At 70.4% G+C, this 115,343-nt stretch carries 47 protein-coding genes (2 of these 47 cut by a window edge); 27 read left to right on the forward strand and 20 right to left on the reverse strand.

The features are described from left to right. A protein-coding gene (locus VZQ01_RS00230) for a hypothetical protein (protein WP_223751050.1) crosses the window boundary here: on the reverse strand, positions 1–335 show its 5' portion. It extends 403 nt beyond the left edge of the window; the window shows 335 of its 738 coding nt (coding positions 1–335); it begins with the start codon at positions 333–335; its stop codon lies beyond the left edge, outside the window. Next, on the reverse strand, positions 332–1,327 hold the full coding sequence (locus VZQ01_RS00235; RefSeq protein WP_426746611.1) for a cupin-like domain-containing protein: 996 nt from the start codon (positions 1,325–1,327) through the stop codon (positions 332–334). Before VZQ01_RS00235 ends, VZQ01_RS00230 begins: the two co-directional genes overlap by 4 nt. A 117-nt stretch (positions 1,328–1,444) precedes the next feature. Here VZQ01_RS00235 and VZQ01_RS00240 point away from each other — a divergent pair, with 117 nt between their 5' ends. Then, complete coding sequence (locus VZQ01_RS00240) at positions 1,445–1,612, forward strand: hypothetical protein (protein WP_223751048.1); 168 nt, start codon at positions 1,445–1,447, stop codon at positions 1,610–1,612. A gap of 15 nt (positions 1,613–1,627) precedes the next feature. On the opposite strand, the gene VZQ01_RS00245 is transcribed toward VZQ01_RS00240, so the two are convergent. Beyond that, a complete protein-coding gene (locus VZQ01_RS00245; RefSeq protein WP_426746612.1) occupies positions 1,628–2,668 on the reverse strand; it encodes a cupin-like domain-containing protein in 1,041 nt (346 codons plus the stop codon). Between the two features lie 130 nt (positions 2,669–2,798). On the opposite strand from VZQ01_RS00245, the gene VZQ01_RS00250 reads away from it, so the two are divergent. Both VZQ01_RS00250 and VZQ01_RS00255 read left to right on the forward strand, forming a co-directional pair. Beyond that, positions 2,799–3,236, forward strand: a complete 438-nt coding sequence (locus VZQ01_RS00250) for a hypothetical protein (RefSeq protein WP_223784316.1) — start codon at positions 2,799–2,801, stop codon at positions 3,234–3,236. 41 nt (positions 3,237–3,277) lie between these two features. Beyond that, positions 3,278–4,144: a hypothetical protein gene (locus VZQ01_RS00255; RefSeq protein ID WP_223751045.1), complete on the forward strand. Its 867-nt coding sequence runs from the start codon at positions 3,278–3,280 to the stop codon at positions 4,142–4,144. Positions 4,145–4,189: 45 nt separating this feature from the next. Here the strand turns inward: VZQ01_RS00255 and VZQ01_RS00260 are convergent, their stop codons facing one another. Beyond that, on the reverse strand, positions 4,190–4,879 hold the full coding sequence (locus tag VZQ01_RS00260) for a hypothetical protein (protein WP_141322863.1): 690 nt from the start codon (positions 4,877–4,879) through the stop codon (positions 4,190–4,192). Next, positions 4,866–5,516, reverse strand: coding sequence for a recombination-associated protein RdgC (gene rdgC, locus VZQ01_RS00265; protein WP_141322884.1), 651 nt, complete (start codon positions 5,514–5,516; stop codon positions 4,866–4,868). Before rdgC ends, VZQ01_RS00260 begins: the two co-directional genes overlap by 14 nt. Positions 5,517–5,717: 201 nt before the next feature. On the opposite strand from rdgC, the gene VZQ01_RS00270 reads away from it, so the two are divergent. Both VZQ01_RS00270 and VZQ01_RS00275 read left to right on the forward strand, forming a co-directional pair. After that, complete coding sequence (locus VZQ01_RS00270; protein WP_426746613.1) at positions 5,718–7,838, forward strand: DUF4114 domain-containing protein; 2,121 nt, start codon at positions 5,718–5,720, stop codon at positions 7,836–7,838. 199 nt (positions 7,839–8,037) lie between these two features. Beyond that, entirely contained in the window at positions 8,038–9,984 is a 1,947-nt protein-coding gene (locus VZQ01_RS00275) for a sulfatase-like hydrolase/transferase (protein ID WP_426746614.1), read from the forward strand. Here VZQ01_RS00275 and VZQ01_RS00280 read toward each other — a convergent pair whose 3' ends face one another. Continuing rightward, on the reverse strand, positions 9,985–10,107 hold the full coding sequence (locus tag VZQ01_RS00280; protein ID WP_255653719.1) for a hypothetical protein: 123 nt from the start codon (positions 10,105–10,107) through the stop codon (positions 9,985–9,987). A gap of 102 nt (positions 10,108–10,209) precedes the next feature. Between VZQ01_RS00280 and dacB the strand changes: the two genes are divergently transcribed. From dacB to VZQ01_RS00295, 3 genes are all read left to right on the forward strand, one after another. Beyond that, positions 10,210–11,697, forward strand: a complete 1,488-nt coding sequence (dacB, locus tag VZQ01_RS00285) for a D-alanyl-D-alanine carboxypeptidase/D-alanyl-D-alanine endopeptidase (protein WP_426746615.1) — start codon at positions 10,210–10,212, stop codon at positions 11,695–11,697. Positions 11,698–11,864: 167 nt separating this feature from the next. Beyond that, on the forward strand, positions 11,865–14,042 hold the full coding sequence (locus tag VZQ01_RS00290) for a prolyl oligopeptidase family serine peptidase (protein WP_426746616.1): 2,178 nt from the start codon (positions 11,865–11,867) through the stop codon (positions 14,040–14,042). A gap of 123 nt (positions 14,043–14,165) precedes the next feature. Then, the gene (locus VZQ01_RS00295; protein WP_426746617.1) at positions 14,166–15,266 is read left to right on the forward strand and encodes a D-TA family PLP-dependent enzyme; all 1,101 of its coding nucleotides are present in this window, start codon (positions 14,166–14,168) and stop codon (positions 15,264–15,266) included. 1 nt (position 15,267) lies between these two features. Here the strand turns inward: VZQ01_RS00295 and VZQ01_RS00300 are convergent, their stop codons facing one another. Next, entirely contained in the window at positions 15,268–16,278 is a 1,011-nt protein-coding gene (locus VZQ01_RS00300; RefSeq protein WP_426746618.1) for a hypothetical protein, read from the reverse strand. 240 nt (positions 16,279–16,518) lie between these two features. Between VZQ01_RS00300 and VZQ01_RS00305 the strand changes: the two genes are divergently transcribed. The 3 genes from VZQ01_RS00305 (at position 16,519) to VZQ01_RS00315 (ending at position 19,671) form a co-directional block, all read left to right on the forward strand. Continuing rightward, positions 16,519–17,826 (forward strand): styrene monooxygenase/indole monooxygenase family protein, encoded by a 1,308-nt coding sequence (locus tag VZQ01_RS00305; protein ID WP_426746619.1) that lies wholly within the window; start codon positions 16,519–16,521, stop codon positions 17,824–17,826. Positions 17,827–17,882: 56 nt separating this feature from the next. Continuing rightward, complete coding sequence (locus tag VZQ01_RS00310; protein WP_267696480.1) at positions 17,883–18,839, forward strand: ketopantoate reductase family protein; 957 nt, start codon at positions 17,883–17,885, stop codon at positions 18,837–18,839. Between the two features lie 82 nt (positions 18,840–18,921). Next, entirely contained in the window at positions 18,922–19,671 is a 750-nt protein-coding gene (locus tag VZQ01_RS00315) for a hypothetical protein (protein ID WP_223751037.1), read from the forward strand. Here the strand turns inward: VZQ01_RS00315 and VZQ01_RS00320 are convergent. Next, positions 19,660–20,676 carry an Lnb N-terminal periplasmic domain-containing protein gene (locus VZQ01_RS00320; protein WP_426746620.1) on the reverse strand — a complete coding sequence of 339 codons (1,017 nt, stop codon included), beginning with the start codon at positions 20,674–20,676 and terminating at the stop codon, positions 19,660–19,662. The two genes, VZQ01_RS00315 and VZQ01_RS00320, sit on opposite strands and share 12 nt — an antisense overlap. 164 nt (positions 20,677–20,840) lie before the next feature. Between VZQ01_RS00320 and VZQ01_RS00325 the strand changes: the two genes are divergently transcribed. Together VZQ01_RS00325 and hppD are read left to right on the forward strand one after the other, a co-directional pair. After that, positions 20,841–22,481, forward strand: coding sequence for a cyclic peptide export ABC transporter (locus tag VZQ01_RS00325; RefSeq protein ID WP_141322873.1), 1,641 nt, complete (start codon positions 20,841–20,843; stop codon positions 22,479–22,481). A 157-nt stretch (positions 22,482–22,638) separates the two neighbouring features. Next, a complete protein-coding gene (gene hppD / locus VZQ01_RS00330; RefSeq protein WP_426746621.1) occupies positions 22,639–23,712 on the forward strand; it encodes a 4-hydroxyphenylpyruvate dioxygenase in 1,074 nt (357 codons plus the stop codon). A 29-nt stretch (positions 23,713–23,741) separates the two neighbouring features. Here the strand turns inward: hppD and VZQ01_RS00335 are convergent, their stop codons facing one another. After that, positions 23,742–25,091 (reverse strand): cytochrome P450, encoded by a 1,350-nt coding sequence (locus tag VZQ01_RS00335; protein WP_426746622.1) that lies wholly within the window; start codon positions 25,089–25,091, stop codon positions 23,742–23,744. A gap of 378 nt (positions 25,092–25,469) precedes the next feature. Between VZQ01_RS00335 and VZQ01_RS00340 the strand changes: the two genes are divergently transcribed. The 7 genes from VZQ01_RS00340 (at position 25,470) to VZQ01_RS00370 (ending at position 92,900) form a co-directional block, all read left to right on the forward strand. After that, positions 25,470–31,934 carry a MupA/Atu3671 family FMN-dependent luciferase-like monooxygenase gene (locus tag VZQ01_RS00340; protein ID WP_426746623.1) on the forward strand — a complete coding sequence of 2,155 codons (6,465 nt, stop codon included), beginning with the start codon at positions 25,470–25,472 and terminating at the stop codon, positions 31,932–31,934. Positions 31,935–31,941: 7 nt separating this feature from the next. Beyond that, entirely contained in the window at positions 31,942–36,522 is a 4,581-nt protein-coding gene (locus VZQ01_RS00345) for a type I polyketide synthase (protein WP_426746624.1), read from the forward strand. A gap of 13 nt (positions 36,523–36,535) precedes the next feature. Further along, complete coding sequence (locus VZQ01_RS00350; protein WP_426746625.1) at positions 36,536–41,218, forward strand: type I polyketide synthase; 4,683 nt, start codon at positions 36,536–36,538, stop codon at positions 41,216–41,218. A gap of 31 nt (positions 41,219–41,249) precedes the next feature. Then, positions 41,250–42,548 carry a glycosyltransferase gene (locus tag VZQ01_RS00355; RefSeq protein WP_426746626.1) on the forward strand — a complete coding sequence of 433 codons (1,299 nt, stop codon included), beginning with the start codon at positions 41,250–41,252 and terminating at the stop codon, positions 42,546–42,548. Positions 42,549–42,568: 20 nt separating this feature from the next. Then, positions 42,569–46,942, forward strand: a complete 4,374-nt coding sequence (locus VZQ01_RS00360) for a type I polyketide synthase (RefSeq protein ID WP_426746627.1) — start codon at positions 42,569–42,571, stop codon at positions 46,940–46,942. Positions 46,943–47,048: 106 nt separating this feature from the next. Continuing rightward, on the forward strand, positions 47,049–92,495 hold the full coding sequence (locus tag VZQ01_RS00365; RefSeq protein ID WP_426746628.1) for a non-ribosomal peptide synthase/polyketide synthase: 45,447 nt from the start codon (positions 47,049–47,051) through the stop codon (positions 92,493–92,495). Positions 92,496–92,678: 183 nt separating this feature from the next. Beyond that, positions 92,679–92,900, forward strand: a complete 222-nt coding sequence (locus VZQ01_RS00370; protein ID WP_046713356.1) for an MbtH family protein — start codon at positions 92,679–92,681, stop codon at positions 92,898–92,900. Between the two features lie 65 nt (positions 92,901–92,965). On the opposite strand, the gene fruA is transcribed toward VZQ01_RS00370, so the two are convergent. Next, a complete protein-coding gene (gene fruA / locus VZQ01_RS00375; protein ID WP_141327502.1) occupies positions 92,966–93,655 on the reverse strand; it encodes a response regulator transcription factor FruA in 690 nt (229 codons plus the stop codon). 518 nt (positions 93,656–94,173) lie between these two features. Here fruA and VZQ01_RS00380 point away from each other — a divergent pair. Beyond that, the gene (locus VZQ01_RS00380; RefSeq protein ID WP_223751594.1) at positions 94,174–94,938 is read left to right on the forward strand and encodes an RDD family protein; all 765 of its coding nucleotides are present in this window, start codon (positions 94,174–94,176) and stop codon (positions 94,936–94,938) included. A 2-nt stretch (positions 94,939–94,940) separates the two neighbouring features. Beyond that, the gene (locus VZQ01_RS00385; protein ID WP_426746629.1) at positions 94,941–95,933 is read left to right on the forward strand and encodes a stage II sporulation protein M; all 993 of its coding nucleotides are present in this window, start codon (positions 94,941–94,943) and stop codon (positions 95,931–95,933) included. On the opposite strand, the gene VZQ01_RS00390 is transcribed toward VZQ01_RS00385, so the two are convergent. Further along, a complete protein-coding gene (locus VZQ01_RS00390; RefSeq protein ID WP_223751592.1) occupies positions 95,867–96,376 on the reverse strand; it encodes a J domain-containing protein in 510 nt (169 codons plus the stop codon). The two genes, VZQ01_RS00385 and VZQ01_RS00390, sit on opposite strands and share 67 nt — an antisense overlap. Before the next feature lie 123 nt (positions 96,377–96,499). On the opposite strand from VZQ01_RS00390, the gene VZQ01_RS00395 reads away from it, so the two are divergent. The 5 genes from VZQ01_RS00395 (at position 96,500) to VZQ01_RS00415 (ending at position 99,915) form a co-directional block, all read left to right on the forward strand. Further along, positions 96,500–97,048 (forward strand): HEAT repeat domain-containing protein, encoded by a 549-nt coding sequence (locus VZQ01_RS00395; protein WP_426746630.1) that lies wholly within the window; start codon positions 96,500–96,502, stop codon positions 97,046–97,048. 76 nt (positions 97,049–97,124) lie between these two features. Further along, the gene (locus VZQ01_RS00400) at positions 97,125–97,652 is read left to right on the forward strand and encodes a DivIVA domain-containing protein (RefSeq protein ID WP_046713350.1); all 528 of its coding nucleotides are present in this window, start codon (positions 97,125–97,127) and stop codon (positions 97,650–97,652) included. A 4-nt stretch (positions 97,653–97,656) separates the two neighbouring features. Beyond that, positions 97,657–97,953, forward strand: coding sequence for a DUF167 domain-containing protein (locus VZQ01_RS00405; RefSeq protein ID WP_141333329.1), 297 nt, complete (start codon positions 97,657–97,659; stop codon positions 97,951–97,953). Between the two features lie 12 nt (positions 97,954–97,965). After that, on the forward strand, positions 97,966–99,207 hold the full coding sequence (locus VZQ01_RS00410; RefSeq protein ID WP_223751589.1) for a peptidase MA family metallohydrolase: 1,242 nt from the start codon (positions 97,966–97,968) through the stop codon (positions 99,205–99,207). Positions 99,208–99,372: 165 nt separating this feature from the next. Then, the gene (locus VZQ01_RS00415) at positions 99,373–99,915 is read left to right on the forward strand and encodes a hypothetical protein (RefSeq protein WP_223785763.1); all 543 of its coding nucleotides are present in this window, start codon (positions 99,373–99,375) and stop codon (positions 99,913–99,915) included. A gap of 312 nt (positions 99,916–100,227) precedes the next feature. Here VZQ01_RS00415 and polA read toward each other — a convergent pair whose 3' ends face one another. From polA to glyS, 9 genes are all read right to left on the reverse strand, one after another. Next, positions 100,228–102,960 (reverse strand): DNA polymerase I, encoded by a 2,733-nt coding sequence (polA, locus tag VZQ01_RS00420; protein WP_426746631.1) that lies wholly within the window; start codon positions 102,958–102,960, stop codon positions 100,228–100,230. A 45-nt stretch (positions 102,961–103,005) separates the two neighbouring features. Beyond that, entirely contained in the window at positions 103,006–105,231 is a 2,226-nt protein-coding gene (locus VZQ01_RS00425) for an FHA domain-containing protein (protein WP_426746632.1), read from the reverse strand. A gap of 6 nt (positions 105,232–105,237) precedes the next feature. Beyond that, on the reverse strand, positions 105,238–107,022 hold the full coding sequence (locus VZQ01_RS00430; protein ID WP_223751585.1) for a TadA family conjugal transfer-associated ATPase: 1,785 nt from the start codon (positions 107,020–107,022) through the stop codon (positions 105,238–105,240). Between the two features lie 174 nt (positions 107,023–107,196). After that, positions 107,197–108,645 (reverse strand): type II and III secretion system protein family protein, encoded by a 1,449-nt coding sequence (locus tag VZQ01_RS00435; RefSeq protein ID WP_141332561.1) that lies wholly within the window; start codon positions 108,643–108,645, stop codon positions 107,197–107,199. Positions 108,646–108,691: 46 nt separating this feature from the next. Then, positions 108,692–109,228, reverse strand: coding sequence for an A24 family peptidase (locus VZQ01_RS00440; RefSeq protein WP_223751584.1), 537 nt, complete (start codon positions 109,226–109,228; stop codon positions 108,692–108,694). A 112-nt stretch (positions 109,229–109,340) separates the two neighbouring features. Continuing rightward, complete coding sequence (locus tag VZQ01_RS00445; protein WP_223785765.1) at positions 109,341–110,207, reverse strand: FHA domain-containing protein; 867 nt, start codon at positions 110,205–110,207, stop codon at positions 109,341–109,343. Positions 110,208–110,270: 63 nt separating this feature from the next. Continuing rightward, entirely contained in the window at positions 110,271–112,436 is a 2,166-nt protein-coding gene (locus VZQ01_RS00450; protein WP_426746633.1) for a hypothetical protein, read from the reverse strand. Continuing rightward, positions 112,433–113,905 carry a YncE family protein gene (locus VZQ01_RS00455; RefSeq protein WP_426746634.1) on the reverse strand — a complete coding sequence of 491 codons (1,473 nt, stop codon included), beginning with the start codon at positions 113,903–113,905 and terminating at the stop codon, positions 112,433–112,435. Before VZQ01_RS00455 ends, VZQ01_RS00450 begins: the two co-directional genes overlap by 4 nt. A gap of 144 nt (positions 113,906–114,049) precedes the next feature. Then, a protein-coding gene (gene glyS, locus VZQ01_RS00460) for a glycine--tRNA ligase subunit beta (RefSeq protein WP_426746635.1) crosses the window boundary here: on the reverse strand, positions 114,050–115,343 show its 3' portion. It continues 812 nt past the right edge of the window; 1,294 of the gene's 2,106 nt are visible here — the last part of the coding sequence; the start codon falls outside the window, past its right edge; its stop codon occupies positions 114,050–114,052.

Raw genomic sequence — 115,343 nt, forward strand, 5'->3', positions numbered from 1 at the left:
GGGAGGTTCTGGAAGTAGTAGCGCTCGAAGAAGTCCCCGGGCGACAGGTGCTCGTGTCGGTCGATGCGCGCGTGTCCCTCCGACTGCCGATGGAGGTCTCCATAGAGGTCGAGCAGTCCCTCCAGCTTGCGCTGCATCGCCACGGCCCGCGCGGCGCCCTGGAAGCACGGGTCCTCCGCCTCCGCGTGCACCGCGGCGCGCGCGAGCTCCGGGTCGACTCCGGCGCGCGAGAGCACGGCCACCAGGTCCTCGACCTCGGAGCCTCGCAGCAGGTTCTCCACCACCCAGCGCCGCCACTCCGGCGCGAGCACGTCCGGCTTGCCTGCCTCCGTCATCGGGGAGCCCTCTCCGGCCTGGGGCCAATCCAGTAGTCGCGCCACTCCACGTTGCGCTGGGGTCTGTCGAAGCTGACGAACGTCACCGACATGCTCACGTCCAGCGCCTCCACCGCGTGCCACCAGCCCACCGGAATCAGCAGCGTGTCTCCCGGCCCCACCACACACGAATGCAGTGTGGCGCGCGCGAAGCCGGGGTAGCGCGTCAGGTCCGGGGCGCGGATGTCCACCGCGCTGTAGAGCCCCCGGTCGTTGTAGAGGCGGGGCGTCTCGCAGGGCGGCAGGAGCCAGAAGCGCTTGCGCCCCAGCACCTGGCAGAACAGGACGTTGAGGTGGTCGTGGTGGAGGTTGGACACCGTGCCCGCGGGACCGAACCACAGGTGCACGCTGTCCGGCGCGCTCAGGTCCGGATGGATGTAGCCCGCGGGAGGACGAAGGTCCTGGAGCAACGGTCGGAACGCGGGGCGCAGGAGCAGGCTGTTGCGCGCCACCAGGTAGACGTCGTCGGAGCCTCGCGTCCCGCGCACGTGCGTCACCAGCTCTCGCAGGAGCCACGTGCGGCGCAGGCGCTCGGCGTGGAAGTCCGGGTCCGCCTCCGCGTCCCGGCCCGCCATCACCTCGACCGGCTCGTCACCGAAGCGCTCCTCCAACCACTCCGGCGTCCACCGCGTCCGTGCGGGCCATTCGTCCAGGAGCCCCTCGATGACGACGGGCTGGTTGCGCGCGTAGTAGCGCTCGAAGAAGTCCCCGGCCGGAAGCCCGTGACACCGCTCCACCGCCGCGGGCGTGGGCCCCGGGTGGCGCTGGGCGTGCAGCGCGGCGCGCGCCGTCAACAAGGCCTCCAGTTCGTCGCGCAGGGGCGCGGAGCGCTGCCCGTGACGCACCGCGGGGTGCTCGGCGATGGTGCGCACGGCCTCGTGGGCCCGGGGCTCGGACAGCCCCAGCGTGAGCAGCACCTCGACGAGCCGGGCGGGCCCCACCCCCGCGGTCAAGTTTTCCGCGAGCCAGGAACGCAGGGACGCCGGCAGGGTCTCGCTGTCGTCACGAGTCATGTTTCGCGCGGTGCGATATACCACCCACGAAGGCAACCACGTTGCACTGGGGATGGCATGACGACGTCCAAGGAACCTGCTCCAAGAATCGTTCCGAATCCTCCGCCCAACCCGGCCACGCGGCAGGCGCCGCGCATCGTCCCCAACCCGGGAGGGCATTCCGCTCCCTCCGTGGAGAGGACGACGCCCACCGAGCCGCCGACCACGCCGCCGCTGAAGAAGTGACGACGCCCGCGGGCCTCATCCGAGCCTCCACCACGTGTTGCCTCCCGGGACGTCGAACTCCTGGAAGGTGACGGACACGCTGACGTCGAGCGCGTGCACCCAGTGCCACCAGCCCGCGGGAATCAGCAGCATGTCACCGGGCTCCACCACGACCTCGAGCACGTCGGCCTCGCGATACAGGGGGAAGCGCGTGAGGTCGGGGTGCTCGGCGTCGACCTGGCTCCACACCTCCAGGTGGCTGTAGACGTGGTGGGTGTGGAACGAGGGGATGAGGCGGAAGCGCTTGCGTCCATGCACCTGTCCGAACAGGACGGTGCCCAGGTCGTGATGCAGCTGCGTCAGCGTGCCGGCGGGGCCCACCCAGAGCTTCACCGCGCCCGGCCGGTCGGAGGCGCGCAGGAGGCCTGACGGGTAGCGCACGTCGTCGAGCAGGCCGCGCAGCTCCTCGCGCTCCAGCGCGAAGTTGCGTGCCGTGAGGTAGAGGTCGTTCGACGGCCCGCCCTCCTCCAGGCGACGGAGGAACTCCTCGAAGCGCATCACCGCGCGGCACGCGTCCGGGTCCAGGTCGTGGTCCACTCGCGCCTCCCGGCCGGCCATGACCTCCACGTCCACGTGGCCGTAGCGCCGGGCCAGGGACGATGGGCGCCAGTGCTCCATCAGGGGCCAGTCGCGCATGAAGCCCTGGAGGTGCACGGGCTCGTGGGCCAGGTAGTGGCGCCCCATCAGCGCCGGGATGGAGAGGTCCGTGTGACGCGCCAGGTGGCGGTGTCGACCGGATTGACGATGGAGCGCGACGCGGGTGTCGAGGAGCGAGAGGACGTCTTCGTGTCGGGTGAGGTGGCCACGTCCCATCGACACGGCGGGATGCTGCTGGACGGCCTCGACGTGAGCGTGCGCCTCGGACAGCGGCACTCCCGCGGACACCAGGGTGTCCACCAGTCGCGTCGGGGCCACGCCTCGCACGACGTTCTCGGCGAGCCACGCTCGCCACTCCGGATCCAGGCTGGATGAAGCGACGTCCACCATGCCCCCATCGCTGTCGCGTGCGCGGGCCACTCTACCGAATCCGCGTCTGCGTGCGTGGCGCGTGGCGCCCCGTCGCTCGCACCGTCCTGGAGCGGCCGGGAGGCACGGTGGGACAGCACGACGCGCGCACTCCCTAGATTGAGGGCCGAGAGGACACGCGATGACACCAGCCCACTGCCGGTTCCGTTTCGTCCGCACGCTCGCTGGCCTGGGTGGCCTGACAGCGTGGCTGCTCACCCTCGCGCCCACGAGCGGGCTGGCACAGGACGATGATGACGAGGAGGCGGTGGCGCCCCAGGTCGCCTGCTACACGGCCGCGAGCCAGGGCGGGCTGACGGACGACTCCGCGGCCACCCAGCTGTGTCGCGGCGCGCGCTCCTCCGCGCCGGCGAAGTGCTTCCTGCGCGTGCAGGAACAGGGCTCGCTGACGCAGGCGCAGGCGCTCCAGCTCTGCCAGTTCGCCACCGATGAGGACGACCCGGCCGCATGCTATCTCCAGGCGCGAGGCAAGAGCTTCGGCGACGACGCGCGCCTGCTCCAGCTCTGCCAGCCTCCGGTGACGGAGTTCCTGCGCTACTGCCCCGTGCCCGTGCAGTAGGCTGACGCACCTGTCGCCCCGATACGGGCTAGGGTGGCGTCATGACGGTGCAGCCGCCCTCCGAGGATGAGCTTCCCACGGCCCGTGAGCTGGAGCAGGACGAGGCCAGCGCCACGCCCACGTCGCGCCTGCTGCTTCCCCCCGGCAACGAGCCGCTCGCCATGCTCGCGCGCCGAGGCTTCCAGGCCACCGTCGCGCCGCTCGACCTGCCCTTCCCCGCCGACCTGGACCCGAGCCGCGCGGAGCGGCTGGTGGAGCGCCTGGGCCACTACGCGTTCCGACTCTTCCTGCGCGGCGCCATCCTCCGGCGCGGCAGCTTCACGCCCCAGGAGGCCACCCGCTACCTCGAGGAGGACCGCGCCACCGCCTTCGCCGAGGACCTGGTGTCCATGGACCTCGCCACGCGCGAGGAGGCCGGCCGCTACCGCCTCACCCACCCCGCCCTGAGCTTCGGCGGCACGCTGGAGTGGTACGTCGCGCACGAGCTGCGCGAGCGACTGCGCTTCGATGTGGCCGCGGGCGTGAAGTTCCACGCGCCCGACGTCGGCGGAGACCTGGACGTGGTGGCGAGCGCGGAGGGCCGCCTCGTCTACCTGGAGATGAAGTCCTCGCCGCCCAAGCACCTGGCGCCGGACGAGGTGGGCGCGTTCTTCCGCCGCGTCCGCGCCCTGCGCCCCCACGTCAGCGTCTTCGTCATGGACACCGCGCTGCGGCTCTCCGACAAGGTGCTGCCGCTGCTGCAAGCGGAGCTGAGCGTCCAGCCGCCTCCCCCACCCCGGCGCATCGTCCGCGAGGTGTGGGCGCTCACGCCGCACCTGTACGTCGTCAACGCGCGACAGGACTTGATGGGGAACATCGGGCTGGCGCTGGCGGAGGGCTTCCGCGCGCTCGCGCCGCCCGCTCCGTGAGCCCGCCTGTCCGGGGCGAGCTCACGAAGCCGACTTCAGACAGACTCAGTGCCGGGGGGCACGGGCCTCGCGGCCCCGGGCACGCGCGGCCTTGGAGAGCGCATCCGCGCCCTGCTCGTCCCCGCGCATCCACTCCTTCATCGCCGGGACGACCTGCTTGCTCCACGTCTTGCCGACGCGGACCTTGAGGAAGTCGTTCACCAGCGCGTCCACCATCGCGGAGAGCTGCTCGGTGAGGAACAGCCGCTCGCTGAGCTGGTCATCCTCCTCCTCGCTCATCAGCGCGGGCAGCTTCGCGGCGCGGATGTCGAGGAACTCCGAGTCGATGGTGGCCTCGTACTCCTTCTCGCCATGGGTGAAGCGGATGCGCGCCTGGGCCACCAGCAGGCCCTTGTCCAGCGCGTGCTTCACCTGCTCCGAGTACGGCGCCAGCGTGCCCTTCGCGCTCAGCTCCGTGACGTCGCCCGCCACGCCGCGCAGGATGATGCGGCCCATGAAGAGCACGTTGACGCCCGTGCCCTCCAGCTCCACCAGCGCGTCACCCGACTCCGAGCGCCAGAGCATCCACGTCAAGAGCTCCCGGCCCAGGTACGCGCGGCCTCGCAGGAGCTGCTCTCGCGCCTGACCCTTCTCCACCTCGGCGACGTCCTTCGTCTCCTCCGTGGAGGCGCCGTCGACCCCGATGTCTCCTCGCGCGAAGGCGGCATCCGCCCGCGCCTGCTCACGCCTCGCCATGCACCACCTCCGCCCCGGCACCCGCCGGCAGGTCCATCCCGATGAGCTCCGCGGTGGGCCCCAGGGCCCCCTCGTCGATGCCCGACGCCTGCGCGATGGCCGCCGGCGTCAGCGCGACGAGCTTCAGCCCGAGCGCGTTCTCCAGCGCGATGAGGATCTCCTCCACCACCTTGCGCGACGCGGCCCAGATCTGCAGCTGCTGGGTGTTCTGGTTCCAGCTCACGTCCAGCACGTTGGTGCGGGGCGTGGTGCGCGTGCGCAGCATCTGCTTGATCTGCGCCTTGGCCTGCGTCTTCTCCGCGCGCGACGCGGGGCGGTCGTTCTCCGCCTCGAACTGGGTGGTCCACTTCGCCAGCTCCGCCTTCATCGCGGCGGCGGGGACCTTCAGCGAGTCGATGCGGAACGAGAACAGCGCGTACTCGCCATAGAAGACGCGCCCGACGGAGAAGTCGACGGCGTCCGCGTTCTCCAGCTCCACGAAGCCCGCGGCCCGGTCATCCTCGGAGCGGCGGTCGATGGGCTCGAACGCGTTCGCCTTGAGGCCCCGCGGGAGCGAACGCTTGATGTCGGAAGGCGCTTCCTTCGACGGTTCGACCCGGAAGCGCGAGAAGGTGACGGCACCACGTAGGACTGGCATGGGGCGCGGCAGGATGGGGGGCGCGGGCGACCTCGTCAAGGCACTCCTGGTGCTCTCCTCGGACGGACCCTCTCCGGGATTCTCATGCTTTCTAGAATTTTCTGATGAAGCCCGCGTCTGCGGGCTGTCACCCCTGTCCGGGCGTGACAGCCCCAACGCGTGGACGGCGCCTGGCGGTCCACGCCACCCCACAGGACACACATGCCACAGCAATCCCGCCCCGCCCCAAGGGGGATGGCCCTGGGCTGTCTATTGTCTCTCGCCGCGACGAGCGCACACGCGGACCCCGCCTCGCTCGCGCTGCTGCCACCGCGAGTCGAGAGCACCACCCAGTCCGCCGAGCAGGTCCCGTCGCGAGGCACGTCGGTGCTCGGCGTGACGGCGAGCGACCCACAGGGCTCGCCGCTCACCTTCACGTGGACCTCCACGGAGGGAGCCCTGGCGCCGCCCGTCCACGGCGCCACCACGAGCGAGGTCACCTGGACCGCGCCGGACTGCCTTCCTCCCAGCAGCGCGCCGGTGAAGGTTGCCATCACCAACGGCCACGGCCTCACGTCCGAGGTGGCCTTCACCTTCAACGTCGGCGGTGACCTGTACCTCGACTACCAGAAGCCCTTCGCCGCCTCGCAGTTCAGTCACCTGGACGGCGTCACCCTCTCCGAGAGCGGCTCGCTGCGGCTCGCGCTGTCGCACAGGCCGATGAGCGCGGAGCGCATCATCTTCGAGGAGCCGGTGTTCCTGTCGCTCCAGATGGTGCGCAAGAGCGCCGTCGCCAGCCACACGCTCGGGTGGATGTACCACGACGAGCTCGTGGCGCGCGGGTACGTCGGAGCCAACGACGAGCTACTCGACACCAATGCCAATGGCATCGCCGACCTGCACGAGGACCTCTACAACGTCGCGCCGCACAGCGGTCCCCAGGCGCGGCCCTACATCGGCGTGAATCCCCGGTGCCCGCGGAGTTTCGTCTCGGGGGGCTTCGCGTACAGCGAGCCGGACCTCGCGATGAGGTCCACCTGTCTTTCGACCTTCCGGCGTCAGCCGCTGGCGGATCCCCGTCCGGGACAGGGGAACACCGCGTACACCACGGACATCGTGGGGCAGTGGACCGTCGACGCCCACCCGAACGGCTACTCGGACCGAGGCCGCTTCGCGCGCATCCCCAACCTGCTCGAGCCCGCGCTGCCGGACAACGACTTCAAGGGGCTGGGCCGGCTCGCCGTCCTCCTCACGGACGACGACGAGGACGCGACCACCTACAATCAGATGGGGCCCGTCCAGGACGGCCGGCTGGCCTTGCCGGATGGCATCCCCGACTATGACGTCTCCGCGTACACGGCCCAGGGCCTGCCGAATCCCCAGAACCCCGACCCCGGCATCACGCCGCGCGACCGGAAGATGACCCTGGGCACCATCGACCGTCACCGGGAGATCGTCTTCTTCCTCGTCACCTACTACGAGAGCAAGCACGCGCCCGCCGACACGGGCATCACGTTCCCCTGCTTGAAGAAGTCGCCGGATGGCAGGTGCGCCCTGTTCCTCCAGTCCCCCGTCTCCGTGTTCTTCTCCAAGGCCGCCTGGAACCTGGACATGGACACGCGAGGCACCAGCCCCGCGGCCGAGTTCAACCAGGGCTGCACCTATCGCGACACCTGCGACCGCGTGCACCCCACGACGCCCACCGCGTGCGCCCTGCCGGGCAACGGGCGGCCGATGTGTGGCTGGCTGGATGACCTGGGCATGCACACGCTGCGCAGGCCCGAGTACGGCGCCATGATGCTCCCCTCGGAGCGGCTGGTCGTCCCCGCCGCGTCGAACGGCGCCATGCCGCACCTGGCCCTGGCCTCGACACCCGCGTACCCGCGGCGCTGGTTGATGGGCTGGGAGGACCTCAATGGCGGCGGCGACCGGGACTTCGCCAACGTCGTGTTCCAGCTGCAGGCGGAGCCCACGGGCCTCGCGCGCGCCGCCTCGCTCGGCGCCCTGCCCCAGGACCTGGACCCGCGCTGCTTCGTCTCGCGCGTGAGGGTGGCGAAGTCGGACGCGTTCGGCCCCTACTGCGCCTCCACGAGCGAGGTCTACGCCTCCTACGCCATCTCCCCCGACTGCAGGGTGTGCTCGGCGGGCACCTGCGTGCCCAACCCGACGCCCACCTGGCTGCATGCGCCCCTGGCGGCGGGCGCGACGGAGACGGTGATGGATGTCTCGACCTTCCAGGGCCAGAGCCTGTGCTGGCAGGCGTCGCTCGGCACGCGGGACTTCATGTGCCAGCCGGAGGTCTTCAACGTCGACATCGGCTACGAGTTGACGCGCACGCCATGACGGGAGCGTGAAGGAGGGGGCGGGAGTCGTGACGCCTCGCGGGTCCGGCTCCCACCCCCTCTCCCAGGCACCGCCTCGCGTCCGCGATGAACGCAGACGCGTACCATTGCGACGCGCGATGGCGCATCGACGGGGTTGTCCTCCCGAGCCCCCGCGTGCACCGGGACAACCGGGCACGGTGGCTGCAATCGCCGTCGGGATGGACAACCCCACACGCCCCAACATCCTGCTGCTGACGGTGGACCAGCTCATGTTCCCGCGCTTCGCCTATGGCGCGGGGGGAGGATTCCTTCCCGGCATCAAGGACCTCCTGGGGTTCATCGACGAGGGGGGCGAGGACAATCCCTATCGGAAGTTCTTCCCGGGCTTCGCGGCGCTGCGGCGCAACGCGTCCATCTTCCGCAACCACACCATCGCCGCCTCGGCCTGCATCCCCAGTCGCGCCGCCATCTACACGGGCCAGTACGGCACGCGCACGGGCGTCACCCAGACGGACGGCCTCTTCAAGAGCGGCGACGCGGCGGCCTTTCCGTGGCTCGTGCCGGAGGGGATTCCCACCATCGGCCACTGGTTCCAGAAGGCCGGCTATCACACGCACTACTTCGGCAAGTGTCACTTCGCCAATCCGCCCGAGCACTCGCTGAAGCGGCTCGGCTTCGACGACTGGGAGCTGTCCTATCCGGAGCCCCACGGGTCCTCGGTCAACAACCTGGGCACCTTCCGGGACGTGGGCTTCGCGGACCTCGCGTGCACCTTCCTGCGCAGGATGGGCCTGGGGCAGCCCTACAACCGCGCGCTGGCCGAGCAGGCCTATGCGGCGCCCCGCGCCGACGGACCGTCGACGACGCCGCAGCCGTGGTTCGCCGTCGCGTCGTTCACCAACCCGCACGACATCGCGACGTATCCCATCCTCCCCAGGCAGCTGGACCCGGACGCGCGTCCCGTGGGCCCCCTGCTCGTGCCCGGTCAGCACAGCCAGTCGGCGACGCCCGTCGCGGGCAGCTGGACGCTCCCGCTCAACCCGATGGGCTTCCCGCAGGAGAACTCGCACCTGCCGCCCAACGTGCATGACTCGCTGGCCAACAAGCCCACCTGTCAGCGCGACTACGCGTACAAGATGGGGCTCGCGCTCGCGGCGAAGACGGGGCTCGCGATGCACCAGGCGAAGGAGTCCATCGACCCCGTCGCCGTCACGCTCAACTCGGGCATCCCCTTCCAGCTCACCGCCGCCCCGGACGAGTCCACGCTGCGCTTCAACCAGTACTACACCTGGCTCATCCACCTGGTGGACGGACACATCGAGCGCGTGCTGCGCACGCTCGATGAATGTGGCCTCGCGAAGAACACCATCGTCGTCTTCCTCTCGGACCACGGTGAGTACGCCGGCTCCCACGGCTACATGATGGAGAAGTGGCACACCGCCTATCAGGAGGCGCTGCACGTGCCGCTCGTGGTGCGGATGCCGCTGGAGAAGGAGCGTCCCCAGACGCGTCAGCACGAGGCGCTCACCAGCCACGTGGACGTACTGCCCACGCTGCTGGGGCTCGCGGGCCTGTCATCGGGAGAGGTCGACGCCATCCGCACGGACCTGCGCCTGCATCACCCCGTGCCGCCGTTCGTCGGCGCGGACCTGAGCCCGCTGGTGCAGGGCACCGCGGACACGGTGACGGAGCAGGACGGGACGGCCCGTCAGGGCGTGCTCTTCATCACGGACGACGAAATCACCGAGCCCCTGCCGCGCACCGGCGACCCGCACCAGATTCACGACGAGGCCATCTACTCGGTGTTCGTGCGCTCGGTGGAGGCGCTTCGCGAAGGCACCACGCGCGCGGGGCATCTGCCGTGGCTCGCGCCGGGGCCGGTGTGCCAGCCCAACCACGTGCGCTGCGTGCGCACGCCGCGCTGGAAGCTGTCGCGGACGTTCGACCCGTCGGGCGAGCACGCGGACCAGTGGGAGCTGTATGACTTGCAGAATGACGCGCTGGAGCTGGAGAACCTGCTCGTCTTCGACGGCCCGTTCCCTACCCTCGTCCCCAAGCTGCCCCCCGGGCTCTCACCCGGGGAGGTCGAGTCCGCCGCGCGCGAGACGCACGCGCTGCTCCTGAAGTACGAGGCGGAGAAGCTGTCGCCCTGGCCCGCCTCGTAGTCACTCGGACGCGGCGGCGGCGCCCACCGGCTCGAGCTCGGAGTAGACGCCGTCCTCGAGCCGGTGGCGGGTGACCCCCTTCGTCGACTGCTCGGCGCCGGACGCGTCCGCCCGACAGGTCACCGGGCCGGGTCGGATACCGGACGGCCGGGGTGCCGCAGCGACCCGCGGGGCCCGTCGCGCCACATGACACCCCAGGTCGTGGGCGTTAGCGTGGCGCCCGTGATGAGCCGCGCCCTCTCCTTCTGTCTCGTCCTGGCCGCCGCCGCCCTGCCCGTCGGCTGCCGTCACACCCGACATCCCGCGACGCCCACCGTGAGCTCGGTGGCGAGCTCGCTCTTCGCCACGCTGGAGGACGAGGGTGCGCTGGCGAGCGCCTTCGTGCTGGACGCGACGACGGGCGAGCCGTTGTATGCCCACCGCGAGCACGTGCGGCTGCTCCCCGCGTCGACGATGAAGGTCGTCTCCACCGCATCCGTCCTCTCCGCCCTGGGCGCGGACTATCGCTTCCAGACGCCGGTGACGCTGGAGGGCACGCTGACCGACGGGCTGTTCCTCGGCGACCTCGTGGTGGACTCGTCGGGAGACCCGTCCCTGGGCTCGTGGCGCTTCCCCGAGACAGCGCTCGCCTGTGAGCAGGTGGCCGACGCGCTCCAGGCGAAGGGCGTGCGGCAGTGGAAGGGACAGGTGCACGTGCGCGGCATCGACGACGACGTTCCCTTCGGCCCCGGCTGGGCCTGGGATGATGTCGCGTACGCCTACAGCGCGGCGCCCACGCCCTTCGTCTTCCGCGAGAACGTGGTGGACCTCGCGCTCTCCCGTCCCGAGGGCGCGGACTGCGCGCAGCCGCCCCACGTCCAGCTCACGCCCGCCTTCGCCACGCTCTCCACCGTCGTGCGCGTGGACCCGAACGCGGAGCGCGCCAACCTCTCCTGCACCCGTCAGCGCGGCGCTCCGGGCGTTCGCTGTGTGTGGCGCTCGCCCGTCAACCAGTGTCCGCGCACGGCCAACGTGCGGCTCTCCGTGGACGAGCCCCAGGTGCTCTTCGCCGCGTGTGTCGAGGAGGCCCTGCTCAAGCGAGGCGTGCCGCGCCTGCCCTTCACGCTGGAGGCCCCCGCCCCCTTGCGTCCGCCCGTCCCCGAGCCGCTCGTCACGCTGGCCAGCCCGCCCCTGTCCGAGCTGGTGAAGGTCACCAACAAGGAGTCGCTCAACCTCTACGCGGAGCGGCTGGGCCTGCGCTTCGCCCGTGAGCGCGGCGGCGCGGAGGGCTACGCGAACCTGCGCACCGCGCTGGCCGAGGAGCTCACCCGCCGAGGCATCCCCGCCCGTGATTTGCGCCCCGTCGATGGCAGCGGCCTGTCGCGCTACAACCTGGCCACCGCGCGGGGCCTGGCGCGCGTGCTCTTCACCAGCCTGCGCGAGCCGTATGGCGCGGCGCTGGTGGACAGCCTGCCCGTGGCGGGCGTGGACGGCACGCTCGCCAACCGCCCGGTGACGCCCGTCACCGCAGGCCGCATCCGCGCGAAGACGGGCACCCTGTCCGGACAGAAGTGCTTCGCGGGCGTGGTGGAGCGCCCCGGGGACGCCGAGCACCCGCGCGTCGTCTTCGCGCTGATGCTGGGCAACATGGACGAGGCCACCGCGCTGCCCGCCAACGAGGCGTTCGACCGCTTCGCCGCGGCCCTCGTGGAGCTGCCGCTGCGCGCGCCGTAGAAGGCGGGAACGGCCGGTATTCCCGGCGCGCCTGACGCGCCGCGCGCCTGGAGGCAATCCGAGGCAACACCCGGCCCCTCGCGGCATTCCCCTGGCGGGAACCCACCCCAGGAGGTGGGAGGACATGGCAGGCTGCGGCCCGCCAAATCCCCTTCCGAGGTGTGAACATGAAGCTGAGAACCGCGATGGCCGCGGCGGCGCTGATGCTGCCCCTGGCGTCCCTGGCCGCGGCCAAGGGCCCCTCCAAGCCGCCCGCCACGGAGAAGAAGGACGTCGTCGACACCTACCACGGCACGGAGGTCAAGGACCCGTACCAGTGGCTGGAGGCCACCGACGACGCGAAGGTGAAGCAGTGGAACGACGCGCAGAACGCCCACACGCGCGCCATCCTCGACAAGCTGCCCGGCCGTGAGCCGCTGCGCCAGCGCATCTCCGAGCTGCTCGGGTGGAAGTCCCCGGGCTACGGCGCGCTGACCGAGGCGGGCGGCACGCTCTTCGTCATCAAGTTCCAGCCGCCGCGCCAGCAGCCGTACCTGGCGGTGCTCGGCTCGGTGGAGGACCCGTCGAAGGAGCGCGTGCTCCTGGACCCGATGGTGCTGGACCCCAAGGGGCACACCACCATCGACTTCTTCGAGCCCACGCTGGACGGCAAGAAGCTGGCGGTGTCGCTGTCGAAGAACGGCACGGAGAGCGGCGACGTCTCCGTCTATGACGTGGCCACCGGAAAGCCGCTGCCCAACGAGGTGGTGCCGCGCGTCAATGGCGGCACGGCCGGCGGCGGGCTCGCGTGGAACGCGGACGGGACGGGCTTCTTCTACACGCGCTATCCGCGCGGCGAGGAGCGTCCGGCCGCGGACCGCGACTTCTTCCAGCAGGTCTACTTCCACAAGCTGGGCACGCCCACCGAGCAGGACACGTACGCGCTGGGCAAGGACTTCCCGCGCATCGCCATGACGGAGCTGGAGACGTCTCCGGACGGCAAGCACATCGCGGCCATGGTCGCCAACGGCGACGGCGGCGAGTACATGCTCTACCTGCACGGCCCCGACGGGAAGTGGACGCAGGTGACGAAGTTCGCGGACAAGGTCATCCGCAGCCGCTTCGGCCACGACGGCGCCATCTACCTGCTCAGCCGCCAGGACGCGCCGCGCGGCAAGGTGCTGCGCCTGCCCCTGGCCACGCCGACGCTGGACAAGGCCACGGTGCTGGTGCCCGAGGGCGAGGCCAGCATCCAGGGCTTCTTCCCCGCGAAGACGCGCCTGTACATCAACGAGCAGCTGGGTGGCCCGTCGCAGGTCCGCATCGTGGACCTGAAGGGCAAGGACCTGGGCCTGGTGCCCACGCCGCCCGTGTCCTCCACCGGCGGCCTGGTGAGCGCGGGCGGTGACGACGTGTACTTCAGCAACGTCAGCTTCGTGCAGCCGCAGGCCTGGTACCGCTTCTCCGCCAAGGACGGCCAGGTGACGAAGACGGCGCTGGCGCGCACGGCGCCGCTGGACATGAGCGACGTGGAGGTGGTGCGCACCGAGGCCACGTCCAAGGACGGCACCAAGATTCCCCTCTCCATCCTGAAGAAGAAGGGCACGAAGCTGGACGGGAAGAACCCGACGCTGCTCACCGGCTACGGCGGCTTCAACATCTCCATCTCCCCGGGCTTCAACGCGCTGGCGGGCCTGTGGCTGGAGCAGGGCGGCGTCTACGCGGTGGCCAACCTGCGCGGCGGCTCGGAGTTCGGCGAGAAGTGGCACGCCGAGGGCTCGCTGACGAAGAAGCAGAACGTGTTCGACGACTTCTACGCGTGCGCGAAGCTGCTGGTGGACCAGAAGTACACGCAGCCCAGGAAGCTGGCCATCCAGGGCGGAAGCAACGGCGGCCTGCTCATGGGCGCCGTCGTCACGCAGCACCCGGAGGCGTACGGCGCCGTGGTGGCCCGCGTGGGCCTCTACGACATGCTCCGCTCGGAGCGCACGTCCAACGGCCAGTTCAACGTCACCGAGTACGGCTCGGTGAAGGACCCCGAGCAGTTCAAGGCGCTCTTGGCCTACTCGCCCGTGCACAACGTGAAGGACGGCGCGAAGTACCCGTCCGTGCTCTTCACCTCCGGCGCCAATGACCCGCGCGTGGACCCGTTCCACTCGCGCAAGATGGTGGCGCGGATGCAGGCGGCCACGTCGACGAAGAACCCCATCCTGCTGCGCGCCGACGCGGAGACGGGCCACGGCGCCGGCACGCCGCTCAACGCGCGCATCGAGGAGGAGGTGGACGCGTACTCATTCATCTTCAGCCAGCTGGGCGTGAAGTACCTGCCGCCCGCGAAGAAGGTGGCCGCGCCGAAGCCGCAGTAACCGCTGCATCGTCACGCATGGGGCCCGCCGCGGGTCCGGGACTGTTCTTCCGGACACGTGCGCGGGCCTCGTCATGTCCGGGGTGCACTGTCGCCTGGAGTGGCCACGGGCACGCGTGCCACCATGCGCGGCATGTCCCCCACCCCGCTCGACGCCCTCACCACGCCCGCCGCCCTCGTGGACCTGGACCGCGTGGAAGCCAACCTGCGCCGCGTGGCGGACTACACGCGCGAGCACAAGCTCCACTGGCGGCCCCACACGAAGACCCACAAGACGGCGGAGCTCACGCGGCTGCAGCTCGCCTCGGGGGCCGTGGGCGCCACGGTGGCCACCGTGCGCGAGGCCGAGGTCATGGCCACCGTCGCGGACGACGTGCTGCTCGCCTACCCACCCGTGGGCCTGGCGCGACTGTCGCGGCTGATGGCCCTGCCCTCGCGCACGCGCCTCACCGTGGCGCTCGACTCCGCCGAGGCGCTCGATGGGCTCGGCCGCGCGGCGCGAGAGGCCGGGCGCTCCGTGGGCGTGCTGGTGGAGCTGGACTTGGGAATGCGGCGGGTGGGCGTACAGACGCCGACGGACGCGGTGGCGCTGGCGCGCGCGGTGGCGGAGACGAAGTCCGTGGCGTATCGCGGCGTCATCTTCTATCCGGGCCATGTGCGCGCACCGGTGGAGCAGCAGGACGCGGCGCTCGCGGACCAGCGCTCGCGACTGGGCGCCTTCCTGGATGCGCTCTCGGCCGAGGGGCTGAGGCCCGGGGTGGTGAGCGGCGGCTCGACGCCCATGCTGTGGCGCTCGCACGAGGTGCCGGGCCTGACGGAGATACGCCCCGGAATCAACGTGCTCAATGACCGCAACACGGCCTCGCTGGGCGCGTGCGCCTGGAGCGACTGCGCCTTCTCGGTGCTCGCCACCGTGGTGAGCACCGCCGTGCCCGGCCAGGTGGTGCTCGACGCGGGCTCCAAGGCCCTGGCCAAGGAGGAGGGCCTCGCGCCCTCGGGCGGCTACGGTGCGCTGCTGGACAGGCCGGAGCTGGTGGTGCGCAGCGTCTCCGAGGAGCACGGCCTGCTCGACGTCTCGTCCACGTCGTGGCGGCCGCGCGTGGGCGAGCGCGTGCGCGTGGTGCCCAACCACGTCTGCGCCGCCGTCAACCTGCACGAGCGGCTGCACGTCCTCCGCAAGGACACCGTGATGGAGACCTGGGAGGTCGCCGCGCGCGGCTGGTGAATCAGCCCGGCACGCGCACGGCGTCCAGCCGCTCCAGCTCCCGCGTCAGCAGCGTCTCCAGCTCGCGGATGTTCCGGTAGACGATACAGCGGTACGACGCGACGTCGAAGCGCAGCTCGCGCACGTCGCGCACCAGCAGCAGCGTGGGCCGCCCCTTGCCCCACGCGTAGCCGACCTCCAGGTACACGTTGGGGTTGGCCAGCGACAGGTCCGCGATGACGACCTTCGCCGTGTCGATGCGCTCCTTGATGCGCTGGATGATGGGCCCGTCGAACACGTCCTGGTCCACGCGCTCGCACAGCATGCCCGCGGCCTTCACCGGCCCCTGGATACCGTAGTGGAACGTGTCCTCCAGCTCCGGCGTGAAGGGCATCGCCACGAAGGCGTGGGGCTTCGCGCTGGACACCGTGCCCGCGCTCGCCATGGAAGGCGCCTGCACGAAGCCGCGCTCGCGGCGCACGCGGAAACCACCGCCGGGCAGGGGCTCCACGCCGGGCGTGCCCCCCAGCCCGCGCTCCAGCGCCCTGCGCAGCCGCAGCGCGCGCCGCTCGTCCACCTCCACCACCGTGAAGCGCTCCAGCTCCTTGGGCCCCGAGCCCCGCTGGAACGCCTCGATGAGCCCGCCCACGAAGGCGAGCACCGCCTCGTCCTCGTCCAGCCCGTAGTTGGGCCCGTGCACCGTGCTCCCCACGTGCTTGAGCCCGGGCCTGGACTCCATCGCCTTGAGCGCGCGCAGCGCGAACTGGCGGATCTCGTGGTAGCCGAACTCGCCCAGCCGCACCGTGCCCACGAAGAGCGCCAACGGTGAGCCCAGCGCGCCGTGCGTCTCCACGAAGCGGTGCTCCCCGGGCAGCACCGACACCTGCGTCGGTGGCACCCCCACCACCTCCAGCAGACGCACCGCCTTCCCGGCCGCGCCGTACAGCTTCTGTGCAAACTTGAACAAGACGACGTCGGCGGTCGCCTCGGTGACGTCCCCCACTTCCAGCACCACGTCGAGAGCCGCGCTCATCCCTCGGACTGTAGGGCTCCGGACGGGTTGGCCCAAGGTCCGACCCAACGGTCCATTCGCGAACGGGGCCCCCCAGACCCCCTTGGCTCTAAGACTCTGGGTATGTCCAATCTGAAGAACTCCATTCGCATTGTGATATGGAGCCCTGCACACCCCGGAACACCCGGGGAACCCCACATCCCCTGGGGGGGCCTTCCCGACCTCGAAGCTTCCGGCTCGGGAAAAGTGAAGGAGAGACAGATGGCGAGCATCGGTATCGTCGGCGCCGGCACTGCCGGTCTGCACCTGGGTCTGAAGCTTCTCTCGCAGGGCATCCCGGTCAGCATCTACGCGGAGCAGGAGCCGGACGCGCTGCGCTCGGGTCGCCTGATGAACACGGTGACGCACCACGCGCCCACGCGGACGCGCGAGCGGGAGCTGTGGGTGGACTTCTGGGGCGCGCCGGAGCTGGCGATGAACCGCTGCGCCATCCACGTCCACGGGCCGGAGCTCATCAGCCTGAGGGGACGGGTGGGCGAGCCCAGCCTGTGCGTGGACTACCGGCTGTACCAGCCGCGCCTGGCCGAGGCCTTCGTGGAGCGCGGGGGCCACCTGGAGGTCCGCCCGGTGGACGCCAAGGAGCTGGAGGTGCTGTCGCGCCGTCACACGCTGATGGTGGTGGCCACCGGCCGCAACGGCCTCAACGCGCTGTTCCCGCGCGTGCCGGAGCTGTCCCCGCACACGAAGCCTCCGCGGGTGTTGTTCGCGGCCATCCTCAAGGGCCTGCGCATGCCGGAGCCGCTCGGCATGCACGTCAACCTGGTGCCCGGCCAGGGCGAGGTCTTCGAGTCGCAGATGATCACCCGCCAGGGCCGCGTGCCCAGCACGCTCATCGAGGCGCTCCCCGGCACGGAGCTGGCGGCGCTGATCTCCCGCAAGCGGGACGACGACCCGGCCGCGTTCGACGCGGGCCTGCTGGACATCTTCCGCCGCTTCGCGCCCGCGACGTACGAGCGCATCGACCCGACGGAGTTCGGCGTGCGCGGTCCGCTGGACTTCCTGCAGGGCGGCTTCGCGCCGACGGTGCGCCGCGCGTGGGCCGAGCTAGGCGAGGGGCGCTATGCGATGGCGGTGGGCGACACGCACGTGACGAACGACCCCATCGCGGGCCAGGGCGCGAACGCGGCGTCCGCGTCCGCCTTCACGCTGGCGGTGGCCATCCACGACACGCTGTTGTCGGAGCGCCCCTTCGACGAGACGTTCTGCCGCGACACCGAGGCCCGGATGTGGGCCGCCGTGGCGCCGGCCACCACGTGGACCAACGCGCTGCTCGAGCCGCCTCCCGCGCACGTCATCGACCTGCTGGTGGCGGGCAGCCGCGACAGCCGGGTGGCGGACGCCATCGTCAGCGCGTTCATGATTCCCGAGCGCATCCTGGGCGCGTGCGCCTCTCCCGAGGCCACCGCGGAGTTCGTGATGAACGCGAGCCGCCCGAGCGCGGAGGTGCTGGCGGCCACGGGCGTGCTGGGCTGGGACACCGGCACGCGCATCCGGCCGCTCGCGGGCTGACCGGCGCCCAGAAAGCGTCGTGGCGCGGGCGCGAGCCTTCGCTATCCTCCCGGACCATGCGATTCGCCATCGTCGGTTCGGGAGGAGTGGGCGGCTACTACGGCGCGCGGTTGGTTCGCGCGGGTCATGAGGTGGGCTTCCTCGCCAGGGGTGCGCACCTGGCCGCCCTGCGGAAGAAGGGCCTCACCATCCTCAGCCCGGAGGGGGACTTCACCGTCCCCGTGCGCGCCGAGGAGGACGCCGCCCTGCTGGGCCCCGTGGACGTCGTCATCCTGGGCGTGAAGAACTACGACGTCGCCAGCGTGCTTCCCCAGGTGAAGACGCTGCTGGCCGCCTCCAGGGAGCCCGCGCTGGGCGGGACCACCGCGGTGGTCGTCACGCTGCAGAACGGCGTGGACAGTCCGTCCGAGGTCGCCGCGGCCGTGGGCGAGGCCGCGGTCATCGGCGGCACCACGTACATCTCCACCGCCATCAGCGAGCCGGGCGTCATCAAACAGACGGGCACGCAGCACCGCATCGTGCTGGGCGAGGCCTTCGGTGACACCTCGCGCGTCTCGCGGCGGGTGCAGGTCGTGCGGGACGTGCTCGCGCAGGCGGGGCTCAACGCGGAGGCGGTGGCGGACGTCCGCGCTCCGCTGTGGGAGAAGCTCGCCTTCCTGGCCCCCATGGCGGGCTTCTGCACCGCCGCGAGGACCCCGGTGGGGCCGCTGCGGGAAGGCCCCTTCTTCCGGGAGACGTTCCGGGAGGCCGCGGCCGAGGTGCTCCGGGTCGCCGCCGCCGAGGGTGTCACCACCACCACGCGGGCGGACGACGTGATGAACTACATGGACGGCGTCCCCGCGGAGGTGCGCCCCTCGATGATGGTGGACTTCGACGCGGGCAAGCCGCTGGAGGTCGAGTACCTCCAGGGCACGGTGGCGCGGCGCGGCCACGCGCTCGGCGTCCCCACGCCCGTGATGAGCACGCTGTACTCCGTGCTGCTGCCTCACGCGAAGGGCGCGCGCCAGAAGTGACGTCCCGGCAGCCCTCCGGGCGAGCAGGCGCGCGGTCGGGTCCGGATGCAATGATTCGCCCTTTCGCGCATAGAGGAGAGCGATGAGCGAGCCGAACCCCCGTCTACCGCCCGGTGCCCCGTCGTCCGCCCCCCTGGGGCGCGTGGCGCTCCACGCCGTCGCCGCGGGGCTCACGCCCCTCATCCCGGTGCCGTTCCTGGATGACTACGCGCTCTACCAGGTGCGCGAGCAGCTGGTGCGCTCGCTCCTGGAGGAGCGCGGCCTGCGCGCCTCGACCCAGGCGGTGGAGGCGCTGGCGGGCTCCAGCCTGGGGAGGACCTTGGGCGGACGGCTGGCCAGCTACCTCAAGGGGTTGATGCTGCTGCCGGTGAAGAAGGTGTTCCGCAAGGTCTTCTTCGTGTTGTGGGTGAAGGACTGCGTGGACGTGGCCTCGGTGTCCCTGCACCACGGCTACCTGCTGCACCACGCGCTGGAGCGAGGCGACCTGGACGCGCTGAGCCTGCAGGGCGACAAGCCCGCGGCGGTGCACGCGGCCATCGTCGCGGCCTGCGCGGAGGTGGACGCCCGGCCCATCAACCAGGCCCTGCGCCGGCTCTTCGCGAGCAGCCGCGTGCTGATGGCCGAGGCCACGCGCGTGTTCCGGAACCCGGGCAACGTCGGTCCCCGCACGCCGGAGCCCGGCGAGGGCACCGAGGTGAAGTCGCTGTCGGAGCGCCTGCTCGCCCTCCTCTGGGAGGAGCGCGGCTACTTCACGACGCTGGAGGCGCACTACGCGCGCCACCTGACGACGCCGGCCCCACCCCCGGAGATGAAGGCCGCCTCAGGGGCTTGAGGTCGTCGCGCGGGCCGCGCCCTCGCGGATGCGCTGCGAGAAGTCGGCCTGCCCCGCGGCCTCCAGGGCGCGCGCGTTGATGAGGTGCCGGGCGCGCACGTCGGCCAGGGGCGCGTCGCGGTCGATGAGGTCCAGCTCGTACGCGAGCTCGTCGGAGAAGGCCGGCAGGAGCGTGCGGTGGTCGTACGGCACCTTCAGCGCGCTCACCTTCTCGAAGTGACGCACCAGGTTGGTGGTGCAGTTGTTGTAGACGGAGTTGTAGAACTCCGGGTGCTCGTGCAGCGCGTTCATCCGCGCCACCATGTCCAGGAAGAAGTCGGAGATGCGCTCCTTCGACGCGTTCACCGGGTAGAGGTACACGTCGTCGCGGCGGTGGTTTGCGCGCAGCTGGACCAAGTCCCGCTCGTCACCCACCACGTAGACCAGCTCGAACTGGCGGAACAGCCCGCCCACGGCGGAGAACGTCTCGCCCTTCTCGCGGCGCACCTCCACGGAGAAGACGACGTAGCGCCCGTCCGAGAAGCCGAAGCTCACCATGGTGTGCGCGGCGCCGTAGAAGCCGGAGAACGGCTCGACGATGAACCAGGCCCCCGTCAGCTCCTTCGCGTCGTAGGTGGCCGTGTACCAGGAGGCATCCCAGTCCGTCGTGCTGCGGTAGCGGAAGTCGCGCACGTCGTGAATCGTCACGCGCGAGCCTTCCACATCGGCCCGGGCCATCCGCGCCAGGTCCGGCGCCCATTCCCGCTGGTTGGACGGCGCGTGGGAGAAGGCCCAGAAGTGCAGGCCCGCGCCCGCCACCACCACCACGCCCACCGCGCCCAGCTTCGAGCCCTTCTTCCAGACGAAGACGGACATCCCCGCCACCAGCAGCGCGCCCAGGGCCCGCACCCAGTGCGGCCCCTCCGGCCCCGCTCCCGTCAGCGCGAGCGCGAGCGCGGCCCAGCCGGTGCCGCCCAGGACGACGAGCCCGGTGATGACATTGGAAGCCCCCGAGGAGAATCGCATGTCCCCAGTATTCCTTGCCCCGCCGTCCACCGCCACCCCGCCCGTCGGGCCCGCCCGGTTCTCCGGAGAAGCCGCCTGCCCCCGGGTATCACTTCGCGCGGCGATGACATATGAGAGCCGGGAGGGCTCGGTTATCAGAGCCCTCCGGGTCTCCTGGAGCCGTCGTGTCATTGCTCGCCCTGCTCTTCAAGAAGTCGAAGCTGCCCATCATCCTCGCCGCGTTGCTGGGCATCCTCACGGGAGCCTGTAGCGCGGCGCTCGTCGCGGCGATGAATCAGGCCCTGACGTCCCGGACGGTGGCGGACGCGATGCCGCTGATGCCCGTCTTCGTGGGGCTGGCGGTGGCCGTGCTGGTGCTGCGAATCATCTCCCAGCTCCAGCTGGCTTCCATGCAGCAGGAGGCGCTGCTGGACCTGCGGCTGTCGCTGTGTCGACGCATCCTCGAGGCGCCCCTGCGCAAGCTGGAGGAAGCCGGGCCGCACAAGCTGCTCGCCGCGCTGACCGAGGACATCAGCGTCATCAACAGCACCATCGCCGTCATCCCCGGGGTCATCATCTGTCTGGCGACGCTGGTCGGCTGTCTCGTGTATCTGGCGTGGCTGTCCGGTCCCCTCCTGGGGCTCATCCTGGGCGTCATCGCGGTGGTGATGGCGAGCGTGGCGCTGCCCAACCGCTATGCCTACGCGCAGTTCTTCAAGCGGCGTGAAACCCATGACGCGATGTACAGCGGCTTTCGCACGCTCATCGACGGCTCGAAGGAGCTGCAGCTCCACCACGCGCGCAGCGAGGACTTCTTCAACCGGGACTTGAAGCCGACGGCGGAGGAGGTCTCGCGCATCTCCCTGACGACGAGCAAGCTCTTCATCATCACCGGCAGCTGGGGCGGCTTCATGGTGATGGCCGTCATCGGTTTCATCCTCTTCGGCGTGCCGCGCTTCCAGGACGTGGAGATGTCCACGCTGGCGGCGTACGCGCTGGTGGTGCTGTACCTGCAGCAGCCGCTCGACGGGCTGATGAACCAGTGGCCCAACCTGTCGCGCAGCCACGTGGCGATGAAGAAGCTGGAGAAGCTGGGCCTGTCGCTGGAGGACCCGGAGCCCTCCGCGTCCGACGACGGCATGCCGCGCGACTTCCAGCGCATCGAGCTGGTCGGCCTCGGCCACACCTACCGGCGGGAGCTGGACGGCGCCAGCTTCACGCTGGGCCCCATCGATGCGACGCTGCGGCGCGGGGAGCTGGTGTTCCTGGTGGGTGGCAACGGCAGCGGCAAGACGACGCTGGCCAAGCTGTTCACGGGCCTCTACGCCCCCGAGCAGGGCGAGCTGCGCGTGGACGGCGTCCCCGTCACCGCCGCCACCCGGCGCGCCTACCGTCAGCTGTTCTCCGCCGTCTTCTTCGACTTCCACCTCTTCGAGCGGATGCTCGGCCTGGACCACCCTGGCATGGAGGACAAGGCCCGCCAGTACCTCACCCGCCTGCAGCTCGAGAAGAAGGTCCGGGTGGAGGACGGCAAGCTGTCCACCGTGGCGCTGTCCCAGGGGCAGCGCAAGCGCCTGGCCCTGCTCACGTCGTTCCTGGAGGACCGCCCCATCTACGTCTTCGACGAGTGGGCCGCGGACCAGGACCCGGTGTTCCGCGAGCTCTTCTACCGCGAGATGCTCCCGGCGCTCAGGGACCAGGGCAAGCTCGTCTTCGTCATCAGCCATGACGACCGCTACTTCCACCTGGCGGACCGGGTGCTCAAGCTCGAGGCCGGGCAGCTGGTGCCCTCCTCCACGCCCCTGGTGGCGGCCGTGCCCGCATGAAGACAGGGTGATACAGACTCCGACACATCACTCGGATACCTGAGTGTCACGCTTTCAGTGGCAATCCGTGATAATGGTTTTGTAACGGAGTGACCGCCTGACACGTGCACCGGACTGAGCGCGGTTCACTCAGGTCCCCTGAATCGAGGTTCTGCGAGTGGTGCTCACGAACGTGGAGCATGCGGAGCTGTATGTGGGCGACGCGGTCCTCTCCGCCTACTACTTCTGCCATGCGCTGGGCTTCCGGATGGTGGCGAGCGGCGGGCCGGAGTCGGGGCTCGCGGGACAGCGCTCCTTCGTGTTGGAGCAAGGCGCAGCCCGGCTCGTCGTCACCTCGGCGCTGGGTGCCGAAGGTGAGGTCGCGGAGTATGTCCGTGCACACGGTGACAGCGTGCGGGACATCGCGCTGGGCACGCCCGACGTCGTCGCCGCGTTCGACCAGGCGGTGCGCCGGGGCGCGCGTCCGGTGGCACGGCCCGCGGTCTTCGAGGCGGCAGGCCAGCGCGTGGTGAAGGCCACGCTCGCCGGGCCCGGAGGCTGGGTGCACTCACTCATCCAGCGGGACACGCCCGGGGGCGCGTTCCTTCCGGGCGTCTACCTGCCCGTGGACACGGGGCCGTCCGGAGGCGCGTCACTGTTTCGCGACGTGGACCACCTCGCCTTCGCGCTGCGGGCGGGCACGCTGCTGGACACGGTGGCCTTCTACGTGGACGTGCTCGGCTTCGAAGAGACCCACCAGGAGGACGTGCGCACCGAGTACAGCGGCATGAGCTCGCGCGTGGTGCAGGCGGCGGGCGGGCGCATCTGCTTCCCGCTGCAGGAGCCCGTCTCCGGCACGCGTCGGGGACAGCTGGAGGACTTCGTGGACGCCCACGGTGGCGCGGGGGTGCAGCACCTGGCCTTCCTGGCGGACGACATCGTCCGCGCGGTGGACTCGCTGGGGCAGCGCGGCGTGGGCCTGCTCGACGCGCCTCGGGGCTACTACGAGGCGCTGGAGGCGCGGCTCGGCTCGCTGGGGCCGTTCCCCCGTGAGCAGTTCCAGTCGCGCAACATCCTGATGGACCGCGATGCGTGGGGGGTGCTGCTCCAGGTCTTCACCCGCTCGCAGCACGCGCGGCGCACGCTGTTCTTCGAGGTCATCCAGCGCCACCAGGCGCGCGGCTTCGGCGGCGCCAACATCCAGGCGCTCTACGCCGCCAAGGAGCAGGACGCCACGCGCGCCGTGGGTTGAGCCGCGCGCGGCCGCTGCTTCGAGGCGCTTCAGCCGCGCCGCTCCGGGCGCATGGGCATGCCGCCCTTGGGCAACAGGGCGATGCCCGGGTAGATGTCCACGCGCCGGCCGGGGATGGCGTGGAAGCGGTAGCGCTGGGAGACCATGGCCAGCACCAGCGCGCCGAACATCAGCGCCAGGTTGTTGCCGATGCAGATGTGCTGGCCCGCGCCGAACGGCAGGTAGGCGAACTTGTGCCGCGCGGCCTTCTGCTCCGGCGTGAAGCGCTCCGGGTCGAACACCTCCGGACGCGGCCAGAACTCCGGATGCCGGTGGAAGACGTAGGGCACGGCGAGCACGGACGCGCCCGGCTCCACGGTGTAGCCCCCCAGCGTGTCCGCGTCCTTGGCCGTGCGAAGCAGCCGCCACGCGGGGGGATACAGGCGAAGGGTCTCCTCGAACACCTGCGTCGCGTAGCGCAGCCGGGGCAGGTCCTCGAGCGTCGGGGCGCGGCCACCGAGCACCGCGGCGCACTCCGACGCGAGGCGTGCCTCGATGTCCGGGTGCCGCGACAGGAGGTGCCAGGCCCAGGAGAGCGCCACACCCGGCCCCTCGTGGCCGGAGAACAGGTTCATGAACTCGTCACGCAGCTCCTTGTCCGTCATCGACTCGCCGGTGTCGCGGTCCTTCGCCGCCACCAGCATCGCCATGATGTCGTCCTGGGGGCCGCCGGCCTTGCGCTGGGCGATGACCTCCTTCGCCTTGACGTTGAGCATGCGGAGGGTGCCAAAGAAGTCCGCCCACTTCTTCTTGTAGATGGGCAGCCGCTCCAGCCGCAGCAGCCGCGACATGAACGTCCCCCGGTCGTTCATGATCCACATCATCCGCCCGACGGCCGCCGCCGCCGCCGCGTCCGGCTCCTCCGAGTACAGCGCGCGCGTGGTCATCCGCAGCGACAGGCTCCCCATCTCCGCGGCCATGTCGAACGGCCGCGCGGTGGCATCCGCCTCCCACGCGGTGAGCGTCCGCCGGACCAGGTCCACCATGCCCGCCAGCAGGCCCGCCAGGCGGTCCCGGTGGAACGAGGGCTGGACGAGCCGGCGCTGGCGCCGCCAGTAGTTCCCCTCGCTCACGAACAGCCCGTTGCCCAGGAAGGGGTCCTCGGACAGCTCCTGCTTCGAGTAGTTGGGCGCGTTCTCGGTGAGGAAGTACCGGATCTGATCCGGATGACTCACCATGTAGGTCGCCGAGGCGCCCGTGTCGAAGCGGACCACGTCGCCATACTTGCGGAAACCCTGGGTGAAGTAACCCAGCGGGTCGTGCTCCTGACGCAGGACATTGAGCCAGACGGGAAGACCCCGGGGGCCGGGGGCGGACGAAGGTGCTTGAGGCGATGCCATGAGGTCTCGCGAGCGAAGTTCTCCAGTTTATCAGAAGAGCCTGACCCCCTGACAAACCAAGGAGTTAGAGCGGTTCGTGGCTGACTAGACATTCCAGATAAAACAAGGGATGAAGGCAGAGGGCATGCTTCACCTTCGACCTAATTTTCCTCACTCACGGCTCCGGACGACGGTGCCGTGCCGGCGTGCGGTAGCGGGCCACTCGCGGCAGAGCCAGGGGCGGATCGGGACAGCGTCCCCCCTGAGGCGCCGCGGCGTTTCGTGTCGTCGCTGTTAGACGCCAGACCCCCACCAGCCACCAGGACGTGAAGCGGTACCGGGACGGCCACGCCCGGGCCCGCGGTACCACCATCGCGAGTCGTCCGCCGGGGAGCACGCATGAAACAGCACCATGAGACGTCCGCGGGGGACTTCCACCACCTCGTGGACCTGCTGTGCCATCGGGCGGGCACCCAGGGCGACGCGCTGCTGTATCGCTTTCTCGAAACGGGAGACGTGGACGGCCCGGTGGAGGAGTGGAGCTACGCCCGGCTGGACGCGCGAGCGCGGGCGCTGGGCGCGCTGCTGCGGGCCTCGGGCTCACCGGGAGACCGTGCGCTCCTGCTGTATCCGCCGGGGATGGAGTTCGTGGCGGGCTTCATGGGCTGCCTGTACGCGGGCGTCGTCGCGGTGCCGTGCTATCCGCCGGACCCGACGCGGCTGGAGCGCACCCTGCCCCGCCTGCGGGCCATCGCGCAGGACTGTGGCGCGCGCTACGTGCTCACCACGAGCTTCATCCTGGAGATGTCGGAGCTGTTCAAGCCGCAGGCGCCGGAGCTCGCCGCGCTGCAGTGGCTGGCCAGCGACGCGGTGCCGGAGTCGATGGCGGCGGACTGGCGGCGGCCGGAGCTGACGGGCGGCACGACGGCGTTCCTCCAGTACACCTCCGGCTCGACGGGCAACCCCAAGGGGGTGATGGTCAGCCACGCCAACATCCTGCACAACGAGGCGCTCATCACCCGGGGCTTCGGGCTGGAGGCGTCGCGCTCGTCGGGGATGGGGTGGCTGCCCATGTTCCACGACATGGGGCTCATCGGGAAGGTGCTCCAGCCGCTGTACCTGGGCTTCCCGTGCACGCTGATGTCGCCCATCTCGTTCCTCCAGCGTCCGCTGCGCTGGCTGGAGGCCATCTCCCACTTCCAGGCGACGTGCAGCGGCGGGCCCAACTTCGCGTACGACCTGTGCGTCCGGAAGGCCACCGACGAGGACCGCGCGAAGCTGAAGCTGGGCAGCTGGGAGCTGGCGTTCAACGGCGCGGAGCCGGTGCGGCGAGAGACGCTGGAGCGCTTCGCGGAGACCTTCGCGCCTTGTGGTTTCAAGCGCACGGCATTCTACCCCTGCTACGGTCTGGCGGAGGCCACGCTCATCGTCACCGGCGGCACGCAGGGCGAGGCGTTCGTCCACGGCGACTTCTCCGCGGACGCACTGGAGCAGGGTCGCGCGGCGGCGCCCGGGACGGGTGACACGCGGGCGCGGACGCTGGTGGGCTCGGGCGTGAGCGCGGTGGACCAGGAGGTGCTCATCGTCCAGCCGGAGACGCGCGAGCGGCTCGGCGCGAACCAGGTGGGCGAGGTCTGGGTGCGCGGGCCCAGCGTGGCGACGGGCTACTGGGAGCGTCCCGAGGAGACCGCGCACGCGTTCGACGCGCGGCTCGCGTCGGGCGAGGGGCCGTTCCTGCGCACCGGTGACCTGGCCTTCCTGTCGGAGGCGGGGCAGCTGTTCGTCACCGGCCGGCTGAAGGACCTGCTCATCATCCGCGGCCGCAACCTGTATCCCCAGGACCTGGAGCTGGAGACCGAGCGCGCGCATCGCGCCATCCGCGCGGGCTGCTGCGCCGCATTCAGCGTGGAGGTGGAGGGCGAGGAGCGGCTGGTGGTCGCGGCCGAGGTCGACGTGCGCGACGGCTTCGACGCGGGCGTCGTCGTGGCCGCCGTGCGCAAGGCGCTGGCGGAGCAGCATGCCGTCCACGCGCACGCCGTCGTCCTGCTCCAGGCGCGCAGCATCCCGAAGACGTCGAGCGGGAAGATTCAGCGCCGCGCCACGAAGGCGGCCTGGCTCGCGGGTGAGCTCGAAATCGTCGAGGCCTCGGTCGCCGCCGCGGTGTCCTCGCCGAGCGTCCCCGAGTCCACCATCCCGCTCAAGGAGCAGCTGGCCACGGCGGAGGACGGCCAGCGGCTCGCGCTGGTGGAGGACTTCCTGCGCCGGGCCGTGGCGCGCGCGCTGCGGCTGGATGCCTCGACGCTCCCGGGCGACACGGAGCTCGCGGGCCTGGGGCTCGACTCGTTGATGGTGCTGGAGGTGCACGGCCAGTTGGAGTCGGAGCTGGGCGTGGCGCTGCCCGCTGCATTCCTCTGGGTGAGCCCCACGCTGGAGGCCGCGGCCCTGCGGCTCCTGGAGGCGTGGCGTGGCGTCCGGCCCGAGCACTCGCTGGTGGCGCCGCCGCTGAGCGCGGGACCTCGCGAGGGCGAGCATCCCCTCTCCTCCGGCCAGCTCCGCCTGTGGTTCCTGGACCGCCTGGTCCCCGACAGCGCGCTGTACAACCTCCACTTCCAGCTCCGGCTCACCGGTGCGCTGGACACCGGGGCCCTGGCGCGGAGCCTGGATGCGCTCGTCGAGCGTCACCCCGTGCTGGGCGCGGCGTTCCCGGAGGTCGACGGACAGCCCCGGCTGCTGGTGCGCGCCAGCGTGAAGCTGTCGTTCCCCGTCGTGGACCTGCGCCCCATCGCGTCCGAGGCGCGTGACGCGGAGCTGCGCCGTCTGTCGCTGGAGCAGGCGCGTGAGCCCTTCCGGCTGGCCGAGGGCCCCGCGGTGCGCGCGTCCCTGGTGACGCTGGGCGAACACGAGCATGTGCTGCTGATGACGCAGCACCACATCGCCACCGACGGCTGGTCCATCGGCGTGCTCGCGCATGAGCTGGCGGCGCTGTACCGCGCGCAGGTGACGGGCGCGGCCACCGAGCTGCCCGCCGTGAAGCTCCAGTACACGGACTTCGCCCGGTGGCAGCAGGGCCTGGGGCCGCTGCTCGACGCGCAGCGCGCATACTGGGGCAAGCAGCTTGCGGGGCTGCCAAGGCTGGAGCTGCCCACCGACTTCCCGCGTCCGCGCGAGCCCGGGTTCCAGGGCGCGCTGCATCACCTCGCGCTGGAGCGCTCGCTCGTCGAATCCCTGCGCGCGCTGGGGCGTCGCGAGGGCTGCACGCTCTTCGTCACGCTGACGGCCGCGTGGACGGCGCTGCTGCACCGCTACAGCGGACAGGCCGACTTCGCCGTGGGCACCGTGGTGGCGAACCGCGAGCGTCCGGAGCTGCGCGGCGTGGTGGGCTTCTTCGCGCACACGCTGGTGCTGCGCGCGAACCTCTCCGGCACGCCGAGCTTCCGCGAGCTGCTCTCCCGCACGCGGCAGACGTTCCACGAGGCGCTGGCGCACGCGGACCTCCCCTTCGAGGAAGTCGTGGGCGCGGCCCGTGCGCCGAGGGGCGGCGCGGACAATCCGCTGTTCCAGACGGCCCTGCTGCTGGAGGCGCTGCCCCCGACGAACCTGTCGGTGCCCGGCATGCAGTGGCGTCCGGTGCTGCCGGTGCCGGATGGCGCGGTGGAGGGCACGTCGAAGTTCGACCTCCAGCTCTCGCTCGCGGAGGGCGCGGACGGCCTCACCGGCGCGCTCGAGTACCGCACCGACCTGTTCACCCCCGCCACCGTGGCGCGGCTGGCCCGACAGCTGGAGACGCTGCTGCGCGCGGTCGTCGACACCGTGGAGACGCGGGTGGACGACCTACCGCTGCTCGGCGCGGACGAGTCGCGACAGCTGCTGGTGGACTGGAACGACCTCACGCCCGCGAGCACCGAGGACACCTCCATCCACGCGCAGTTCCGGGCGCAGGTGGCCAGGACTCCCGACGCGGTGGCGGTGGCAGGTGACGACGCGACGCTGACGTACGCGGAGCTGGACGCGCGCTCCAACGCGCTGGCGTGGCACCTGCGCGCCCAGGGCGTCGGCACCGAGACGCGCGTGGGGCTGTGCGTGGAGCGCTCGGCCGCCATGGTGGTGGCGATGCTGGGGGTGCTCAAGGCCGGCGGCGCATACGTGCCGTTGGACCCCGAGTATCCCCGCGAGCGACTGGCGTACATGCTGGAGGACTCGGGCGCGCCGGTGTTGCTCACGCAGACGCACCTGCGCGGCGCCATCCACACGGGCAGCGCGCGCGTCGTCGCGTTGGAGGACCTGTCCCTGACGGAGGGCACGCAGCGGGACACGCCTCCGCCGTCGACCACGGGCGCGGGGCACCTGGCGTACGTCATCTACACGTCCGGCTCCACGGGCCGCCCCAAGGGCGTCATGGTGCCGCACGGAGGGGTGGCCAACTTCTTCTCGGCCATGGACAGGCGCATCGGCCATCCGCCCTCGGGCACGTGGCTGGCCGTGACGAGCATCTCCTTCGACATCTCCGTGTTGGAGCTGCTGTGGACGCTCACGCGCGGCTTCAAGGTGGTGGTCCAGGGCGAGGGCGCGTCCATCAAGGCGCCGGCCCGGGCCTCGGCCGCGCGCGCCACGCCGATGCAGCTGAGCCTCTTCTACTTCGCGGACGACGCGGAGGCCTCGGCCGGCGACCGTTACAAGCTGCTGCTGGAGGGCGCGAAGTTCGCGGACCGTCACGGCTTCGCGGCGGTGTGGACGCCGGAGCGTCACTTCCATGCCTTCGGGGGGCTGTATCCCAGCCCGTCCGTGGCGGGCGCGGCCATCGCCGCGGTGACGGAGCGCGTGGCCATCCGCGCGGGCAGCGTGGTGCTGCCGCTGCACCACCCGGTGCGCGTCGCGGAGGAGTGGGCGCTGGTGGACAACCTGTCGCGAGGCCGCGTGGGCATCTCCGTCGCCTCCGGCTGGCACGCGAACGACTTCGTCTTCGCGCCCGAGCGCTACGAGCAGCGCCGCGAGCTGATGCTGGAGGGGCTGGACACGGTGCGCCGCCTGTGGCGCGGCGACACGCTGCGCTTCCCGGGCGGCGCGGGTGCCCAGGTGGACGTCACCCTGCGGCCGCGGCCGGTGCAGCAGGAGCTGCCGGTGTGGCTCACGGCGGCGGGCAACCCCGACACGTTCGTCACCGCGGGGCGCCTGGGCTGCAACGTCCTCACCCACCTGCTGGGGCAGACGTGGGAGGACCTGGAGAAGAAGCTGGCCCTCTACCGTGAGGCCTGGCGCGCGGCGGGACACGCGGGCGACGGACACGTCACGTTGATGCTGCACACGTTCATCGGTGAGGACGTCGCGACGGTGCGCTCGGTGGTGGAGAAGCCCTTCCGGAACTACCTGCGCAGCTCCGCGGACCTGATGCGCGGACTGGGCCGCACGCTGGGCGTGGACCTGGACACCGCCACCGAGGCGGACCTGGACCGGCTGGCCGCGCAGGCCTTCGAGCGCTACTTCGAGACGAGCGGACTGTTCGGCACGCCGCGCTCCGTGCGCGAGCGGATGGAGCAGCTGCGCGCCCTGGGCGTGGACGAGGTGGGCTGCCTCATCGACTTCGGCATCCCCGCGGACACCGTGCTGGCCAGCCTGCCGCTGCTGCACGAGGTGAAGTGCCAGGCGGACCGTGACGGCGCGCGCCAGCGCACCGCGCGCTCCATCCCGCTCAACCTGCGTGAGCACGCGGTGACGCATCTGCAGTGCACGCCCTCGCTGGCGCGCGCCCTGCTCGCGGACTCCGAGTCCACCGAGGCCCTGCGTGGCCTGAAGCGGTGGATGGTGGGCGGCGAGGCCCTCCCCTCCTCCCTGGCGACGTCGCTGCGACAGGTGCTCCCCGAGGACGCGCGGCTGCTCAACATGTACGGCCCCACGGAGACGACCATCTGGTCCTCCACGCACGACGTGCGCGGCGAGTCGGGGCCGGTGGTGTCCATCGGCACGCCGTTCCTCCGGACCCGCTTCTATCTGCTCGACGCGCGGCTGCGGCCCGTGCCCGTGGGCGTGCCGGGCGAGCTCTACATCGGCGGCGCGGGCGTGGTGCGCGGCTACCTGTCGCGTCCGGAGCTGACGGCCGAGCGCTTCGTGCCGGACCTGTTCTCCTCCGAGCCGGGCGCCCGGCTGTACCGCACCGGAGACCGGGCCCGCTGGCGCGACGACGGCACGGTGGAGTTCCTGGGCCGCGTGGACCACCAGCTCAAGGTGCGCGGCTTCCGCATCGAGGCGGGTGAAATCGAGGCGGTGCTCAGCGCACGCCCCGAGGTGCGCGAGGCGGTCGTCGTGGCCCGCGAGGACTCACCGGGCGACGTGCGGCTGGTGGCCTACGTGGTGGCGCGCGACGGGCAGACGGTGGACGCGACGGCGCTGCGCGACGCGGTGGCGCAGAAGCTGCCCGAGCACATGGTGCCCTCCGTGGTGGTGGACCTGCCGGCGCTGCCGCTCACGCCCAACGGCAAGGTGGACCGCAAGGCCCTGCCCGCCCCCAGCGCGACGCGGAGCTCACGCGCGGCCTTCGTGGCGCCGCAGGGTCAGCTCGAGCAGCAGATCGCCGACATCTGGAAGCAGGTGCTCAAGGTCGAGCAGGTCGGCGTGAACGACAACTTCTTCGACCTGGGTGGGCACTCACTGCTCATGGTCCAGGTCCACGCGCGGCTCAGGGCGGTGCTCGGTGGGGAGCTGCCGCTGCTGAAGCTGCTGGAATACCCCACCGTCAGCGCGCTCGCGCGTCACCTGCGCCAGGGCGCCACCACGCCGCAGGCCAATCCGGTGGAGACGGCGCAGGACCGCGCGAAACGCCAGCTCGAGAGCCTGAAGCGACAGCAGCAACGGGCAAGGAAACAGGGATAGGTCCGTCATGGGTCGTCGTCACAAGGTGTACGAGGGTGACTCGGGGCTGGCGGTGGCCATCGTCGGCATGGCCGTGCGTGTGCCCGGCGCCGCGGACGTGGACGCGTTCTGGCGGATGCTGCGCGACGGAGTGGAGGGCATCACCCTCTTCTCCGACGACGCGCTGAAGTCCCTCGGGGTCGACCCGTCGTTCCTGGCCAACCCGAACTTCGTGCGCGCCGGGGCCGTGCTGGAGCGCCCGGGCCGCTTCGATGCGGGCCTCTTCGGCTACGCCCCTCGGGAAGCGGAGCTGCTGGACCCGCAGCACCGCGTCTTCCTTGAGTGCGTGTGGACGGCGATGGAGCACGCCGGTTACTCCACGGGACGGCTCCCGGGCACCTCCACGGGCGTCTTCGCGGGCTCGAGCCTCAGCAGCTACCTGCTCTTCAACCTGCTGTCGCGCGAGGAGTTCCAGCGGGCCGAAGACACCTTCCCGGCCATGGTGGCCAACGACAAGGACTTCCTCGCCACGCGCGTCGCCTACCACCTGGACCTGCGCGGCCCGGCGCTGACGGTGCAGACGGGCTGCTCCACGTCGTTGGTGGCCACGCACCTGGCCTGCCAGTCGCTGCTCGGCTACCAGTGCGACATGGCCGTGGCCGGCGGCGTCTCCGTGCACATGCCGCAGCGCACGGGCTACCACTATCAGGAAGGCGGCATCACCTCTCCGGACGGGCACTGCCGCGCGTTCGACGAGCGGGGCCAGGGCACCCTGTTCGGCAGCGGCGCGGGCGTGGTGGTCCTCAAGCGCCTGGCGGACGCGCTGGCGGACGGCGACACCATCCACGCCGTCATCCGTGGCTCGGCCATCAACAACGACGGAGCCCTCAAGGTCGGCTTCACCGCGCCGGGCTTGAGCGGACAGGCGGAGGTCATCGCCCGGGCGCAGAGCCTCGCGGAGACGCCGGCGGACTCCATCACCTACGTGGAGGCGCACGGCACGGCCACGCCGCTGGGCGACCCCATCGAGGTGCAGGCGCTCGACATGGTGTTCCGCCGGAGCACCGACAAGCGCGGCTTCTGCGGGCTCGGCTCGGTGAAGACGAACGTCGGACACCTGGACGCGGCGGCCGGCGTGACGGGCCTGGTGAAGACGGTGCTCGCGCTGGAGCACGCGGAGCTGCCCGCGAGCCTCCACTACGAGAAGCCCAATCCGCGCATCGACTTCGCGAACAGCCCCTTCTACATCAACACGAAGCTCACGCCCTGGCCCGAGGGGCCGACGCCGCGCCGCGCCGGCGTGAGCTCGTTCGGCATCGGCGGCACCAACGCGCACCTCATCGTGGAGGAGCCGCCGTTCACCCAGCCGGGCGACGCTTCTCGCGCCTGGCAGTCGCTCGTGCTCTCCGCGCGGACGCAGACGGCGCTGGAGGCCCAGACCTCGGCGCTGCTCGCCCACCTGAAGGCGCATCCCGAGCAGCAGCTCGCGGACGTGGCGTGGACGCTGCAGACCGGCCGCAAGGCCCTGGACCTGCGCCGGGTCATCGTGTGCAAGGACCGGGAGGACGCGGTGCGGGTCCTGGAGACGCGGGATCCACAGCGGTTCTTCACGCACTCGCCCGGCACGACGTCGGCATCGCTGGTCTTCATGTTCCCCGGGGGCGGCGCGCAGTACCCGGACATGGGCCGTGGCCTCTACGACGCCGAGCCCGTGTTCCGCGAGGCGGTGGACCACTGCTGCAACCTCTTGCGGCCCAAGCTGGGCTTCGACCTGAAGCCCGTGATGTACCCGGACGCCGCCTCGGCGCAGAGCGCGGGCCAGCGCCTCAAGCGCACCTCCCTGGCGCTGCCGGCGCTGTTCACCATCGAGTACGCGACGGTGAAGCTGTGGGAGTCCTGGGGTGTGAAGCCGGAAGCGGTCATCGGCCACAGCCTGGGTGAGTACATGGCGGCGCACCTGGCGGGAATCTTCTCGCTGGAGGACGCGCTCGCGCTGGTGGTGATGCGCGGCAAGCTCTTCGAGGAGCTGCCCGGTGGCGGCATGCTCAGCGTGCCGCTGCCCGAGTCGGAGGTCCGTCCGCTGCTCGGGGAGACGCTGTCCCTGGCGGCGGTGAATGGCCCCGCGCAGTGCGTGGTCGCGGGCACGGTGGAGGCCGTGGAGGCCCTGGCCACGGAGCTGACCCGCCGCGAGGTGGAGTTCCGTCACATCCCCATCGACGTCGCCGCGCACTCGTACGTGGTGAACCCGATCCTCGACCGCTTCAGCGACTTCATCCGCACCATCAAGCTCAACCCACCGACGAACGTGCTGTTCCTGTCGAACCTCACCGGCACGTGGATCGACCTGGATGACGCGCTGGACCCGTCGTACTGGGTGAAGCATCTGCGGCAAACGGTGCGCTTCGGCGACGGAATCCGCGAGCTGGCCAAGGCCCCCGCGCACGTCTACCTGGAAGTCGGTCCGGGCCGGACGCTCAGCACGCTCGCGCGGCTCCAGGTCAACGGCCCCTCCGCGCCGGCGGTGCTCTCGTCCCTGCGCCATCCGCAGGACCCGGTGGCGGACGAGGAGCACCTCACCGCGACGCTCGGGCGACTCTGGGCCGCGGGCGTCGAGGTGAACTGGTCGGCCGTGCGCGGCAAGGCGCGGCGGCTGCGCGTCCCGCTGCCGACGTACCCCTTCGAGGGACAGGACTACTGGCTCGCGCCCCAGGCCCCTTCCGCGCGTCGGCGGTCCGCGGCGAACAAGAGCGCGGATGTCTCCAGCTGGTTCTATCTGCCGTCCTGGAAGCGCGCTCCGCTGGCGCCGCCTCGCGCCGGTGCCGTCACGCCGAAGGACTGGGTCGTGTTCCTGGACTCCACCGGCGTGGGCTCGGCCCTGGCGATGGCGCTGGAGGAGCAGGGACATCGCGTCGCGCGGGTGACTCCGGGCGCGAGGCTCGAGGAGCTGGGCGAGAACCACTTCAGCCTGGACCCGGCGGATGCCGACGAGCCGGGCTTCCTGCTGCTCGCGCTGAAGTCGAAGGACTTCAAGGTGGAGAACATCGTCCACCTGTGGAGCCTGGATTCTCGCGAGGGCGAGCAGGACGCGTTCGGCAACGAGCGCTTCGAGCAGGCCCAGGCGCGAGGGTTCCATCCGCTCCTCCGCCTGACGCGGGCGCTCACGGAGGCAGAGCTCCCCGGCCCCGTGGAGCTGACGGTCGTCGGTCGTCAGGCGCTCGACGTGGAGAGCTCGGATGAAGTCGCCCCCGAGCGCGCCACGCTTCCGGCCCTGTGCAAGGTCATCCCGCAGGAGCACGACTTCCTCTCCTGCCGCTACGTGGACCTGGGCCGTGGCCCGGTGGCGCTCGACACGCGGGCGCTGCTGCAGGAGGTGACGAGCACGGCCACCGAGGCTCGTGAGCCCGTCGTCGCCTGGCGCGGGACGACCCGACTGGTGCAGACGCATGAGCCGGTGCGGCTGGAGGCGGACACCCAGCCCGCGCGGCCCTTCCGTCACCGGGGCGTCTACGTCATCACCGGCGGCCTGGGAGGCGTGGGCCTGATGATCGCCCGCTACCTGGCGCGCCAGCATCAGGCGCGGCTCGTGCTCGTGAGCCGGTGGGGTCTGGAGATGGACCGCGACGGCCACAAGCGCCGCGCGGTGAGGGAGCTGGAGGCGGCGGGCGCCGAGGTGCTGCTGGCTCGCGCGGACGTGGCGGATGACATGCTGCTCAGCGTCGCCATCACCCAGGGGGCGATGCAGTTCGGCGAGGTGCACGGCGTCATCCACGCCGCGGGCCTCGCGGGCGAAGGCGCCGTGGCGCTGCTCTCCGGATTGGATGCCGCCGCGTGCGAGCCCCACTTCCGCGCGAAGGTGCAGGGCACGTACGCGCTGGAGCTGGCGCTGGCGGGCCGTGAGCTCGACTTCGTGATGCTGGTGTCGTCCAACGCCTCGGTGCTCGGGGGCCTGGGGCTCGCGGCGTACGGCGCGGCGAATGCCTTCCTCGACGCGTTCGCGACCTCGCGCTCGAAGCAGGGGCTGACGCGCTGGGTGAGCACGAACTGGGATGGGTGGCCCTCGGTGGACGAGGAGTCCCGTGAGACGAAGACGAGCCTGGACGCGTTCGCCATGACGGAGGACGAGGCGGTGGAGGCCTTCCGCCGCGTCGCGGAGTCCTCTCTGGGCGGGCAGGTGGTGGTCTCCACCGGAGACCTGGAGGCGCGCGTGGCGCGCTGGTTGAAGCGTGAGGGTGGGCAGAAGAACCAGGACACCTCGGGCGGCGCGACGCACGAGCGGCCGCAGCTGGGCACCGAGTACGTGGCGCCCACCGGCGACCTGGAGCTGGCCCTGACGAAGGTGTGGCAGGAGCAGCTCGGGCTGTCGCGGCTGGGCATCCATGACAACTTCTTCGACCTGGGCGGCAACTCGCTCCTGTGGCTCAAGATCGTCGGACGGCTGAAGCGGGAGCTGGGGCGCGAGGTCCCCCTCACCTCCGTCTTCGAGGCGCCCACGGTGGCCGCGCTGGCGAAGAAGCTGGGAGCGCTCGGCGCCCCTTCGGACCCGCCCGGGTTCGAGTCGAGTCAGAACCGTGGAGCCGCGCGACGCGAGCGGCGCAGCCGCCGTGAGTGAAGGAGCGGACGCCGTGGACGTGAAGCAGCCGTCAGACATCGACGACGCGGACCTCGCCATCATCGGCATGTCCGGGCGCTTCCCTGGCGCGCGGAGCACGGCCGAGCTGTGGGCGAACCTGCGCGGCGGCGTGGAGTCCATCCGCTTCTTCACGCCCGAGGAGAGCCTCGCCGCGGGCGTCGCTCCGGAGCAGGTGGAGGACCCGGACTTCGTGCGCGCCGCGGCGGTCATGCCCGAACCCGAGTCCTTCGACGCCGCGTTCTTCGACATGCCGCCCCGTGAGGCGGAGCTGACGGACCCCCAGCACCGCGTCTTCCTGGAGGTCTGCTGGGAGGCGCTGGAGCACGCGGGCTACTCGCCGCGCGACTTCCCGGGCGCCATCTCCGTGTACGGCGGCGCCACGCTCAACACGTACCTGCTGATGAACCTGGCGCGCAACCCGCGCGTGCTGGAGTCGGTGGAGCCGGTGCAGGTGAACATCGGCAACGGCACGGACTTCCTGGCCACCCGCGTCTCGTACAAGCTGAACCTCCGGGGCGCAAGCCACGCGGTGCAGAGCGCGTGCTCGACGTCGCTGGTGGCGGTGCACCTGGCCTGCCAGAGCCTGCTCAACGGCGAGTGCGACATGGCGCTCGCGGGCGGCGCCTCCGTCAACGTGAGCTTCCTCCATGGCTATCGGCACGTGGAGGGCGGCATGGCGTCTCCGGATGGACGCTGCCGGCCCTTCGACGCGAAGGCGCGAGGCACGCTGTTCGGCAGCGGCGCGGGCGTGGTGGTGCTCAAGAAGCTGAAGGCCGCGGTGCGCGATGGCGACACCGTGCACGCGGTCATCAAGGGCTCGGCCATCAACAACGACGGCTCGCTCAAGGCGGGCTACACCGCGCCGGGCGTCGAGGGTCAGGCCCAGGTGGTGGCCGAGGCGCTGGCGGCCTCGGGGCTGGAGGCCGACGACATCGGCTACGTGGAGGCACACGGCACCGCGACGCCGCTGGGTGACCCCATCGAGGTGGAGGCGCTCACCCGAGCCTTCCGCGCGTCCACGCAGCGACGGCGCTACTGCGCGCTCGGCTCGGTGAAGGGCAACCTGGGCCACCTGGACGCCGCGGCCGGCGTCACCGGCCTCATCAAGGCGGCGATGGCGGTGAAGCACGGCGAGCTGCCGCCCAGCCTCCACTATGAGCGGCCCAACCCGGCCATTGACTTCGACACCAGCCCCTTCTACGTCAACGCGACGCTCAAGCCGTGGCCCGCCACCGCCATGCCTCGCCGCGCCGGGGTGAGCTCGTTCGGCGTGGGCGGCACCAACGCGCACGTCGTCCTGGAACAGCCGCCGCGTCCGCTCGACAGCGCGACTCCGCGCCGCGCGTGGCAGTTGCTCCCGGTGTCGGCCCGCACGCCCTCCGCGTTAGAGGCGAGCACGCAGCGGTTGGCGGAGGCGCTGAAGAATCTCCCCGACGCGAAGCTCGCGGACGTGGCGTGGACGCTCCAGGCGGGTCGTCAGCGCTTCTCGCACCGCCGCTTCATCCTCGCGCGCGATGCGGGCGACGCGGTGGAGGCGTTGACCCGGACTCCCGCCGAGCCGCCAGCCCCCGAAGCCCAGGACAGCGTGGACCGGCCGGTGGCGTTCCTGTTCCCCGGCCAGGGCTCGCAGCACGTGGGCATGGGCCGCGCGCTGTACGACTCGGAGCCCGTGTTCCGGGCAGAGGTGGACCGGTGCGCGGCGCTGCTGGTTCCGCACCTGGGCGGCAAGGACCTGCGCGACGTGCTGTATCCGAAGGCCGGCACGCCGGAGGAGAACGAGCGCACGCTGGCGAGGACGGAGCTCACCCAGCCCGCGCTCTTCGTCCTCGAGTACGCCACCGCGCGGCTGTGGATGTCCTGGGGCGTGAAGCCCGCCGCGATGCTCGGCCACAGCATCGGTGAGTACGTGGCCGCGTGCCTCGCGGGTGTCTTCTCGTTGGAGCACGCGCTCCAGCTGGTGGCGGCGCGTGGACGGCTGATGCAGTCGCTCCCGTCCGGGGCGATGCTGGCCGTGCCGCTGAGCGAGGACGAGGTGCGACCCTACCTCGGCACCGAGCTGAGCCTCGCCGCGGTGAACTCGCCCATGCAGTGCGTCGTCTCCGGACCGCATGAGGCGGTGGAGCGCGTGCGCCGCCTGCTCGAGGAGGCCGGCGTGCGCAGCCACGTGCTCGCCACGTCGCATGCGTTCCACTCGTCGATGATGGACCCCATCCTCGACGCCTTCACCGCTCGCGCGGCGGCCATGCCGCTGCGGCCGCCCACCCTGCCCTTCGTCTCCAACGTCACCGGGACGTGGATCACCACCGAGCAGGCGACGAGCCCGCGTTACTGGGCACAGCACCTGCGCGGCGCGGTGCGCTTCGCCGATGGGCTCCACGCCCTGCTGTCGGACCCGAAGCGCGTGTTGCTCGAATGCGGCCCGGGACAGGTGCTCAGCAGGCTCGCGCGGAGACATCCGGACACCGTCGCGTCGCGCCCGGTGCTCGCGTCCATGCCGACGTCGCAGGACACCGTCGCACCGGGCGCACCACCGAACGCGTATTCGACGCTGGGCGGCCTCTGGCTCGCGGGCGTCACCGTCGACTGGAAGGGCTTCCACGGCGAGGAGCGACGCCAGCGGCTCCCCCTCCCCACCTACCCGTTCGAGCGTCAGCGCTTCTGGGTGGAGCCGGAGACGAGGAGCACGCCGTCCTCCGAAGCGAGGAGCACGCCCGCCGCCACGGAGACCGCGCTCGTCCAGGAGCCGATGGAGCGCTGGTTCCATGTGCCGTCCTGGAAGCGCGCCCCGCTGTCGTCCTCGCTCGTCGCGCGAGGGGCCACGCCTCGCGTCTGGCTGGTGTTCGAGGACGAGGCCTCTCCCACCGACGCGCTCCTGGCTGCCGCCCCTGGTGAGGAGCGACGAGTCCTCCGCGTGCGCCCGGGTACGGCCTTCAGTCACACGGGGGACTCGGAGTTCACCGTCGCGCCCGGCTCGCTGTCGGACTTCCGCGCTCTGCTCGGCGCGCTGCGTGACGCGGGCCTGCTGCCCGACGCCGTGCTGCACCTGTGGAGCCTCACGCCCGGACTGCCCACGTCCTTCGCGCAGGCACAGGCGAGCGGGTACCACTCGCTCGTCGCCCTCGCGCGTGCCCTCGTCGAGCACGCCCCCGAGAAGCCCTGCTCCATCTGGGTGGTGACCAACCACGTCCACGAGGTGACGGGCGACGAAGCCCTCTCGCCGGACAAGGCCACGGTGCTGGGCCCCTGCCAGGTCGTCTCGCAGGAGCAGCCGTTCCTGCGCTTGCGCCACATCGACGTGGTGACGGACGCGGACTTCAAGCTGCCCCCCGCGAGCCTCCAGTCCCTGCGCGCGGAGCTGCGCTCGACGGCCCTGGACACGGTGGTCGCGTTGCGAGGTCCGCACCGCTGGGCCCGCACGCTGGAGCCGCTGCCGCTGCCCGACGCGACGGGCGCGAAGGTCCTCTCGCGCCCGGGTGGCGTGTACCTGCTGGTGCATGGCCTCAGCGGCGTGGGCGCGATGAACGCCCGCGCCCTCGCGGGCATCTCGCCCGGCGCGAAGCTGGTCTGCCTGGAGCCCGCGGACCTGCCGTCACGCGAGCACTGGGACACGCACCTGTCCCAGCACGGCGAGGCGCATCCCTCGTCGCAGCGCATCCGTCGGGCTCGTCAGCTGGAGAGCCTGGGCGCCGAGGTCACCGTCATCTCCGGCGACGTGACGAGGCAGGAGTCCCTGCGCGAAGCGGTGGAGACCGTGCTGGCGCGCTTCGGTACCGTGCACGGCGTGGTGTACGGGGCCTGGCTGCCGCGCGAGCTGGTGGCGCGGCTCGTCTCCGAGACGGGGCCCGAGGAGAGCGCGTGGCACTTCGATGCGCGCGTGCGGGGACTGGCGCTGCTCGACCAGGTGCTCGGCGAGCGTCCCCTGGACTTCCGCGTGGTGGCGTCCTCCATCTCCTCCGTGCTGGGCGGCATGGCCACCGTCGCGCACACCGCGGCGAGCGCGTGGCAGGACACGTTCGCCCAGGCGACGACTCGCGCGGGGCGGCGCTGGGTGAGCCTGGATTGGGACGTGGTGCGCGTGGAGGACTACGGCGCGCATCCGGGTGCACGCGGTGAGGCCCTGGACCGGCTGGCCATCGCTCCCGAGCAGGGCGCCGAGGCCCTCGCGCGCGTGCTCTCGCAGTCCGAGGGCAGCTGGTGGGTGGTGTCCACGCACGACCCGGTGGCGCGACAGGCCCGCTCCCGCGCCGTCGAGGCGGTGGACTCCGCCCCCCCGGCCGCGCGGCCTCAGCATCCCCGGCCATCGAACCTGCGCAGCGCCTATGTCGCGCCCACGACGGAGATGGAGCGCACGCTCACGGAGCTCTGGCAGCAGACGCTCGGTGTCGCGCCCATCGGCATCCAGGACAACTTCTTCGAGCTGGGCGGTGACTCCCTCATCGCCGTGCAGCTCAGTGATCGGCTCAAGCGGCGCCTGGACATCAGCGTGCCCGCCTCCAGCCTCTACGAAGGCGTCACGGTGAAGGCCCTGGCCGCCCTGCTCCAGCCTCCCGAGGCGGGCACGGTGCAGGCGGAGACGGACGAGCGCGAGTCCACGGTGCAGCGCCGCAAGCAGAACCTCCAGCGGCAGCGCTCCCGGCGGCGCTCCGACGACGAGGAAGTGGAGGACGAGGGCTGAGTCGGCCCGCAGTCGACCCTGCCCGCGCACCATGCGAGTCATCCTCACCAACTTCGGGTCTCTCGGTGACGTCCAGCCCTTCGTGGCCCTGGCCGTCGAGCTCAAGCGCCACGCCCATCAGCCGGTGCTCGCCGCAGCGCCCTCGTACGAGGCGCTGGCGCGGCACCACGGCCTGGAGTTCGCCCCGGTGGGTCCCGACCTGAGGGACGCACAGAGCGGCATCACCCAGGCGATGATGGGCAACCCCGCGGTCGCCCACTCCGCCGGAGGCATGCTCCAGCTCTTCCAGCCGCTCGCCGAGGCCGTGCCCCTCATGCTGGAGGACCTGCGCGCGGCATGCCGCAACGCGGACGTCCTCGTCAGCGGACGCGTGCAGCCCGCCGCCCGCATGGTGCACGACCTCACGCACCTGCCCTTCGTGACGGTGCTCGTGGAGCACAGCGGCAGCGGCGGCGGGAGCCCAGCGTTCCAGGCCGCGGTGCGCGGACTGGTGAACCCGCTGCGCGAGTCCCTGCGACTGCCTCCGCTCGACAATCCGCTGGTGGATGGACTGTCACCGCAGCTGGTCCTCACCGCGCTGAGCCGGCACGTGCGCCCGCCCGCCTCGGACGCGCCGGCGCACCACCACACCGTCGGCTACTGCCTGCTCGACGAGCCGGACTTCACGCCGGACCCGAAGCTGGCCGCGTTCCTGGCGGAGGGCGAGCCGCCGGTGTGCATCACCTTCGGCAGCATGACGCACGCGGACCCGGCGGCGCTGACGGACACGCTGGTGGCCGCCGCCGAGCGCGCGGGACGACGGGCCCTCATCCAGCACGGCTGGAGCGGCCTGGGCCAGCGCGCCCTGCCTCCGACGGCGCACGCGCTGGGACAGGTGCCGCACTCGTGGCTGTTCTCGCGGGTGTCGTGCGTGGTGCACCACGGCGGCGCGGGGACCACGGGCGCGGCGTTCCGCGCGGGCATCCCCCAGGTCGTCGTGCCGCACACCTATGACCAGTTCACCTGGGGCGAGGTCGTCCAGGAGCGCGGCTGCGGTGGACCGGCGATTCCCATCGGCGAGCTGAGCGTGGAGCGACTCGCGGCGGCGCTGCGCGCGACGCACGAGGACACGGGCCTGCGCGCCTCGGCGGCGCGGCTGGGCGAGCAGCTCCGCGAAGAGCACGGAACGACGAAGGCGCGTCACCACATCGAGGACCTGGTCCGTCGGGTGGGGCTCGCCTCGGACCCGGTGAGCGGGGACGAGGGCGATGAGGACGCGGAAGACGAGGGGCGGCGTCAGCGGCGCAGGAGCGCGCTGAAGCAGCAGCGGGCGAGGAAGGTCGACACTTGAGCGGGACTCGGGAGAGAGACATGGCCACGGATTCGTCCAACGCGGACACCACCGGACTGGAGATCGCCGTCATCGGCATGGCGGGGCGGTTCCCGGGGGCGCGCGACCTGGAGGCCTTCTGGAAGAACCTGCGCGACGGCGTGGAGTCCATCCGGTTCCTGGAGGACGCGGACCTGGAGCCCAGCGCGCTCGACACCGCCGCCGTTCGCTCGGACCCGAACTACGTGAAGGCCGCGGCCGTCCTCGAGGACGCGGACCTGTTCGACGCGGGCTACTTCGGCGTCACCCCCAAGGAAGCGGAGGTGATGGACCCGCAGCAGCGCGTGTTCCTGGAGTGCGCCGTGGAGGCCCTGGAGCACGCGGGCTACGACACCGAGCGCTTCAAGGGCCGCATCGGCGTGTACGCCGGCGCGCGCACGGACACGTACGTCTTCAACCTCTTCTCGAACCCCGCCGCGCTGGGCGGGTTGGACCCGTTCGAGATCGGCCTGGGCAACGACCTGGCCTTCCTCACCACGCGCGTGGCGCACCGGCTCAACCTGCGCGGCCCCGCGTACTCGGTGCACACCGCGTGCTCCACCGCGCTCGTCGCCCTGCACCTGGCCGGACAGGCGCTGCTCGCCGACGAGTGCCGGATGGCCGTCGCGGGCGGCGTGGCCATCAACGTCCCGCAGAACGTGGGCTACCTGTATCAGTACGGCGGCATCGTCTCGCCGGACGGCCACTGCCGCGCGTTCGACGCGAAGGCGGCGGGCACCATCTTCGGCAGCGGCATCGGCCTCGTCGTCCTCAAGCGGCTGGAGGACGCGCTCGCCGACGGTGACACCATCCACGCCGTCATCAAGGGCTCCGCCATCAACAACGACGGCGCCGTGAAGGCCAGCTTCACCGCGCCCAGCGTGCAGGGCCAGGCCACCGTCATCAAGGACGCGCTCGCCGCAGCCGAGGTGTCCGCCGACAGCATCCACTACGTGGAGGCGCACGGCACCGGCACCGCGCTGGGCGACCCCATCGAGCTCCGCGCGCTGACGAAGGCCTTCGGCAACAAGACGAAGGGGCGCCGCACCATCCCCATCGGCTCGGTGAAGACGAACGTGGGACACCTGGACGCGGCGGCCGGCAGCGCGAGCCTGCTCAAGGCCATCCTGGCGATGAAGCACCAGCAGCTCCCGCCCAGCCTCCACTTCGAGTCACCCAACCCGCAGATCGACTTCGACAGCGGCCCCTTCTACGTGAACACCACGCTCCAGCCGTGGCCCCGTGGGCGCACGCCCCGGCGCGCGGGCGTGAGCTCGTTCGGCATCGGCGGCACCAACGCACACGTCATCCTCGAGGAGGCACCCGCCACGCCCGCGTCGTCCGTGAGCCGGCCCTGGGAGCTGCTCGTGCTGTCGGCGCGCAGTCACACGGCGCTCGATACGGCGACGGCGCGGCTCGCGCAGCACCTGGAGTCGCAGCCCGGGTTGTCGCTGGCGGACGTGGCCCACACGCTCCAGGTGGGTCGCAAGGCGCACTCGCATCGCCGGGTCCTCGTCGCCCGTGACGTCCAGGACGCAGTGCGTGTGCTGCGCATGGCCGAGCCCCAGCGCGTCCTCACGGCGACGCACGAGACGAGCCAGCGGCCCGTGTCGTTCCTCTTCTCCGATGCCGGCGCGGGCACGCCGCTGGAGTCGCTCTACCGCTCGGAGCCGGTGTTCCGCGCGGAGGTGGACGCGTGCGCGAAGCTACTGCGCTCGCCGTTGGACCTGGACCTGAGCGCCGCGATGTATCCCGAGGACGGCAGCCGTCCCTCGCTCCCCGCCCCGCTGGGCACGATGGCGCGCTTCGTCGAGCAGTACGCGCTGGCGCGGCTGTGGATGGCCTGGGGCCTGGTGCCCGAGTCCGTGCTCGGAGAGGGCACCGGCGCGTGGGTCGCGGCGGCGCTCTCGGGAGCACTCCCGCTGGAGAAGGCCCTGACGATGGCGCTGCTCGGGGACCCGAGCAGTCAGCGTGCGGGCCTGACGGGCTCGGGGCTGAAGGCTCCCGAGACGCCGCTGCTCTCCTCCGCGACAGGCGCCTTCGTCACGGACGCCGAGGCCGTGCGCCCGGAGACCTGGCTGGACGCGGCGAGCAACACGTCCCGCCTGGACGATGCGCTGCGCGAGCTGGTGAAGGAGCCCACCCGCGTCGTCCTCACGATGGGGACCCCGGGGGCGCTGGTCGAGCGCGCCCGTGCGTTGGCCGGCACCACGGGCACGCGCGCGATCAGGACCAGCCTCGCGGACTCGCTGCCCGCGCTGGCCTCGGTGCTGAACACCCTGGGCCAGCTCTGGTTGGACGGCGTGGAGGTGGACTGGGACGACGTGAACGAGGACCGTGGCCTTCGCCGCGTGCCGCTGCCCACCTACCCCTTCGAGCGACAGCGCTACTGGGTGGCCCCGGCCGCGCGCGCCGAGTCCACGCAGGCCGTGTCGTCCCAGACGCCGCAAGGAAAGCTCGCGGACGTCGCGGACTGGTTCCATGTCCCCGCGTGGCACCGCACGGCGCCCATCGCCCTGGACCGCAAGGCGCTGCAGGAGCGCCGGTGCTGGGTGCTCTTCGTGGACGGCCTGGGCGTCGGCGAGGCGCTGGCCCGTCGACTGGAGGAGGCCGGGCAGGACGTGGTGCGCGTGCGCCAGGGCGGCGCCTTCATGCGCGACGCGGCGAAGCGCTACGCGCTGGATGCCCGGCTGCGCGGGGACTACGCGACGCTGTGGAAGGACCTGGCCGACCAGGACCTGAGCCCCTCGGTGGTGGTGCACCTGTGGAGCCTGGGCTCCTCGGGCGACGAGCCGTCCAGCCCCGAGCTGTTCCGCAAGGTCCAGGACACGGGCTACTACAGCCTGTTGCACCTGGGGCAGGCGCTCGCGAAGGGCGACACGTCGCGCCCGGTGCGCGTTGAAGTCGTGACGGACCGCGTGCAGGACGTCGCGGGCGAGGGCACGGCGCTCCCCGAGAAGGCCACGCTGCTGGGGCCCTGCAAGGTGATTCCGCAGGAGCAGGAGCACGTCTCCACGCGCTGCCTCGACGTCGTCGCCCCCGCGCCCGGGAGCCCGGCGGTGGAGAAGCTCGCGGAGCGACTGCTCGCCGAGCTGAGCCAGCGCTCGCGTGACGCCGTCGTCGCATGGCGCGGCAGCCTCCGCTACGCGCAGACGCACTCGCCGCTGCGCCTGGAGCCCGCCGGCGAGGCTCCCACGCCGCTGCGTGAGCAGGGCGTGTACCTCATCACTGGCGGCCTCGGCGGGGTCGGCCTGATGCTGGCCGAGCACCTGGCGCGCACGCTCCACGCGCGCATCGCGCTCTTGGGTCGCACGGCGCTGCCCGCGCCCTCCGAGTGGGATTCCTACCTGGCCACGCATCCCGAGGACGATGCCGTGGCGCGCCGCATCCTCCGCGTGCGGGAGCTGGAGCAGGCGGGCGCCCAGGTGATGGTGGTGCAGGCGGACGTCGCGGACGCGGCGCGGTTGGAGGCGGCCGTCGCCAAGGTGGAGGCCCGCTTCGGCGCGTTGAACGGCGTGCTCCACTGCGCGGGCGTCACGCAGGGCCCGTCGCTCTACAACCCGCTGACGGACATCGGCCGGAGTGAGTCCGAGACGCAGTTCGGTCCCAAGGTCCACGGCACCTATGCCCTGGAGCAGGTGCTGAGCCGGCGCTCGGCGGACTTCGTGCTGCTCTTCTCGTCCAACGCCGCGGTGCTCGGCGGCCTGGGCTACCTGACGTACGCGTCCTCGAACCTGTTCATGGATGCCTTCGCGCAGGCGCGCGCGGGCCGCACGGGGACGCGCTGGGTGAGCGCGTCGTGGGACCCGTGGCCCGAGGAGACGAAGCACACGAACGTGCGCACCAGCATGGACCAGTACGCCATGACGCCCGCGGAGGGCGCGGAGGCCGTACGCCGACTGGTGACGCTCGGCGTGGATGGTCAGGTGGTGGTCGCCACCGGTGACCTGGCGCAGCGCTGGCGGCTGTGGATTCAGAGGGAGACGTCGCAGCCCACCGCGGGAGCCCGCGCGGCCGGCAAGCCGCGTCGCTCGAAGACGCCCTTCGTCGCGCCCGGCTCCGAGTTGGAGAAGCAGCTCGCGTCGCTCTGGCAGGAGGTCCTCGGCGTCGACTCCGTGGGCCTCAACGACAACTTCTTCGACCTGGGTGGCCACTCGCTCCTGGCCACGCGCGTGGCGGGACGGCTGCGCACCCAGTTCGACCTGGACATTCCCCTGGCGAAGCTCTTCGAGGCCGCCACGGTGGCCTCGCTGGCGAAGCTGGTGGCGGACCATCAGGCGGCGCTGGAAGAGGCCGCCAGTCAGGCCGCGCTCGATGAGCTGGCCAACCTCAGTGACGAAGAAATCGAAGCCGAGCTCGCGCGTCGCTCGCGATAGCCGGCCCTGAACCTTTCCTGGACCGGAGAGCCCTGCTCGTCCGGTCCCCTCGAACTTCCCTCCGCCCTGGGCCATCCCCAGCCACCGGAGGACCCGGAGTCCAGCAATGAGCGGTAGTTCCAAGAACCTCGACAAGCTCACTCCCAAGCAGCGCGCGCTGTACGAGTTGCTCCTCAAGGAGAAGAAGGGCCAGCTGCAGGCCTCGTCGGCCCAGGCACTCGAGCGGACCATTCCGCGTCGCGCCAGCACCGAGCCGGCGCCCGCGTCCTTCCCGCAGCAGCGGCTGTGGGTGGTGGACCAACTCGAGGGCGGCCAGGCGTTCGCCTACAACGTCCACATCACCGTGCAGTTCAGCGGCACACTGGACATCCCGCTGCTGGAGCGGTGCGTGAACCAGGTGGTGCGCCGGCACGAGTCGCTGCGCACGGTGTTCGCCGCGCGCGACGACGGGCTCCCCGTGCAGGTCGTCCTGCCGGAGCTGACACTGCACATCCCCGTGGAGGACATCTCCGCGCTGGCCAAGGAGGAGCAGGACGCGGAGGTGGAGCGCCGCACCAGCGAGGAGTCCCAGCGCCTGTTCGACCTGGCGAAGGGTCCGCTGCTGCGAGGCAAGGTGCTGCGCCTGGGGCCCGACAACCACGTGGCGCTCGTCACCATGCACCACCTGGTGACGGACCGCTGGTCGCTGGGCGTCTTCGTGCGCGAGCTGATGGCGTTCTACGCCGCGGAGGTCACGGGACAATCGCCCGCGATTCCCGAGCTGGCCATCCAGTACTCGGACTTCGCGGAGTGGCAGCGCGAGCGGATGCAGGGCGAGCGGCTGCGCGTCGAGCTCGACTTCTGGAAGCAGCACCTGAAGACGCTGCCCGCGCCGCTGGAGCTGCCCACCGACAGGCCGCGTCCCGTGCGCCAGACGTACCGGGGCTCGCGTCAGTTCGTCACGCTCCCGGTGGCGCTCACGCGCGCGCTGAAGGAAGTGAGCCAGCAGGAGGGCGCCACCCTCTTCATGACGTTGCTGGCGACGTTCCAGACGCTGATGCACCGTCACTCGCGGCAGACGGACATCACCGTCGGCTCTCCCATCGCCGGCCGCAACGTGCCGGAGCTGGAGTCGTTGATCGGCTTCTTCGTCAACACGCTGGTGCTGCGCAACAACCTGGGCGGCAACCCCACCTTCCGCGAGCTGCTGCGCCGCGCGAAGGACGTGTGCATGGCGGCGTACGCGCACCAGGAGCTGCCGTTCGAGAAGCTCGTCGAGGAGCTGCAGCCTCCGCGCGACCTGAGCCGTCACCCGCTGTTCCAGGTGATGTTCAGCTTCCAGAACACCCCGCGCCAGGACCTGTCCATGCCGGGGCTCCAGTCCACGTATCTGCTCGTGGACCCGGGCTCGGCCAAGTTCGACCTGCTGCTGGAATTGCGCGAGGACCGGCCGGACGAGATCTTCGGCTGGCTCGAGTACAACACCGACCTCTTCGACGTGACGACGGTCCAGCGGCTGCGTGGGCACTTCTACACGCTGCTCGGCGCGGTGGCCGCCAACCCGGACACCCGTCTGTCCGAGCTGCCGCTGCTCACCCAGGATGAGCACGTCCAGTTGCTCTCCGACTTCCAGGGCGAGCACGTCCGTTACCCCGAGGACGCCACCCTCCACTCCCTCTTCGAGGCCCAGGCCCTCCGCACGCCTCACGCCGAAGCCCTCCGCTTCGAGGGCACGTCTCTCTCCTACGCTCAGCTCGACGCGCGCTCCAACCAGCTCGCCCACCACCTGCGCTCTCTCGGCGCCCGCCCGGGCCTGCTCGTCGCCGTCTGCCTCGAGCGCTCCCTCGACCTCGTCGTCTCACTCCTCGCCGTCCTCAAGTCCGGCGCCGCCTACGTCCCCCTCGACCCCGCCTACCCGCGCGAGCGTCTCGCCGGCATGCTCGAGGACGCCCAGGCCCCCGTCCTCCTCACCCACTCACGCCTGACCTCCGTCCTGCCTCAGCACGCCTCCCAGGTGCTCTGCCTCGACACCCAGTGGGACGCCGTCTCCCGTCAGTCCTCCGCCTCTCTCCCTCCTCTCGCGGGGCCGGACTCCCTCGCCTACGTCATCTTCACCTCGGGCTCCACCGGCCGCCCCAAGGGCGCCATGAACGCCCACTCCGGTGTCGTCAACCGCCTCCTCTGGATGCAGCAGCAGTACTCCCTCACCGCCCTCGACACCGTCCTCCAGAAGACTCCCTTCAGCTTCGACGTCTCCGTCTGGGAGTTCTTCTGGCCCCTTCTCACCGGCGCTCGCCTCGTCCTCGCCAGGCCCGGCGGACACCAGGACCCCGCCTACCTCGTCCGCCTCCTCTCCGACGAGCGCGTCTCCACCGTCCACTTCGTCCCCTCCATGCTCCGCGCCTTCCTCGAGGAGCCGGGGCTCGACTCCCTCAACCACCTGCGCCGCGTCCTCTGCTCCGGTGAGGCCCTCCCCGCGGACCTCGTCCACCGCGCCCACTCGCGCCTTCACCCCTCCTCCGAGCTCCACAACCTCTACGGCCCCACCGAGGCCGCCGTCGACGTCTCCTTCTTCCACTGCGCTCGCGGCTCCTCCCTCTCCTCCATCCCCATCGGCAGGCCCGTCGCCAATACCCGCCTCTACGTCCTCGACTCCCAGGGGCAGCCTTCTCCCGTCGGCGTCCCGGGCGAGCTCTTCATCGGCGGTGTCCAGGTCGGCCTCGGCTACTGGCGCTCCCCTCACCTCACCGCCGAGCGCTTCATCCCCGACGCCTTCAGCGACGCTCCCGGCGCTCGCCTCTACCGCACCGGTGACCTCGCTCGCTGGCTCCCCGACGGCACCCTCGAGTACCTCGGCCGCTCCGACTTCCAGGTCAAGCTGCGTGGCTTCCGCATCGAGCTCGGTGAAGTCGAGAACGCGCTGCGTTCGGTTCCGTCCGTCTCCGATGCGGTCGTCACCGTGCGCGACGAGGCGCGTCTCATCGCCTATCTCGTCTCCACGTCACAGGACGCCTCGGCCCTCCGGGATGCGCTCTCCCAGCGCCTGCCCGAGTACATGGTGCCGTCCGCGTTCGTCTTCCTCGACGCGCTCCCGCTGAGCCCCAGCGGCAAGGTGGACCGCAAGGCGCTCCCCGCGCCTGACTTCGTCCCTGTCGCGCGGGAGTTCGTCGCGCCTCGCACGCCGACGGAGCAGTTGCTTGCGTCCCTGTTCGCCTCGGTCCTCCGGGTCGAGCAGGTCGGTGCCACCGACCACTTCTTCGAGCTGGGTGGACACTCGCTGTTGGGAACGCGGTTGGTCGCGCAGCTGCGCTCCGCCACGGGCGTCACGTTGCCGTTGCGGGACCTCTTCGAGGCGCCGACAGTAGAGCTGCTCGCGAAGCGGCTCGGAGCGCTGTCGCAGGGGGAATCCGACGGCGCGGCGAAGCTGGCGCCTGTCTCTCGGGCGGGTGCGATTCCGCTGTCGTTCGCGCAGCAACGCCTGTGGTTCCTGGATCAGCTCCAGCCCGGCACTGCGTCGTACAACCTGCCCGCGGCGCTGCGACTGGAGGGCTCGCTGGATGTCGCGGCCCTGAGGCAGGCGCTGCGCGCGCTCGTTCAGCGCCATGAGGTGCTGCGCACGCACTTCGTCGTTCGTGATTCACAGCCCCTCCAGGTCATCCGGCCCGAAGCCGAGGTCGAGCTGCCCGTGGTGGAGCTCGCTGGGTTGGATGGACAGCCGCGCGAGGAGGAAGCGCGTCGACTGATGCGCGAAGAGGCGCTCCGCCCGTTCGACCTGGCGCGTGGACCGCTGGTCCGAGCCTCTCTGTTGCGGCTGGATGCGCGACAGCATCTGCTGCTCGTCACCGTCCACCACATCATCTCGGATGGATGGTCCACGGAGATCATGGTCCGTGAGCTGGGGGCCTTCTACCGCCAGTTCTCCGGTGGAGAAGCCGCGCAGCTCGCGTCGCTCCCCATCCAGTACGCGGACTTCTCCGTCTGGCAGCGGCAGTGGCTCGACGGCGAGCGGCTCCGGGGCGAGTTGGATTGGTGGCGGGAGCAGCTCACGGGGGCGCCGTCGGCGTTGGAGCTGCCCACGGACAAGCCGCGTCCGGCCGCACAGACCGAGCGCGGCGCGGTGCTTCCGATCGAACTCTCCGGGAGTCTGAGCAACGCGGTGAAGGCGCTCGCGCAGCGCGAGGGGGCCACGCCGTTCATGGTCCTGCTCGCGGCCTGGCAGCTCGTGCTCTCACGCTACTCGGGCCAGGACGACGTCTCCGTGGGCTCGCCCATCGCGAACCGCAACCGCGCGGAGACCGAGGGCCTCATCGGCTTCTTCGTCAACACGCTCGTCCTGCGCTCGCGCATCGACACGCAGCGCACGTTCCGTGAGCTGCTGGGACAGGTGCGGCTGAGCACCCTCGCCGCCTACGAGCACCAGGACGTCCCGTTCGAGAAGCTCGTCGAGGAACTGCAGCCCCAGCGTGACCTGAGCCGCTCGCCGCTCTTCCAGGTCACCCTCACCCTGCAGAACACGCCAAGCGCCACGCTGACGCTCCCTGGCATCACGCTCACGCAGCTTCCGCCGGAGCTGGAGACCTCGAAGTTCGACATCAGCCTGCTGCTCGAGGAGGGCTCGGGCGGATTCGCGGGTGTCTTCAACTACAACACCGACCTGTTCGACGCGGCGACCATCGAGGGCCTGTCGCGCCACTTCTCCGTGCTGCTCACCGAGGCGGTCTCCACGCCAGACACGCAGCTCGCGCGGCTTCCGTTGCTCACGTCCGCCGAGAAGCAGCAGGTGCTCTCGACGTGGAACGAGACAGCCCGGGCGTATCCGCGCAGCGCGAGCGTGCATGCGCTGTTCGAACAGCAGGTGGTCCGTTCACCCGATGCCGTCGCCGTCGTCGCGGGAGATGAGGCTGTCACCTACTCGCAGCTCGACACGCGCTCCAACCAGCTCGCCCACCACCTGCGTGCACTGGGTGTCCTCTCCGGCTCTCGCGTCGCTGTTCGCCTCGACCGCTCTGCTGACCTCATCGTCTCCCTGCTCGCCATCCTCAAGGCCGGCGCGGCCTACGTCCCCCTCGACAAGGCATGGCCCTCCGAGCGCCACTCCTTCGTCCTCCGTGAGTCCGCTGCCGGCGTCCTCATCTCCCACTCCGACGTCGCGGATGACTTGCCTGCCTTCGGCGCCGTCCTTCTGCTCGTCGATGAGGAGGCCTCTCGCATCTCACGTCGCCCCACGACTGCGCTGCCCTCTGACGTCTCCGGCGACGACCTCGCCTACGTCATGTTCACCTCAGGCTCCACCGGCGAGCCCAAGGGTGTCTGCGTTCCTCACCGCGGCGTCACTCGCCTCGTCTCTTCTTCCTTCATCCACTTCGGTGCCTCCGAAGTCTGGCTCCACGCCGCTCCTGTCGCCTTCGACGCCTCCACCCTCGAAATCTGGGGTGCGCTCCTTCATGGCTCGAAGCTCGTCCTCGCGCCTCCCCACTCCCTCTCCCTGGAGGAGTTGGGTGCTGTCCTCTCCCGCGAGAAGGTCTCCTCTCTCTGGCTGACCGCTGCTCTCTTCGAGCAGATGGTTGCGCACCAGCCCGTCGCCCTCTCTGGCGTGCGCCAGTTGCTCGCCGGCGGCGACGTGCTGCCGCCTCACCGCGTCTGTGAGCACCTCGCCCGCCTCCCCGAAGGCCACGTCCTCGTCAACGGCTACGGCCCCACCGAGAACACCACCTTCTCCGCCACTCACTCCCTCCGCCACGGTGACGCTGTCTCCCGCTCCGTCCCCATCGGCTCGCCTCTCTCCAACTCCTCCGCCTTCGTCCTCGACTCCGCCTTCCAGCCGCTTCCTCCGGGCGTCCCGGGCGAGCTCTTCGTCGGTGGTGACGGTCTGGCTTGGGGTTATCTCAACCGCGCGGACCTCACCGCCGAGCGCTTCGTCCCTCACCCCTTCAGCAGCTCGCCCGGCGCGCGCCTCTACCGCACTGGCGACAAGGCTCGCTGGCTCTCCGACGGCACCCTCGAGTTCCTCGGCCGCAACGACTTCCAGGTGAAGATTCGTGGCTTCCGCATCGAGCTCGGCGAAGTCGAGGCCGCTCTGCGCCTCTTCTCCGGCATCCAGGAGGCCGTCGTCCTCGCTCGTGAGGATGTCCCTGGCGACAAGCGCCTCGTCGCCTACTTCACCTCTGGCGACTCTTCCGTCGATACCACCGCGCTCAAGGGTTTCCTCCAGCAGCGGCTGCCCGAGTACATGGTGCCCTCGGCTTTCGTCTCGCTGTCGGCCTTCCCCCTCTCCGCCAACGGCAAGCTCGACAGGAAGTCTCTGCCTGCTCCTGACTTCGCCTCGGTCTCTTCCGCTGACGAATTCGTCGAGCCTTCCACTCCCACCCAGGCTCGTCTCGCTTCCATCTTCGCCGACGTCCTCGGCCTGGAGCGCGTCAGCCTCCACGGCGACTTCTTCGAGCTCGGTGGCCACTCGCTTCTCGCCACCCAGGTCGTCTCTCGCATCCGCTCCGCCTTCAGCGTCGAGCTGCCTCTCGGTGAGCTCTTCGCCGCACCCACCGTCGCGCTCCTCGCTCAGCGTCTGGAGCAGCACGGCTCCGCTTCCCGTCAGCCTCCTCTCGTCCCTGTCGACCGCTCCCAGCCGCTGCCTCTCTCCTTCGCTCAGCAGCGTCTCTGGTTCCTCGACCAGCTCCAGCCCGGCTCCTCCACCTACAACATCCCCTGGGTCCTCAAGCTCTCCGGCGCACTCGATGTGAACGCGCTGCGCCTCTCCCTCAACTCGCTCATCCAGCGACATGAGGCTTTGCGTACTCGCTTCGCCGTTCACGCGGGTCAGCCCGTCCAGCTCATCGACCGGGACTTCTCTCTGGAGCTGCCGGTCACCGACCTCTCCTCGCGCTCGGAACAGGAGCGAGAGGCCGAGGCCCAGCGGTTGGCCTCGCAGGAGGCGCTGCGTCCGTTCGACCTCGCGCAGGGGCCCGTGGTCAGGGCGTCACTCGTCCGCCTGACCGCGTCGCAGCATCTGCTGCTCGTCACCGTTCACCACATCGCGTCCGACGGCTGGTCCATTGCCGTCATCCTGCGCGAACTCGCAGCCCTCTACCGTCAGTTCTCCGGGGGAGAGGCCGCGCAGCTCGCCCCCCTGCCCATCCAGTACGCCGACTTCTCCGTCTGGCAGCGCCAGTGGCTCCACGGCGACGTCCTCGCCTCCGAGCTCGACTGGTGGCGTCAGCAGCTCTCGGGCGCCGCTTCCGCGCTCGAGCTGCCCACCGACAAGCCTCGCCCCGCCGTTCAGTCCTACCGCGGCGCCGTGCTCCCCATCGAGCTCTCTCGGGAACTCACTCAGGCCGTCAAGGCCCTGGCCCAGCGCGAGGGCGCCACGCCCTTCATGGTCCTGCTGGCTTCCTTCCAGCTCCTGCTCTCCAAGTACTCTGGACAGGACGACATCTCGGTCGGCTCCCCCGTCGCCAACCGCAACCGCTCCGAGACCGAAGGCCTCATCGGCTTCTTCGTCAACACGCTCGTCTTCCGCGCCCGGATCGATGGCAGGCAGTCCTTCCGCGAGCTGCTGGGACAGGTGCGCCTGAACACGCTCGCGGCTTATGAGCATCAGGATGTCCCCTTCGAGAAGCTCGTCGAGGAACTCCAGCCCCAGCGTGACCTGAGCCGCTCCCCGCTCTTCCAGGTCACCCTCACGCTGCAGAACGCACCCGAGGCCGCCCTCGCGCTCTCGGGCCTGGTGCTCGAGCCGGTCCCCGCTGAAATCAACACATCGAAGTATGACTTCAGCCTGTTGTTCGATGAAGGAGACCGGTTCTCGGGCGTCCTCAACTACAACACCGACCTGTTCGAAGCGGCCACCATGCAGGGCCTGCTTCGCCACTTCACCGTGCTGCTCGAGACGGCCGTCTCTCGGCCCGAGCAGTCTCTGAGCACGCTCTCGGCACTGAGTGCTCACGAGAAGCAGCAGGTGCTCTCGACGTGGAACGAGACAGCCCGGGCGTATCCGCGCAGCGCGAGCGTGCATGCGCTGTTCGAGCAGCAGGTGGCCCGTACACCCGACGCAGTCGCCGTTGTCTCGGGGGATGAGGCTGTCGCCTACTCGCAGCTCGACGCGCGCTCCAACCAGCTCGCCCACCACCTGCGCGCCCTCGGTGTCCTCCCCGGCTCTCGCGTCGCTGTCCGCCTCGACCGCTCCGCGGACCTCATCGTCTCCCTGCTCGCCATCCTCAAGGCCGGCGCGGCCTACGTCCCCCTCGACAAGGCCTGGCCTTCCGAGCGCCTCTCCTTCGTCCTCCGCGAGTCCGGCGCAGGCGTCCTCGTCTCCCACTCCGACGTCGCGGACGACTTGCCTGCCTTCGGCGCCGTCCTCCTCCTCGTCGATGAGGAGGCCTCTCGCATCTCACGTCGGCCCACGACTGCGCTGCCCTCTGACGTCTCCGGCGACGACCTCGCCTACGTCATGTTCACCTCAGGCTCCACCGGCGAGCCCAAGGGTGTCTGCGTTCCTCACCGCGGCGTCACTCGCCTCGTCTCTTCTTCCTTCATCCACTTCGGTGCCTCCGAAGTCTGGCTCCACGCCGCTCCTGTCGCCTTCGACGCCTCCACCCTCGAAATCTGGGGGGCCCTGCTTCACGGCTCGAAGCTCGTCCTCGCGCCTCCCCACTCCCTCTCCCTGGAGGAGTTGGGGGCCGTCCTCTCCCGCGAGAAGGTCTCCTCTCTCTGGCTGACCGCGGCTCTCTTCGAGCAGATGGTTGCGCACCAGCCCGTCGCCCTCTCTGGCGTGCGCCAGTTGCTCGCCGGCGGTGACGTGCTGCCGCCTCACCGCGTCCGTGAGCACCTCGCCCGCCTCCCCGAAGGCCACGTCCTCGTCAACGGCTACGGCCCCACCGAGAACACCACCTTCTCCGCCACCCTCTCCCTCCGCCACGGTGACGCTGTCTCCCGCTCCGTCCCCATCGGCTCGCCTCTCTCCAACTCCTCCGCCTTCGTCCTCGACTCCGCCTTCCAGCCGCTTCCTCCGGGCGTTCCCGGAGAGCTCTTCGTCGGCGGCGACGGCCTGGCTTGGGGTTACCTCAACCGCGCCGACCTCACCGCCGAGCGCTTCGTCCCTCACCCCTTCAGCAGCGCCCCCGGTGCTCGCCTCTACCGCACTGGCGACAAGGCTCGCTGGCTCTCTGACGGCACCCTCGAGTTCCTCGGCCGCAACGACTTCCAGGTGAAGATTCGTGGCTTCCGCATCGAGCTCGGCGAAGTCGAGGCCGCTCTGCGTCTCTTCTCCGGCATCCAGGACGCCGTCGTCCTCGCTCGTGAGGATGTCCCTGGCGACAAGCGCCTCGTCGCCTACTTCACCTCTGGCGACTCTTCCGTCGATACCACCGCGCTCAAGGGCTTCCTCCAGCAGCGGCTGCCCGAGTACATGGTGCCCTCGGCTTTCGTCTCGCTGTCGGCCTTCCCCCTCTCCGCCAACGGCAAGCTCGACAGGAAGTCTCTGCCTGCTCCTGACTTCGCCGCGGCCTCTTCCGCCGACGAATTCGTCAAGCCTTCCACTCCCGCACAGGCTCGTCTCGCTTCCATCTTCGCCGACGTCCTCGGCCTGGAGCGCGTCAGCCTCCACGGCGACTTCTTCGAGCTCGGTGGCCACTCCCTCCTCGCCACCCAGGTCGTCTCTCGCATCCGCTCCGCCTTCAGCGTCGAACTGCCCCTCGGTGAGCTCTTCGCCGCGCCTACCGTCGCTCTGCTCGCACAGCGCCTCGAGCAGCACGGCTCCGCTTCCCTCCAGCCTCCTCTCGTCCCTGTCGACCGCTCCCAGCCGCTGCCTCTCTCCTTCGCTCAGCAGCGTCTCTGGTTCCTCGACCAACTCCAGCCCGGCTCCTCCACCTACAACATCCCCTGGGTCCTCAAGCTCTCCGGCTCACTCGACTCCTCCGCTCTCCTCAAGTCCCTCCAGGCTCTTACCCAGCGCCACGAGGTCCTTCGCACTCGCTTCTCCACGCACGAAGGACAGCCCGTCCAAATCATCCAGGACGATCTCCGGCTCGAACTGCCTTTGGTGGATCTGCGAGGCATCGCGCCTGCACAGCAGGAGGCCACCACCGAGCGACTCACGCGGGAAGAGGCCTCGCTACCGTTCGACCTGGCCCGAGGGCCACTCGTCCGTGCCTCACTCATCCGCACGGATGACGAGCAGCATCTGTTGCTCGTCACCGTCCACCACATCATCTCGGACGGTTGGTCCATCGCGGTCATGGTCCGCGAGCTGGGTGCGTATTACCGCGAGTACTCGGGCGGAGAGGCCGCGCAGCTCGCCCCCCTGCCCATCCAGTACGCCGACTTCTCCGTCTGGCAGCGCCAGTGGCTCCACGGCGACGTCCTCGCCTCCGAGCTCGACTGGTGGCGTCAGCAGCTCTCGGGCGCCGCTTCCGCGCTCGAGTTGCCCACCGACAAGCCTCGCCCCGCCGTTCAGTCCTACCGCGGCGCCGTGCTTCCCATCGAGCTCTCTCGGGAACTCACTCAGGCCGTCAAGGCCCTGGCCCAGCGCGAGGGCGCCACGCCCTTCATGGTCCTGTTGGCTTCCTTCCAGCTCCTGCTCTCCAGGTACTCCGGGCAGGACGACATCTCGGTCGGCTCCCCCGTCGCCAACCGCAACCGCTCCGAGACCGAAGGCCTCATCGGCTTCTTCGTCAACACGCTGGTCCTGCGTGCGCGAATCGAAGGACAGCGTTCGTTCCGCGAGCTGCTGGGACAGGTGCGCCTGAGCACGCTCTCCGCCTACGAGCACCAGGACGTTCCCTTCGAGAAGCTCGTCGAGGAACTCCAGCCTCAGCGCGACCTCAGCCGTTCCCCTTTGTTCCAGGTCTCGTTGACCCTGCAGAACGCGCCGGAGTCATCTCTGGCGCTCTCGGGACTCGACATCACGGCGCTGCCAGCCGAGATCAACACGTCGAAGTTCGACTTCAGCCTCTTGTTCACGGAGGCCGAGCAGCTCTCGGGCATCATCAACTACAACACCGATCTGTTCGAAGCGGCCACCATGAAGGGCCTGCTCCGTCACTTCACCGTGTTGCTCGAGGCCGCGGTCACTCGCCCCGATCTGACGCTGAATGACCTGCCCATCATCTCCACGGAGGAGAAGGCGCAGGTCCTCACGAACTGGAGTGGCACTGCCGTCGAGTATCCGCGCAACGCGAGCGTGCATGCGCTGTTCGAACAGCAGGTGGTCCGTTCACCCGACGCAGTCGCCGTTGTCTCCGGGGATGAGGCTGTCACCTACTCGCAGCTCGACGCGCGCTCCAACCAGCTCGCCCACCACCTGCGTGCCCTGGGTGTCCTCCCCGGCTCTCGCGTCGCGGTTCGCCTCGACCGCTCCGCTGACCTCATCGTCTCCCTGCTGGCCATCCTCAAGGCCGGCGCGGCCTACGTCCCCCTCGACAAGGCCTGGCCCTCCGAGCGCCTCTCCTTCGTCCTCCGTGAGTCCGGCGCAGGCGTCCTCGTCTCCCACTCCGACGTCGCAGATGACTTGCCGGCCTTCGGCGCCGTCCTCCTCCTCGTCGATGAGGAGGCCTCTCGCATCTCACGTCGGCCCACGACTGCGCTGCCCTCTGACGTCTCTGGCGACGACCTCGCCTACGTCATGTTCACCTCAGGCTCCACCGGCGAGCCCAAGGGTGTCTGTGTTCCCCACCGCGGCGTCACTCGCCTCGTCTCTTCTTCCTTCATCCACTTCGGCGCTTCGGAAGTCTGGCTCCACGCCGCTCCCGTCGCCTTCGACGCCTCCACCCTCGAAATCTGGGGGGCCCTGCTCCACGGCTCCAAGCTCGTCCTCGCGCCTCCCCACTCCCTCTCCCTGGAGGAGTTGGGTGCTGTCCTCTCCCGCGAGAAGGTCTCCTCTCTCTGGCTGACCGCTGCTCTCTTCGAGCAGATGGTTGCGCACCAGCCCGTCGCCCTCTCTGGCGTGCGCCAGTTGCTCGCCGGCGGCGACGTGCTGCCGCCTCACCGCGTCTGTGAGCACCTCGCCCGCCTCCCCGAAGGCCACGTCCTCGTCAACGGCTACGGCCCCACCGAGAACACCACCTTCTCCGCCACTCACTCCCTTCGCCATGGTGACGAAGTCTCCCGCTCCGTCCCCATCGGCTCGCCTCTCTCCAACTCCTCCGCCTTCGTTCTCGACTCCGCCTTCCAGCCGCTTCCTCCGGGCGTCCCGGGCGAGCTCTTCGTCGGTGGTGACGGTCTGGCTTGGGGCTACCTCAACCGCGCGGACCTCACCGCCGAGCGCTTCGTCCCTCACCCCTTCAGCAGCGCCCCCGGTGCTCGCCTCTACCGCACTGGCGACAAGGCTCGCTGGCTCTCCGACGGCACCCTCGAGTTCCTCGGCCGCAACGACTTCCAGGTGAAGATTCGCGGCTTCCGCATCGAGCTCGGCGAAGTCGAGGCCGCTCTGCGTCTCTTCTCCGGCATCCAGGACGCCGTCGTCCTCGCTCGTGAGGACGTCCCTGGTGACAAGCGCCTCGTCGCCTACTTCACCTCTGGCGACTCTTCCGTCGACACCACCTCGCTCAAGAGCTTCCTCCAGCAGCGACTGCCCGAGTACATGGTGCCCTCGGCTTTCGTTTCGCTGTCGGCCTTCCCCCTCTCCGCCAACGGCAAGCTCGACCGGAAGTCTCTGCCTGCCCCCGACTTCGCCTCGGCGGCTTCCGCCGACGAATTCGTTGAGCCCTCCACTCCCGCACAGGCCCGTCTCGCTTCCATCTTCGCCGACGTCCTCGGCATGGAGCGCGTCAGCCTCCACGGCGACTTCTTCGAGTTGGGTGGCCACTCCCTCCTCGCCACCCAGGTCGTCTCTCGCATCCGCTCCACTTTCAGCGTCGAGCTGCCCCTCGGTGAGCTCTTCGCCGCGCCCACCGTCGCCCTCCTCGCTCAGCGCCTCGAGCAGCACGGCTCCGCTTCCCGTCAGCCTCCTCTCGTCCCTGTCGACCGCTCCCAGCCGCTGCCTCTCTCCTTCGCCCAGCAGCGCCTCTGGTTCCTCGACCAGCTCCAGCCTGGCTCCTCCACCTACAACATCCCCTGGGCCCTCAAGCTCACCGGCTCCCTCGATGTCAGCGCGCTGCATCAGTCGCTCAACGCGCTCCTCGCGCGCCACGAGGTGCTCCGCACTCACTTCGCGGTCCACGACGGTCAGCCCGTTCAGGTCATCCAGCCTGACGTTCGGCTCGAGCTTCCTGTCGTCGACCTGCGAGGACTGGAGCCTGCGGCTCGCGAGACCGAAGCACAGGCGCTGATGCGACAGGAGGCCCAGCACTCCTTCAACCTCGCTCAGGGCCCTCTTGTTCATGCGACCTTGGTGAGGATGAGCGATGAGGAGTACCTCCTCCTCGTCACCGCCCACCACATCATCTCCGACGGTTGGTCCATCTCCGTCATCGCCCGAGAGATCGCGGCCTTCTACCGCCAGTTCTCCAATGGAGAGGCCGCGCAGCTCGCGCCCCTGCCCATCCAGTACGCCGACTTCTCCGTCTGGCAGCGCCAGTGGCTCCATGGCGACGTCCTCGCCTCGGAGATCGACTGGTGGCGCAAGCAGCTCGCCGGCGCTTCCACTTCTCTCGAGCTACCCACGGACAGGCCCCGGCCCGCCATCCAGACGTACGGTGGCGCCGTCGTGCCTGTGGCACTCTCCAAGCACCTCAGCACCCAGGTGAAGGAACTGGCCCAGCGCGAGGGCGCCACGCCCTTCATGGTCTTGCTGGCTTCCTTCCAGCTCCTGCTCTCTCGCTACTCGGGACAGGACGACGTCTCGGTCGGCTCGCCCGTCGCCAACCGAAACCGCTCCGAGACGGAGGGCCTCATCGGCTTCTTCGTCAACACCCTCGTCTTCCGTTCACGCCTGGATGGCAGGCAGTCCTTCCGTGAGCTGCTGGGACAGGTGCGCCTGAACACCCTCGCGGCCTACGAGCACCAGGATGTCCCCTTCGAGAAGCTCGTCGAGGAACTCCAGCCTCAGCGTGACCTCAGCCGTTCGCCCCTGTTCCAGGTCACGCTCACGCTCCAGAACGCACCCGAGGGGGCTCTGACGCTTCCCGGGCTCAGCCTCGACGCCCTCCCGCCCAGCATCGAGACGTCCAAGTACGACTTCAGCCTTCTCCTCGACGAAGGAAGCGAAGGCTTCTCGGGCATCATCAACTACAACACCGATCTGTTCGAAGCGGCCTCGATGGAGCGCCTCGCTCGTCACTACGCGGTGCTCCTCGATGGGCTTCTCACCAGCCCCGACAGACAGCTCGGCCTCGTGTCGATGCTCACACCGGCAGAGAAGCAACTGCTCCCTGCATGGAACGGTGCGCAGTCCGCCTACTCGCGCGATGCCAGCATCCACTCGCTCTTCGAACAGCAGGTGGTCCGTTCGCCCGACGCAGTCGCCGTTGTCTCCGGGGATGAGGCTGTCACCTACTCGCAGCTCGACGCGCGCTCCAACCAGCTCGCCCACCACCTGCGTGCACTGGGTGTCCTCCCCGGCTCTCGCGTCGCTGTCCGCCTCGACCGCTCCGCTGACCTCATCGTCTCCCTTCTGGCCATCCTCAAGGCCGGCGCGGCTTACGTCCCCCTCGACAAGGCCTGGCCCTCCGAGCGCCTCTCCTTCGTCCTCCGCGAGTCCGGCGCAGGCGTCCTCGTCTCCCACTCCGACGTCGCAGACGACTTGCCGGCCTTCGGCGCCGTCCTCCTCCTCGTCGATGAGGAGGCCTCTCGCATCTCACGTCGGCCCACGACTGCGCTGGCCTCTGACGTCTCTGGCGACGACCTCGCCTACGTCATGTTCACCTCAGGCTCCACCGGCGAGCCCAAGGGTGTCTGCGTTCCTCACCGCGGCGTCACTCGCCTCGTCTCTTCTTCCTTCATCCACTTCGGCGCTTCGGAAGTCTGGCTCCACGCCGCTCCTGTCGCCTTCGACGCCTCCACCCTCGAAATCTGGGGTGCGCTCCTTCATGGCTCGAAGCTCGTCCTCGCGCCTCCCCACTCCCTCTCCCTGGAGGAGTTGGGTGCTGTCCTCTCCCGCGAGAAGGTCTCCTCTCTCTGGCTGACCGCGGCTCTCTTTGAGCAGATGGTTGCCCACCAGCCTTCTGCTTTGGCGGGCGTCCGCCAGTTGCTCGCCGGTGGTGACGTGCTGCCTCCTCACCGCGTCCGTGAGCACCTCGCCCGCCTCCCCGAAGGCCACGTCCTCGTCAACGGCTACGGCCCCACCGAGAACACCACCTTCTCCGCCACTCACGCCCTCCGCCACGGTGACGAAGTCTCCCGCTCCGTCCCCATCGGCTCGCCTCTCTCCAACTCCTCTGCCTTCGTTCTCGACTCCGCCTTCCAGCCGCTTCCTCCGGGCGTCCCGGGCGAGCTCTTCGTCGGTGGTGACGGTCTGGCTTGGGGCTACCTCAACCGCGCGGACCTCACCGCCGAGCGCTTCGTCCCTCACCCCTTCAGCAGCGCCCCCGGTGCTCGCCTCTACCGCACTGGCGACAAGGCTCGCTGGCTCTCCGACGGCACCCTCGAGTTCCTCGGCCGCAACGACTTCCAGGTGAAGATTCGCGGCTTCCGCATCGAGCTCGGCGAAGTCGAGGCCGCTCTGCGTCTCTTCTCCGGCATCCAGGACGCCGTCGTCCTCGCTCGTGAGGACGTCCCTGGTGACAAGCGCCTCGTCGCCTACTTCACCTCTGGCGACTCTTCCGTCGACACCACCTCGCTCAAGAGCTTCCTCCAGCAGCGACTGCCCGAGTACATGGTGCCCTCGGCTTTCGTTTCGCTGTCGGCCTTCCCCCTCTCCGCCAACGGCAAGCTCGACCGGAAGTCTCTGCCTGCCCCCGACTTCGCCTCGGCGGCTTCCGCCGACGAATTCGTTGAGCCCTCCACTCCCGCACAGGCCCGTCTCGCTTCCATCTTCGCCGACGTCCTCGGCATGGAGCGCGTCAGCCTCCACGGCGACTTCTTCGAGTTGGGTGGCCACTCCCTCCTCGCCACCCAGGTCGTCTCTCGCATCCGCTCCACTTTCAGCGTCGAGCTGCCCCTCGGTGAGCTCTTCGCCGCGCCCACCGTCGCCCTCCTCGCTCAGCGCCTCGAGCAGCACGGCTCCGCTTCCCGTCAGCCTCCTCTCGTCCCTGTCGACCGCTCCCAGCCGCTGCCTCTCTCCTTCGCCCAGCAGCGCCTCTGGTTCCTCGACCAGCTCCAGCCTGGCTCCTCCACCTACAACATCCCCTGGGCCCTCAAGCTCTCCGGCGCACTCGATGTCAGCGCGCTGCGCCAGTCGCTCAACGCACTCCTCGCTCGCCATGAGGTGCTCCGTACTCACTTCGCGGTCCACGACGGTCAGCCCGTTCAGGTCATTCGTCCTGACGTTCGACTCGAGCTGCCTGTCATCGACCTGCGAGGACTGGAGCCCGCGGCTCGCGAAACCGAAGCCGAACGACTGACGCGCGCGGAGGCGCTGTACTCGTTCGACATGTCCCGCGGTCCGCTCGTGCACGCGTCACTGGTGCGACTGAGCGACGAGGACTACCTGCTCCTCGTCACCGCCCACCACATCATCTCGGATGGTTGGTCCATCGCGGTCATCACACGGGAAATCGCCGCCTTCTACCGCCAGTTCTCCGGTGGAGAAGCCGCGCAGCTCGCGCCCCTGCCCATCCAGTACGCTGACTTCTCCGTCTGGCAGCGCCAGTGGCTCCATGGCGACGTCCTCGCCTCGGAGATCGACTGGTGGCGCAAGCAGCTCGCGGACGCTTCTCCGGCGCTGGAGCTACCCACGGACAGGCCTCGTCCCGCCATCCAGACTTACGGCGGCGCCGTCGTGCCTGTGGCGCTCTCCAAGCACCTCAGTGCCCAGGTGAAGGAGCTGGCCCAGCGCGAAGGTGCCACGCCCTTCATGGTCCTGCTGGCCTCCTTCCAGCTCCTGCTCTCTCGCTACTCGGGACAGGACGACATCTCCGTGGGTTCGCCCATCGCGAACCGCAACCGCTCCGAGACGGAGGGCCTCATCGGCTTCTTCGTCAACACCCTCGTCCTGCGCTCACGCATCGATGCGCGGCGTTCATTCCGCGAGCTGCTGGGACAGGTGCGCCTGAACACCCTCGCGGCCTACGAGCACCAGGACATCCCGTTCGAGAAGCTCGTCGAGGAATTGCAGCCGCAGCGCGACCTCAGCCGTTCGCCCCTGTTCCAGGTCACGCTCACGCTTCAGAACGCTCCGGAAGAGGCACTGACGCTCCCTGGAGTCACGCTGGGTGGCGTGCCTCCGAGCATCGAGACGTCCAAGTACGACTTCAGCCTCCTCCTCGAAGAGGGCAAGGACGGCTTCTCCGGCATCATCAACTACAACACCGACCTGTTCGACTCGACCTCGATGGAGCGCCTCGCACAGCACTTCTCGGTGCTCTTGATCGAGGTCGTCTCTTCACCGGAGACGCAGCTCCGCCAGATTCCGCTGCTCACGTCCGCCGAGAAGCAGGCCGTGCTCTCGACGTGGAACAACACCGTCACGGATTACCCGCGCAACGCGAGCGTGCATTCGCTGTTCGAGCAGCAGGTGGCCCCTTCACCCGATGCCGTCGCCGTTGTCTCCGGGGATGAGGCTGTCACCTACTCGCAGCTCGACGCGCGCTCCAACCAGCTCGCCCACCACCTGCGTGCCCTGGGTGTCCTCCCCGGCTCTCGCGTCGCTGTCCGCCTCGACCGCTCCGCTGACCTCATCGTCTCCCTGCTCGCCGTCCTCAAGGCCGGCGCGGCTTACGTCCCCCTCGACAAGGCCTGGCCTTCCGAGCGCCTCTCCTTCGTCCTCCGCGAGTCCGGCGCAGGCGTCCTCGTCTCCCACTCCGACGTCGCAGACGACTTGCCGGCCTTCGGCGCCGTCCTCCTCCTCGTCGATGAGGAGGCCTCTCGCATCTCACGTCGGCCCACGACTGCGCTTGTTTCCGAAGTGACGGGCGATGACCTCGCCTACGTCATGTTCACCTCAGGCTCCACCGGTGAGCCCAAGGGTGTCTGCGTTCCCCACCGTGGCGTCACTCGCCTCGTCTCCTCTTCCTTCATCCACTTCGGCGCTTCGGAAGTCTGGCTCCACGCCGCTCCCGTCGCCTTCGACGCCTCCACCCTCGAAATCTGGGGTGCGCTCCTCCATGGCTCGAAGCTTGTCCTCGCGCCTCCCCACTCCCTCTCCCTGGAGGAGTTGGGTGCTGTCCTCTCCCGCGAGAAGGTCTCCTCTCTCTGGCTGACCGCTGCTCTCTTTGAGCAGATGGTTGCGGCCCAGCCCGTCGCACTCTCTGGCGTGCGCCAGTTGCTCGCCGGTGGTGACGTGCTCCCGCCTCACCGCGTCCGTGAGCACCTCGCCCGCCTCCCCGAAGGCCACGTCCTCGTCAACGGCTACGGCCCCACCGAGAACACCACCTTCTCCGCCACTCACTCCCTCCGCCACGGTGACGAAGTCTCCCGCTCCGTCCCCATCGGCTCGCCTCTCTCCAACTCCTCCGCCTTCGTCCTCGACTCCTCCTTCCAGCCGCTTCCTCCGGGCGTCCCGGGAGAGCTCTTCGTCGGTGGTGACGGTCTGGCTTGGGGCTACCTCAACCGCGCGGACCTCACCGCCGAGCGCTTCGTCCCGCATCCCTTCAGCAGCGCCCCCGGTGCTCGCCTCTACCGCACCGGTGACAAGGCTCGCTGGCTCTCTGACGGCACCCTCGAGTTCCTCGGCCGCAACGACTTCCAGGTGAAGATTCGTGGCTTCCGCATCGAGCTCGGCGAAGTCGAGGCCGCTCTGCGTCTCTTCTCCGGCATCCAGGAGGCCGTCGTCCTCGCTCGTGAGGATGTCCCTGGTGACAAGCGTCTCGTCGCCTACTTCATCGCCGCAGAAGAGCAGTCCGTCGACACCACCTCGCTCAAGGGCTTCCTCCAGCAGCGGCTGCCCGAGTACATGGTGCCCTCGGCTTTCGTCTCGCTGTCGGCCTTCCCCCTCTCCACCAACGGCAAGCTCGACCGCAAGGCGCTCCCTGCTCCTGACTTCGCCTCGGTCTCTTCCGCTGACGAATTCGTTGAGCCCTCCACTCCCGCGCAGGCCCGTCTCGCTTCCATCTTCGCCGACGTCCTCGGCATGGAGCGCGTCAGCCTCCACGGCGACTTCTTCGAGTTGGGTGGCCACTCCCTCCTCGCCACCCAGGTCGTCTCTCGCATCCGCTCCGCCTTCAGCGTCGAGCTCCCTCTCGGTGAGCTCTTCGCCGCGCCCACCGTCGCTCTGCTCGCTCAGCGCCTCGACCAGCACGGCTCCGCTTCCCTCCAGCCTCCTCTCGTCCCTGTCGACCGCTCCCAGCCGCTGCCTCTCTCCTTCGCTCAGCAGCGCCTCTGGTTCCTCGACCAGCTCCAGCCCGGCTCCTCCACCTACAACATCCCCTGGGTCCTCAAGCTCTCCGGCTCACTCGACTCCTCCGCTCTCCTCAAGTCCCTCCAGGCTCTGACTCAGCGCCACGAGGTTCTCCGCACTCGCTTCTCCATTCACGACGGCCAGCTCGTCCAGGTCATCCAGCCGGACTTCATGCTGGAGATGCCGGTCATCGACCTGTCCGCCCTGCCCGCACAGGAGCGTGAGGCCGAGGCCCAGCGGTTGGCCTCCCAGGAGGCCGTGCGTCCGTTCGACCTGGCTCGGGGTCCCGTGGTCCGTGCCTCGCTCGTCCGTCTGGATGCGCGGGAGCACAGGCTGCTCGTCACGATCCACCACATCGCGTCCGACGGCTGGTCCATCTCCGTCATGGTCCGCGAGTTGGCGGCCTTCTATCGCCAGTTCTCCGGCAACGAGCCCACGCAGCTCGCGCCGCTTCCCATCCAGTACGCCGACTTCTCCGTCTGGCAACGCCAGTGGCTGCACGGTGACGTGCTCGAGAAGGAGCTCGGCTGGTGGCGCAATCAGCTCGCGGGGGCTCCCGCCGCCATCGAGCTGCCCACCGACAGGCCTCGTCCCGCCGTCCAGACCTACAACGGCGCGGTCCTTCCGTTCACGCTCTCGACGGAGCTGACGCAGGCGGTGAAGGCGCTCGCGCAGCGTGAGAACGCGACGCCGTTCATGGTGCTGCTCGCTGGCTGGCAGGTCCTCCTGTCGCGCTACTCACGGCAGGACGACATCTCAGTGGGCTCGCCCATCGCCAACCGCAACCGCGCCGAGACGGAGGGCCTCATCGGCTTCTTCGTCAACACGCTGGTCCACCGCGCGCGCATCAACCCCGAGCACTCCTTCCGGGAGCTGCTCACCCACACGCGTGCGTCCACGCTCGCCGCGTTCGAGCACCAGGACATCCCCTTCGAGAAGCTCGTCGAGGAACTCCAGCCGCAGCGCGACCTCAGCCGCTCGCCGCTGTTCCAGGTGTCCTTCGTCTACCAGAACACTCCCGACGAGGACCTCGACCTCCCTGGCCTCGAGCTCGACGTCCTCACCTCCGAACTGCACTCCGCCAAGTTCGACCTCTTCCTCGGTATGAGCGAGGTTGGAGGCAAGCTGCAGGGCGCGCTGGACTACAACTCAGACCTGTTCGACGCCTCCACCGTGGAGCGCATGGCTCGCCACTTCACGAGCCTGCTCACCGAGGCGACCACACACGTCGACCAGCCGCTGCACAGCCTGAAGCTCCTCTCGGCCACCGAGACGCAGACCCTGCTCTCCGACTTCCAGGGCGAGCACGTCCGTTACCCCGAGGACGCCACCCTCCACTCCCTCTTCGAGGCCCAGGCCCTCCGCACGCCTCACGCCGAAGCCCTCCGCTTCGAGGGCGCGTCTCTCTCCTACGCTCAGCTCGACGCGCGCTCCAACCAGCTCGCCCACCACCTGCGCTCTCTCGGCGCCCGCCCGGGCCTCCTCGTCGCCGTCTGCCTCGAGCGCTCCCTCGACCTCGTCGTCTCACTCCTCGCCGTCCTCAAGTCCGGCGCCGCCTACGTCCCCCTCGACCCCGCCTACCCCCGCGAGCGCCTCGCCGGCATGCTCGAGGACGCCCAGGCTCCCGTCCTCCTCACCCACTCACGCCTGACCTCCGTCCTGCCTCAGCACGCCTCCCAGGTGCTCTGCCTCGACACCCAGTGGGACGCCGTCTCCCGTCAGTCCTCCGCCTCTCTCCCTCCTCTCGCGGGGCCGGACTCCCTCGCCTACGTCATCTTCACCTCGGGCTCCACCGGCCGCCCCAAGGGCGCCATGAACGCCCACTCCGGTGTCGTCAACCGCCTCCTCTGGATGCAGCAGCAGTACTCCCTCACCGCCCTCGACACCGTCCTCCAGAAGACTCCCTTCAGCTTCGACGTCTCCGTCTGGGAGTTCTTCTGGCCCCTTCTCACCGGCGCTCGCCTCGTCCTCGCCAGGCCCGGCGGACACCAGGACCCCGCCTACCTCGTCCGCCTCCTCTCCGACGAGCGCGTCTCCACCGTCCACTTCGTCCCCTCCATGCTCCGCGCCTTCCTCGAGGAGCCGGGGCTCGACTCCCTCAACCACCTGCGCCGCGTCCTCTGCTCCGGTGAGGCACTCCCCGCGGACCTCGTCCACCGCGCCCACTCGCGCCTTCACCCCTCCTCCGAGCTCCACAACCTCTACGGCCCCACCGAGGCCGCCGTCGACGTCTCCTTCTTCCACTGCGCTCGCGGCTCCTCCCTCTCCTCCATCCCCATCGGCAGGCCCGTCGCCAACACCCGCCTCTACGTCCTCGACTCCGAGGGGCAACCCGCCCCCGTCGGTGTCCCGGGCGAGCTCTTCATCGGCGGTGTCCAGGTCGGCCTCGGCTACTGGCGCTCCCCTCACCTCACCGCAGAGCGCTTCATCCCCGATGCCTTCAGCGACTCTCCCGGCGCTCGCCTCTACCGCACCGGTGACCTCGCTCGTTGGCTCCCCGACGGCACCCTCGAGTACCTCGGCCGCTCCGACTTCCAGGTCAAGCTGCGTGGCTTCCGCATCGAACTCGGTGAAGTCGAGAACGCGCTGCTCGCGCACCCGTCCGTGCGCGATGCCATCGTCACCGTGCGCGACGACGTCGCGGGTGACGCACGCCTCGTCGCCTACGTCACGGGCGACGCGGAGTCGCTGACCCAGGCGCAGCTCCGGGCACACCTCGAACCTCGGCTGCCCGAGTACATGGTGCCCTCGGTCTTCATGCACCTGGCGGCCATGCCGCTGACGCCGAGTGGCAAGGCCGACCGCAAGGCACTCCCCGCGCCGGAGCGTCTCGCCACGGCACGCGAGTACACCGCGCCCCGCACGCCGACGGAGCAGCTCCTCGCATCCCTCTTCGCCTCCGTGCTCCACGTCGAGCGCGTTGGCGTCACCGACAGCTTCTTCGAGCTGGGCGGACACTCGCTCCTCGCCACGCAGCTCGTGTCGCGGGTGCGCCAGTCATTCGGCGTCGAGCTGCCGGTGCGGGCGCTCTTCGAGGCCTCCACGGTGGCCCAGCTCGCGACGCGCATCGAGTCCGCGCGTCAGGAGCGTCACGGCCTCCAGCTCCCGCCCTTGGCGCCCGTGCCGCGCACGGGGGAGCTGCCGCTCTCGTTCGCGCAGCAGCGCCTGTGGTTCCTCGACAAGCTCCAGCCGGACAGCCCGTTCTACAACATCCCCAGCGCGCTCCAGCTCGACGGAGCGCTGGACACCGAGGCCCTCACGCGCGCGCTCCGGGAGCTCGTGCGTCGCCACGAGTCGCTGCGCACCAGCTTCCACACCCGCGAGGATGGCGAGCCCGTCCAGCGCATCCATCCGGACGCCACGCTGTCGGTCTCCGTGGTGGACCTGGGCCATCTGCCCGAGCAGGCGCGCGAGGCCGAGGCCCAGAAGCTCGCGACGCTCGAGATCCAGAAGCCCTTCGACCTGACGCGCGCGCCGCTGGTGCGGGCCACGCTGCTGCGACTCTCCGAGCAGCGTCACGTGCTGCTCGTCACCGTGCACCACATCGTCTCGGACGGTTGGTCCAGCGGCATCTTCGGCCGCGAGGTCGGCGAGCTGTACGCCGCGTTCTCGCGTGGCCTGCCGTCGCCGCTCGCGCCGCTCTCGCTCCAGTACGCCGACTACGCCGCCTGGCAGCGAGGCTGGCTGCGTGATGACGTCCTCGCCCAGCAGGTCGCCTGGTGGCGCGAGCACCTCTCGGGGGCGCCGCATGCCCTCGAGCTGCCCACGGACCGTCCTCGTCCGGCCGTGCAGTCGGCCCACGGCGCCAACCTGCCGGTCAGGCTCGGCGCGGCGCTGACCACCGCGCTTCGCACCCTGTGCCAGCGCGAGGGTGTCACGCCCTTCATGGTGCTGCTGTCCGCCTTCAATGTCCTGCTCGCCCGCTACTCGGGTCAGGACGACATCGTCGTGGGCTCGCCCATCGCCAACCGGCAGCGGGCCGAGCTCGAGGGCATCATCGGCTTCTTCGTCAACACGCTCACGCTCCGGACCCGGACGCGGATGGACATGACGTTCCGCGAGCTGCTCGCCCAGGTGCGAGAGTCCACACTCGCCGCCTACGAGCACCAGGACGTCCCCTTCGAGAAGCTCGTCGAGGAGCTCCAGCCGCAGCGCGACCTCAGCCGCTCGCCGCTCTTCCAGGCCATGCTCGGTCTGCAGACGGCCCGCGCCGAGGGCGTCCCAGCCGGAGCCCCTCGCAGCCTCGAGATCGACAGCGGAACGGCCAAGTTCGACCTCTCGCTGCTGCTGGTCGACACCGGCGACGACATCCACGGTCTGCTCGAGTTCAACACGGACCTGTTCGACCGGAGCACGGCCCAGCGCATGGGTGAGCACCTCACCCGACTGCTCGCCTCGGCGGTCTCCGACGCGAGCCAGTCGCTCGCCCGACTGCCGCTGCTGAGCACCCACGAGCGTCAGCAGCTCCTCACGGAGTGGAACGACACGGCGCACGCGCCGCACGTGCCCGTGGCCATCCACCACCCCGTGGAGGTCCAGGCCGCGCGGACGCCCGAGGCCATCGCGGTCTCGGACGGCACGACGGCGCTCACCTACGCCCAGCTCGACGCGCGGGCCAACCAGCTCGCGCACGTGCTGCGTCAGCATGGTGTCTTCGCGGGCGCCACGGTCGGCATCTGCCTGGAGAAGTCGCTCGACATGGCGGTGGCGGTCCTCGCCACGCTGAAGGCCGGAGCGGCCTACCTGCCGCTCGACCCGAACTACCCTGCGGAGCGCCTCGCCTTCATGCTGGAGGACTCGGGTACGCGCGTCGTCCTGTCGCACTCCAGCCTCCGGGATTCGCTCCCGGTCGCCGGCTCCGTGCGGAACCTCCTCCTCGATATCGAGGCCGAGGTCATCACCACGAAGCCCACGCACGCGCTCACGGTGACGCTGTCTCCCGATGCGCCCGCGTACGTCATCTACACGTCCGGCTCCACAGGCCGGCCCAAGGGTGTCGCGCTGCCGCATCGAGCGCTGAGCAACCTGTTCACGTGGCAGCTCCGCCAGTCGCGCAAGCCCCAGTCCACGACGCTCCAGTTCGCGTCGCTCAGCTTCGACGTGTCCTGCCAGGAGCTGTTCTCCACGTGGTGGGCGGGTGGAACGCTCGTGCTGCCCATGGGCGGGCTGCGCCAGGACGTGCCCGCGCTGCTCGACTTCCTCCAGGCGCAGGGCGTGGAGCGACTGTTCCTCCCGTTCGTCGCGCTCCAGGCCATCGCCGACGCCGTCGCGCACGGCGCCACGCTGCCCGTGTCCCTGCGCGAGGTCGTCACGGCCGGTGAGCAGCTCCAGGTCACTCCCGCGCTCGTGGCCCTCTTCGAGCGGCTGCCCGGGTGCGTGCTCGAGAACCAGTACGGCCCGTCCGAGACGCACGTCGTCTCCGCGCACCGACTCCAGGGTGCGCCCGCGTCCTGGCCGCGCCTGCCGTCCATCGGCGCGCCGCTGCCGCACACGCAGTTGTTCGTGCTGGATGCGATGGGACAGCCGACGCCCATCGGCGTGCCGGGCGAGCTCCACATCGGCGGCGAGCACCTGGCGCTCGGCTACCCGGGCCGTCCAGAGCTGACGGCCGAGAAGTTCGTCCCGCATCCGTTCAGCAAGGCTCCGGGCGCGCGGCTCTACCGCACCGGTGACTCCGCGCGCTGGAAGGCGGACGGCACCGTCGAGTTCCTGGGACGCCTGGACGGTCAGGTGAAGCTGCGAGGCTTCCGCGTCGAGCTGGGCGAGGTCGAGGCCTCGCTGCGTGCGCTCCCGGGAATCCGGGACGCGGCGGCCGTGGTGCGCGAGGACGTGCCCGGCGACAAGCGCCTGGTGGGCTACGTCGTTCCCACGGGGGAGTCCGGTGTCGCGCTGACTCCGGGCGCGCTGCGCTCGGCGCTGCTCGGACAGTTGCCCGAGTACATGGTGCCGTCCGTCTTCCTCACGCTGGACGCGCTCCCGCTGACGCCCAGCGGAAAGATTGCCCGGCGGCTGCTGCCGGCGCCCGACGCGGAGAGCCTGCGCGGAGACGCGACGTTCATCGCGCCCCGCACGCCCGCGGAAGAGAAGCTCGCGGAGCTGTTCGCCGCCGTGCTCAAGCTGCCGCGCGTGGGTGCCACCGACAGCTTCTTCGCGCTGGGTGGACACTCGCTGCTCGCCACGCAGGTCGTCTCGCGCATCCGGGCCGCGTTCAACGTGGAGCTCCCGCTGCGAGAGCTGTTCGAGGCGCCCACCGTCGCGGGCCTCGCCGAGCGCCTGGAGCAGTACGCCGCCGAGACGAAGGTGCCGCCGCTCGTCCCGGCGGACCGGAGCCGGCCGCTGCCGCTGTCCTTCGCGCAGCAGCGCCTTTGGTTCCTCGACAAGCTCCAGCCGGACAGCCCGACGTTCAACATGCCCATCGCGCTGCGGCTCGAGGGTGTGGTGGACGTCGAGGCCCTGCGACAGGCCATCACCGAGCTCGTGCGCCGTCACGAGGTGCTGCGCACCACGTTCCAGGAAGGCCCTGTCCAGGTCATCCACGCACCCGCACCGGTGCCGATGCCCGTCGAGGACCTGTCCTCGCTGACGGGTGAGGCTCGCGAGGCGGAGGTCCAGCGGCGCGTGCTCGCCGAGGCGAAGCGCCCGTTCGACCTGGGCCGCGGCCCCGTGCTGCGCGCGTCGCTGCTGCGGCTGGAGGCCACGCAGCACGTGCTGATGCTGACGCTGCATCACATCGCCACGGACGGCTGGTCCATGGGGCTGCTGGTGCGCGAGTCCACCGAGCTCTACGCGTCGTTCGTGACGGGCCAGCCCGCGCGGCTGCCCGAGCTGCCCATCCAGTACGCCGACTACGCGGCGTGGCAGCGTGAATGGCTGCAGGGTGACGCGCTCGAGGCCCAGCTCTCGTGGTGGCGGACGCACCTGTCCGGCGCGGCGCCGCAGCTGGACCTGCCCACCGACTTCCCCCGTCCCGTGGTGCAAGGATTCCAGGGCGCGATGGTGGGCCGAGTCCTGCCGCGCTCGCTGGTGGATTCACTCCAGGCGCTGTGCCGTGAAGAGGGCTCCACGCTGTTCATGGCGTTGCTCGCGGGCTTCCAGGTCGTGCTGTCGCGCTACTCGGGCCAGGAGAACTTCGTCCTCGGCACGGACATCGCGAACCGCAACCGCGCGGAGACCGAGGGCCTCATCGGCTTCTTCATCAATCAGCTCGCCCTGCGCGCGCGGCTGGGTGGAGACCCGTCGTTCCGCGAGCTGCTCTCACGCGTGAAGACGGACACGCTGGGCGCGTACGCGCACCAGGACCTGCCCTTCGAGGAGCTGGTCAAGGACCTCAACCCCGGTCGAGGCCTGGGCTTCGCTCCGCTCTTCCAGGTCAAGCTGGTGCTCCAGAACCAGCCGGACACGGAGCTGGAGGTCCCTGGCCTCACCTTCCGTCCGCTGGGCAGCGGCACGGGCACCGCGCGACTCGACCTCACGCTGTCCATCACCGAGTCCGCGCACGGCCTCTCCTGCTCGGCCGAGTACCGCACGGACCTGTTCACCGCGGAGACCATCGACGGCCTGATTCGCCACCTCGGCAATGTGCTCGAGGCCGCGACGACCAAGCCCTCGGCCCGAATCTCCACGCTCCCCCTCATGCGGCAGGAGGAGCAGCAGCGCGTGCTGGTGGAGTGGAACGACTCCGCTCGCGACTTCCCGCGCGAGGCCACCGCGCATTCGCTCTTCGAGGCCCAGGTTCGGCGTACGCCGGAGGCCGAGGCGCTTCGCTTCGAGGGCGAGTCCCTCACCTTCGCGCAGCTCGACTCGCGCGCCAATCAGCTCGCCCACCACCTGCGCTCGCTCGGCGTCAGGCCCGAGGTCCCCGTCGCGCTCTGCCTCGAGCGTTCGCTCGACCTCGTCGTCTCCATGCTCGCCATCCTCAAGGCTGGCGGCGCCTGGGTGCCTCTCGATCCGTCCTACCCCGTCGAGCGACTGTCCTTCATCCTCCGAGACTGCTCCGCGCCCGTCCTCCTCACCACCGAATCCCTGGCCGACGAGCTTCCCGTGTCGACGCAGCAGCTCGTCCTGCTCGACTCGGACTCCCGCTTCATCTCGCGGCAGCCGACGTCGGCACCTGACTCCGGCGCGGTGGCCGACAACCTCGCCTACGTCATCTACACCTCCGGCTCCACCGGCACCCCCAAGGGCACCCTCCTTCAGCACCGCGGCTTCTCCAACACCGCGCTCGCCGCGGGCCGCCGCCACGGCTTCTCTCCCGCCTCTCGCGTCCTCCAGTTCGCTTCCTTCAGCTTCGACGCCTCCGTCGCCGAAATCTTCGGCGCCCTCCTCGCCGGCTCCACCCTCGTCCTCGCTCCTCGCGAGCGCCTCATGCCAGGCGCTCCTCTTCGCGACCTGCTCCGCGACGAGTCCATCTCCGCCGTCACCCTCACCCCCTCCGTCCTCGCCCAGCTCCACCCCGAGGACTTCCCCTCTCTCTCCACCCTCATCTCCGCCGGCGAGGCCTGCCCTCCCGAGCTCGTCTCCCGCTGGGGCTCCCGCGTCCGCCTCCTCAACGCCTACGGCCCCACCGAAGTCACCGTCTGCGCCTCCATCTCCCAGCCCCTTCTCCCTGGCCAGACGCCCTCCATCGGCACCCCCTGGGACAACGTCCGTCTCTTCATCCTCGACGCCTCCCTGCGGCCTCTCCCCGTCGGCGTCCCCGGCCAGCTCTGCATCGACTCCGTCGGCCTCGCTCGTGGCTACCTCCACCGCGCGGACCTCACCGCTGAGCGCTTCGTCCCCAACCCCTTCTCCCTCGTCCCCGGTGCGCGCCTCTATCTCACCGGTGACAAGGCCCGCTGGCTCCCCAACGGCACCCTCGAGTTCCTCGGCCGCCTCGACTCCCAGGTGAAGCTGCGCGGCTTCCGCATCGAGCTGGGCGAAGTCGAAGCCGCCCTCCTCTTCCACCCCTCCGTCTCCCAGGCTGTCGCCTCCATCCGCACCGAAGCCTCCGGCGACAAGCGCCTTGTCGCCTACGTCGTCGGTGAGGACGTCGACGTCTCCGTCCTTCGCGACTTCCTCAAGCTGCGCCTGCCCGAGCACATGGTGCCTTCCGCCATTGCACAGATCGACGCACTCCCCCTCACTCCCAACGGCAAGGTCGACCGCGACGCACTGCCCTCGCCCGACGCGTCCATCGCCGCCCCCGTGCGCGAGTACGTCGCGCCGCGCACTCCCACGGAGATTCGTCTCGCAGCGCTCTGGGCGGAGCTGCTCCACGTCGAGCGCGTCGGCCTCACCGACGACTTCTTCGAGCTCGGTGGCCACTCCCTCCTCGCCACGCAATCGCTGTCTCGACTCCAGGCCACGTTCGGCATCGAGGTGCCGCTGCGTGAGCTGTTCGAGGCGCCCACGGTGGAGAAGCTCGCGGCGCGTGTGGAGGTGCTCGTCCAGGCCGGAGCAACCACTCCTCGCGCACCGGAGCTGACGCCTGTCGCGCGCACGGGCAACCTGCCGCTGTCCTTCGCCCAGCGTCGGCTGTGGTTCCTGGATCAGCTCGAGCCGGGCACCGCTCTCTACAACCTGCCCGCGGCCATCCGGCTGGAAGGCGCGGTCGAGGTCTCCGCGCTGGAGCAGGCCTTCGCCGCGCTCGTGCGACGCCACGAGGCGCTGCGCACCACGTTCCCCGCGAACGCGGATGGCAGTCCGCATCAGGCCATCGCGGAGGAAGCGACGCTGAACGTCGCCCTGGTGGACCTGTCCACGCTCCCCTCCGCGCAGCGTGAGGAAGAAGCCCGGCGACTCGCGCTCGCCGAGGCACGCAAGCCGTTCGACCTCGCCCGAGGTCCGCTGCTGCGCGTGACGCTCCTCCGTCTGGACGAGCGCCTGCATGTGCTGCTGCTGACGATGCACCACATCGTCTCCGACGGCTGGTCCACGGGTGTGCTCGTGCGCGAGGCCGCGGAGCTGTACAGCGCGGCTCGCGAGGGGCGCACGGCGTCCCTCCCGACGCTGCGCGTGCAGTACGCCGACCATGCGGCGTGGCAGCACCAGTGGCTCGGCGCCGGTGAGCTGGAGCGTCAGCTCACGTACTGGAAGACCCAGCTCGCGGGAGCCAACCACGTGCTGGCGCTCCCCACGGACCGTCCCGTGCCTCCGATGCAGACGCAGGCCGGCGCCACGCATCCCGTGCGGCTGTCCCCGGAGGTCTCCTCCGCCGTGGCGGCCCTGGGGCAGCAGCTCGGCGCCACGCCCTTCATGGTGGTCCTCGCCGCGTTCCAGGCGTTCCTGTACCGCGTCACGGGCCAGGATGACGTGCTCGTGGGTTCGCCGGTGGCGGGTCGCAATCGCCCGGAGACAGAGGGTCTCATCGGCGTGTTCATCAACACGCTCGTGCTGCGTGGCCAGATGTCCGGAGCCATGTCGTTCCGCGCGCTCGTCGAGCAGGCCCGTGAGGCCGCGCTCGGCGCCCTCACGCATCAGGACGTCCCGTTCGAGCACCTGGTGGAGGAGCTGCAGCCCGCGCGCAGCCTGAGCCACTCGCCGCTCTTCCAGGTGATGTTCGCGCTGCAGAACACGCCCGTGCCGTCGCTGACGCTGCCGGAGCTGTCGCTCACGCCGGCGGACGTGGACCCGGGTATCGCGAAGTACTCCCTGTCCCTGGTCCTCCAGGAGACGCCCGCGGGCCTCATGGGCGGCTTCGAGTACAACACGGACCTGTTCGACGCCCGGACGCTCGAGGCGATGACGGGTCAGTTCACCCGCCTGCTGGAGGCCGCGGTCTCCACGCCGGACGTCTCGCTCGCCGCGCTGCCGCTGCTCTCCGCCGAGGAGCGACACCAGCTCCTGGTGCAGTGGAACGACACGCGCTCCGACTTCCCGCGCGACAGCTCCGTCTTCACGTGGTTCCAGGCGCGCGCGGCGCGGTCGCCCGAGGCCGTGGCGCTCGAGTGGACCGGCGGGACGCTCACGTATCGGGAGCTGGAGCGGCGTGCCCTCGCGCTCGCGGAGCTGCTGCGTCAGCGGAACGTGGGCCCCGAGGTGCGCGTGGGTCTGTTCGCGCGCCGCTCGCCGGAGCTGGTCATCGGCGTACTGGGCGTGCTCGCGGCCGGAGGCGTGTGGGTCCCGCTGGATCCCTCCTCTCCGTCCGAGCGCCTCGGCATGATGCTGGAGGACACCTCCCCCGCGGTGGTGCTGACCCAGCGCGCGCTGCGTACGGCGCTGCCGTCGACGCGCACGGTCCTCGTCCTCGAGGACCTGGTGGGGGCCGACGCGGTGGCGAGCAGCACGTTCACCGCGCCGGGCCTCGCCTCCGAGAACGCGGCCTACGTCCTGTTCACGTCCGGCTCGACGGGTCGTCCCAAGGGCGTGGTGGTCCCGCACCGCGCGCTCGCGCGTCACACGGCCTGGTTCACGAAGAGCCTGGGACTGGGCCCGGCGGACCGCATGCTCCAGAAGACGGCGCCCGGCTTCGACGCCGTGGTGCCGGAGCTGCTCGCCACGCTGGCCAGCGGCGCCACGCTGGTGCTGCCGCCGTCCTCGGCGGACCTGGACATGGACGCGCTCCTGTCCGTGCTCGCGAACCAGCGGGTGACGGTGCTCCAGCTCGTCCCGTCTCAGCTCCGCCTCCTGGTCGAGTCCGAGCGACTCGAGCGGGCCTCGGGTCTGCGAGTGCTCGTATCGGGTGGTGAGGCGCTGTCCGCCGAGCTGGCGCGACGGGTGCGCACGCAGTGGCCCGAGACTCGGTTGGCCAACTGCTACGGCCCCACCGAGACGACCGTCGACGCCACGTCGTGGACGGTGAGCGGGGACATCCAGGGTGCCACCGCGCCCATCGGTGGTCCCATCGCGGACACGCAGGTGTACGTGCTCGATGCGCATGGCCAGCCCGTGCCCGTGGGAGTCACGGGTGAGCTGTTCATCGGAGGCGAGGGCGTGGCCCGGGGCTACATCGGCCAGGCCGCGATGACCGCCGAGCGCTTCGTGCCCGACGCGTTCTCTTCCGTCCCTGGAGTGCGGCTGTACGCCACGGGCGATCAGGTCCGCTGGCGTCGAGACGGCGTGCTGGAGTTCCTCGGCCGCGCGGACGACCAGGTGAAGGTGCGCGGCTTCCGCATCGAGCTGGCGGAGATCGAGTCCGCCCTGCTCGCGCATCCCGAAGTGCGCGAGGCCGTGGTGCTCGTGCGCGAGGACCGTCCCGGCGACAGGCGCATCGTGGGCTACGTCGTGGCGCCCGCCTCGCTCGACACCGCCGCGCTGCGGACGTTCGTCGCACAGCGGCTGCCCGAGTACATGGTCCCATCCTCTCTGCGGGTCCTCGAGGCGCTGCCGCTCACGAGCAACGGCAAGGTGGACCGCAAGGCCCTGCCTGTTCCCGAGCAGACCGGGTCCTTCACGGACGACGCACAGGTCGCGCCAGGAACCCCCACCGAGGAGCTGCTCGCGGGCCTCTTCGCCCAGGTGCTGGGTGTGTCACGTGTCAGCACCACCGCGAGCTTCTTCGAGCTCGGTGGCCACTCGCTGCTCGCCACGCAGCTCGTCTCGCGCGTGCGCTCCGCCTTCCAGGTCGACCTGCCCCTGCGGGACCTCTTCGAGTCGCCGACGGTCCAGGCGCTCGCCCAGCGCATCGACACGGCGCTGAGCACGGGCGCGCGGCTCCAGCGTCCGCCGCTCACCGCGCTGCCTCGCGAGGGAGCTGCACCGAGGGCGTTCGTCCAGTCCTTCGCCCAGCAGCGGCTGTGGTTCCTCGACCAGTTGGACCCGGGGAGCCCCGCGTACAACATGCCCATCGCGCTGCGGCTCGAGGGTGTCGTGGACACGCGGGCCCTGGAGCGGGCGTTCACGGAGATGGTGCGGCGTCACGAGTCGCTGCGCACCACGTTCCGAGCGGGTCCCGAGCAGGTCGTCCATGCACCGTCGCCGGTGACGGTGCCCGTGGTGGAGGTGTCCTCGCTCGACGAGGGCCAGGTCCAGCGTTGGGTCGATGAGGAGGCGCGTCGTCCGTTCGACCTCGCGCGCGGTCCGCTCCTGCGCGCGAAGCTGCTGCGCCTGGGTGAGCAGCGCCACATCCTGCTCCTGACGATGCATCACATCGTCTCGGATGGCTGGTCCATGGGCGTGCTCGTGCGTGAGACGGCGGCGCTCTACGCCGCGTTCCGCGCGGGCCAGCCTTCTCCGCTGCCCGAGCTGTCCATCCAGTACGCCGACTACGCGGCCTGGCAGCGCGCGTGGCTGCAGGGCGAGGCGCTCGAGGCCCAGGTCTCGTGGTGGAAGGAGCACCTCTCAGGGGCACCTCCGCTGCTGGAGCTGCCCACGGACTTCCCGCGCCCGGCGCGTCAGGGCTTCGGTGGCGCCCTGGTGTCGCGCGTGCTGCCGCGCTCGCTCGTCGAGTCGCTCCAGGCGCTGTGCCGTCGTGAGGGCACCACGCTCTTCATGGCGCTGATGGCGGGCCTCCAGGCCGTCCTGTCCCGCTACTCGGGCCAGGAGGACTTCGTCGTGGGAACGGGTATCGCCAACCGTCACCAGGCCGAGACCGAGGACCTCATCGGCTTCTTCATCAACCAGCTCCCGCTGCGCGCGCGGCTGGGTGGCAATCCGTCCTTCCGCGAGCTGCTTGCACGCGTGAGGAAGGACACGCTGGGCGCCTACGCGCACCAGGACCTGCCGTTCGAGGAAGTGGTCAAGGCCGTCAACCCGGAGCGCAACCCCGCGCACGCGCCGCTCTTCCAGGTGGCGCTGGTGCTCCAGAACCAGCCGGACTCCGAGCTGGAGCTCCCCGACCTCACCTTCCACCTGCAGCCCGCCAACACGGGCACCTCGCGGCTGGACCTCACGCTCTCCGCAGCGGAGACGGCACAGGGTCTGTCCTTCGGCGTCGAGTACCGCACGGACCTGTTCACCGCGGAGACCGTGGATGCGCTGATTCGCCACCTGGGGGTCCTGCTCGAGAAGGCCGTGGAGCGACCCGAGGCGCCTGTCGCCTCGCTGTCCCTGCTCACCGAGGCGGAGCAGCAGCGCGTACTGGTGGAGTGGAACGACTCCGCTCGCGACTTCCCGCGCGAGGCCACCGCGCATTCGCTCTTCGAGGCCCAGGCTCGGCGTACGCCGGAGGCCGAGGCGCTTCGCTTCGAGGGCGAGTCCCTGACGTTCGCGCAGCTCGACTCGCGCGCCAATCAGCTCGCCCACCACCTGCGCTCGCTCGGTGTCAGGCCCGAGGTCCCTGTCGCGCTCTGCCTCGAGCGTTCGCTCGACCTCGTCGTCTCCATGCTCGCCATCCTCAAGGCTGGCGGCGCCTGGGTGCCTCTCGATCCGACGTATCCCGCCGAGCGACTGTCCTTCATCCTCCGCGACAGCTCCGCGCCTGTCCTCCTCACCACCGAGGCGCTCGCGAAGCAGCTTCCTGTCTCGACGCAGCGTCGTGTGTTGATCGACTCGGAGGCCGCGAAGATTGCGACCCAGTCGACGTCGGCACCTGACTCCGGCGCGGTGGCCGACAACCTCGCCTACGTCATCTACACCTCCGGCTCCACCGGCACTCCCAAGGGCACCCTCCTTCAGCACCGCGGCTTCTCCAACACCGCGCTCGCCGCGGGCCGCCGCCACGGCTTCTCTCCCGCCTCCCGCGTCCTCCAGTTCGCCTCCTTCAACTTCGACGCCTCCGTCGCCGAAATCTTCGGCGCCCTCCTCGCCGGCTCCACCCTCGTCCTCGCTCCTCGCGAGCGCCTCATGCCCGGCGCTCCCCTTCGCGACCTGCTCCGCGACGAGTCCATCTCCGCCGTCACCCTCACCCCCTCCGTCCTCGCACAGCTCCACCCCGAGGACTTCCCCTCTCTCTCCACCCTCATCTCCGCCGGCGAGGCCTGCCCTCCCGAGCTCGTCTCCCGCTGGGGCTCCCGCGTCCGTCTCCTCAACGCCTACGGCCCCACCGAAGTCACCGTCTGCGCCTCCATCTCCGAGCCTCTGCTCCCCGGCCAGACGCCTTCCATCGGCACCCCCTGGGACAACGTCCGCCTCTTCATCCTCGACGCCTCCCTGCGTCCTCTCCCCGTCGGCGTCCCAGGCCAGCTCTGCATCGACTCCGTCGGCCTCGCTCGTGGCTACCTCCACCGCGCGGACCTCACCGCTGAGCGCTTCGTCCCCAACCCCTTCTCCCTCGTCCCCGGCGCCCGCCTCTACCTCACCGGTGACAAGGCCCGCTGGCTCCCCAACGGCACCCTCGACTTCCTCGGCCGCCTCGACTCCCAGGTGAAGCTGCGCGGCTTCCGCATCGAGCTGGGCGAAGTCGAAGCCGCCCTCCTCCTCCACCCCTCCGTCTCCCAGGCCGTCGCCTCCATCCGCACCGAGCTCTCCGGCGACAAGCGCCTCGTTGCCTACGTCGTCGGTGAGGACGTCGACGTCTCCGTCCTTCGCGACTTCCTCAAGCTGCGCCTGCCCGAGCACATGGTGCCTTCCGCCATTGCACAGCTCGACGCACTCCCCCTCACCCCCAACGGCAAGGTCGACCGCGACGCGCTCCCGGCGCTCGACACACAGCCCTCTGCTCGGGACCACGTCGCGCCGCGCACGCCCACGGAGATTCGTCTCGCCGCGCTCTGGGCGGAGCTGCTCCACGTCGAGCGCGTCGGCCTCACCGACGACTTCTTCGAGCTCGGTGGCCACTCCCTCCTCGCCACGCAGCTCGTCTCCCGCATCCGCGCGAGCTTCGGCGTGGAACTCGCGCTGAGAGACCTGTTCTCCGTGCCGACCATCGAAGCGCTCGCCCAGCGCGTCGACGAGGCCATCCTCGCGGGCAAGAGCGTCCAGCTCCCGCCGCTGGTCCCGGTGTCGCGTGAGAACGGACCGCTGCCGCTGTCGTTCGCGCAGCAGCGGCTCTGGTTCCTCGACCGCTTCCAGCCGGACAGCGCCTTCTACAACATCCCCTCCGCGCTCCGGCTCGACACGATGGTGGACCTCGACGCGCTCATCCGCGCGCTCCAGGAGCTGGTCCACCGTCACGAGGCGCTGCGCACCAGCTTCCACACCCACGAGGACGGTGAGCCCTACCAGCACGTCCATCCGCGCGTGGAGCTCGCCGTCCCCGTCGTGGACCTGAGCCGCATGCCGGAGTCCGCGCGCGAGGCCGAGGCCCTGAAGCTGGCCACCGCCGAGGCGCAGAAGCCGTTCGACCTGACGCGCGTCCCGCTGCTGCGCACCACGCTGCTGAAGCTGGCCCCCGAACAGCACGTGCTGCTCGTCACGGTGCACCACATCGTCTCGGACGGTTGGTCCAGCGGCATCCTCTCGCGCGAGGTCGGCGCGCTGTACTCCGCCTTCAGCCAGGGTCTGCCTTCACCGCTGGCGCCCCTGCCGCTCCAGTACGCGGACTACGCGGCCTGGCAGCGCGGCTGGCTGCGTGACGAGACGCTCGCCGCCCAGGTGGGCTGGTGGAGCCAGAACCTCTCGGGCGTGCCCCATGCCCTGGAGCTGCCCACGGACCGGCCTCGACCTCCCGTGCAGACCTCGCACGGCGCCAGCTTCCCCGTGAAGCTCGGGGCCGAGCTGTCCGCCGCGCTCCACGCCCTGTGCAAGCAGGAGGGCATCACGCCCTTCATGGCGCTGCTCACCGGCCTGCACGTCCTGCTCGCCCGTTACTCGGGACAGGACGACATCGTCGTCGGCTCGCCCATCGCGAACCGCCGCCAGGCGGAGCTGGAGAACATCGTCGGCTTCTTCGTCAACACGCTGGCCCTGCGCGCGCGGCTCACGTCCGGCATCACCTTCCGCGCCTTGCTGGCGCAGGTGAAGGAGACCACGCTCGGCGCCTACGCCCACCAGGACGTGCCCTTCGAGAAGCTGGTGGAGGAGCTGAAGCTGGAGCGCGACCTGAGCCGCTCGCCGCTGTTCCAGGTCATGCTCGCCCTCCAGAACACGCCTCGCGGCGAGCGTGTCACCCAGGCGCGAGGCGCCGATGCGCTCCGCTCGGTGGACGTCGACAGCGGGACGGCGAAGTACGACCTGTCGCTGCTGCTGGGTGACTCGGGCCAGGAGATCGAGGGCCTCGTCGAGTTCAACACCGACCTGTTCGACGCGAGCACCGCGCGGCGCATGGGCGCGCACTGGGTGCGGCTGCTCCAGTCCGCCGTCGAGAACCCGGACCAGTCGCCGTGGAGCCTGTCGCTCTTGAGCCGCGAGGAGGAGCGCCAGCTCCTCGTCGAGTGGAACGACACGTCGCGCGAGGCCCACACCGCCACGACGATGCACGGCCCGGTGGAGGCCCAGGTCGCGCGCACGCCGGACGCCATCGCCATCACGGATGGCCAGCGCTCGCTGACGTACGCAGTGCTCGACCAGCGCGCCAACCAGCTCGCGCATCACCTGGTCCAGCACGGCGTGACGCCTGGGAGCGCCGTGGGAATCTGCGTGGACAAGAGCCTGGACATGGCCATCGCCGTGCTCGCGACGCTCAAGGTCGGCGCGTACTACGTGGCGCTGGACCCCACGTACCCCGCGGACCGGCTCGCGTTCATGCTCGAGGACACGCGCGCTCCGGTGGTCCTCACGCAGTCGCACCTGGGCGGGAGCCTGCCGTCCAAGAGCCTGGCCCGCCGCATCGCGCTCGATACCGAAGCGGTGCTCATCGCGCGGCAGCCGACGGATGCCCTCGCGCGTGACGTGTCGCCCGAGGCGAACGCGTACGTCATCTACACGTCCGGAAGCACGGGCATCCCCAAGGGCATCGTCATGCCCCACCGGGCGCTCAGCTACATGCTGGCGTGGCAGATCCGCCAGTCGCCGCGTCCGCGGGCCACCACGCTCCAGTTCGCGTCGCTCAACTTCGACGTGTCCATCCAGGAGCTGTTCGCGTCCTGGTGGGTCGGCGCCCGGGTGGTGCTGCCCACGGACACGCTGCGACGGGACATCCCCGCGCTGCTCGACTTCATGGACCGCCAGGGCGTGGAGCGGCTGTTCCTGCCGTTCGTCGCCCTGCAGGCCATGGCCGACTCCGTGGCCCACGGCGCCACGCTGCCGCGCGCGCTGTGCGAGGTCATCACGGCCGGCGAGCAGCTCCAGGTGAACGCCACCCTCGCCGCGATGTTCGAGAAGCTGCCGGGCTGCACGCTCGAGAACCAGTACGGCCCGTCGGAGGCGCACGTCGTCTCCGCGTACCGGATGCGCGGCCCGCCGGCCTCGTGGCCCCGGCTGCCTCCCGTCGGCAGCCCGCTGGGTCACACGCAGCTCTACATCCTCGACCCGCTCGGTCAGCCCGCGCCCATCGGCGTCGCCGGTGAGGTCTTCGTCGGCGGCAGCCACCTGGCCCACGGCTACCTGGCCCGGCCGGACATCACCGCCGCCGCCTTCGTGCCGAACCCGTTCAGCGGCATCCCCGGCGACCGGCTCTACCGCACCGGTGACTCCGCGCGGTGGACGGCGGACGGCAACCTGGAGTTCCTCGGCCGCATCGACTTCCAGGTGAAGGTGCGCGGCTTCCGCGTGGAGCTGGGCGAGGTCGAGTCCGTCCTGCGCACCGCTCCGGGTGTTCGCGACGCGGCCGCCGCCGTGCGCGAGGACGTGCCGGGCGACAAGCGACTCGTGGCCTACGTCGTCCCCGTCCCCGCGGACGAGGCCCCTGCCTCCGCGACGACGGCGGAGACGCTCCGGACGTTCCTGCTCAAGCGCCTGCCCGAGTACATGGTGCCCTCCGCGTTCGTCACGCTGGAGGCCCTGCCGCTGACGCCCAGCGGGAAGCTGGCCCGCAAGCTCCTGCCCGCGCCGGACGCGGAGAGCCTGCGCACGGACGCGTCCTTCGTCGCCCCGCGCACGCCGGTGGAGGAGAAGCTGGCGCAGCTGTTCGCGACGGTGCTGAAGCTGGCGCGTGTCAGCGTCATGGAGAACTTCTTCGAGCTGGGTGGCCACTCCCTGCTGGCCACGCAGGTCACCTCGCGCATCCGCTCCACCTTCGCGGTGGAGTTGCCCGTGCGCGAGCTGTTCGAGGCGCCCACCGTGGCCGCGCTGGCCCAGCGCGTGGACACCGCCCTGCGCACCGGCGCGACGACGGCCGCTCCGCCCATCCAGCGCGTGCCCCGCGACGGCAAGCTGCCCCTGTCCTTCTCGCAGCAGCGCGTGTGGTTCCTGGATCAGCTGGAGCCGGGCAGCCCCGCGTTCAACATCCCCGCCGCGCTGGTGCTCTCCGGAGCGCTCGACGTGGAGGTGCTGCGCCGGACACTCGAGGCCGTCGTGCACCGTCACGAGGCCCTGCGCACCACGTTCCGCGCGGAGTCGGACGGCCCCGTGCAGGTCATCCACGCGCCCGCGCCGTTCGTGCTGCCGCTGACCGACCTGCGCGCCCTGGCACCCGAGCAACGTGAGGCCGAGGCCCGCCGCCGCGCGGGCGAGCATGCGCTCCAGTCGTTCGACCTGAGCACCGGGCCGCTGCTTCGCGCCGAGCTGTTGGTGCTCGCGGAGCGTGAGCACCTGCTGCTGCTCAACCTGCATCACATCGTGTCGGACGGCTGGTCCATCAGCGTCATCGTGCGCGAGATGTCCACGCTGTACGGCGACCTCCAGGCCGGCCGGACGCCGAGCCTCCCCGAGCTCCCGCTCCAGTACGCGGACTTCGCCGCGTGGCAGCGCGGGTGGCTGGAGGGCGCGGAGCTGGACCGCCAGCTCGCGTGGTGGCAGCGGCAGTTGGACGGCGCGCCACAGGACCTGGAGCTGCCCACCGACAGGCCGCGCACGCACCTGTCGCGGCCTCGGGGTGGCGTGGTGTCCCTGGCCATTGCGCCCGCGAAGGCGGAGGCCATCGAGGCCTTCTGCCACCGCGAGGGCCTGACGCCGTTCATGTTCTTCCTGGGTGCGTTCCAGCTCCTGCTGTCGCGCTACTCGGGCCAGGACGACATCTCCGTCGGCTCGCCCGTGGCGGGACGCAACCGCGCGGAGCTGGAGGGCCTGGTCGGCTTCTTCCTCAACACGCTCGTCCTGCGCACGAAGCTGGACGGTGACCCGACGGTGCGCGAGCTGCTGGCCCGCGTGCGCGAGACGGCGCTCGGGGCCTATGCGCACCAGCACCTGCCCTTCGAGCAGCTCCAGCCGCTGCGCGACCTGCAGCAGTCACCGCTGTTCCGGGTGATGTTCATCCTCCAGAACACCCCGGACGCGGACGTGTCCCTGCCCGGCCTGGAGCTGCGTCCCGGCCCCGACGAGGGCCATGTCGCCAAGTTCGACATGACGCTCTCGCTGGGTCGAAACAGCGCGGGCTTCACGGGTGAGCTCGACTACCAGGTGGACCTGTACGACGCGTCGACCATCGAGCGGATGACGCGGCACTTCCTCGCGCTCGTGGACGTGCTGGTCGCCTCGCCGGAGCGCCGCCTGTCCACGGTGACGCTGCTCTCCGACGAGGAGCGCTCGCGTCAGCTCGTGGCCTGGAACGACACGCGCGCGGACTTCCCGGACACGTGCGTGCACAGCCTCTTCGAGGCCCAGGTCCGCCGCGCGCCCGACGCGCTCGCGGCCAGCTTCGAGGGCTCGCGGCTCACGTATGCCCAGCTCGACGCGCGCGCCAACCAGCTCGCCCACGCGCTGCGCCGCCGCGGCGTCGGCCCCGAGGTGCGGGTCGCCCTGAGCGTGGAGCGTTCACTGGACGTCGTCGTCGGCCTGCTCGGAATCCTCAAGGCCGGTGGCGCGTGGGTGCCGGTGGATCCGCTGCTCCCGCGTGAGCGACTGGCCTTCCTGCTGGAGGACAGCGACGCGGCGATGCTGCTCACCCAGGCGCCCCTGCTGGAGCGCTACCCCGAGGCCCACCGCGCCCGCGCGCTGTGCCTGGACACGGAGCTGGAGGCGCTGTCGCGCGAGAGCACCGAGGCGCCCGTCACCGGTGTGCACTCGGGCAACCTGGCCTACGTGCTCTACACGTCCGGAAGCACGGGCCAGCCCAAGGGCACGGCGGTGGAGCACCGCTCCGTGGCCAACCTCGTCACCCACGAGGCCCGGACCTACGGCATCGGCCCCGGCGAGCGCGTGCTCCAGTTCGCGAACCTCTCCTTCGACCTGTCCGTCGAGGAGATCTTCACCACGCTCACCTCCGGCGCCGCCCTGGTGCTCGCGCCGCTGGAGAAGGTGATGCCGGGCGCGCCCCTGCACACGCTGCTGCGTGACGAGGCGCTCACGGTCATCAGCCTCACGCCCGCGGCCCTGGCGGCCACGCCCGCCGAGGGGCTGCCCTCGCTCAAGACGGTCATCTCCGGCGGCGAGGCGCTGCCCTCGGACGTCGTCGCGCGCTGGGCGCCGGGTCGACGGTTCCTCAACACGTATGGTCCGACGGAGGCCACGGTGGTGGCCACGCTCGCGGAGGTCGTGGCGGAGGAAGGCCGCGTGCCCTCCATCGGCCGTCCGCTGGCCAACGTGCGCGTCCACGTGCTGGATGCGCGCGGAGAGCCGGCGCCCGTGGGCGTCAAGGGTGAGCTGTACCTGGGCGGCGTCGGCGTGGCCCGGGGCTACGTGGGTCGTGCGTCGCTCACCGCCGAGTGGTTCATCCCGGATTCGTTCTCCGGAGTGCCGGGCGCGAGGCTGTACCGCACGGGCGACGTGGTGCGCTGGCGCGAGGATGGTTCGCTGGAGTTCGTGGGCCGCGTGGACGCGCAGGTGAAGGTGCGCGGCTTCCGCATCGAGCTGGGTGAGGTCGAGGCCGCGCTGGCCCGGCACCCCGCCGTGCGCGAGGCCGTGGTCATCGCTCGCGAGGACGGCCCCGGCGGCAAGCGACTGGTCGGCTACGCGGTGGCGCGCGAGGGCGTGCCCACTGACGGCGCGACGCTGCGTGCGGCGCTGAAGGACGTGCTGCCCGAGTACATGGTGCCCGCCGCCGTGCTGGTGCTGGACGCGCTGCCGCTGACGGCGAACGGCAAGGTGGACCGCAAGGCCCTGCCCGCGCCCGACATGAGCACGGTCAGCGGACGCCCGAACTTCGTCGGTCCCCGCACGCCCACCGAGGCGCGGCTGGGTGCCATCTGGTGCGCGGTGCTCGAGGTGGAGCGCGTGGGCATCCACGACAACTTCTTCGAGCTGGGTGGCCACTCGCTGATGGCGACGCAGGCCATCAGCCGCATGCGCGCGGTGTTCGGCGTCGAGCTGCCCCTGAGGGACCTGTTCGACACGCCGACGCTGGAGGCGCTGGCCCAGCGCGTGGACCTGGCGGTGCAGCAGGGTCAGGGCCTGGAGATTCCGGCCCTCGTCCCGGTGCCGCGCACGGGCCACCAGCCGGTGTCCTTCGCGCAGCAGCGCCTGTGGTTCCTGGACCAGTTGGAGCCGAACAGCGCCTTCTACAACATCCCCGCCACCGTGCGGCTGGAGGGCGCGCTGGACGTCGACGCGATGGGCAGGGCCATCAACGAGCTCTTGCGTCGCCACGAGTCGCTGCGCACATCCATCCAGAACAACGGCGGCCAGCCCATCCAGGTCGTCCATCCGCATGAGCCGACGCGCCTGGATGTGTTGGACCTGAGCGCGCTGGAGCCCACGGCGCGCGAGGCCGAGGCGCGCCGCGCGGCCATCGAGGAGACGCAGAAGCCGTTCAACCTGGCGGACCGCTCGCTGTTGCGCGTGCGCCTGTTGAAGCTGGGCGCCGAGGACCATGTGCTGCTGATGTCCATGCACCACATCGTCTCGGACGGTTGGTCCATGGGCCTGCTCGTCAACGAGCTGGCCTCCGCGTACGCGTCGTTCTCGAAGGGCCTGCCGCTCACGCTGCCGGAGCTGCCGCTGCAGTACGTGGACTACTCCGCGTGGCAGCGCGGCTGGCTCAAGGGCGACGTCCTCGACAAGCAGGTCGCCTGGTGGAGCAAGCACCTGGCGGGCGCGCCTCCCGCGCTGGAGCTGCCGTCGGACTTCCCCCGGCCTCCGGTGAGCACCTTCCGCGGCGACATGGTGGGCTTCACCATGCCTCGCGAGCTGCAGGACGCGGTGCAGACCCTGGCCCGACGTGAAGGCGCCACGACGTTCATGGTGCTGCTCGCCGCGTTCCAGACGATGCTCGCGCGCTACTCCGGCCAGGACGACATCAGCATCGGCTCGCCCATCGCCGGCCGCCGTCACTCGGACCTGGAGAAGCTCATCGGCTTCTTCGCGAACACGCTCGTGCTGCGCACGCAGCTGTCGGAGCACCTCACCTTCCGCGAGCTGCTCGGCCGGGTGCGCGAGACGACGCTGGACGCGTACGCGCACCAGGACGTGCCCTTCGAGAAGCTGGTGGAGGAGCTCCAGCCCGAGCGCAGCCTGAACCGCACGCCGCTGTTCCAGGTGCTGTTCGTGCTGCAGAACGTCTACAAGGAGAACTACGACACCGGCGACCTGCGGATGTCGCCGATGGAGGCCACCAGCGGCACGTCCAAGTTCGACCTGACGCTCTCCGTGTTCGAGTCGTCGCACGGCCTCACCGGCTACCTGGAGTACAGCTCCGACCTCTTCACGCGGCAGACGGCCGAGCGAATGGTGGGCGCGCTCCAGCGCCTGCTCGAGGGGGCCGTCACCCAGCCGGACCAGACGCTGGGTCGACTGCCGCTGCTCTCCGAGGCGGAGCGCCGGCAGGTGGTGGAGGACTTCAACACCGCCGTGGATCCGACGTACGTGCCGGGGCTGATGCACCAGTGGGTGGAGGCCCAGGTCGCCCGCACGCCGGAGCGCGTGGCGGTGACGGACGGCACGCAGTCGCTCACCTATGCCCAGCTCGATGCGCGCGCCAACCAGCTCGCGCACCACCTGCGGGCGCTCGGAGTGAGCGTCAACAGCACGGTGGGCCTGTGCCTGGAGCGCGCGAGCCTGGACATGCCCGTCGCGGTGCTGGCCACGCTCAAGGCGGGCGCGGCCTTCCTGCCGTTGGACCCCAGCTACCCCGCGGACCGACTGGCGCTGATGCTCGAGGACACCAGCGCGCCCGTCGTCCTGGCGCACTCCGCCCTGGTCTCCGCGCTGCCGCCGGGGCTGACGGCGCGCATCGTCCGCATCGAGGAGGAGACGGCCGTCCAGTCGCGCCCGACACACCGGCCCGACGTGGACATGTCGCCGGAGACGAACTGCTACTTCGTCTACACCTCCGGCAGCACCGGCCGCCCCAAGGGCATCGTCATGTCCCACCGCGCGGTGGGCAACATGCTGTGGTGGCTGATGAAGCGCGCGGTGAAGCCGGACGCCACCACGCTCCAGTTCGCCTCGCTCAACTTCGACGTGTCGTTCCAGGAGCTCTTCGGCACCTGGTGCCTGGGTGGCAAGGTGCTGCTCATCAACGGCTCGCTGCGACAGGACCCGCCCGCCATGCTGCGCTACATGCGCGAGCACCGCGTGGAGCGGCTGTTCCTGCCCTTCGTCGCCCTCCAGGCGATGTGCGACGCGGCCCTCACGGAGAAGGAGCTGCCCCCGCTGGGTGAGATCGTCACCGCCGGCGAGCAGCTCCAGGTGACGCCCGCGCTGCTCGCGTTCTTCGACCGGCTGCCCGAGTGCACGCTGGAGAACCAGTACGGCCCCTCGGAGGCCCACGTCGTCACGGCGTGGCGCGCGCCGAAGGACCGCAAGCAGTGGCCCGCGCTGCCGCCGGTGGGCTCGCCGCTCACCAACATGCAGATCTACGTGTTGGACCCGCACGGCGCGCCCTGCCCCATCGGCGTCGCGGGCGAGGTCTACGTGGGCGGCGCCAACGTGGCGCACGGCTACCACGGCCGCCCGGACCTGACGGCGGACCGCTTCCTGCCGCACTTCATGGGCGGCAAGTCCGGCGCCCGGCTGTACCGCACGGGCGACAAGGCCCGGTGGCTCGCGGACGGCAACCTGGAGTTCCTGGGCCGCCTGGACAGCCAGGTGAAGCTGCGCGGCTTCCGCATCGAGCTGGGTGAGGTGGAGGTGGCCCTGCGCGCCCTGCCCCACGTGCGCGACGCGGTGGCCATCGTCCGCGAGGACGTGCCGGGAGACCGGCGCCTCGTCGGCTACGTGGTGCTGCCGCCCGACGCACCGTGGAGCACCGAGGAGGCGCGGCAGGTGCTGCGCGAGAAGGTGCCCGAGTACATGGTGCCCTCCATCTTCGTGCGGCTGGAGTCCCTGCCGCTGATGCCCACCGGCAAGGTGGCCCGAGGTGGGCTGCCGCAGCCGGACGAGGAGAGCCTGCGCGGCACCACGCCGTTCGCCGCGCCCCGCACGCCGCTGGAGGAGCTGCTCGCCAACGCGTTCGCGGAGGTGCTGCGCACGCCCCGCGTGAGCGTCACCGACAACTTCTTCTCGCTGGGTGGACACTCGCTGCTCGCGACCCAGGTCGTCTCCCGCGTGCGCGTGGCCCTGGGCGTGGAGCTGCCGCTGCGCGCCCTCTTCGAGGCTCCCACCGTGGAGTCGCTGGCGCTGCTGCTGCAACGCGCCCAGGCGCAGGAGGCGCGGCCCAAGGCGCGTCCCGCGACGCCCGCCTGGTCTCCGCTCGTCACGCTGCGCGCGGGCGCCGACCACCGCCGCGTGCTGCACGTCATCCATGACCTGGATGGCCGCGTGGAGCGCTACGCCGAGCTGGCCCGCCACGCCCCCGAGGGCTGGAGCGTCGTCGGCATCCAGGCCCGCGGCCTGGAGGAAGGCCGCGCGCCGCTCGAGTCCGTGGAGGCCATGGCCACGCTCTACGTGGAGGCGCTGCGCGGCGCGACGCCCCAGGGCCCCTATCGCCTGGCGGGCCCGGGCCTGGGTGGCCTCATCGCCTGGGAGATGGCGCAGCAGCTCCAGCGCGAGGGGCACGCCGTGGAGCTGCTCCTCGTCGAGCCGCTGCCCGCAGAGCCGGATGCATCCACGGCCGCGACCACCGCGGGAGCCCAGGCCGCGCTCTTCGCCCGGGCCCTGGCCACGCAGGCGGGCATCGACGCGCCGGTGTTCCCCGCCGCGCTCACGTCCGGCAAGGACGCCGAGCCGCTGCTCACCCTCATGCACGAGCAGGGCGCGAAGACGGGCCTGTTGCCCGAGGACCTGTCGCTCGGGGAGCTGCGCACGCGCTTCAAGGTCTTCGCCAGCCACCTGCGCGCCGCGCGCCGCTACCTGCCCGAGCCCTACGAGGGCCCGGTGCACCTCCTGCGCGCCGCGGACGCCCCCGAGCGTGACGAGGATGAGCTCGATGGCGGCTGGGGCGAGCTGGCCGAGGGTGGCCTGACGATGTTGGAAACATCCGGTGACGCCGTCGCGCTGCTGCACGCGCCGGCCGTCACCGAGTGGGTGAAGCGGTGGGTGGACCTGGGAGGTTCCGGGGAATGATGGCCGCGTTTCACACCGGGGCCGGGCGGCCCTCGCGCACCAGCACCCACGGTGCCGCGATGAACAGCCTGTCGGAGCAGTGCGACCAGGAGAGGGGAAAGTGGGCGTCAGCCTACTTTTGGCGGTCTTGACCCATTTTCCTGGGATGTGAACAAGATACAGCCACTTTCAGGGGTGACTCACATGGCGGACGAGCGCGAAGACACGACGATCTACAAGGTCGTCGTCAACCACGAGGAGCAGTACTCCATCTGGCCGGCGGACCGGGAGAACGCGCTGGGCTGGAAGGACGCGGGCAAGCAGGGCCTGAAGGCCGAGTGCCTCGCGTACATCAAGGAAGTGTGGACGGACATGCGTCCGCTCAGCCTGCGCAAGAAGATGGAAGAGCAGGCCCTGAAGAACTGAGGCACCCGAGTCGTGCCCGACGGACCCCGGCGACCTGGCTGGGGTCCGTGGCGGGCGGTGTCGACTCAGAGGTCCGGAGGCGGACGAACCCCCAGGTGGCACGCGCGCAACGCGAGCTGGGTGCGGTTCTCCGCCCCGAGCTTCCGGTAGAGCTGCGTGACGTGCGACTTCACGGTGCGCTCGGCGATTTGCAGGTGCGCGGCGATCTTCAGGTTGTCCGCACCGCCGGAGACATACTGCAGCACCTCGCGCTCGCGCTGCGTGAGCGCCATGAGCACGCTCGCGGTGGGCGTCGTCACCGGTGGATGCTCGAAGTCGTTGCGCAGCAGCTGGACCGGGAACAGCCGCTCCCCTCGCACCAGTGAGTTGATGGCCGAGGAGACCGCGGAGGTGCCCAGCCCCTTGCGGAAGAGATACCCCGAGGCGCCCTCGTCGAAGCACTGGGAGATGATCTCCGGCACGCTCACGGCCGACAGGAGGAGCATGCGCACCTCCAGACGTCGCTTGCGCGCCTCGCGCAGCAGGTTGATGCCCTCCGTCACGGAGCATCCCAGGGATGCCTCGCCGTCTCCTTCCACATCCAGCACCGCCACCTGCGGCGGATCGGTCCCGAGGCTGTCGAGGAACAAGCGCGCATCCCTCGTCACCGAGGTCACGCTCACGCCCTCACCACGAAGACCGTCGGCGATGTTCTCCCACATCACGAACGGCCCTTCGAGAATGGATACACGAATCGCAGCTTGATTAGTTGCCATGCGAAGGCCCCCCAGCCGCCATGGCGAAACAACTTGTACTAGCGTGTTGACTGCTTCCGACCTCGGGACTGCTCGGTCAGCGGGATGAGGCTTCCAGGTCGAGCTTGCGCGTCCGCTGAACCACTCCGGGGTCGGTCCGATGATGCACGACCTGACTCCGTGACTGCTTTTCACTCCTCACAACTGGTGACGTCCTTCCGGGCTCCACCTCCGCTGGAGCCAGCTCCAGGTCCAACGTCACCAATACCCTAACACCGGGGAAGCGCAGAGGCGAAGCCGACCCTGGACAGAGTGTCAAGTGTGCGCGAATCCGATGGGATTCGGCCACCGCGTCCGTTGGTTCGTCATCGCTGTCGTTGGAATGACAAGCCCTTCCGTCCAACAGCCGATATCCGCCGGGCCCTGGCACGCGGTCGGCTGTCCACCATGCGACAGCGGGTGATGTCCGGAATCGTCGCAGGGCCTGCCCCAGGTGACGACGGGAGATGGGTCCTCGGCGTGTATGCTGGGTAGCGGACATGAGGACCGCACCCAGCCCGCATCTCGCCGTGGCCACGCCGGAGCGCGTGGCGCTCTCCCTGCCCGTGGCCGGAATCGGCTACCGGTGCCTGGCGTGGTTGGTGGACGCCAGCCTGCTCTTCTTCTTCTGGGTGGTGGCGTACTTCGTCTTCACGCTGCTGGTGTCGGACGTGCTGGGGGTGTTCCAGGGGCTGTCGAGCCTGGGGCAGACGCTGCTGGTGGTGGGCGTGTTCGCCACCCAGTGGCTGTACTGGACGCTGGGCGAGGTCTTCTTCCACGGGCAGACGCCGGGCAAGCGCGCGCTGGGCATCCGCGTGGTGCGCCTGGACGGCTCGCCGGTGGGCCTCTACGAGAGCGCCGTGCGCAACCTGTGCCGCGCGGTGGACTTCCTGCCCGGCGTCTACGCGGTGGGCTGCATCAGCCTCCTGCTCACGCCCAGGCATCAGCGGCTGGGAGACGTGCTGGCCGGCACTGTGCTGGTGCGCGAGGAGCGCATCGACCTGGACAAGTACACGCAGCCGGCGTCCCAGGCGACGAGCGGCGCCGCGCCTTCGACGACGCGGGCGCTGAAGCCCGACGAGGTGGAGCTGGTGCTGGCGTTCCTCACGCGCGCGCCGGGCCTGGCGCCGGACGTGCGGCTCCGGATGGGCGCGCGGATGGTGGAGAAGCTGGGCGGGCTGACGGACGCGGAGCGCGACGGGGTGCTCGCGTCCTCCACGTCCATCGAGGCCCACCTTCGCGGCCTCGTGCGGACGGAGCGCTGAGGATGGCCCAGGCGCTGACGGCGTTCGTCGCCCAGAAGCGGGAGGGCTGGAAGTCGCTGGAGGGGCTGCTCGAGCGCCAGCGCGCGGGCACGCTGACGCTGGAGGAGCTGCGCACGCTGGACACGCTGTACCGCCGCGCGGCCTCCGACCTGGCGCTCGCGCAGACGTTCTACCCGGACACCGACGCGCACCGCTTCCTCAACCAGCTCTGCGCGCGCGCGTATGCGGCCATCTACCAGCCTCCACGCGACCGCTGGGCCGCGGTGCGAGGCTTCTTCCGCCGCGACTTCCCGCGCACGCTGCGCCGGGAGCTGGGCTTCGTGGGCGCGAGCGCCGCGCTGTTCTGCCTGGGACTGCTGCTGGGCGCGCTGGTGGTGCTGTGGGAGCCACGCGGCGCGGAGCTGCTCGTGCCCTCGGGCGTGCGTCAGTACGTGGCCCAGGGGCGCATGTGGACGGACGACATCCTGTCGGTGGCGCCGCCCAACTCCGTGTCCTCCGGCATCGCCACCAACAACCTCACCGTCACCATCCTCACCTTCGCGATGGGCATCTTCGCGGGGCTGGGGACGATGTTCATCCTGGTGAACAACGGCGTGCAGATTGGCGCCATCTCCGCGCTGTGCATCCGCGAGGGCATGACGGTGGGCTTCCTGGACTTCATCGCCGCGCACGGGCCGGTGGAGCTGTCCATCATCGTCATCGCCGGAGGCGCGGGGCTGATGGTGGGCCAGGCGCTGGTGGACCCCGGGGAGCTGCCCCGGAGCCAGGCGTTGGCCCTGCGCGGACGCGAGGCGGTGAAGCTGGTGCTGGGGTGCGCGCCCTTCCTGGCCTGCATCGGCGTGGTGGAGGGCTACGTGTCCCCGGGCGACCTGTTCCCCACGTGGGCCAAGGCCGCGCTGGGCCTGTCCCTGGGGGGCCTGTTCTGGGCCTACCTGCTGCGGGCCGGCAGGACCGACGCCGACACCACGGACGCGCCCGAGGTGAGCGCCTCCTGACGCTTGCGCTGCTGGTGGCGGAGGATGCGCTCGTAGGCCACGTTCAGCTCGCGCATCTTCTCCGCGGAGCCGCCCCGGTCGGGGTGACGCTCCATGGCCAGCGCGTGGTAGCGCGCGCGCACCTTGTCCGCCGAGTCCAGCGGCGACACGCCGAGCAACTGGTAGGGGTCCTGGTCCTCGATGGCGGACAGCCAGCGCTCCAGCCGGTCCTTCACCTCGATGAACTGCTCGTCCCGGGCCCCGGTGTCCTTCACGGGGTGGGTGCGCACCTTGGCGTCCGCCCGGAACACCTCGGAGTAGGTACTGGAGACCCAGCGGTGGCAGCCGGAACACCGGAAGTAGCGAATCCGGTTCCCCATCTGAAGGGTCATCCGGATGCCGCAGTGGGTACACTCCACCTCGACGTTCTCCAGTGTCCGCCAGCTCGAAGCCACCGCGTTCATCGGCCCTTGCTCCCGTCAGCAACAGTCCTGTAGCACCGCCAAGCTCCCACGTCGGGAGATCGCGTCAAGAAAATCTCCACCGCGCCCCGCCGGACCCCCGGCCTTTCGGATAGAACCCACAGCATGAGCCCCCTGCTCGTCGCCGGACTGCTGCTCGCCGCCGCCCCGGCCCGGCCCCCGGCCGCCCAGGCCCGCCCCGCCACCGAAGCGACCCGGCCCGCCCCGGAGCCGTCCGCCCCCGCCCCCCAGGCCGTGCCCGGCGACGACGCCGCCTTCCTGCGCGCCCTGCTGTGGGCCGCCCGTCCCGCGCCGGAGGAGATTCGCGCCATCGCCGTGGAGGACCTGGCCCTGCTGGGGGACCCTCGCGCCCTGGACTCGCTGGCCATCCACCTGTGGGACCCCAACCCCCGCACCCAGCAGGCCGTGCTGCGCGCGGTGGCGCTGTTCCAGCATCCCCGGGCCGAGGAGATCCTCGGCAACGTGGTGCGCCACCCCCGCATGCCGGACGCGCTGAAGATCCAGGCCCTCAACGGACTCATCTTCCAGCGCACCGCCTCCGCCCGGCGCACCCTGCAGGACGCCACCACGGACGCGCGCCTCACCTCCGCCGTGCAGAACGCGGCCCGCGCCGTGGCCGCCCAGTGGGAGGCCCCCTCCACCGCCGCGCCCTGACCCCCGCCCTGCGGGCAGGCGGGCTCCCGGGGCCGATTCCTGGAGAAGTCGCGGTCCTGCGCTAGACTCCCGGCGCATGAAGATCACTCCGCTCGACATCCGGCAGAAGCGGTTCGACACGGCGCTGCGCGGCTTCTCCCGCCGCGAGGTCGAGGCCTACCTCGAGCTGATCGCCGGCGAGTTCGAGGAGGTGGTGAAGGAGAACATCGCGCTCAAGGAGGAGCTCAAGCGCACGCAGCTCAAGCTCGAGCAGCATCAGGAGCGTGAGCGCACCCTCCAGGAGACGATGGTCACCGCGCAGCGCATCAGCGAGGACCTCCAGTCCGCCGCCAAGAAGGAGGCGGAGATCATCATCGCGGACGCCGAGCACCAGGCGGAGAAGATCGTCCACGGCGCGCACCAGCGGCTGGTGCAGGTGGTGGAGGACATCAACGAGCTGAAGCGTCAGCGCACCCAGTTCGAGTCGCAGGTGCGCTCGGTGCTGGACGCGCACCAGAAGCTGCTGGAGACCTTCAAGGCCCCCGCCTTCGCGGACCGCGACTACGCCCGCGTCGAGGACAACGTGGCCTACCTGTCCCAGAAGAAGGCCACCGTCAGCGAGTAGCGCCGTGGCCCCGCCCTGGCTGAAGTCCCTGCCGGACGGCGTGGAGCTGGCGCTGCTCATCCAGCCCCGCGCCTCGCGCACCCGCGTCGTCGGCGAGCATGACGGGCTGTTGAAAATCCAGCTCGCCGCTCCGCCCGTGGATGGAGAGGCCAACGCCGCCCTGCTCGAGTTCCTGGGCAAGCAGCTGGGGGTCCCCCGGAGGCAGGTGACGCTCGTCGCTGGTGACGCATCGCGCCGCAAACGCGTGCAGGTGGTCGGCATTGATGCGGCGCGGACCGAGGCTGTTATGTCTGGGGCCTAGCGAGGCCCCCGCATGCGCCACCTGCTCGTCCTGCTGCTGTTGCTTTGGGCCATGCCTCGGGCGTGGGCCCAGGGCCTGGTCGAAGGCTCCGTCTCCCATCCCCACGGCGCGGGCGACGCGCTCGTGGACAACGTGGTGCTCGTCCCCCATGCCCGGCCTCCCCAGGTCGTCGGCGAGGTGACGACGAAGCGCTTCCGCATCCTCCACACGGCCGCGGCCACCGGGGCGGCCCGGGAGCTGGCGGGGCAGATTGAAGCGGTGCGTGACGGCTTCGGCGGCATCCTCGGGCGGGACTGGCCGGGGGTGACGGAGGTGCGGCTGGGCGTGGGGCGCGACGAGTTCGACGCGCTGGCGCTCCCCGGCGGCAAGCCCCCGGGCTGGGCGGTGGCGCTCGCCTACCCCGCCCATCAAATCATCCTGCTGGACGCGCTGAGCCTGAACGCGCCGGACGGGCAGCAGACGCTGCGGCACGAGCTGGCGCACGTGGCGCTGGGACAGCTCGCGCGCGACTGGCCGCGCTGGTTCCAGGAGGGCGTCGCGCAGAACGTCACCGGAGAGCGCTTCTCGCTCACGCACTACTCCGCCCTCTTCCGCGCGGTGACGCAGGAGCGCGTCTTCCACTTCGAGGACCTGTCCGACGACTGGCCGGACCTGCCCGCCGACGTGGAGATTGCGTATGCCCAGAGCGCCGCCTTCGTCGCGCACCTGGGCACCCGCTACGGCGCCCACGCCATGGGGCAGCTCGTGGACGGGGTGCGCGCGGGCGAGCCCTTCGAGACGGCCTTCGGCAAGGCCTTCCACACGTCACTGGACGTGGAGGAGGCCGGCTGGCGCGACGGGCTCGCGGCCCGCTACGGCTGGCTGCCGCTCACCACCAGCTCCGCGCTCCTGTGGCTGACGGCCTCCGTGCTGTGCGTGGCCGCGTACGCGCGCCGCCGCCGGCAGAAGAACCTGCGCCTGGCCGAGATGGCCGCCCAGGAGGCCGCGGACGAGGCCGCCCTGCGGCTGATGCTCGTCGCCCAGCAGCAGGCGGCCGAGGCCAATGCCACGCCCCTGCCCGCCCCCGAGGACGGCGCGCCCCCCGGCGAGGTGTACTGGACGGGCGCGCCACCCGCGCCGGAGCCCGAGCACGCCGACAGCGCCCCCCACGCGGAGTCGCCCTCGGGCGAGTTCGGGATGGGACCGGAGGGTGAGGCTCCGGACACGGACGGCGAGGACCCGCGCGCCCGCACGCTCAAGCCCACCCTGCATTGAAGCGCCCGCGGCATCTGGACCTTCGGACACCTCTACAAGCCGAACCCGGAAGTTTTTACCGTCCCAGGCACCTCCACGCCACACTCCACCCGGCCAAGTGGCTGGAATTGCTGGAGGGCGCGGGTCTCAGGCGCTGGCAACCGCCTTGCTATAGCTCCCGATGCGATGCGGAAGGCACCGGACATGAGCGAGCGGGGACGCAAGGCAGCGGGGTTGGCGAGGTTCTTCCGCCAGCAGCCGGACCGAATCGCTGCGCTGTGGCGGCGGATGCGGATGACGGCACACGACTCGGATGGATCGCAGGCGCCGCTGAGCCAGCTGGACGGACTGGTGGAGCCCTTCGTCCGGGAGCTGGGCGTGATGCTGGAGGGGGACGACACGAGCCCCTGGAGCCGCACGAAGGCGGTGCTGCGGCTGTCGCCGGAGCGTGGCGCGCGCGCCCTGCACGAGGAGTTCTCGGCGCTGCGGCGCTGTCTGGTGGATGCCGCGGAGGTGCTGGGCGGCGGGGATGGGGAGAAGGAGCGCATCAACCGCGCCGTGGACGAGGCGGTGGACTCGGCGGTGGCGCTGCTCCAGCGGCTCAGGGATTCGAGGGTGGAGGGGCCCAGGGTGCCCTTCGGGGGATTGGTGGTGGAGTACTTCGAGCGGCCGTCGCGCGTCAGGCACGTGCCGCCCGGCTCGAGGGATGGACGCACCGCGATGCATTGAGTGAGGGGTGGTCGGGTTTGCCGACCCGTTCGGCTTGACGCTCCAGACTGGGAGGGTCCGAGGCCGGCGGGAGGGAGCGTGCCAGGGGTGGGGACCCCGTGGCGCGCCTTATGGGGACGCGTGCTCCCGCTGGGGAGTGGTGAGCGCGCATCGCGAGCCGCTGGCAAGACGCGTGGATGGGGGTCCGCGCGACTCGCCGGTCGGACGGGTCGGCATTGTTGTCGTGGGGGCTGTTTCGTGGGGGCAGTGAGATAGCGCGTGGGACCGCGGGGGGAGCGTCTACGGGGGTGGGCGCTCCTCCCGCGTTGCTTTTCAGTGGGCGTCCGCCCAGCTCTTCCCCGCGCCGACGTCCACCTTCAGCGGCACCTTGAGCGAGGCGACGCCCGCCATGCCGCGCGCCACCAGCGCCTTCACCTGCTCCACCTCGGCGTCCGGCGCCTCCAGCAGGAGCTCGTCGTGCACCTGCAGGAGCAGCACGGTGGAGAGCTTCTGGGCGCGCAGCTCCTCGTCCACCACCAGCATGGCCTTCTTGATGAGGTCCGCGGCGGTGCCCTGGATGGGCATGTTGATGGCGGCCCGCTCGGCGGCCTGCGCCACGCCCCGGTTCTTGGAGTTCAGGTCCGCCATGTAGCGGCGCCGGCCGTACAGCGTCTCCACGTAGCCCGTCTTGCGGGCCGTGTTGACGGTCTCCTCCAGGTAGCGGCGGATGCCCGCGTAGCGGATGAAGTAGCGCTCGATGATGTCGCGCGCCGTCTCCTGGGGGATGCCCAGGCGCGTGGACAGGCCGTGCGGTGACAGGCCGTAGGCGATGCCGAAGTTCACCATCTTCGCCACGCGGCGCTGCTCGCGGTCCACCTGGTCCGGCGCCACGCCGAAGACCTCGGCGGCGGTGCGGCTGTGCACGTCCTCGTCGTTGCGGAACGCCTCCACCAGCACGGCGTCGTCGGCGATGTGCGCCAACAGCCGCAGCTCCACCTGGCTGTAGTCCGCGCTCACCAGTTGGTGGCCCGGGGCCGCCACGAAGGCGCGGCGGATCTCCCGCCCCAGCTCCGTGCGCACGGGGATGTTCTGGAGGTTGGGGTCGGTGGAGGACAGGCGGCCCGTGGCGGTGGCGGCCTGGTGGTACGTGGTGTGGATGCGGCCGTCCGCGGCCACCAGCGTGGGCAGCGTGTCCAGGTAGGTGCTCTTGAGCTTGGACAGGCTGCGGTACTCGATGATGGCGTTGGGCAGCGGGTGCTCCTCGGCCAGCTTCTCCAGCACCTCCTGGTCCGCGGACGGCCCCGTCTTGCCGCGCTTGATGATGGGCAGCTTCAGGTCGGTGAAGAGCACCTGCACCAGCTGCGGATTGGAGCCGATGTTGAACTCGCGTCCGGCGTGCTTGTAGACCTCCTTCACCTGCGACTCGACGGCCGCGTCCACCTTGACGGAGATGCGCGCGAGCTCCTGGGTGTCCAGGCTCACACCCCGCCGCTCCATGCGCGCGAGGATGGGCAGCAGCGGCAGCTCCAGCTTCTGGGCCAGCTCCGACAGCTTCGCCTCGTCCAGCTCCTTCCACAGCTCGGGGGCGAGCCTGCGCGCGGCCTCGGCGCGCACCGCGAAGCCCAGCGCCAGCTCCTCCGGTGAGTGGTCCGCCAGCGCGCGGTCCTTCTTGCCGCGCCGCCCTTCGGCCGCGGGGGGCAGCGCGGGCAGCTCGGTGACGAGCCGCTCGCGCGCCAGGTCCGCCAGCGCGTGCTCGCGCCGCGAGGGGTTGAGCAGGTAGCTCAAGAGCTCCACGTCGTCGTGCGCGCCCGTGAGGTCGATGCCCTCGTTGGCGAGCACCAGGGTGAGCGCCTTGAGGTCATGGCCGCCCTTCTTCACCGCGGCGTCCTCGAGCACGGCCTTGAAGGCGGCGGCGAAGGCGTCCGGGCGCACCTGGGTGGCGCCCAGGACATCGTGGCGCAGCGGCACGTAGCGGGTGCTCGCGTCCGGCAGGGCCACGCCCAGGCCCACCAGCCTCGCGGCGAAGGGCAGACCCTCGTAGGCCGGCACCAGGCTCACCGAGCCCGCCGCGCGCACGGCCTGGGCCAGCGCCTGGAGCTCCTCGTCCGTGGTGACGAGCGTGGTGGTGGTGGGCAAGGGCGCGGGCTTCTCCTTCACGGGCTCGGAGGCGCCCGGCGCTCCGCCCTGCCCCGCCTGCGGCAGCTCCTTGAGCAGCGCGTAGAACTCCAGCTCGGTGAACAGCTCCCTGGCGCGCGTGGCGTCCAGCTCCTTGCGCGTCAGCTCCGCCACGCGGACCTCCAACGGCAGGTCCGTCTTGAAGCTGACCAGCTGCCGGGCGCGCAGCAGGCTCTCGCGGTGCGCGGCGAGGTTCTCGCGAATCTTCGGCTTCTTCACCTCGTCCAGCCGCGACAGCAGCGTGTCCACGTCACCGAACTGCTGGATGAGCTCCGTGGCCGTCTTCGGGCCGATGCCTGGCACCTTGGCCACGTTGTCCACCGCGTCGCCGATGAGCGCTAGGTAGTCGCGCATCTGCCTCGGTTCGATGCCCAGCCGCTCCTTCACGTCCTCGGGCCGGGTGTGCACGTCCTTCATCGGGTCGAACAGGCGCACGTCCTCGTCGACAATCTGGATGAAGTCCTTGTCCCCGGTGACGACCTGGACGCAGAAGCCCTCCGCCTTGGCCTTCTGCGCGAGCGTGCCGATGACGTCGTCCGCCTCCCAGCCCGGCATCTCCAGGATGGGCAGGTTGAGCGCCTCCACCACGCGGCGGATGAGCGCGAACTGGGGCACCAGGTCCTCGGGAGGACCCTCGCGGTTCGCCTTGTACGTGGGGTCGATCTTCTGGCGCTCCACGCGGCTCTCCTTGTCGAAGGCGAGCGCGACGTGGGTGGGCTTCAAGTCCCTCAGGGACTTGAGCACCATGCGCGTGAAGCCGAGCACGGCGTTGGTGGGCACGCCCTTGCTCGTCGTGAGCGGCGGAATCGCGTGGTAGGCGCGGAAGATGAAGCCGGACGCGTCGATGAGGACCAGGGTGGGCGCGGAGCGCGAGGGGCTGGTGTCGGCCATGCCCCCGTGCCTAGCGCGCCCGTCCCTCCCTGTCCATGTCGCGCGCTAGTTGCACTTCCACTCGCGCTTCTTCGCCTCGACCATCTCCTCCACGCCATCGCCCTTGACGGCCAGGTCCAGCACCGCCGCCAGGTCCGGACAGCCGCCGGCGCCACGGAAGGTGTTGAGCGCCAGCGTCGAGCAGAAGCCCGCCGCCTTGTTGAGGTCCGCGTTGCCCGCATAGAAGCTGAAGCCCAGCTTCCACACCCGGCACGCGCGGCGGTTGTCCTCGCGGTCCGCCCAGTGCCGGCCGCGCTGATAGGCCTTGTCCGCCATGTCCTGGAGGATGCTGCGCCGGTAGAACGACGGCTTGGACTCGGCCAGGTCGAGCATCAGCGACTTGTCCACCTCCAGCGCCTCGCGCAGCGGCTCCGACGCCTTCTCCGGGTCATCCGCGGCCAGGTAGCTCTGGCCACCCTTGAAGAGCTGATCCACCGTGGACATGGTCTTCATCATCTCGTCCGCGGCCCCGTGCAGCGCCGAGGACTCGTAGTTGGCGCGCAGCTTCTGCAGCGTGGCCAGCGCCTCGCTGCCGCGGCCGGACCAGTAGTCCATCATCGCCGCCTGCATCAGCTTGTTGGGGTAGCGCTGCTTCACCGCCTCCAGCACCACCATCTTCGGGTCCGTGGGCAGGTTCTCCTGGTTGAGCACCTCGGCCACCGGGCACGTCCACGGGACGGAGTTCGGATCCAGCTTCTGGCGCGAGATGAGGAACTTCACGAACAGGGGGTCCTTCGGCCGCCACTCGTTGCGGCGCAGGCGCCCGTCCAGCTTCAGCGTGTAGCCCAGGGGCGGCTGCAGGTCCTCGCGCGGCTGGTTCTGGCACCACACCGCCATGTACGTCTGGCAGCGCGGCACCGCGGCGCTCCACTGCGAGTTGTTCAGGTAGCGCTTGCAGTCATCCAGCGCGCGCTTCGTCACCTGCTCGGCCGCCTCGCTCGCCTTCGAGCGCGCGCGGCGGAAGTACTCGCTCTCACGCGGAATCTTGCGGAACGACGCCAGGGCCTCCTCGGGCTTGAGGCGCTGCACCAGCTTCTCGCCCGTGGAGAAGTTCTCGTACGCCTCCTTCTCCAGCTTGATGCGGCGGATGAGGGTGTTGGCGTCCGTGTTGATGGGGTCCAGGTCCAGCGCCTGCGAGCAGATCTGCTCGGCCTTGGCCCAGTTGGGCGCGCCCAGCTCGCTGGACGCGAAGGAACGACACTCGCTGAGCAGGTCGGCGATCTGCTGAGCGGGGTCCACCTGCACGCCCGCGCCCATGGGACCGTCCGTCTGCGCGGGCGTGGAGGGCAGCATCACCTTCACCACGCCGGCCACGAGCAGCACCGCCACCAGGCCGCCGCCGGCCACCATCAGCTTCTTGCGCCGCGCGGCCTCCGGGTCTCCACCGCCGTTGCCGGCGTCTCGCCGCCGGGAGGGCGGAGGCGCGCCCGCGCCACGCCGCGAGGGCACCGCGGCGTCCTCCTGAGGCGCCTCGAAGGTCAGCTCGATGACGCCGAACTGGAGCTGGTCCCCAGGCTGGAGCTCCACCGGCTCCGGGCCCAGCGGGTCTCCGTTGAGCAGCGTGCCATTGGCGCTGCCCAGGTCGCGCACCAGGACGCCCCGGCCCGTGGCCTCGAGCTCCGCGTGCTTCCGGCTGACGGAGTCGTCCTCCAGGATGATGGCCGCCGGAGGCAGCCGCCCCACCAGCACCTTGCCCTTGAGCGGGTACGTCTTGCCGGCCCACGGCCCCACGGTGCCCCGCAGCAGCGGACCGCTCGCGCCCCCCCCTCCCGCGGGCTTCGGACGCTTCGCCAGCGCCCCACCCGCAGGAGGAGCCCCGGCGGGCTTCGACTTCACGCTGGGCAGGGCCCGCGTCGCGCGCGCCCCACCGCCCTCGCCGCCGACGGGCATGGGCGGCTCGGAGCCGGCGGACTTCGCGGCGCGCCGCGCACCGGACGCGCGGGAGGGCGCGGCCTTGAGCGTCAGCGTGTAGTCGCCGAGCACCACCTCGGTCTGGGGCGTGAGCGCGGTGGGCTCCGCGATGGCCTCGCCATTCACGAAGGTGCCGTTGGCGCTCCCCAGGTCCTCGATGAAGACGGTGCCCGCCTCCGTGAAGACGCGCGCGTGCGTGCGCGACACGCCGCCCTCGGTGAGCAGGATGTCACAGCCCTGCTGGCGGCCCAGCTTCAGCTCGCCGACGACTTCGTGCTCGTTCTCCGTACCGTCGGGCAGACGGACGACCAGTGTGGCCATGGCGCGTCAGTCCTCGCGGAAGATGCTCATGTTGACGGGGATGCCCTTGCGCTGAAGCTCGTCGTAGAACTTCGGCACGAAGCCCGACGCCACGAAGCGGCCACGCACCTTGTGGTCCTCCGTGAAGCCGTCCTGCTTGTAATAGAAGATGTCCTGGAGCGTGACGATGTCGACCTCCATGCCGGACACCTCCGTGACGTAGCAGATCTTCCGCGTTCCGTCGGAGAAGCGCGTCTGCTGGACGATCATGTGCACGGCGCTGGAGATCTGTTCGCGGATGGCCTTCACCGGCAGGTCCATGCCGGACATGAGCACCATCGTCTCCAGCCGGGCGATGGCGTCGCGCGGCGTGTTGGCGTGCAGCGTGGTGAGCGAGCCGTCGTGGCCCGTGTTCATCGCCTGGAGCATGTCCAGCGTCTCGCCCGAGCGGCACTCGCCCACGACGATGCGGTCCGGACGCATGCGCAGGCAGTTCTTCACCAGGTCGCGGATGGTGATGGCGCCCTTGCCTTCCAGGTTGGGCGGCCGGCTCTCCAGCTGCACCCAGTGGTCCTGGGGCAGCTGCAGCTCCGCGGCGTCCTCCACCGTGACGATGCGCTCGTCGTCGGGGATGAAGGCGCTGATGATGTTGAGCGTCGTCGTCTTGCCGGAGCCGGTGCCGCCGGAGATGACGATGTTGCGCCGGGCCTTGACGCACATCTCCAGGAACTCGGCCATCTGCGCCGTCAGCGTCTTGTACTTGATGAGGTCCTGGATCTTCAGCGAGTCCTTCTTGAACTTGCGGATGGTGATGCAGGGCCCCTTCAGCGCCAGCGGCGGGATGATGGCGTTGACGCGGCTGCCGTCCTTGAGGCGCGCGTCCACCAGCGGGCTGGACTCGTCGATGCGCCGGCCGATGGGCGCGACGATTCGCTCGATGACGCCGAGCACCGCCTGGTTCGAGGAGAACGTCTTCTCCGACAGCGTCAGCTTGCCCTTGCGCTCGATGTAGATCTGGTTGGCGTGGTTCACCATGATCTCGCTGATCTCATCCGACGCGAGGAACGCCTCCAGGGGCCCCAGGCCCAGCGCCTCGTTGATGACGTCGGTGAGCAGCTCCTCCCGGTCCACGTCCTCCGGGAGCTCACCATCGGCCTCCATCTGGTCGATGATGTCGCGGATGGCCTTCTCGGTGCGACGCCACAGCTCGTCGTCACCCAGCCGGTCCATGTCCATGCGACGCAGGTCGAGGTACTCGATGAGCCGGTCGTGGATCTCCTTCTGGAGCCGCGTGTAGCGCTCCACCCGGGGGTCCACCTTCTTCTTGTTCTTCGCCAGCGCGGACGCCATGGACGCGGGCATGCGGCCCGCGGCGGGCTGGGGGGGCGGCGGAGGCGGCGGCTCCTCCTCGTAGGGCTCCTCGTCCTCGTACTGCTCCTCCTCGGGGTAGCCCTCCTCCTCACCCTGGTCGTCGTAGGCCTCTTCCTCCTGGCCCGCGCGCGTCATCGCCGGACCCGCGTCCTCCAGCGGCTCCACGTTGATGATGTAGTCGCCGATGTAGATCTGGTCCGTCGGCTTGAGCACCTGCGGCGCGGCGATCTTCTTGCCGTTCACGAAGGTGCCGTTCGTGGACTTCATGTCCACGATGATGCACTTGCCATCCTTGGCGACGATGCGGGAGTGGTACTTCGAGACATTGCCCTTCGCGAGCATGATGTCATTGCCGGGCAGCCGACCGATGGTGATCTCCGGCTTGTGGTACTCACGCTGCTCGGTCCCGCCGCCCTTTTCCGCGAGGGTGATCAAAAACATGGGGCTGATGCTACCAAGCGCCCCTTCCACCTCAAAGCGTCGGTCGCAGCCGAATGCCCGCCCGCAAAGCCGACGGGCCGGCTCCCGCCCCCGGAAGGGAAGGAAACCGGCCCGTGACGGGGCCCCAGGTGGGCCCCGGTGCCCCTGGGCGCCGGCGGAGCGGCGCCCGCGGCGTCAGTCGAAGATGTTGAAGTTCACCTCGGACCGGGCCTGCTTGTAGCGGCTCTTCACGTCCTCGATGATGGTGCGGACCTTGTCGGAGTCCGGGTTGACGATGCGCGGCGTGACGAAGATGACCAGCTCGCGCTTGGTCGAGTCGAAGCCGCGGCTCTTGAAGAGCTCGCCGACGATGGGGATGTGACCCAGGCCGGGAATCTTCGACACGGACTTCTGCTCGTCGTGGCTGAACACGCCGGACAGGACGATGGTCTCGCCGTGGCGCACGGTGACGTTCGTCTTCACCTTGCGGGTGCGGAAGCCCGGAATCGTGGACGAGCCACCGAAGGACACCGCGACGGACGTGTCGATTTCGGAGGCCTCGGCCTCGATCTCCGTCTGGATGTTGCCGTTGCGGTCCGCCGTGGGGCGCAGGTTCAGGATGACGCCGTACTTCTTGTACTCGACGGAGAACTGGTTGTTGGTGATGAGCGGAATCGGGACCTCGCCGCCCGCCAGGAACTCCGCCTTCTCACCGCTGGCGCACACCAGCTTGGGCTGGGCGAGCAGACGGCCGTAACCGTCGTTGCCCTGGAAGCCGATGGAGAAGTCCGCGCCCGCCGTCAGGCCCAGGTTGGAGCCGCCCTGGCCGAAGGTGCCCGGGAACAGCTCCTGCGTCACCGTGGCCGCGGCGGACGCCGTGCCCGTGATGTCCAGGGGGTAGCGGATGCCGTAGCGGTCGCGGCTGTTGCGGCGGATCTCGACGAACTGGACCTCCGAGAGGATCATCCGCTTGATGCCGACCACGAGCAGGTTCTCCACCTTCTCGCCGATGGCCTTGGTGATGAGCTCCGCCTTCTGGAGGTCCTGCTGGCTCTCCACCGAGCCCTCCAGGAAGATGGTCGCGCCGACCACGTTGGCCTGCACGTTCTTGAGGCCACCCTTCTGGAACGCGGCGTTGAGGTTCTGCGCCACCAGCTTCTTGGCGTTGGGGGCGATCTTCACGAACGACTTCACGTTCGGATACAGGCTCACCACCTGCTCGATGCGGTCCGCGTCCTGCGTGGTGTAGGCCTGACCGTCCAGGTAGATGCGGTCACCCACCATGCGGACGGAGACGCCTTCGATCTCACCCAGCAGGCGCTTGATCTCCGCGATGACGTCGTTGGGGTCCTGCTTGCGCACGTTGATGAGGTAGCTGGTGCGCTGGCCGGTGGACTTCCAGATGAGGAGGGTCGTCTTGCCTTCGGCCTGGCCGGTGACGAGCAGCTGGCCGGAGCCGAGCGTCTTCACGTCGGCGATGGACGGATCGCCGAGGGCCACCTTGCTGAGGCCCGGGATGTTGAGAACCTTCTGGGCGCCCACCCCGAGGCTGAACGTGGTGCCTTCCTGGGCCAGGGCGGAGCCACCGGCAACCAGGGCAACGAGCGCGCCCAGGGCGGCGGCATGCGTGAAGCGTGTGAACATCGTGCGTGTCCCCTCTTCCAAAGTCTCTGCGCCTACAGTCTCTGCGCTAACCCAAGCTTTGTTGCTGCCACCACACCGCCCAGAAGGTCCCGAGCGCGATGGCCACCCCGTAGGGGATGTGTCGCTGCGTGGAGGGAGCTGTCTCCGCGCGTGCCAGGCGAAGACGGACCGCCCAGCGTCGCAGCGCCGCCGCCACCGTGTCCCAGGCCGCCCCCTGCCACAGGAGCGAGACCACCGCCTGGGCCGCGCCCACCAGGGAGATGAACGCGGCGGCCGCCATCGACGCTGGGAACCCCAGCACGGCGCCCACCCCGGCCATCAACTTCACGTCGCCCCACCCCATCCGCCCCCGGACCGCCGCGGGCACCAGCAGCAGTGCCAGGCCCACGCCCGACACCAGCCCGCTGACGAGCCCCTGGTCCAGCCCCCCCACCCCCTCGGTGGCGAGGCGCACTCCCAGCCCCACCGCCATCAGCGGGTAGGTGACCACGTCGAGGATCTCCCGGCGCATGACGTCCGTCACCACCGAGATCACCAGGGCCACTCCAAGGGCCGTCCACAGCGCGAGTTGTCCAGGCGTCATCCGTCGCCTGTCCCATTCGCGTCCAGGCGTCCGGTATCAAACCAGGGACGCCTGGAGCCCGTCAATTGGCGAACAGCGAGAGCCCCCCTGGAACGAGGGCCATCTCATTGTCTCAGCGGACGACGAGCCGGATTTTCTCGCTGCAGATGAAGTACTCGTCCCCGTCTTCGATCTTGCGGCGCTTGATCCGCTGCTTGTTGAACCAGGTCCCGTTGGACGAGCCCAGGTCCTCGATGATCCAGTCATGCCCTTCCTGGGCGATGACGGCGTGCTCGCGCGAGACCTTGCCGGAGTTGATGACGAAGTCGCAGTGCTTGCCGCGGCCGATGACGTAGCGCTCCTTGATGATGCGCTCCTCGCCGCCGTCCTCGGTGACCAGGTACAGCGCGGAGCCCTCCTCCTCGGCGAGCTCGTCGGCGGGCTCCTCCTCGGGCTCGGCCTGCTCCTCGTCCTCGAGGGGCGGCTCGTCCTGGTCGGGCAGCGGCTCCTCCTCCTCGACCATCTCGTCGTTGGGAGGGGGCGGCTCGTTCTTGCCCTTGATGAGGCGCTCGAGCTCCGCGGCGGTCTCCAGCACGCGCTCGGCCACCTCGCGGCGGACGGGGTCGTTGTCCAGGCCGTTGGAGGAGGAGCGCTCCTCGGGAGGAGGCGGCGCGCCACGGCCTCCCGCCCGGACGGGCGCGGGTGGCTCGGCCTTGGGAGCCGGCGCGGGCGCCAGCACCGGAGGCGCGGAGGGACGGGCGGCGGGGGCCGCCGCGACGGGGGACGGACGCGAGGGCGCGGCCACGGCGGCGGGCGCGACGTGCGCCTCCCCCCGGGACTTCGCCTCGATGAACCCGTTGAGGCGCGCGAACATGAAGAGCGCCTGGTTGATCAGGGCGTCGCGGTCCGAGCCCATCTGCTGGGCCATGTCTTCGTACGTCTCCCACAGGTGGTCGGCGATACCGACCTTGCGGGCGGGGCGTGAGTTCTGATCGATCATCGGTCTTGACTCGGACGGTACAGGATGACCCGGACTCTAACAGACACCTCTGGCCACGCCCAATTACTCGAACGCGGACAGGCCGAACGCGTTGACGGCGTTGTCGATAATCACGCTCAGGTTCAGCTGTAGAATTCCATCCGCGGAGGGGTAGGCGATGTAGGCCAGGGAGGCCCCGCCACTCTGGGCGGCCACCACGGGCCCCGGCAGCGTGTAGAACGCCAGGCCCGCGCCCGAGGACGAGGACGTGTCCACGCCGGAGATGTGGTTGCGCACGCCGGAGCCCACCGACACCACGAACCGATCACCCCGACTCAGCGCGTTGGTCGCGGTCGCACGAAGCGTGAGGGGCGGCGGCGTGGGCGGGAAGAGCGGCACGGTGATGTCGCCAGGCGTGCCACAGGGGATGGCGGAGTCGGGCACCGTCGTCGTCTGGGTGAAGTCCGCCGGGTGGAAGTAGTAGCTCGTCGGAATCTGGTAGCCCGGCCCCGAGTCCTCCACGTCGCGGGACAGGAACTCGCCCAGGTCGTTCACCAGCACGAAGCGCTGGTCCCCGCCGACGCGCACCGTGAAGAGCGGCAGCTCCGCGCAGTCCTCGGGGATGGGCGTCGTCGTCTCGAGCACCACCTTGCCGGCCTCGCTCGCGGGCCGGATGCTCGTCACCTTGAGGTCCGTCGTGCAGCGGATGTCCTGGTTCGCCAGGACGATGGTGTCGTCGAGCCGCACCTGCCGGGAGACCTCGGTGGCCTGGGGGACCACGAAGCTCGTGGGCGTGGTCAGGTCACGCGGCAGGTCCACCATGCTCGGGAACGCGCCCTGGTAGATGAAGCGGAACACCCCGCCCACCACAGAGCCCTCGAGCAGCGTGCGCCGGGTGACGCTCGGCCCCGTCGGATTCGACGGATCACACAGGTGCTCCACCGCCTGGCTCACGTCGACGAGCGTGGAGGCGCCGCCCACCGTGATGACCTGCTCCTGCTCGTTGCGCGCCTCGACCACCACGTTGGCGCGGCGCAGGTCCAGGTCGAACTGACGCCGGTCGCTCGCGGAGAACGTGGTGATGCTGCCGTTGGATGACGGCATCAACCCCAGCAGGGGCACCGTCGCGGAGGCGTCCGTGGTGATGGTGCCCTCCGGGCCCACCAGCCGCAGCCGCAGGGTCGCCGTCGGGATGAGCGCCAGCCCCGTGGGCAGACCGTCCGGAGGGCGGATGGGCAGCATCTTCGCGCCGCTCAGGTCCGTGGCCGTCAGGCCCGTCAGCGTGTCCACGGCGAGCACACCCGTGCACTCCGTGGCGCCACCGCAGGACAGCTCGTCCTTGATGCCGAAGACGAACTGCCCCGCCTCCATCACCTGGGCCTCGTTCTGCGGCGTCTCCGAATTGTCGGGGATGGACACGCGCGGGTGCGTCACCAGGTAGCGCACCGGGAAGTTGTCGAAGCCGCCGGACAGGTCCCGCACCGCCGCGGAGGGCGTGGTGCAGTCGACGCTCGTCTCCGGGTGGGTGTCCTGCACCAGCAGCGTGCGGCCCGTCAGGCCGGTGGCCTGGCGCGTGGCCACGACGAGCTGGTCGTTCGGGAGCACCGCCATCGCCTGCACGGACTCCCCCGGCTGCAGACAGAACAGCGTCACCGCCGCGGGGACGACCTCCCCTGCCCCGAGCGCGTCGGGACCGGGCACCCACTGACGCTCGATGCGCGAGCCGCCGGTGTCGGCCTCGAAGGGCGCATCCGGGTCCTGGATGCCGTAGTAGAGCACGCCGGGTCCGGGCGTCTGGCCCTCCGGCACGGGCGCGGGAGAGCGCGCCGCGAACGAGGTGATGAGGCTGCGGCCCTCCAGCCGGAGCACCTGCACCAGCCGGTCCGGGCCCGCGGCCACCACGGAGATCTGCGAGGCGCCGGCGCTGCGCGCGTAGACATACGGGCCCGCATGGTCGGAGCCGTCGGCCTTGTAGCCCACGTCCCGCGTGAGCGAGTCCGGCCGGTCCAGCACCGGGATGGCCAGCGTCTGCAGCGGGTTGGGCGCGGGGATGAACTGCTTGGGGTCCTTCGACAGGTCCAGGACCTGGAGCTCGTCGCGGTCCGAGGACGTGACGAAGACCAGGTCGCCGACCATGGTCAGGTCATAGGTGCCGGACAGGCCGGCGAAGCCCGTGGTGGCCTGGGTATCCGAGCAGCCGGCGCCCAGCCCGGCGCACGCGAGGAGGACGGTGAGGGTGCCGCGCTTCACGGGGAGGACTCCTGACACACGCTGGTGCCCTGACGCGTGTCGCGGAGCTGCTGCACGCCGAGCAGGGCGACCCGCCGCGCATCCTGCGGCCGGTCGAGGTTGGGGATGTCGATGACGGCGACGCGTCCGTCGCCGAAGGTGGTGGTGAACAGGCGCGCCGAGTTGCCCCGCACGTCCGCCGTCAACCCGTAGGGCTGGCTGGGCTGGGCCGGGTCCTGGTCTCCCACGAGCACCTGGGCCACCAGCTGGCCCACCTCCTCGTCGTAGATGGAGACCGCCTCGTCGCCGCTGCCCGTCACCGCCACCAGGTTGCCGCGACCGGCGGCCCGGGGGATGACCTCCAGCTCGCTGGCGCCCTCGGGCAGCGACTGCGCGGACACCACGCGCAGCGTCGGCAGGTCCGCGCGCGCGTTCTCGATGTCGATGATGAGCAGCGTGTCCGGACCTCGCGCCAGCAGGTAGACGCGCTCGCGGTCCAGGTCCACCTGCGCCGGGTCGTCGCGCCGGGGACGGGACACCACCGCCACGCCGCGCGCCTCGCGGATGGAGTAGATGCTCCGCACGTCGGACTCCAGCACGCGGTCCGTCGCGGTGCGGTCCACCAGGCGCAGCACGTACGCCGCCGACAGCGTGCCCAGCTGCTGCGTCGCGGAGCTGCGGCCGGACGCGTACAGGTACCGGCTGCCGATGGCCACCGAGTGCGCCGCGCCCGGCAACAGCCCGTTGACGCCCAGCGGGACGAAGCTCGACGTGGTCAGCGTCTCGCGCGTGGGCGCCGCGGCGGGCAGGTTCACCAGGTACCCCTGGAGGTCGGACTGCTGGACGTCCGTTGACTGCGGGCCGACGAGCTCCGTGTGCGTCACCCACACCCGGCCGTCCGGGTTGAAGCGATCCACCGTGACGCCCAGCGGCGCCGGCGCGCCCGGGACGCCATCCTTGTTCGCGCCCGGGACGCCCACCAGCGAGAGCGCGTTGACGCGGCAGTCGCGGTTGGACGTGGACTGGGCGCACGTCAGGCCCAGCCCGTCATCCGCCACGTCGATGACCTGGAGGTAGCTGCCCTCGGCGCGCGTCGGGACGAACAGGCGGGGTGAGCGCCCAGGCGGGGTCCACAGCGTCATCTCGCCGGCGAAGCTGTCGATGCGCACGTAGCTGCGGTTGGCGTCGACCTTCAGGTCGGTCAAGAGCGCGGGGAAGCTTGCGAGCTCCTCCGCGTCGGCGAAGTCCTTGCCGAAGGGCCGCAGGCCCAGGGCGTCCAGGTCCAGCGCCGTCACCGCGCCGGATTCGTAGCACTTGTCGAAGTTGGCTCCCGCCACGTACAGGAAGCCGTTCGTGGACGAGGTGACCTCGGGGCGCCAGAAGGCGACACCGCTCGGATAGACGAGGCGAGAGGACGGCGGAGGCTTCTGCGTGGTGTCGACACAAGACGACAGCAGCAGCAGCGCGGAGGTGACGAGGTAGGGGCGCATCAGAGGGGGCGGGAGTGTAGGAAGGGGCCTCCCCCCGGGCAACCGGAAAGGGGCCGCGTCATTCCCGGGCGCACGGCAGCCGACGAACCGGCGCCCCCGGGGACGTGCTCCATCCCCCGGGGGGCAGGCGGCCTCGTGAGGGCCTCAGGCCGCGACTTCGGCCTGGATCTTCGAGAAGTCGGCCACCTGGTTGAACAGGGCGCCAATCTCCGTGAGCAGCCGGATGCGGTTCTCCCGCAGCTCCTTGTCCTCGGCCATCACCATCACCTTGTCGAAGAAGGTGTCCACCACGGGCTTCAACCCGGTGATTTCCTTGAGGGCGCCGGAGAAATCATCCCCCTGCAGCAGGCCCGTCACGGACGTGCGCGCCTGGGAGAAGGCCGCGTGGAGCTGCTTCTCGGCGTCGTCCACCAGCTTCTGGGCCTGCGTCTGCCCCCCCGCCACGTCGCGGCCCTGCTTCTCCACGATGTTGACCACGCGCTTGAAGGCCGCGGCCAGGGGCTGGAAGTCGGCCCGCCCGACGATGAGGCTCAGCGCCTCCAGGCGCTTCTGCGCGGCGACCAGGTCATCGAAGCCCGCCGCGAGCACCGCCTCCACCACGTCCGTGCGGTGCTGCTCGCCCCACAGCGCCTTGAGGCGGCCGCGGAAGAACTCCAGCACCTGCTCGCGCGGCGCGGGCTCGCCCGCCTTGCGCTTGACGTTGGCCAGCCGGGGCGCGAGCAGCCGCAGCGACTCGTCCACCGCCGCCGACAGGCTGAAGCGGTAGCCCCGCCCCAGCACCAGCCGGATGATGGCCAGACACGCGCGGCGCAGACCGAACGGGTCCGCCGCGCCGCTGGGCACCTTGCCGATGGCGAAGATGCCGCACAGCGAGTCGAGCCGGTCCGCGATGCCGATGAGCGCGCCCGCGTCCTGCGTGGGCAGCGCGTCCTCGGCGCCTCGCGGCAGGTAGTGCTCGAAGATGGCCAGGGCCACCGCGTCCGGCTCGCCGCTGGCGCGCGCGTACTCGCGGCCCATGACGCCCTGGAGCTCCGGGAACTCGCCCACCATGCCGGTGACGAGGTCCGCCTTGGCCAGCGTGGCCGCGCGCTCGATGGTGGCGCTCTCCCCTGCCCGCTTCGTCTGCCCGGCCAGCCACACCGCCAGCGAGCGGAAGCGCTCCACCTTCTCCAGATACGTGCCCAGCTGCCCCTGCCACACCACGCGGCCCAGCTTCTCCACGCGGTCGGCGAGCGGCGTCTTGCGGTCCTCGTCGAAGAAGAAGCGGCCGTCCGCCAGACGCGCGCGCAGCACGCGCTGGTAGCCGCGCAGGCTCAGCTGCTCGTCGCGCACCGGCGTGTTCGACACGGCGATGAACTTGGGCAACAGCTTCCCCGCCCCGTCCACCAGCGAGAAGTAGCGCTGGTGGCTCTTCATCTCCTGCACCAGCACCTCCGGT

Source organism: Myxococcus faecalis, assembly GCF_050039385.1.
In the GTDB taxonomy this organism is placed as follows: domain Bacteria; phylum Myxococcota; class Myxococcia; order Myxococcales; family Myxococcaceae; genus Myxococcus; species Myxococcus fulvus.

Coding starts and splice junctions, on each gene's coding strand:
- VZQ01_RS00390 (WP_223751592.1), bottom strand. CDS start 96,376: ATGAACGCGGTGGCTTCGAGCTGGCGGACACTGGAGAACGTCGAGGTG.
- VZQ01_RS00425 (WP_426746632.1), bottom strand. CDS start 105,231: ATGGCCACACTGGTCGTCCGTCTGCCCGACGGTACGGAGAACGAGCAC.
- VZQ01_RS00435 (WP_141332561.1), bottom strand. CDS start 108,645: ATGTTCACACGCTTCACGCATGCCGCCGCCCTGGGCGCGCTCGTTGCC.
- VZQ01_RS00305 (WP_426746619.1), top strand. CDS start 16,519: ATGGCGAGCATCGGTATCGTCGGCGCCGGCACTGCCGGTCTGCACCTG.
- VZQ01_RS00415 (WP_223785763.1), top strand. CDS start 99,373: ATGCGGAAGGCACCGGACATGAGCGAGCGGGGACGCAAGGCAGCGGGG.
- VZQ01_RS00320 (WP_426746620.1), bottom strand. CDS start 20,676: ATGCGATTCTCCTCGGGGGCTTCCAATGTCATCACCGGGCTCGTCGTC.
- VZQ01_RS00445 (WP_223785765.1), bottom strand. CDS start 110,207: ATGATCGATCAGAACTCACGCCCCGCCCGCAAGGTCGGTATCGCCGAC.
- VZQ01_RS00385 (WP_426746629.1), top strand. CDS start 94,941: ATGGCCCAGGCGCTGACGGCGTTCGTCGCCCAGAAGCGGGAGGGCTGG.
- rdgC (WP_141322884.1), bottom strand. CDS start 5,516: ATGCCAGTCCTACGTGGTGCCGTCACCTTCTCGCGCTTCCGGGTCGAA.
- VZQ01_RS00410 (WP_223751589.1), top strand. CDS start 97,966: ATGCGCCACCTGCTCGTCCTGCTGCTGTTGCTTTGGGCCATGCCTCGG.
- VZQ01_RS00440 (WP_223751584.1), bottom strand. CDS start 109,228: ATGACGCCTGGACAACTCGCGCTGTGGACGGCCCTTGGAGTGGCCCTG.
- VZQ01_RS00250 (WP_223784316.1), top strand. CDS start 2,799: ATGACACCAGCCCACTGCCGGTTCCGTTTCGTCCGCACGCTCGCTGGC.
- VZQ01_RS00270 (WP_426746613.1), top strand. CDS start 5,718: ATGCCACAGCAATCCCGCCCCGCCCCAAGGGGGATGGCCCTGGGCTGT.
- VZQ01_RS00300 (WP_426746618.1), bottom strand. CDS start 16,278: ATGAGCGCGGCTCTCGACGTGGTGCTGGAAGTGGGGGACGTCACCGAG.
- VZQ01_RS00355 (WP_426746626.1), top strand. CDS start 41,250: ATGCGAGTCATCCTCACCAACTTCGGGTCTCTCGGTGACGTCCAGCCC.
- VZQ01_RS00255 (WP_223751045.1), top strand. CDS start 3,278: ATGACGGTGCAGCCGCCCTCCGAGGATGAGCTTCCCACGGCCCGTGAG.
- fruA (WP_141327502.1), bottom strand. CDS start 93,655: ATGGCAACTAATCAAGCTGCGATTCGTGTATCCATTCTCGAAGGGCCG.
- VZQ01_RS00275 (WP_426746614.1), top strand. CDS start 8,038: ATGGACAACCCCACACGCCCCAACATCCTGCTGCTGACGGTGGACCAG.
- VZQ01_RS00310 (WP_267696480.1), top strand. CDS start 17,883: ATGCGATTCGCCATCGTCGGTTCGGGAGGAGTGGGCGGCTACTACGGC.
- VZQ01_RS00295 (WP_426746617.1), top strand. CDS start 14,166: ATGCGCGGCATGTCCCCCACCCCGCTCGACGCCCTCACCACGCCCGCC.
- VZQ01_RS00315 (WP_223751037.1), top strand. CDS start 18,922: ATGAGCGAGCCGAACCCCCGTCTACCGCCCGGTGCCCCGTCGTCCGCC.
- VZQ01_RS00345 (WP_426746624.1), top strand. CDS start 31,942: ATGGGTCGTCGTCACAAGGTGTACGAGGGTGACTCGGGGCTGGCGGTG.
- VZQ01_RS00290 (WP_426746616.1), top strand. CDS start 11,865: ATGAAGCTGAGAACCGCGATGGCCGCGGCGGCGCTGATGCTGCCCCTG.
- VZQ01_RS00365 (WP_426746628.1), top strand. CDS start 47,049: ATGAGCGGTAGTTCCAAGAACCTCGACAAGCTCACTCCCAAGCAGCGC.
- VZQ01_RS00335 (WP_426746622.1), bottom strand. CDS start 25,091: ATGGCATCGCCTCAAGCACCTTCGTCCGCCCCCGGCCCCCGGGGTCTT.
- VZQ01_RS00400 (WP_046713350.1), top strand. CDS start 97,125: ATGAAGATCACTCCGCTCGACATCCGGCAGAAGCGGTTCGACACGGCG.
- VZQ01_RS00380 (WP_223751594.1), top strand. CDS start 94,174: ATGAGGACCGCACCCAGCCCGCATCTCGCCGTGGCCACGCCGGAGCGC.
- dacB (WP_426746615.1), top strand. CDS start 10,210: ATGAGCCGCGCCCTCTCCTTCTGTCTCGTCCTGGCCGCCGCCGCCCTG.
- VZQ01_RS00395 (WP_426746630.1), top strand. CDS start 96,500: ATGAGCCCCCTGCTCGTCGCCGGACTGCTGCTCGCCGCCGCCCCGGCC.
- VZQ01_RS00340 (WP_426746623.1), top strand. CDS start 25,470: ATGAAACAGCACCATGAGACGTCCGCGGGGGACTTCCACCACCTCGTG.
- VZQ01_RS00240 (WP_223751048.1), top strand. CDS start 1,445: ATGACGACGTCCAAGGAACCTGCTCCAAGAATCGTTCCGAATCCTCCG.
- VZQ01_RS00360 (WP_426746627.1), top strand. CDS start 42,569: ATGGCCACGGATTCGTCCAACGCGGACACCACCGGACTGGAGATCGCC.
- VZQ01_RS00455 (WP_426746634.1), bottom strand. CDS start 113,905: ATGCGCCCCTACCTCGTCACCTCCGCGCTGCTGCTGCTGTCGTCTTGT.
- VZQ01_RS00430 (WP_223751585.1), bottom strand. CDS start 107,022: ATGTTTTTGATCACCCTCGCGGAAAAGGGCGGCGGGACCGAGCAGCGT.
- VZQ01_RS00260 (WP_141322863.1), bottom strand. CDS start 4,879: ATGGCGAGGCGTGAGCAGGCGCGGGCGGATGCCGCCTTCGCGCGAGGA.
- VZQ01_RS00370 (WP_046713356.1), top strand. CDS start 92,679: ATGGCGGACGAGCGCGAAGACACGACGATCTACAAGGTCGTCGTCAAC.
- polA (WP_426746631.1), bottom strand. CDS start 102,960: ATGGCCGACACCAGCCCCTCGCGCTCCGCGCCCACCCTGGTCCTCATC.